The following is a 115,343-nucleotide window of genomic DNA, read 5'->3' as shown; positions in this document are numbered from 1 at the left end:
TTCGCCAAGTTCTTCAGCTGTCATTCCTCCGTCCGCAGTACGCAGCGCCTCTTTAATTTTTTTCAGCGTGATCGGATTGATGCCTGTCGGCAAATCCTCCGCAGTGACAGCTCCCTTAGAGCTGCCCCCAAAAATATGGTCAATCATGGATTGGCTGACCTCCGGCTGAGACAGCAGCACCTGCCTTTTTTCTTTATACTGGAGCAGCACCTGTTTGAACTTGTCAGCCGTTACGGGCTTTATCAAATAGTTTGCGATGCCCGTCCGCAGCGCTTCCTGTAAGTGGCGGGTTTCCGTTGCGGCTGTGATGATCATAATATCCACTTCCGGAAACCGTCTCCGTATCTCTGGAATCAATGCTGTTCCGAGCTCGTCCGGCATATAAATATCCAATAGCAGCAAATCAGTTTTGTGTGTCTCCAAAAGCAACATTGTCTCTTTGGCATTGCCCGCTTTGCCGATAATGCTGAATCCATCAAGCTGCTGAATCAATCTCTCATGGATTTGCGCAACCCGAAAATCATCCTCCGCAATCACGATGTGAATCAAATGGATTCCCCCTTTGTCTGTTTCTCCTTCGGTATAAAAACAGTAAATACCGCTCCCCCGCTTTTTTGATTTGCCAGCTCGATCCAGCCTCCCAGCTCACGCACTGACTCTTTTACGTTGGCGAGTCCGTAGCCTCTCTTCATCCCCTTTGAAGAGTAGCCTCTTTCAAACACTGCCTCCATTTTATCAGGCGGCACTCCCAGTCCCGTATCGGATACTTCGATAACAATATCCCGTCCGATATCTGTAATAAAACATGAAACCTCCTGTACGCTTTGATCCGCTACAGCTTCGAAAGCGTTATCAATCAAATTGCCGATAATCGTAATGAGATGGGACAAGCCGACATGAGGAGGAAGAGGCCCAAGCGTGCTGTTGTCATCGATCGACAGCTTCACCTTTTTTTCCGATGCTTTGCTCATCTTTCCTAACAAAATCGCCTGCACCTGCTGCGAATGAATATTTTGGAATAAAATATCATGCTGTTCATTTTGGATGGCGTATTCCTCTTTAATCAATTCAATCGCTTCCTCATATTCGCCAAGCTCAAGCAGCCCTAAAATAGCGTATAGCTTATTAGAAAATTCATGAGTCTGGGCGCGCAGGTCCTCTGAGTATTTTCGCACCTCTGTCAGCGTGTCAATCAGCTTTTTCAGTTCTGTTTTTTCTCTGAAGCTGATAACAATTCCATACGCCTGTCCGCCTTGTGTCATGACTTTTGTATTGATAATAAAGACTTGATCGTTAACGCATACCTCCTGATTCGGCGGCATTTCTTCCTGCTCAAGCACAGACATCAGTTCTGCTCCCGGCATCACGTCATCAACAGGCACGTTCATTACAGGCTCGGGTAGCTTAAGCATCTCAGCCGCCGATACGTTCATCATCGTTACAATGCCATCACGATTGGTGGCGATAATTCCTTCCTTAATCGCCCGCAGCATCGCATTCCGCTCCCGATAGAGAGAGGCAATTTCGTGCGGTTCAAGGCCAAGCGTATCCTTTCTGATGCTTTTGGCAAGCGCGGCGGCACCGGCAAATCCAAGCAGCAGCACGAGTACAGCCATGAAGCTTAAGTCTCTCAGATGTTTCTTGATGCCTTGCTCTGCCTTGGTTTGCAGAAAATCAACGGACACGCTGCCGATCACGTGGCTGCGCCCCTTTTGTTCCTCGATAATCGGTGCGCTCCCACGGATCACCCTTTGTCCATCCGCTTTCGTCTCTGAGACGTGAGAGCCTCCAAACAGGATTTCTCTGCTTCTCGTCAGATGCTTATTTCCGCTATTTTCCGAGGCGGTTCGGACCATTCCTTTTTCATCAAGCACATAAATCGCATAAGCGCCGGTCTGTTCTTTCATTTGTTCAATGACCTCCTGCGCCTCGGCAGCTTGCCCGCCTTTCGACACGATAAGCTCCTTTGCCGGCGGCATATAGGAAATCGTTCTCGCCGTCTGCACCGCCAGCTGCTCTGCCTGTTTTCGCCCTTCTTTTGTTTGCTGAACGGCAAACGTGACCGTCAGCACGCCAATCACAAAGATCAGCAGCGCCGCAATCAACCCCATTATTTTTGTTTGCAGAGAAAAATGGAATCGCTTTTTCACCACAGCACCAGCCGTCCTTTCTACCTAGATCATACCATTTTTCGCCCGGGAATTTTCTTATTTTTCAAAATCTATTTCTTTGGTGATCAGGATCTATTATTCAGATCAAGATGTTTCCTTTTCACATTGTCCAGTTTTGCTGAACAATCCTTTTTTCATGAAGGAATCATTCCGTTTGAACATTTCGATATACATATAGTATCTGAGTGATATGGTGAAGGGCGGGAGGTTATGGTGAAAACGAGTCTTATTGTGCTGACTTATAATCAATTGGCGTTAACAAAACAATGCTTGGAGAGCATATGGACGCATACCGATGATGACTGTATAGAAGTGATTGTTGTAGATAACGGCTCTCATGACGGGACACAGGACTATCTCAAACAGATTCCTTCAATCAAAACGATTTTTAATGAAACAAAGAAGGGTTTGCGAAAGCCTGCAATCAGGGCCTTGAGGGATAAGGTTTCTTGGTGTCATTTACGCGGATATTAGAACAAATTAATTAAGTGACTGATCATCCTCTATGATTTGTCTAGTAAATGACCGAGTCTCATTTGTCATGTGATCGAATATAAAAAAGGCAGACCGCGTCTGCCTTTTTTCTTTCTACCATATCCCTAATAATTTCCACCATAATCCGCCGATCACAAGCCATGTGACAATATGAACGATCGACAGGATAAACCCGATAGACCACCATTTGCCTTGCGAAATGTAGCCTGCCCCGAAGAAGACCGGAGCCGCTCCAGAACCGTAGTGAGTCGTTGACCCGAACAGGTTACTGATGAACGCGAGGCTCAGCGCTGCTAAAAGCGGCGGTGCGCCCGCTGCCACGACAACAGCCAAAAATGCTGAATACATCGCACTGATGTGGGCTGTCGCACTTGCAAAGAAATAGTAAGAGTAATAATACACAACAATTAGAATGATGAATGCCACAATCCAAGAGAACCCTGATACGGATGATTTCATGGCATTACTGAACCAAGAAACCATGCCTAATTCATTCAGGAAGTTGGCCAGCATAACAAGCGCCGCAAACCAAGTGAGCGTATCCCAAGCGCCCTGTTCTTTCTTGATATCATCCCAAGTCAGAACCTGTGATAATAAAAGAACTGACAATCCGATCAGTGCGGTTGTGGTTGCGTCGATGTTGAAGCTGCCGCCAAAAATCCAAAGAGCAAGCACTAAAAGAAACACAATAACCATGGAAAGCTCTGATTTTTTAAATGGTCCCATTTCTTTCAGTTTTTCGGTTGCGATTTTCGCTGCGTCCGGTGTTTCTTTAATTTCCGGCGGATACAGCTTGTAAATCACAAGCGGTGTGATGATTAAGCTTACAAGTCCCGGCACAATCGCGGCTATTGCCCAGCTTGTCCATGTTAAGTCCACCCCTGCGACATCATGGGCCAGCTTGGCAATCAGCGGGTTCGCCGCCATCGCCGTCAGGAACATAGCAGATGTAATCAAGTTTCCCTGAAAACCGGTTTTTAATAAGAAAGCACCGATTTTTCTTTCTGTTCCATCTGCCGGGCTTGATCCGAATGTTTCGGATAATGATCTGATAATAGGAAATATAATGCCTCCTGCACGCGCCGTATTACTTGGAATAGCAGGTGATAATATTAAATCACTGAACAGCAGTGAATAAGAAAGTCCAAGGGTTTTCTTCCCGAATTTCTGAACGAATACATACGAAATTCTCGCACCTAGCCCGGTTTTGATAAATCCCCGGGAAATAAAGAATGCGATGACGATAAGCCAGATGGTCTTATTCCCGAATCCGCTTAATGTATCCTCAATTGATAATGTTCCAGTTAATGCAGTAACCGCCAATGCAAAAATTGCAATTGCACCCATTGGCAAGGGCTTGGAGATAAAGCCGATAATTGTCGCGACGAAAATCGCAAACAAATGCCATGCTTTAGGTTCAAGTCCGGACGGAGCGGGAATAAACCAGATGATTAGTCCCACAGCGACAGTAATAAGCAATGGAACAAGCTTTACTGCTGACTGTTTTCCTGCGTCTTTTTCTGAAGCCATAAATAGGTCTCCTCCTATATACTTGTTTTCCGATCCCCTTTTTCATTCTACTCCTTAACTAAGTTAATAAACATTTTAATTAATTAAAAAACACAAAGGTGAGCAGCCCTTTGTGTTTTTTTCATTTCTTAATTTAGTTTACCCGCGCCCGCTTGAGATGTAACATTTGACTTCACATTCGCGGAAGCATCAATTGATCCGTGCAAAGATGGCGTCCATCCGACAGAAGAGCTCAGCCCGTTTGCAGCCGATGCGTTGATCTGCGTACCGTTCAGCAATGTGCCGGAATCGTATAAAGCCGTTCCCCCGCTGAATACGCTGATCGTTTTAGCAGCAGTCAATCCCGGAACGTCAATGGCATTGTTTTGCGCATAAATTTTAGATGATTTTCCGATTCCCCACGCATAGCTAAAGGCATACTCTGATGAGTTTTTATTGCCTTCATAATAGTTGTTGTAAACGTGTACTTGTCCAAAACGGACTCTCGGTGCGCGCTGAACGATATTTTTGTAGCGGTTATGATGCAGTGTGATTTTTAATTTGCCGTCATCGGAAGTTTTGCTGTCGCTTGATCCGAAAATGGAGCTTTTATCATGATCGTGATAGAAGTTATAAGACATTGTAATGTAATTAGCGCCGTTAGAGGCATCAGTTTGGCCGTCATGGTGCTGATATTCTCTTCCAAAATACTTTGGAGAGGTGCTGTCTGGACGCGAACCGTCATTAAATGTACAGTGATCGATCCATACATGTGTACCGCCGTTTATTGTGATGTTGTCATATTGTGAGTTCCAGTTTCCTGAACTTCCGTCAGTCGGGTCCCATTGCGGGAAATAGTCATATGCGTCTTGGAATTCGATATTGCGGATAATGACGTTATCGCTCTTGATCTGGAAGTTTCCGCCCAGAACTTTAGCATTTGACCCTGATCCGACGATCGTCGTATTTGCAGGGATATCCACCATCACGCGTGCCTTTTGGTTTTTCTGTGAGCGTGCTCTGGCTTCTTCCTGTGTTCCGGATGGCTCTTTTTTGCCCCATGTGCTTGGGTCATAGGCTTTCAAATATTTGTTCAGATCGTACTCTGGATCTTTATAATCATTCAGACCAAGCGGTTTCAGATTGTCATCGACATTCATGTCAATCGTTCCCTTGATATAAATGATTTTTGGCGTAGTGTTGGTGTCCTTGCCCAAAGCCGAAACGAGCTGGCTTCTGTTGCTGACTGTATACACGTGGGATGACGAGGCTTTTGATCCGCCTGTCGTGCCTGTCGAGTACGCTCCCCAGCCATCATTTGACCCTAACGTCTGATGGCCCAAATCCGCTGCGTTCGCCCCAACCGGAGTCAAGCCTAATAACAAAGCCGTGGCTAACATCACTTTTTTCATGCAGTCTGAACCCCCATTTTCTATTTTGTGAGAATTTGTTCCATATTCTCACAAAAAACATAATAGCAAATTCATGGGCATCCATAACCGAAAATGTACCGCTTTTTATTGCGGCATCCTGCAAAAAAACACCGCAAAGACCGCAAATATAAAAAACCCCAAAAGGACGATAATCGCCTTTTGGGGTTACATTCCTGCATCATGCCCAAGATTTTACTTTTTCGTTGTCTGTCACAAAGAGAAGCACTTTCCCTTCATCGAGCCGTTTTTCAAACTGAGCCGCTTCGTCTTCTGAAAAACCGATTTCGTGGATTTTATTGCGCAGCTCGTCACCTTTTTTATTAAATATGTTTCCTACCGCATGTTTGAAACCTGTTTCTTTGGCTCCGATCGTGTTGGCATTCGTGTTGTCTGCCAGTCGTTCCGTTCTGTCATCGTCGTGAGCTAAGACGTATACATCCTCTTTTGCGACACCCATTTGCTGTAATTCTTCTACATCCTTCATGAGCTGTTCGTCGTTTGTATACTCTCTTACAACTGGTTTCATATCCAATTCCTCCTTCATCATGTCTATGTTATATTCATACCCGATCCTTTTTCTATGAAACAGCATCCAGAGCATTGGGCACAAAAACAGGAAGAATGGTAGTAGATATTTCATTTCTAACCATGGTAAAGTGATAGAACGAGAGTATTTTCAGAATAGTCAAAATCAAAACCGCTGCACGGAGCGTCCGAACATGAATCGCCATTTTTATCCGTACAAGCAGGAGGTATGTCCAATGCAATACTTTTCACCAGAACAGCAATACAATGCGTGGGTTGTGAGTGATTTAGTAAAACAGGTCTTCCATCAGCGTGTCGGCTATTCAGCCGGCATTCACCAGCTTGCCATCTTTGCCGAAGAAACATTTCACATCGATATTGACTTTGTTTTCTCTATTGTCATGAATATCGGAGACATTGAATTTGCGCTCTCTGAAGAAATCGAAAAAAAATTGTCCGGCTATCTCAGCGTTCTTCTTCCCCATGTCAGCAGAGATATGCTTGAAGCCTCTAAAGCCAACGCCAGTTCGTTTTTATCCCACAGACACGGCGATGCTGTGTACGATTTATTTGTGCCATATGACCCATACATCAAAAAAACATAAAGCAGCGGGCTTCTGTTTCTTTATTTAAAAAATATTGACATAGGAAGCCATGATATTATAGTGTTTATTTGTGATAATGATTCTCATTATTAAATTCAGAAAAAAGGAAGAAAACAATGCGCACCTATCCTAACAAGTTTATTGCCATCATCAGTGTTTTATTAATCGCTTGTTTCATTATATCCGGCTGTTCATCAAGTCAGGATAACAGCGGCAGCAAAGCCGGAAGCAAATCTAAGGATTCAAGAGTCATTCAGCACGAAGACGGGAAAACAACAGTGACCGGCACACCTAAAAAAGTTGTTGTGCTTGAGCTTTCATTCCTGGATGCTGTTTACAATCTCGGCATCACGCCGGTAGGCATCGCCGATGACAACAAAAAAGACATGATTCAAAAGCTGGTCGGCAGCCCGATTGATTATACATCCGTAGGCACGCGAAGCGAACCGAATCTTGAGGTCATCAGCTCCTTGAAGCCTGATTTAATCATCGCTGACGCTGAACGCCATAAAAACATTTACAAACAGCTGAAACAAATCGCACCGACCATTGAATTGAAAAGCCGGGAAGCGACTTATGATGAAACAATCGACAGCTTCAATACCATTTCTAAAGCATTAAATAAAGAAAAAGAAGGAAAAGAAAAACTCGCCGACCATACAAAGGTCATTGACGATCTGAAAGCGGAGCTTCCAAAAGATGAAGACCGCAGCATCGTTCTCGGCGTGGCAAGAGCCGATTCCTTCCAGCTTCATACGTCATCTTCTTATGACGGAGAAATCTTCAGCATGCTCGGCTTTACGCACGCCGTGAAGTCAGATAACGCGTATCAAGAGGTCAGCCTCGAGCAGTTAAGCAAAATCGATCCAGATATTTTGTTTATTTCAGCCAACGAGGGTAAAACAATCGTAGATGAGTGGAAAAAGAATCCGCTCTGGAAAAACCTAAAAGCGGTGAAAAACGGACAAATCTACGATGCAGACCGTGACATTTGGACAAGATTCAGAGGAATCAAGTCCAGTGAAACAAGCGCCAAAGACGTGCTCAAAAAAGTGTATAATAAGTAGGACAAAAGAGAAGCGAGGAGAATCCTTGCTTCTTCGTTTTTGCAAACAGACGCAGCAAGGAAGTGAGACTGTTGTATTACTCAGCCAAACGGCGCTCATCATCAAGATTGATGGTTTTTATCATTGCACTGATCATCCTTATTTTCGGGCTTGGGGTGAATCTCTCAGTAGGCGCCTCAGACATCGGCATCATTGATGCTTTGACATATCTTTTTGTATGGGACGGATCAAAAGAACAGCTTATCATCTCTACTCTTCGCCTCCCCCGCACATTAATCGGCGTTTTCGTCGGCGCCAGCCTGGCTGTAGCAGGAGCGCTGATGCAGGCCATGACAAGAAACCCTCTGGCTTCACCTCAAATTTTCGGTGTGAATGCGGGTGCATCGCTGTTTGTCGTTGCTTCTCTCGTCATTCTGCCGGCATCGTCTTACTCTTCGGTTGTGTTCGCTTTTGCAGGTGCGGCGGCAGGCGGCGCAATTGTGTATATGATTGCCTCTTCCGGCGGAATGACACCTGTCAAACTGGCGCTGTCAGGAATGGCGGTGCATTTGTTCCTGTCCTCCATGACACAGGCGATTATTATTTTAAATGAGTCGGGAGAGGATGTTCTGTATTGGATGACGGGTGCGATTGACGGAAGCAATTGGCAGGACGTTATGACCATTGCCCCGTTTTCTGTCATCGGCATTGGACTTGCCCTTGTGTTTTCAGGCCCCGTTTCTGTTCTCGGTCTCGGTGATGAAACCGCAAAAGGACTCGGGCAAAACATGAACGGCATGCGGATTCTGATCAGCTTTATCATTTTAATTCTTTCCGGCGCTTCTGTGGCGGTTGCCGGCCCAATCGGCTTTGTCGGGCTGCTCGTCCCGCATATCGTCCGCAAGCTGATCGGAGAAAATTACAAGTATGTGCTGCCGTTTTCGGCGCTGTTCGGCGCCATCTTATTGGTGTACGCAGATGTCCTGGCCAGATGGATTGCATTCCCTTATGAATCTCCGGTCGGCATTGTCACCGCCATTATCGGAACACCATTTTTCTTATATTTAGCAAGGAAAGGGCGAAATCTGAAATGAAGAAATCAACCAGAAAACAAAAACGCCCCTTGCTGGCCATCCTCATATTGGCTGTCATCCTGCTAGTGCTGTCCGTGATCAGCATCGGCTTCGGGGCATTGTATATTTCACCTGATGCGGTGGTTACGAACCTGTTAGGAGCGGATCATTCCTTCGAGTTTATTATTCAGCAGTACCGGCTCCCCCGCATTATACTGGCGATTCTGGCAGGCGCCGGGCTTGCCTCTGCCGGAGCCATTTTGCAGGGTGTCATCCGAAATCCCCTTGCGTCTCCGGACGTGGTCGGAATTTCAAAAGGGTCCGGACTGGCCGCCATGGCCGTTATTCTCATTTTTCCTGAGTCTCCGGTCTACGTGCTTCCGTTCTCCGCATTTGCCGGAGCAGCCATTATTGCTGTAGTATTATTAATGATAGCCCGCAAAAAAAGCATTCAGCCCTCTTCATTGGCTTTATCAGGCATTGCCTTAGGCGCGGTCTGCCACGCCGGCATGCAATATATGATGGTCAAATTTCCGGGGGACGTCAATGCAGCGCTCATTTGGCTGACAGGCAGCCTCTGGGGGAGAAACTGGGAAGAAGTCAAGCTCCTTGCGCCATGGCTTTTGGTTCTGTTGCCGATTGTCTGCATCCTCATTCCGAAGCTGGATCTGATGTCACTCGGAGATGAGTTAGCGCAGGGTCTCGGCGAAAATGCAAACAGGCTGAGATTCATCCTGATTTTCACCGCAGTTGCACTGGCGGGGAGCTGTGTAGCTGTCGTCGGATCAATCGGTTTTATCGGGCTGCTTGCGCCGCATATCGCCAGAAGGCTTGCCGGAGAAAAAGCTAAATATTTACTGCCTGCATCGGCATTAATCGGTGCTATTATATTACTAATCGCAGATACATTAGGACGCGGCATCATGCCTCCGGTTGAGATACCCGCCGGAATATTGACAGCTGTGATCGGCGCGCCTTATTTTTTATATTTATTGAAATTCGAAGCGAGGAAACAGTAGGGAGAGGATACCATGGGAAAACTGGCTGCAGACCAGCTCACTCTTTCATATGACAGCACAGTGATTATTGACGGAGTCGATTTAAAGATTGAAGAAGGAAAAATCACTGTGCTCATCGGCGCCAACGGCTGCGGAAAATCAACAATCCTCAAATCGCTTGCCAGGCTGATGGCACCAAAAAGCGGCACGGTCCTATTAGAAGGAAAAGATATTCATCGCCAGCCGTCCAAAGAAGTGGCTAAAAAGCTGGCGATTCTTCCTCAGTCTCCTCAGGCGCCTGAAGGATTGACGGTACAGGAACTATGCTATTTCGGCAGACATCCTCATAAAAAACTGTTATCCAAGCATACACAAGAGGATCACGATATGGTAGAGTGGGCGCTTGACGCAACCGGAATGAATGAGCTGAAGGATCGGACACTCGATGCCCTTTCAGGCGGTCAAAGACAAAGAGCCTGGATTTCCATGGCGCTTGCACAAGGCACTGATTTGCTTTTGCTCGATGAACCGACCACTTACTTGGACATTTCTCACCAAATTGAGGTGCTGGAGCTGCTGAAAAAGCTGAACCGGGATCATGGACGCACAGTTGTCATGGTGCTTCACGACTTAAACCAAGCCGCTCAATATGCTGACTATCTGATCAGCGTATTGGACGGAAAAATCTACAATGCCGGAACGCCGGAAGACGTCTTTACCCAGCCGTTTTTCCGGGAAGTCTTCGGCTTAGAATGCTGCATCATGAGAAGCCCGATCGACCAGAAGCCGATGTGCCTGCCGATGGGACTATGCCCAAAATTACGGACGTGATGAAAAAGGAGAGGAATCTGCCTCTCCTTTTTTTATGCGGCTTACTTTTTGTATTTCATCACTTGTCCGTGTTACATTGGTGTCAATCAAATGATAGGAGGATGAATATGACAACAGCTCAACAGCAGATTCAATTAGCAAGACGTCCGCAAGGGGTGCCCGTTCACGAAGATTTCCGCTTTGAAACGATCCCCGTTCCTGAGCCGAAGCAAGGTGAGGTGCTTGTCAAAACACTCTATGTCTCAGTCGATCCTTACATGCGCGGACGAATGCAAGACACGAAGTCATACGTAGAGCCATTTGCCTTAGACGAAGCGCTGTCAGGCGGTGTCATTGCTGAAGTCGTGTCAGACGGAGATAAGCTGAAACAAGGAGAAATCGTAATCGGAAACCTGAACTGGCAGGAATATTCCGCTGTCAGCGAGTCCGCCGTGCGAAAAATTGATACAAGTCTCGCCCCTGCTTCAGCGTATCTCGGCATTTTAGGAATGACCGGTTTGACGGCATATTTCGGCCTGCTGGACATCGGCCGCCCGAAAGAAGGCGAAACCGTGGTTGTCTCCGGAGCTGCAGGGGCTGTCGGTTCCGCTGTCGGACAGATCGCCAAAATTAAGGGAGCACACGTCGTCGGTATCGCAGGCTCTGATGACAAAATTGACTACTTAAAGAATGAACTGCAATTTGACGAAGCGATTAATTACAAAACTGCAGATGATATTCAACAAGCGCTTGCTGACGCTTGTCCGAACGGTGTCGATGTGTATTTTGACAATGTCGGCGGGCCGATTTCAGATGCGGTCATGAACCTTCTCAATGAGTTTGCCCGTATCCCTGTGTGCGGCGCCATTTCTTCCTATAACGCGGAAAACGAAGCGGACGACATGGGCCCTCGCGTCCAATCCAAGCTGATCAAAACGAAGGCGCTGATGCAAGGATTTATCGTAAGCGACTACGCCGACCGTTTTCCTGAAGGCGCAAAACAGCTGGCGGAATGGCTGAGCGACGGAAAGCTTCATTATGAGGAAACGATTACTGAAGGCTTCGAAAACATTCCCGATGCATTTCTTGGCTTATTTAAAGGAGAAAATAAAGGTAAACAGCTGATCAAAGTCAGTGATCCAAGCTGAAAATATACCAATAAAAGGAGGGCTTTCCGCCCTCCTTTTATTTTTGAGAATACGTCAATGACGAAGAGTCAAAGTAAAAAATCCATCTTCATCAGGTTCTGTTTCTGCCGACGTAAACCCGGCTGCTTTAAAACAGGATAAACTGACTTGATTGTCTTCTTCAATGCAGGCAGCCCATTCACTTACCCTCGCAAAATTGGGATCATCAATTAATTTACGTAATATCGTTTTCCCATAACCTTGAAGATGCTGCTGAGGATTTACGATCAATCCAATATACGCCTTATCCTCTACGAACTCAATGACGGCCATTCCTGCCGGCAGCTGTTGGTCATATGCCATCATGACAGCATTGCTTTCATCATTAATCACTCGGGCGTACCACTGATGTAATGGCAGCATTCCATCCATTCTCTCCCTGACATTCTCATTCTCAAACCACTTTTCAATAATGTTCAGCTCAGACTCCTTCAAAAAACGAAAACGGTCTATCGAAGCCATCTCCTCACCCCACTCCTATTTTCTATTATTTTACAGCAAAAAGGAAGGGCGATTCCGCCCTTCCTTTTATTTCGTATTCAGGTTACCGCCTGAATAAACAGCTTCACTCAGCTCCACGCCAAGTTTCTTCGCCATTTTCTTCAGCTTTGATTCTTCCATACGCGTGACAAGACTCAGCACGTTCCCTTCTTTTCCAGCCCGTCCTGTTCGCCCTGATCTGTGAACATAGCTGTCTTCATCAGGAATATCGGCGTGGATCACATACGGCAGGTTTTCAATATCCAAACCGCGCGCGGCAATGTCAGTTGCCAAAAGCAGCGGAAACTCGCCCTGCTCAAACGCTTTAATAATCTTCGCCCGCTCCATCTTTTTCGCCTCACTGTGAAGGATGCCAAGGTCGACATGATGGTACGCCAGCTTTTCCGCGTACACACTAAGGTTACCGATATCTCTCACAAACACAAGCGCCTGCATGCCATGAAGTCTTGAAAGCTTTTGCAGCAGCTTCACTTTGTCGCGCTGGTCACAGATGATGTATTGATGCTTCACTTTTCCCGCTTCCGCTTTGCTGCGTTCTACCTTCAAAACCTCGGGCTCTTTCGTCATGTCGCGGAGCACGTCTTCTGTTTCTTTCTTCAGTGTGGCTGAAAAACAAAGAAGCTGGCGGTCTCTTAATGTCGTTTTAATGATTTGCTTGATTGTTTCACGATGCTCCGGCAGGACAAGCTGATCGGTTTCATCAAGTACGATCGTTTTCACTTCATGCATCTTGAGTTTTTTCGCTTGAATCAGCTCAAACACCCTGCCCGGCGTCCCGACGATAATATGCGGATGATTCTTTTTCAGCTTTTCGACCTGCTTTTTCACATTCGCTCCGCCGATTAAGGAAACTGCCCGTAATTCTGATCCCGTTTTCCAGTCCTGAATCACCTGAAAAATCTGCATCACCAGCTCACGTGAAGGTGCTAAAATCACCGCCTGCGGATGCTTCTGATCAGGTTTGATGCGCTCCAATACCGGCAGTGCGTAGGCAAGCGTCTTACCTGTTCCTGTCGGCGATTCTGCGATGACATCCTTACCTTCCATGATGAGTTGGGCCGCCTGCTCCTGCACAGGAGTCGGCTTTTCAAAGCCTGAAGCATTCCAATTTTCTTTGATAAATGATTGTGCATTATGTAAAAATGGCCAAGTTTGCGTCATTTTGTTCTCCTCGATTCCTAAAATCTATTCCATAGTATCTCAAAACAGCGCGCAGAACGCAATTTTTCTTTTTCTTTCCTATGCCTTTCAACAATCGTCTTCCTCCTTTATAATCAAAAGGTGAGAAATACACGCCATACAGCGTGTTCGATAAACGATAGAGGTGTAAACATGAGTATTTTATCTGTAAAGGACTTAAGCCACGGCTTTGGTGACCGGGCCATTTTTAATAATGTATCTTTCCGTCTATTAAAAGGCGAGCACGTCGGTCTGATCGGCGCGAACGGTGAAGGAAAATCGACCTTCATGAATATTATTACCGGAAAGCTTGAGCCTGATGAGGGAAAAGTCGAATGGTCAAAAAACGTCCGTGTCGGCTATCTGGATCAGCATACCGTGCTTGAAAAAGGAAAATCCATCCGTGATGTGCTGAAAGACGCTTTCCATTATTTATTTGCAATGGAAGAAGAAATGAATGAGATTTATAACAAAATGGGCGAAGCAGATCCTGACGAGCTTGAAAAGCTTCTTGAAGACGTCGGTGTGATTCAAGACGCGCTGACGAACAATGATTTTTATGTGATTGATTCTAAAGTGGAAGAAATTGCACGCGGACTCGGCTTGAGTGATATCGGACTTGACCGTGACGTTACTGATTTGAGCGGGGGTCAGCGCACAAAAGTGCTTCTCGCCAAGCTGCTTCTGGAAAAACCGGAAATCCTGCTTCTCGATGAGCCGACCAACTACCTTGATGAGCAGCATATCGAATGGCTGAAACGCTACCTGCAGGAGTATGAGAATGCGTTCATCTTGATTTCCCATGACATTCCGTTCTTAAACAGTGTCATCAATCTGATTTATCATGTAGAAAATCAGGAGCTGACACGCTATGTCGGCGACTACCATCAGTTTATGGAAGTCTACGAGGTGAAGAAACAGCAGCTTGAAGCGGCCTACAAAAAACAGCAGCAGGAAGTCGCGGAGCTGAAGGATTTCGTTGCCCGCAACAAAGCCCGCGTCAGCACGCGAAACATGGCGATGTCCCGCCAAAAGAAACTCGACAAGATGGATATGATCGAGCTGGCGGCGGAAAAACCGAAGCCTGAATTCCACTTCAAGCCGGCCCGAACATCAGGAAAGCTGGTTTTCGAAACGAAGGATCTCGTGATCGGTTACGATTCCCCGCTCTCACGTCCGCTGAACCTCCGCATGGAGCGCGGGCAAAAAATCGCCCTTTACGGCGCAAACGGGATTGGGAAAACGACATTGCTGAAAAGCCTGCTTGGCGAAATCCAGCCGCTCGAAGGCTCTGTTGAACGAGGCGAGCACCTCTTTACCGGCTATTTCGAGCAAGAGGTCAAGGAAACAAACAACAATACGTGTATTGAGGAAGTTTGGAGCGAATTCCCTTCATATACACAGTATGAAATCCGCGCCGCTCTGGCAAAATGCGGACTGACGACAAAACATATCGAAAGCCGCGTCTCCGTATTAAGCGGAGGCGAAAAAGCGAAGGTCAGATTATGCAAGCTGATCAATTCGGAAACCAACCTGCTGGTGCTCGATGAGCCGACAAACCACTTGGATGTCGACGCCAAGGAAGAGCTCAAGCGCGCCCTCAAAGAATACAAAGGCTCCATTCTTCTTATTTCTCACGAGCCTGATTTCTATATGGACATCGCGACAGAAACATGGAACTGCGAGTCTTGGACGACGAAAGTGCTTTAATGTTACGAAAAAACCCGCCTGGTGAAGGGCGGGTTTTTTCGTAACATTTTTTCTGAACGATTCTCAAAAGCTCTCTGTCTTTTAAAATGAGCTGCAATGGCGAGGTGAATTCATCAAGTGTCAGCTCTCTTTTGGCAGACAGTTCAAGGTCTTCCTCATCAGCCCATGCGGTGAACCATTCAACCGAAAAGCTGTTTTTCATAACGCTGTGTATGTATTGATAAAGCATGTGTAAACACTTCAGGTCATATGCGTCAGGCTTTGCCTTATGCATGGCAAATGATCCCTCTTCAGCATGAACTATTATTTGATAAGGCAACCGTAAATGCATAGACACATTCTCAGCTTCCTCAAGATCAATGCCCGCCGCGTCAATACCTGACCGGAGCGGATGCCCTTTCCGGGAGTAGCCGGAGGGCTGACTGAAAAAACCGGTTTCTAAAGGCGTTTTAGCAGCTAAATAGTAAAATTGTGTCATCAGGATGTCCTTTCTCGCGTCGATTCCATTATGATTAGAGTATAACCGATTGCAAAACATATCCTTGCATGCCATTTCACTTCATAATAGAAGGGGTTAAAAATATGATAAATGGCTATCTGACGGGAAATACGATCATACTATTATGAGGGGAAGATTAAGCAAATAAAAAAAGACACTGCACCTTAGCAGTGTCTTTCGTTATTAATGTCCCGCCTTAATTCCGGCAAGATGTTTACGTCCCATGAGTAGGACAAGCATGCCGACAAAAACGACGATTCCGCCTACTGTATATGGTGTGCTTGCGGTGAATTGTTCTGACAGCATTCCCGCAATCCACGGAGCGAGCGCGCCGCCGATGAAGCGGACTGAGCTGTAGGCTGAAGAAGCGATTGAACGTTCAACAGGCGCAGAGCCCATGACAGCTGTTGTCATGATCGTGTTGACCATACCAAGGACAGCACCGGCCACAACGATACATGTAATAATCAACGCCTGATGCTCTGTCCAGATGCCCATAATGATCAGAATGACCGCAAAGGCGATAAAGAGAACAACCAAGGAACGCACTGTGCCCAGCGCTTTGTGCACGATCGGCGCCGTAAAGACTGACGTAATCGCCAGCAGTAGTCCCCAGCCAAAGAAAACATATCCAAGGCCGTGTTCATCTAAATCCAGAACGAACGGAGAATAAGCGAGCAAAATAAAAAATCCAAAGTTGTATAAGAAAGCCGATACCGCCATTGTCAAAAGGCCTTTATATTTGAGTGCCTTCATAGCGTCAAATACCCCAACGCGCTTCGCCGGTTTAGGCAATTTCGGCAGCATCAAGGAAATGGCGATTAACGCAATAAACATCAGGACAGATACCCCGAAGAACGGCGCACGCCATGAGATGCTTCCAAGCTCTCCTCCTGCAAGCGGTCCGACGGAAATCCCGAGTCCGAGCGCCGCCTCATACAAAATAATCGCTTGAGCGCTGCCGCCGACAGACACGCCGACGATTACCGCAAGCGCTGTTGAAATAAACAAGGCGTTACCTAATCCCCAGCCGCCGCGATAGCCGACAAGCTGAGCAATTGAGCTTGAACTTCCGCCAAGCGCTGCAAAGACAATAATAAAAATAAGTCCGAGAATTAACGTCCATTTTGCGCCGATCCTGCTGGAAATGGCTCCTGAGAAAAACATCATAAATCCGGTAACGAGCAAATAACTTGTAAATAAGAGTGATACTTCACTAGGTGAAGCATGTAATTGTGCGGCAATCGCCGGAAGAATAGGATCGACCAGCCCGATTCCCATAAAGGAAATCACACAGGCAAACGCGACAGCCCATACAGCTTTCGGCTGATTCAGCAAACCTGTCTTCTGATTCACTTGTTTTGAATTATCCATTTGATCTGACCTCCATCTTTATCCCATTAAAAGAAACGCTACAAAAATAGCGTTTAGCAAACGTTTTATTCGATTGATTGAATGGCATGCTCCGCTTTGTCTTTCATCCCGTGCAGACGTTCCTTAAAGCTTTGGAATGTGCGGATTTTTTCATCAATCAAATCCAGCTGGTGATTCAGCGTTTCCTGAATTTCCTCCAGCTTCTCTTTCCGTTCCTTTGGATCCAGTGACAACAAATACCCCTCTTTGTTTAACTCAAGCTGGCGGCTGGTTTCCATGAAATGCTGAAGCTCCTGAAGGGAAAAGCCAAGCACTTCCTTTGTGCTGATCACTTTCTCAAGCTCTTCCATATCATCCTCTGAATAAAGTCTAACGCCGCCTTCCGTCCGTTTCGGCGCTGGAATCAAGCCGATTTCTTCATAAAACCGAATGGTCCGCTTTGTCAGCCCGCTTCTTTTGGCAACTTGATCAATCTTCATCCATTCCATGGTAAATCCCCCTTCGCCTTTTCTGTTATTATTATACACCTTTAGCACCTTAACGTAAACGTTAAGTTTTGAAATGTAATAAAAAAGACGAGTACATAAAGCACCCGTCTTTCATTATCCTATTTTAAGCTAAGCTCCCTGTCACTGACAAAGACTGCTTTTGCATACTTTCAGAAAGCAGTCGATACGCGATAACCTTCTTCTTGTACTGTTTCACGACATCGATATGGTCATCGTAGCTGTACACAAACAGCTTTACATCTTTTTTGCCTTTTTTCGTATCTATCACGAGCGGTGTTCCGCCGTTTTCGGGGTATAAATAACGCTCTTCGTCGCCTGGGTAAATATAATATTTCTCCAGAAAGACAGCTTCGTTAAATTGATCGATCATGTGCCTTTTCTCTTCACCCTCGAGCCGTTTTCCATCTAGAGAGAGAACAGCATCTTCGTCGTTCAGCTTGGCGTGCACCTCAAATTTGCTGAGCAGCCATTCTATGACGCCTGTTGGCAGGCAGGTTAATACGATTTTCACCAGACTCATGAGGATTAACATCACGATAGCCCATGTCATACTTCATCATCTCCGTTAGTTTTCCGTGTGCCGCTGACACACAATTCCATCCTATCATAAGCTGGCCGTTTCGTTTTTGTACATTATGTGAAAAGTGCGGCCTGCTGCGGCCGCACTTTTCTAGCTTTCCAGCTCTTCTATCATGAGGGACAATTCCGTCCAGCGATCCATCGCTGTCTCAAGCTCTTCCGCTGTTTTTGCCTGCTCGGCCATCAGCTCTTGAATTTTCCCGAAATCACTGCCCGCCGCGGCGATATCCGCTTCAAGCTGTTCATGCTTTTCTTCAAGCTCGGCAATTTTATCTTCAATGCCGTCCCATTCAAGCTGATCTTTGTAAGAAAGCTTTTTCCGTTTTTTCTTCGGTTCCGCTTCAGCCGGTTTGATTTCAGCTGCGGGTTTTTCAGCCGTTTTTTTCGCTTCGGCCTGCTCCATATAGTCGCTGTAGGAGCCCTGGAACCGTGAAATCACGCCATTCCCTTCAAATACAATCAAACGGTCTACGACGCGGTCAAGGAAGTAGCGGTCATGGGATACGGTGATGACAACGCCGGGGAACTGTTCAATATAATCCTCAAGCACGCTTAACGTTTCTGTATCCAAGTCGTTCGTCGGCTCATCGAGAAACAGCACATTCGGCTCCTGCATCAAAACCTGAAGCAAGTATAAGCGCCGCTTTTCTCCGCCGGACAGCTTGCGGATATAGGTTTGCTGCATGGAGCGCGGGAAGAGGAAGCGCTCAAGCATTTGTTCAGCGGTGACGATATCGCCGTCCTCTGTTTTCACGACTTCCGCTGTTTCCTTAATGTATTCAATCACCTTCAGCTCACCGTTCATTTCACTGTGATCCTGGGTATAGTAGCCGATTCTTACTGTTTGGCCGATCGTAATATGCCCGCCGTCAGGAGTGATTCGTCCGGCAAGGCTGTTTAACAGTGTTGTTTTTCCAATGCCGTTCGGCCCGATGATCCCGATTCGTTCACCAGGTATAACCAGTTCATTGAATCGATCGACAAGCACGTTTCCTCCATAAGCGATCATCACGTTCTCCGCTTCGATTACTTGCTTTCCAAGACGGTGGGAGCCGATCGCAAAGTCGAGCGAGCCGGCTGACTGAGGGCCTTTCTGCTCCTTAAGCGATTCTACCCTGCCGATTCTCGCCTTTTGTTTTGTGGAGCGTGCTTTCGCTCCGCGTCTGAGCCAGGCCAGTTCACGGCGCAGCAGATTTTGCCGCTTCGTTTCTTTTTGCTCGGCCTGCGCTTCCCGTTCCGCGCGCTTTTCCAAAAAGACTTCATAGTTGCCTTTGTAGGTATAGAGACTGCCCCGTTCAAGCTCATAAATGCGGTTTGTCACGCGGTTTAAGAAGTACCTGTCGTGCGTCACCAGCATGACGGCGCCTGGATATTGCGCCAAATACCCTTCAAGCCATTCAATCGTTTCATTATCCAAATGGTTCGTCGGCTCGTCTAAGATCAGGAGGTCGGCGGGCTGGATTAAGTTTTTCGCAATCGCCACCCGTTTTTTCTGTCCGCCTGAGAGCTCGTTGACAGGCTTTGTCACGTCAGTTACTCCCAGCTTCGATAACACCGTTTTCGCCAAGGTATTCGCATCCCACGCATTGTTTGCATCCATTTTCGCCTGCGCAGCCAGCAGGTGTTTCTGGCGTTTTTCATCTTCCGGGTCTTCTCCCAGTTCATAGAGCGCCTTTTCATATTCACGGAGCGTTCTCATGACAGCCGATTCACCGGAATAAATATGCTCCAGTACAGTTTGTCCGGCAGGCAGCTGCGGGTCCTGATGAAGAAATTCAACATGCACACTGCCGGATTTGGCGATGTCTCCTTCTTCAACAGATTCCAAGCCGGCAATCACTTTCAGCAGCGTTGATTTTCCGGTGCCGTTCGGCCCGATTAATCCGATTCTCTCATTCTCTTCAATATGAAAGGAGATATGGTCAAATAACGTCTTATCTCCGTATGTTTTGTAAAGGCTCTCCGCTTTTAGTATGCTCATGGTTCCTATCAATCCTCACGTAAGTTCATGTGTACATTTTAAATCAGCCGCTGGAATAAAACTAGTAAAAGAGCAGACAAATTTCATGGAAATACCGGACAGAAAAAAAGACCGGGGACTCTGTCCCCAGTCTCTTACTCTTCTTCAAGCGCTTTCTCTGCCATTTTAGCGAGATGCTGCGCACTGCCTGAGATCTCCTGCATCGTGGCGGAAATCTGTTCAACAGCAGCAGCTTGTCCGTCAGTATGCTGATTAATCGATTCAATCGATTCTTCTAGCCCTTTTAACAGGCTGTGGATTTTTTTCGTGATCTGATCGATCTGGCCGACATTTTCTTTCGAATGCGTCGCAAGCTTTCTGATTTCATCCGCTACGACAGAAAATCCTTTTCCGGACTCCCCTGCCCGTGCGGCTTCAATCGCAGCATTTAAACCGAGCAGATTGCTCTGATCAGAAATGCCTTTCACGGTTACTGAAATATCAGCGATTTCTCCCGCGCTTTCGCTTACCTTTTTCGCTTGTGAGGAAATGCCCGACATTTGCGATGAGAAACCGTTAATTGATTCAGAAATATCGGAAATGGCCGCAGCCGTTTGTTCAACAACTGCCGATAAGCTTTCCGCTACATCATGAAGCTTAGAGGACTCCTCAAGACTCGTGCCGAGGCCCACTCCCCCAATCACTCTTCCGTTCTGGTCATGAAGCGGGATGGCGCGTGCGATTAATGGAAAGCCGAACAACTCCTTCGGCACCATGCTCGTTTTTTTCTGATTGCTGCGAATCGCGTCTGTGATGATATCTCCTTCTTGCAGCGGATCTCCGGCTTTTACGTTAAGGGAAAAGGTTTTTGCCGGAATATTTACCAGCAATTTCTCCGTATCATAAATGCCGATTGTAATATCATCCTGAACCAGGCTGTTTAAATAAGGGGCTACTTTCACAAATGCGTCTAGAAGATCTGCTGTTTCATTTTCCGTTCTTATGCTCAATTCCAATCACTCCTTTTATTAGTAAGGGAAGCTTCGTTTTTCGTGCTGAACCGAAATCCATTTCAGCGTCGTAAATTCTTCAAGGCTCCATTCGCCATTTAATCGGCCGAGGCCAGATTGCTTTTCACCGCCGAAGGCCACATTCGGTTCATCATTAATCGTCGTGTCATTAACATGGATCATGCCCGTTTCAATCCGTTTCGCAAAAGCCACGCCGCGTTCAAGATTTGAGGTATGTACGGCTCCGCTTAAGCCAAATGGGGTATCATTCGCGATATCCACCGCTTCGTCTTCTGAATCAAACTTCATGAAGGAGACGACTGGCCCGAACAGCTCTTCCTTGGCAATGCTCATAAACGGTTTTACGTCTTTTAAGATGGTCGGCTCCACGATCGTCCCGTTAAATCCGCCAAGCTTCACTGGAACAGCCCCTTCTTCAATCGCTTTCTCAACAGATTTCATTAACCCGTCAGTCTGCCTGCTGTTGATTAAAGGCCCGATAATCGTATCAGGGTCCATCGGGTCGCCAACTTTCAGCGATTCCACTTTTGCCTGATACAGCTCAAGGAATTGATCATAAATTGATGAGTGAACCAGTACGCGATTGGCTGACATACAAATCTGGCCTTGATGGGTAAATCTGCTGAACACTGCCGCATTGACTGCATATTCGATATCAGCATCTTCAAGCACGATAAAGGCGCTGTTTCCGCCAAGCTCAAGAAGCGGCTTTTTAAAGTGCTTCATCGCGAGCTGGCCGATGTAGCTCCCCACTTTCGTAGATCCTGTAAATGAGATGATCCGCGGCACCGGATGTTCGACAAAGCTGTCACCGATTTCTGCAATGTCAGTGACAACAACATTCAGCAGTCCTTTCGGAACGCCCGCGCTTTCAAAAATCTTCGCAATCAGCGTACCGCCGCAAATCGGTGTTTCTTCGTGCGGCTTCAACACGACGCCATTGCCTGCTCCGAGTGCCGGCGCTACTGATTTCATAGATAAAAAGAATGGGAAGTTAAAAGGACTGATGACACCGACAACACCTGCCGACACGCGATATAATCTGTTTTCCTTGCCGTCTATTGTAGAAGGAAGAATTTTCCCTTCCATGCGGACAGGGAACGTCGCCGCTTCTTTCATGATATTTTTCACGAGTCCGATTTCAAAAGCGGCTTTCAGCCTTGTGCCGCCCAGCTCTTCCATAATCAAATAAATGATGGCTTCTTCATTCTCTTCAATATACGTAACGGCTTTTTCTAAGATTGCTCTTTTTTCGAATGGGTTGACCGCATCCCATTTTTTCTTTGCCAAAGCCGCTGCCCGGTACGCTTCATCTACATCATCAGCAGTCGCTTTTTGAAAGGATGTGATTGTTTTATGAGTATAAGGATTTTTGTTTTCCAATACATTTGGGCTGCTGCCCTCCTGCCATTTTCCGCCAATAAATTGTTTGTTTAATTCTTCATATTGAAACATGGTCAGCATCTCCTTTTTAACAGCAAATCAAAATATGGCCAATCTATCATTTCTATCGGTTCACCATCAGCAAAATTCAATATCCCGTTTGTAAAAATTACTATATTATGATACGACAACGCTTTTTAGCTTCTATCGTTTAAAGCAGAAAAATATATGATTGACGGCGTCAAATTTCGACAATATAATACAACGAGAAATGTATATAATGATTAGAATATTTTGAATTTTCCAGGAGGAACTTTTTATGAGTTCATTATTTAGAAAAAACCGCTTGAAACATTAAATGCGCAGAGCCAGTCAAAAAGCCTCGCCCGTACTTTAAGCGCATTTGATTTAACACTTCTCGGTATCGGGTGTGTCATCGGCACTGGGATTTTCGTTATTACAGGAACTGTGGCCGCGACCGGTGCCGGTCCTGCCCTGATCTTATCGTTCATTTTAGCGGGTCTCGCCTGTGCGCTTGCCGCCTTCTGTTATGCTGAGTTTTCGTCTTCGATTCCGATTTCAGGAAGCGTGTACTCATACTCCTATATCACACTTGGAGAGCTGCTCGCCTTTTTAATCGGATGGGATCTCATGCTTGAATATGTCATTGCGCTGTCGGCGGTTGCCACGGGCTGGTCTTCATACTTTCAATCGCTGCTCGCCGGCTTTAACTTTCATATTCCGGCTGCGCTGACAGGAGCTCCGGGAAGCTCGCCGGGCGCCGTGTTTAACCTTCCGGCTGCGGTTATTATTCTCCTCATCACTGCAATTGTCAGCAGAGGTGTCAAAGAAAGTACACGCTTCAACAACGTGATCGTGCTGATGAAAATCGGAATTATTTTATTGTTCATTATTGTCGGCTTCGGTTATGTCAAACCGGATAACTGGACTCCTTTTATGCCGTTTGGAATGAAAGGCGTCATTGTCAGCGCGGCAACGGTTTTCTTCGCGTATCTCGGATTTGACGCAGTTTCCAACGCTTCAGAAGAAGTGAAGCATCCGCAAAAAAATATGCCGATCGGCATCATTTCAGCTCTGGCCGTCTGCACCATTTTGTACATCACGGTATCGCTTGTTTTGACAGGTATGATGCCTTATGCCAAATTAAATGTCGGTGATCCGGTGTCCTTTGCGCTTAAATTCGTCGGCCAGGATGCGGTTGCGGGAATTATTTCTGTCGGCGCTATCATCGGAATCACAACAGTGATGCTCGCATTGCTGTATGCCCAGGTCCGTTTAACCTTTGCCATGAGCAGAGACGGTCTTTTGCCGGGATTGTTCGCAAAGATTCATCCGTCATTCAAAACGCCGTTCCGCAACACATGGCTGACAGGAATCGTCGCGGCGGGAATCGCAGGATTTATTAATCTCGGCACACTTGCGCACCTTGTGAACATGGGAACGCTTGCGGCATTTACTGTCATTTCGATCGCTGTGATTGTGTTAAGAAAGAAACACCCGGAAATCAAAGCCTCCTTCAGGGTGCCGTTCGTTCCGGTTGTGCCAATCATCAGCGCTGGAATATGCCTTTGGTTTATGTACAGCCTTCCAGGCATCACATGGCTTTCATTTGTCATCTGGATCGCCGTCGGAACAATCGTTTATTTCCTTTATGCAAAAAAACACAGCTTATTAAACAAATAATTGTAAGCCGTCGGTGCGGACATTTCAAACGTCCAATTCGCCGGCTTTTTTCTTTTTTGCGTGTGCTATACTTTGAGTATACATACAGAAAGGAAGACCAGCCTTGAAACCATACCGCACTTTATTATTTGATGTAGATAATACCATTTTGGATTTTACAGCGGCAGAAAAATCAGCGCTGCGCCTGCTGTTTGAAGACCAGAACATTCCGCTTACCGATGAAATGGAATCCCGATATCAAACAATTAATCAAGGCCTCTGGAGAGCCTTTGAAGGCGGAAACATGACTCGCGATGAAGTGATGACCACCCGCTTTTCCGCTTTGTTCAAGGAATATGGCTATGAAGCAGACGAAGTGCTGCTGGACCAGAAATATCGCCGTTTTCTTGAAGAAGGGCACCAGCTTATGGACGGGGCTTTTGATCTCATCACAAAACTGGAACAGCATTTTGATTTGTATATCGTGACAAACGGCGTTTCCAGAACTCAGTATAAGCGTCTCAGAGATTCAGGATTATTTCCGTTCTTCAAGGACATTTTCGTTTCTGAAGACACAGGTTTTCAAAAGCCGATGAAAGAGTACTTCGACTATGTGTTTGAACGGATTCCCCATTTTTCAGCGGAGCACACCTTAATCATCGGCGATTCGCTGACAGCGGATATCAAAGGCGGACAGCTCGCCGGAATTGATACGTGCTGGCTTAATTCTGGCATGAATCTCACTGAAACAGAGGTTGTGCCGACGTATCATATCCGTAAGCTTGAAGAGCTATATCAAATTCTAAAAATCGAAAAACCAATCATCAACTGTTAATGTTTTTTGGCTGCGGGTGCTGCTTCTTTCCAAAAGGCGTCTTTTTTCCTCTTGATAAATCCTTCACCTTATGAATAATATGGTGGTATGCATTGGTGATATATGTTAGGAGGAGAATCATTTGGCTATTGCCGCCCCGCTGAAGGAAAAACCTGTTCAAAAACCCGGCACTACCGTGTATCCGATTTTGTTTATCATCGGAATCTGCCACATGCTCAACGATTCGCTTCAGGCTGTGATTCCGGCCATGTTCCCGATTTTGGAACGCTCCATGAGTTTGACGTTCACACAGCTTGGCATCATCGCTTTTACGTTAAACATGGTGTCATCCGTCATGCAGCCTGTCGTCGGCTGGTATACGGATAAACGGCCGCGGCCGTACGCCCTGCCGATCGGGCTGACTGCCAGCATGCTCGGCATATTGGGCCTTGCATTTGCCCCGTCATTTGTGACGATCTTGTGCTGTGTGTTTTTCATCGGATTAGGCTCCGCTATTTTTCATCCGGAAGGCTCCCGTGTGGCTTATATGGCCGCCGGCACAAAACGCGGGCTTGCCCAGTCCATTTATCAGGTCGGAGGAAACTCAGGCCAAGCGATGGCGCCCCTGATTACCGCGCTGATCCTTGTCCCGCTCGGACAATTCGGTGCTGTCTGGTTTACACTTGTAGCCGCGCTCGCCGTTATGTTTCTGCTTTATATTGCAAAATGGTACGCCGCTCGGCTCGGCAGTCTTGCACAGAAGCAGGGCACCCAAAAGAAAGCCGCTGAACAAAACTCGTCTGTCACCAAGTCCGTTATAACCGCTCTTATTATTATTATCTTTTTGATTTTCGCGCGTTCTTGGTATACGAGTGCGATCGGCAACTTTTACACGTTTTACGCGATGGATACATATCACGTAAGCATTCAGCAGGCTCAGAGCTATATTTTCGTCTTTTTGCTGTTTGGCGCTGTCGGAACCTTTCTCGGCGGCCCGCTCGCAGACCGTTTCGGAAAACGAGTTGTCATTCTCGGCTCGCTGCTGTGCTCAGCGCCGCTGGCGATTCTGCTTCCATTTGCCGGCCCGGTTCTGGCCTATGGGGTACTCGCTTTGATCGGCTTGGTTCTCATGTCGAGCTTTTCCGTAACAGTTGTGTATGCACAGGAGCTTGTCCCCGGAAAGATCGGCACGATGTCCGGTTTAACCGTCGGCCTCGCCTTCGGTATGGGAGCAATCGGCGCTGTGGCGCTTGGCGCTCTCATTGATGCTGCGGGACTGACCCCGACCATGATTGCCATTTCGTTTCTCCCGATTCTTGGCATCCTCGCGTTTCTTTTGCCGAGTGATCAGAAACTGAGAGAATGGCATAGCTGAAAAAAACCCCTGCCGCCTGGCAGGGGTTTTTTAATCAAGCTGAATAAAATGAGTGTCCGGCACCGCGTGCTTCGGGATAAAACCGTCCGCAAAGTCCGGAAATGCCGCCTGTATTTCGTCAATCCATCTTTTCAGGTTTAACACATACGGCATATAAATCATTTCAATTGTCGCTTCGTCTTCAATGCGGTAATACCAGCAAAGATTAAATTCATTCTCCGTCACCAATGTAAACCCGGAGAAATGATAGAAAATCAGCGGCGTTTCATCTAGATAAACGCGGCCGTCCTTTTGAGTCACCTTATAGTTTTCTATATTCCAAAGCGCCGTATTGGCTCCGGTTGATTTGACAACATGCACACCCTGATACTGCGCCGGCCACTTTTCCACATACCTTTGATCGCCGTACGTCTTTCTTTTCGTATTCATTTCCACCGTGCAATATTCAATGCAATCCTGTCTCCACTGCCACACCGCTTGATAGGCTTCTTCCGTATTCCGGGCGCCGACAAAGCCTGTGTTAAAACGCCCGGTCCGCTCATAATAAGACATGAACCGCGGCGAGTTGCGGTGATCGGTCAAATACAGTGAAGCCGCCGGGTTTTCAGCAAAAATACGCGCTGGATCAGAAAAGAAAAACAGATCGGTATCCATATGGGCATAATATTCGGCGTCATCCCACTGGCTCATGACATGGAACAAAAATGCGGGCTTCAGTGTCCAGCAATACTCATGGAACGTTCTGTTGCTTTTCGCTTCCAGTAGCTCCGGATCTTCCATTTCATGAAGCTGCACAAAGGTGACATGCTCCCATGGCACGTGCTGTAGCAATTCATATGCCTTCTGATCGACACACAGCACATATAAATGAAAATCATCGCAATGCTCATGGAGGGAATGAATCATAGGCATCAGTTTAAAGATGTGCGTCCTTGACACTATTGTTGAAAAATGAAATTGACTCACCATACCACATCCATTTATCTAAGATCCACGTGCAGTATATCATTGACAAGCGCATACAGCGCATTGGCAAAATCGTTCACGCCAAGCTTCTTCTTCGCTTTTGGCAGAAGCTTTTGAACGGCTTGCAAATCAAAGCTTTTCGCAGTCACCCGCGGTGTTTTTTTCTGCCAATCCGGGTCCAGATTGCGATCCTTCACGACATGGAGCAGCTCAAGAAACAGATGCAGCAACATGTCGTATTTCTTCGAGTCCAGCAGCTTATGAATATCATCCATGATCCTGTTGGTCATGTCCGGAGGGAATGGGCCGTTAAAGGCAAGATGAACGTCTAATGACTGAATGTTGTTATATTTGTCGCACATATAGGCAATGTTTGCTCTGATATCGTCTACTGACTGACAATTGCTCGGGTGCTCCTGATGAACGCTGACAATATCGCGGTGCAGCCTGAACGTGAGTCCGGCCTGATGGAGCCTGATCCCAAGATCATAATCCTCAAACCCGTACCGCACAATGCCTTCGTCAAACAAACCGAGATCAGCCACATGCTTTCGTTTTACTGATGAATTGTTTGTGATAAAAAAACGCCACGGCATATGGTAGCCCTTTAAGTCATCGCCGTATTCATCCAGTATCCGCTTCAGCACGTCAATAAAATCGGTATCAAGGTCAAAGCTTTGGTTCAGAAAGCTTTCGTTTTTGATATCCGCTTCCGCCAGAAGCTTTTGTTTGTCTTTTTTCGGCATTTCATCATACAACTTTGCGAGCTGCTTCTTATGTTCATCTTCAAAGCGCTCATAATAATAGCTGTAGATCCTTTTCCAAAATAAACCGCACACAACTAGATTTTCTTTGTTTTCATGCGCTTTGATATGCTTTGCCACAAGATCTTTGGCAGCAAGCATATCGCTGTCATGAAATATCAGAATATCTCCTCTGGCATTGCGGACCGCCTGATTTCTTCCGTATGCAATGCCCCTGTTTTCTTTAATCCGTACAAAAATCAGCGGAAAGTCCGCTTGAAACGATTTGAGCATCGAGAGCGTCCCGTCCTCAGAGCCATTATCCGCTACGATGACCTCAAACTCTTCATCGCACTCCTGCTGGTTTAAAGACAGAAGGCTGTTATAGAGGCGCTCCTTTGAATTATATGCAGGAATAATAACGCTTGCTTTCACTTCATTTTCACTTCCTGTATTTAATCATTTATTTGTTATCATCTTTTGAAGCAAAACCGTTAAATTCAGGGTCAAGCGCTTTGATATGCTGAATGATATGCGGCAGGGTCTGCTGGTACAGCTCATGCACGAACGGCAGGTCTGTGCGTGTTGTTTCGTGAATCTGTTTGATTTCATTGATGCTGACGATTCGATATCCGCTGAAATGATAGAAGATCAGCGGATTTCCATCTTCCGGCACAATTCGGCCATCCTTCCAGGAAAACGTATGCTGTCCGTAATTCCAATGGCCAATGTTCACACCTGGTGTCGTAATGTCACACACATTCGGAAACAGCTCAGACATATAATCCAAATAGCCCTGATCCCCGAATTTCCCTTCACCCGGCGCATTTTTACACTCCTCAAGACAGCGCTCCTTCCACCACTCCAGACAGTCCGTTCCTGCTTTATCATGTTTAAAGCTGATAAAGCCCGAGTTATATCTGCCTAACAGACGCTGCAGCATATCAATTTGCTCTCTCTCAAAGGAAGGGATGATAATATCGCCCCGGGAAAGAAGCACCGAGCAGTCCGGCTGGTTCGCAAATATCGGTGACGGGTCGGCGTAGAAAAATAGATCTCCGTCAATATACGTCACCCGTTCCAGTTCGGGATTGCTGTTCAGCACAGCTTGCAGAAAGATCGGCTTCATCGTCCAGCAGTATTCGCTTTGATCCCGTGTATCCTTCAGCTTCAGGAGCGTTTCATTTTCAAGCGCTGACACCGGTACAAGTGTCAGCTGCTTCAGATTCAATTTCTGCAATACGCGGTGCGTGTCATCATCCATACAAAGCGTAAAAATGGGGCTGTCTTGATCGACTTGCGCTAAAGACTTAAATAAGGCGACTGCCTGATATAATCTTCCTTTTGATAAAACGGTGCAATAGGCGCTCGTCACGGTATGTTCACCTCATTTCGCGTTACTTTTTGAAGAATTCTGTGTACCACGCAATGGTTTTTTCAAGTCCTTCATCAATGGTGTAAGCAGGTGTCCAATTCAGCAGCTTTCTCGCTTTTTCCGCAGATAAATATTGGTGCTTGATTTCATTGCTTCCCTGATTCAGCACCTTCGGCTTTAGATTGCTGTTCATTTTCTTTAATATTTTCTCGACTAACTCAAGCACAGTCAGCTGAATCTCATTGCTGAAGTTAAAGGCTTCCCCGGCGAGGTTGTGTTCCTCCATTTTCTCCGCCAGAAGCAGATAAGCCTGAACGGCATCTTCAATATAGAAATAGTCGCGGACAAAGGTGCCGTCGCTGCGGATTTCGGGAGCTTCCCCGTTTAGCACAAGCTGAATCGTCTGCGGAATGATGCGGTTGAAGTTCAAATCCCCGCCGCCGTACAGATTTCCGCAGCGCGTAATACAGACCGGCAGGCCATAGGTGTGAAAATACGTATGGCTGATCAGATCCGCGCAGCTTTTCGATACGTCGTACGGATGCTTGCCTTGCAGCGGCATATCTTCATCGTACGGAAGGTTTTCTTGATCACCGTATGCTTTATCGCTTGACGCGACAATGACACGCTTGATTAACGGATGCTTCCGGCAGGCCTCAAGAACATTCCACGTGCCGAGAATATTCGCTTCAAAAGTGGAAACCGGGTTGCGGTTCGCTACGCCGACAATCGCTTGTGCAGCGAGGTGAAACACCGTGTCGATTTCATACTCGCCAAGTGCGCGTTCAATCACGGGCAAGTCTTCAAGAGCGCCCTGCACGATGTTCATTTTCTTCACGTGTTCTCCCTGATATAGGTTGGACTGAGGCACATGATCTCTGACAAGCCCCGTCACGTTTGCGCCCTGTTCGATCAGCTCTTTCACCAAATAGCTTCCTAAAAGACCTGTACAACCCGTGACAAATACGTTTTTATTTTTCCAGAAACTCAAATCAGTTCACCATACCTTCCATACATGTTGTCCTTGATCCCACAGCTTGTTGACTTCCAAAAGATTTTTATACGTATCGATTGCCGTCCAAAATCCGTAATGGCGATACACGGCAAGTTCACCGTCTTTCGCAAGGTTCTTCAGCGGTTCATCTTCGAACATGGCGTTTCCGTCCTTCGGCAAATAATCGAAAACCTTTGGATTGAGAACGAAAAATCCGCCATTGATGATGCCGTCACTCGATGTCTTTTCAGAAAATGTTTTCGCTATGCCATCCTCAACCGTTAAGGTGCCGAACTGCGAGACTTTATCAATGCCGGTGACAGTCGCGGCAGCACCCTTTGTCTGATGATAGCTGATGAGATGAAAAAGATTGATATTGGCCAGCCCGTCCCCATAGGTGAGCATAAACGTTTCATCGCCGATGTAGTCCTTCGCCTGCAAGATTCTTCCGGCTGTCAGCGTGTCTTCCCCTGTCTCCAAAAATGTGATTTTCCACGTTTCAGGCTGTCCCAGCATCTGCACCTCTCCTGTAGAACTGTCGAGCGTGAGGCTGTTGTGCTTCCATTCGTAGTTCAGAAAATATTCTTTGATTTTTTCTCCTTTGTAGCCTAAAAGCAGAATAAACTCGTTCACTCCGTAGTACTGATAGATTTTCATAATATGCCATAGAATCGGTTTTCCGCCTATCATGGCGAGCGGTTTAGGAAGTTCATTCGTGACCTCACTCATTCTCGTTCCTTTTCCGCCGCAGAGAATGACCGCTTTCATCTCTACCCCTCATCTCTATGAATATTGAGTTCGAAACCTTGGTACCTCCTTACAATCTATCAAGGCATTTCCCCGATAATTTGTCCGATTCCAATACCGGTTTCAAAATCTACTGTAATGATATGAGAGAGAGGCGGCCTTGGTGACCAAATAGAATCTATTTTTTCAACTTGGTTATGTAACCACACAAAAAAAGAGCCCTGAGCGCGGCAATGCGCCCGCTCAAGGCTCTTCTTTGTCTTATTCGATATCTTGTTCCTTGCCGTAATGATAATCAGAAGGATCAACAGTTTTAAAGTCACTGAGTTTATGGAATCTCAGCAAGTCTTTGTAAAGGACACTGTCTGAAAGCTTCAGCTACTGTGTCACTCTCGTTTTCAGGTTCTTCGTATCTTCATTCGCTTTTACTTCTTTACCTGTCTTCGTATCATAGATGATATTGTCGACAGATGTGTACTTCGGCGTTACGAAGTCGCCGTTTCTAAACGCCACTGTGTCGTCGTGGTCTTTAGAGAATAAATCGGTACCGAAGTTGATATATTTCTCAGAATCAATACCTTGCAAGTGAAGAAGTGTCGGCATGACGTCAATTTCGCCGCCATACGTATGGTTCACTCCGCCTTTTTTGCCAGGAATGCGGATCATCAGAGGCACACGCTGGTTTTGCGCGTTTTGATAATCTGTGATCTCTTTTCCGAGAATTTCTTTCATCGCGCGGTTATGGTTTTCAGAAATCCCATTGTGGTCACCGTAAATCATGATGACTGAGTTGTCATACAGACCTGCTTCCTTCAGTTCCTTGAAGAATTGCTCAAGGGACTCGTCAAGGTAACGGGCAGTCTGGAAGTAGCTGTCGACTGTATTATCGCCAGTCGTCGCTTTCTTAATCGTCGCGTCTTTTTCATCCAAGTTAAACGGATAATGGTTTGTCAAGGTAATCATATGCGCGTAAAACGGCTTTTTCAGAGATTCAAGTTTTGGAATCGATTCTGTAAAGAACGGCTTATCCTTGAGCCCCATATTAATGATGTTTTCTTCTGACATGTCATACGTGCTTGCGTCGAAAAATTTATCATAGCCGATATGTTTGTAAATCTGATCGCGGTTCCAGAACGATTTGTAGTCACCGTGCAGGACGGCGCTTGTATAGCCTTCCTTCTGATCCAAAATCGCAGGAAGCGACTGGTATGTGTTTTCGCCTTTTGTTACAAATGCGGAGCCTTCCGGAAGACCGAAGATCGAGTTATCCATTGTCAGCTCGGCATCAGATGTTTTACCCTGACCTGTCTGATGGAAGAAGTTATCGAAGTACGTGACGTCTTCGCCGCCGTGGGCCAGTTTATTTAAGAATGGCGTAACTTCTTCACCGTTCAGCTTGTAATCAATCAGGAACGACTGGAAGCTTTCCAGGTGAATCTTAATGATGTTTTTGCCTTTGGCAGAACCAAAGTACTCAGCGTTCGGCTTCGCGTAATGTGACGTCGTGTAATTCTCGACACTTGTCAGATCATCGCTGCTTGCATACGCTCTTTGCGTTTCTGTTTGAGCCGTCTGCACACCGTCATAAATGGTGTAATTGTAAAGACCTAAGTATTTTACGATATAATTGCGGTCAAACGTTCTTGTCAGCAGCTGCGGGCGGTCTTTTTCCGCAAAATGCAGGTTGATGAAAAACAGTGCGACCCCGGAAAGAATCACCAAAGACGCAAAACGTTTTTTCATTTTGAATTCTTTGAATTCAGGTCTCCAGATCAGTACCGCAATCAAGATGATAATATCTAAGAAATAGAAAATATCATGACCGGCCATGATGCTGAAAATACCGTCTCCCATGTTTCCGACGTTGCCGGACTGTTTAATGTTCGGGAACGTTAAGAAATCATCAAAGAAACGATAGAATAAAATATTTGCATATAAAATGAACGTCATCACAAAATCAATAATCAGCATGATAATAGCCGATTTTCGCCCTTTCGCAAGCAAAGCCAGTCCTAAAAAGAAGACGGCGCTTGAGAACGGGTTAAACACCAAAAGGATTTCTTGGGTTGTGCCTTTTACCCCAAGGTTAAACTCTGTTTTGTAGGATAAATACGTTTTTGCCCAAAACAGTATAACAGCCAACACAAAAAAGCTAAGTTTGTAAGAAAAAAGTTTCTTCATGGCAACCTCTACTTTCTTAAACACTTTAAGTCTTTATTTACTTTTACCTTCTCTTTTTATCCTGTCTTCCAATTCCTTCTTTCCAAACAAAATCAAGGCATCACACAACAAATAAATATACCGCGCTAACCGGGATATTTACGTTTTGCACCATACCAGTTCTATTACACCTATTTCAAACCAAACACTGGACGAAAGAAGCCCTCAATTCGTTTCACTTTTTTCTCGTAAATAAAAAAGGTTTCTTTTGTCATGCCCGCTTTTGGAAAAAAAGAAATAGATACCGAGTATAAGAATAACATAAACTAGCAAAAACGAAAAATAGGTCTTAAGGACAGCCCGCCCATCAGGCGGACTGTGGTTATTGTATGCACAGACGTTTAGCGAGATCACATTTTTTTAAAAAGGACATAACAAAAGGACTGGATCTTTCCAGTCCTTTGTAAAAACAATCAAATCCCCGACCAGACATCCTTTGCATACATGCCTGTTTCCTGCAGATGTTTGAGCCAGTTTTGCGCTTCTTCTTCACTGGTGCCATGAACAGACTGATACGCGTTTTGCAGCGCGGCCTCCACATCAGGCGCCATCCTGCTGCCGTCACCGCATACATAAAGCCGGCCGCCGCGGTCGAGAATCGAAATTAAGGTTTCCGCATGTTCCGCCATGAGGTGCTGAACGTACGTTTTCGGTATGCCTTCTTTACGGGAATAAGCCGTGTGCACAGTAACAATTCCGTCTTGTTCAAACTGCTTAAGCTCATTCCGGTAAATAAAATCGCGGTCATTTCTGCAGCCAAAATAAAGATGGGCTTCACCGAGCGTTTTTCCCTCGCGTTTTAAAGCTGACCGGGCTTGCAGGAATCCGCGGAATGGCGCAACCCCTGTTCCCGGCCCCACCATGATGATTGGTGTTTCAGGGTCTTCCGGAAGCTGAAATCGGGATTCCGGTGTGCGGACAAACATCACGACATCATCTCCCGCCTTCCGCTCCGCCAAGTCATTCGATGCCACTCCGCGGTATTCGCCGCGTCCGCTCCAAGCCGGCCCACGCACAACGCCTACAGTTATCGAGGCTTGTTCCGGATTCACCCGCGGAGAGCTTGAAATCGAATAATACCGCGGTTTTAACGGGCGTAAAAGCTCTAAAAACCGTTCAAACGGCATTTCACATGCTTCATATTGCTCGAGCAGATCCAGCATGGAAATCCGTTTTTTCAAAATTTGTTCCTGATAAACGCCCTCTTCTGTCATATCTTCCAATTCACGTTTATGAGGCGGGCAGACGGTAAATGCGGCCAGCTCCCGTATTTGCGCCCTTGTTGCCGCTTCCTGCACCTCGACGCTGTAGCTGAGCAGATCATGCAGGCTGACAGGCCGATTCAAAGGCAGATGCCCCGAGCTGCGCCCGCTTGCCGTCAGTGTAACTTGGTCAGTTCCTTTTAAGCCGAATCTGTGAAGAACCCGGCTGACATTTGTCCGGCTGTTCCTTGGCAGAACGCCAAGGTGATCGCCCTCCCGGTATTCGACGCCAGAAGGCAGCGCAATTTCAATATGGCGGGTGCTGCGCCCACTGTCTGCGGACTGGAGTTCACGATTTTCCGCAATGGATGCGTGAACCGCTTCATACGACCGGGCTAATGGGGATTCTCCCAGCCCCCTGACAAACTGAAGGCTCAGCGTGCTTCTCTCCTTATCAGCGTTTTCATTAAGCTCGAGTCCGAAGGCTTTGATGGCGTCCGACCACATGCTTTTTTTCCACTGGTCAAGCTGTCCTTCAAAATCACCGCTCACATCGCCCTCTCCGCGTGCAGAAAAACGGGTCGCCCCTTTTTCCGCTAGCTGCTCGTCAATGGTTCGGGGTACATACTGATACGTGCTTGCCCAGTTATGATCTCCGCAGCCAAACACCGCATAATGGACACCCTCAAGCTCACCCGGCTGTATTTCTTCAAGCCACTGCACAAACTGTCCCGCATTGCTTGGCGGTTTTCCATTGTAGGAAGAGGTGACGATCACAACAGCTCCCTCTTTCGGCAGCTTTCCAATCTGATCGTTCAAGGGCGCAACCTCAGTCCTTACGCCGTGAAGACTGGCTGTATCTGCAAGCTCCCGGGCGACGCCTTCCGCGGTGCCTGTATCAGAGCCGTACAATACGAGTAGCGGCCGGTTGTTGAGACCGATAACCGAAGCACTTTTCGTTTCCTGTTTGCCCTTTTGTTCATCGTCGTGCGCCGCTTTTTCCTCAGACGGAACGCCGGCATGAATCGCTTCCTGATTTCGTGTTTGAACCCGGATGTGAAAATCACCGGGCTTAAGTGTCAGCGTTTGTTTGATATCAAGCTCATAATTCTCATGATCAATCAAAGTGAAATATTTTAAAATCATGCCAAGCACAAGTGTAGCCTCATGCAGGGCGAACTGCATGCCAATACAGGCTCTCTGTCCATTCCCGAACGGCTTGTAAGCATGATGAGGCACTTGGTCCTGATGTTCGAACCGTTCTGGACGGAATTCCTCAGCATCCTCTCCCCATGCGTCTTGATCGCGGTGAAGCTGCGGAATCAAGACAGAAATTCTGTCCTTGGTTGTGATCGGATATTTTCCGCCAATGACCGTATCTTCCTTTGGATAAAGGCTGAAAGCCGGAGCCGTCGGCCATAGACGCAATGATTCATTTAAAATCATCCGGATGTATTTCAGGTCAAGCACTTGTTTATAGGTCGGCGCTGCATCCGTCAGCACCCGGTCGACCTCTTCATACGCCTTTTTCAATTTGTCGGGATGCTTCAATAAAAAGTAGATTGCAAACGAAAGCAGGCCGCTCGTTGTTTCATGGCCGGCAATTAAAAATGTAATGATCTGAAAACGGATGTTTTCATCATCAAGCTTTTCCCCGGTCTCCGGATCTTCCACCTTCAGCATCCGGGCGAGCAAGTCTTTTTCATCCTGATCCCCATCCGCCTTGCGCTCTGCAATAATGCTGTCGACTAACGAAAACATCGTTTGTATATCGTGGTGGAATTGGCGCTTTGTTCTGACCATGAGTTTATCCTGAACATCAAGCCGCTGCATCTGGTGCATCGCTTCATCCAGCGCGCGCACCATGCTGTTGATAAACGGATGTGGCGTTTCTCTGTAGTAGCTGTTAAAACGATAGTTAAATCCGCATAACCCGATCGTGTCCAGCGTCAGCCGAGTCATATCCGCGGGGACGTCGACTGCTTCATTCGGATTAAGTCTGGCCCACTTTTGAATCAGCTGAACAGCGATATCGACCATTTTTTCATGATAATCCTTCATGGCCCGCTGGCTGAACGTCGGCATCAGAATGTTGTGCGCTTTTCTCCAGTTGGGCTCATGCGTCCAGCTTGTAAACAATCCGTCACCGGAAAACGCGCGAACTTTTTCCAAAGCGCCTTCAATGCTTTTATCGAAACGTTCTTCATCACAAACTTCTTTCACGAGTTCATGGCCGGACACCACAATTGTCGTGCCCGCCGGTGTGTGAATTTGAAAAATGGGGCCTTGCTCGTCCGCCAATTTGATCAGTGACAGGGTCGGTTTATCTTTATCAATTAAAGGAAGATTGCCGAGCGGTCCAAACGTCTTCGGCTGAGGAATCGGGCTTGTTTCCTTCATCGAACCATTCCTTTCGTATGTAATGCTTTCTATCTGACTACATTTCCCTTTCATGGTGACGATTATTCCATTTCTCTGATTGACGCCTGATCATTGTTTTTTCTATACTTGAGAAGCTGTACAATACGCAAATAAGGTGAGTTCATATATGGATTTTGAAATTCGATTTTTATCCTTTTATGTCATACAGGTGGAGGGCAAGGATGAGCAGGCAAACAAGCAATTCAAGCACTTCCAGACCCTTGATACAGAGGAATTTGAAGAAAGCGAACTGAAGGACTTTCTTGACGGAGAGCTGAAAAAAATCGTCAAACGGAAAGCCGACCGCCATCCGCAATCCGAGCAGGTGCCGACGAAAATCGGCCATTTTATCGTCGAACCCGGCCACGAGCTGGATTCCAACCCGAACTACAACATGTTCAACCGCGGGCGCCTGGCGGAAACAAAAGAGGACTTTAACGAGCTGAGCGAACAGTTCGTCCGCACGTACCTAGATACAAGCGCGGTCCGCGGCGGTGTGTTCTTAGTCGCTTCGGCTGTGCCGAGAAAATACTTCGACGAGTCATTTGTCTTCATTATGAAATGTGATTTTGAGCCGAAGGTCGCCCGCATCTCAGACGCGTCTTCCCTCATTAAAAAAGTCGAAATGGCCATCACGACAAAAAACATGAAGAGTATCCAATACCCGTTCATGCCGGAGGAAGGAATGGTCGAGGAAGGCGAGCTGAAAATCCACCAAGCCTCGCATGCCCGCTATTTCGAGGATTTCCTGAAATTCGTTGAGTACGGCGAATCAATGCCGGAAATCATGAAAACCCAGGTCATGAACATGGTGCAGGAGCACGTCTATGAGACATTTGAGGATAACAGTGAAGAGCTTAAACAGTTTGAACAAGACATCGAAATCTGGGAAGCGAGCGAAAAACGGGAAATCCAAGAACGCCTCGACACGCATCAAGTGATCGAAGCCTCCGCCCAGATCATCGAGCACACGCCGGAAGCCGAGCTGAAAATGAAAGTCGGAGAAACCGAGATTAAGGGATTGCTAGCTGATTTTGGCGAATCGATTCATCTAGCGAAGGTGAACGGGCGCTATGTCGCGCTGATTGAAGCGGAGACGATTTCGTTTGAGAAGGGCAGTTCGCCGGTGGAGTTTTATAAGCCTGAAGGGCTGCATGAGGTGATTGAGCGGATACAGAATAAAACAGAGCAAGAATAAAAAGTCCAGAATTCAATTCTGGACTTTTCCTATTTAATATCCTTCTCTCAACACCGCATAACACTCCCCGATCAGCTCTTCCGCTCCCGGCTGGCCTTTCAGCCCGCGGCGGACGATTTCTGAGGATAAATCCTGCACGTTGAGCGCTCTTGGCGCTCTTCTTTCGTAGTATGCATGAAATGCGGTTTTGATGCCGTCGTGGTTTTTGAGTTCTTCGGCGAGGACCATGGCATCCTCGATGGCCATTGCCGCTCCTTGTGCGAGGGTCGGCGCTCCGGCATGGGCGGCGTCTCCCCCGATGACGACGCGGCCTTTGTACCATGGCTCCTGCACTGCAACCTGCTCCAGCTTGTTAAAAATGACGGGATGTTCTTTTGACATATGCTTTGTGACAAAATCGAGTCCCGGAAAGCCAGAGAGAATCTCTTTGACTCTATCAAACCGGGTGTCTTCCTCATCCCAATAATCGCTCGCGCAAGGCTGGAGGACGAAAACATAGCCGGCATGTTCCCCCAAAGGCACAACGCCGATTTGTGTCTCTCCGCTTCTGTACATCAATGTCGCGTCCTCAAATGTGTAATCAGGAAACTCGATATAAAAGCGCCACGCCCCCATGCCGAGAAACTCTTTTTCTATTTCTTTTTGCAGCATGGCATCGCGCACAATGGAATGAATGCCGTCAAAGCCCGCCAGAATGTCGGCCTGCATCTTTTCTCCATCACCAAATATGGCAGTAACCGCTTCAGGCGTTTCTTCATAAGCCACAATCTTTTTCCCCCACAAGATCCTTGCACCCGAAGCTTCGGCATGCTTGATGAGAATGTCATTTAACGTTTTTCTCAGAATATTATTGCGGCCCGGAAGCTTATCATCTAAGAAAGACTCACTGACTTTGAATAATAGATTCCCCTGCTTATCGAATGTTTTAAACCATGCTGTTTGAAATCCATGCTCGCAGCACTCTTCAAATACGCCCAGCTCCTTTAACACCGCCAGTGCGTTTTGCGGCTGGAGAATCCCTGCGCCGGTCTTGCGGTTTTCTGCAGCCGTTTCACATAAGGTGACGGAAAAACCTGCTTTACTGAGAGAAATGGCTGCCGACAGCCCGCCGATTCCGCCCCCCGCAATCAGTATATGTTTCATGTTGATAACCACCTTTTCAGTTCTCTGTATATAGTTAGGCACCTAACTATATTACCTTACTATGTGCGGCAAACAGCTGTCAATCAACTCCAACACAGGTTGCGTTCTGATTTTCCCTCCATTATAATCGTGTCACGACAAACGTACGGGAGCTTATTGTGATGGAATTAAAACATTTACCGAAATACAAGCATATAACAGAACACGCCGAGACATATTCCAATGTGGACGCCGTTTCTCTTGAATTATTTTTATCTCTGTTTGATATCTCGAAAAAAATGAATCATGTGATGGAGCATTATTTCGCCAGATGCGGACTGTCTGAAGGAAAATTTAAAATCCTGATGCTTTTGTTCGATGCAAAGGACCACACGTTAAGCCCGACGGAGCTCGCCAAGCAATCAAACGTCACAAAAGCAACGATTACCGGCCTGCTTGACGGACTCGCGAGGGACGAATTTGTCCGCCGCAGGCATCACACCGAGGATAAACGAAAAATCAGCATCGAGCTGACAAAGGAAGGCAAAGAACGGCTGGAGCAATTTCTGCCCGGCCATTTCAGCAAGATTTCCGCTGTCATGGAAAACTACAGCGATGAGGAAAAAGACATGTTCGTAAATATGCTGGGTGATCTGTTTGAAAAGCTGAGCGTGTTTAAAGACTAAAAAACCCGTCCGGTCTGGACAGGCTACAGCGTATTTTCCTTAAACACGGTGGCAAATATCGCTGATAACAAACACAATGCCGATCAGAACGGATATAAAAATGCCGGACACCATTGTCACGCTATTGTACATAAATAACAATTTCAAAAAGCGCCTATCTCAATGACAGGCGCTTTCTGATTAATCATCACTGCTTAAAATGCCAAAGAAGCGAAGCAGGTTGATGAACAAGTTGATAAAGTCAAGATACAGTGACAATGCCATAACCGGAATTAAGTCTTCCGTAATATGGCGGTGCTTGATTTGGTTCAAATCATACAAGATGTAAAGGGAAAAGACGATGGTTCCGATCACGGAATACGCCATCATCGCCGCTGAGTTTAACGGGCTGAAAATGTTGAAAATGCCCACCACTGCGAGTGCGAGCACCGCTACCAGCAGAAATGACCACAGGAAGGATAAATCCTTCTTCATTTTTGCGCCGATTGTGCCGAGAACGGCAAAAATGACAAATGTAGAGCCAAAGGCTTCAAGCACGACATAGGCGCCGGCGATAGAAGCGTAGTGGCTGACGATCGGAAATAACGTAATGCCGGAAACGAAAGCGAATGTATATACAAACGCATACCCGACCGCTTTTCTTCTGCGCATCCAGAAGGCCAGAATAATCATCCCCACTTCAAGAATGGAAAGCGGCAGCATCAAAGCGCCAGGAACAAATTGGCCGATATAAAGGCCGACAGTCGCGATCAGCAGCGTGAAGACAAAGACTGTCAAAATGCGCTGCATGATCGATTGCTTACTCTCGTGAACCGTAGCTTGCATGTCAAAAATCCTCCTAAGAAATGATCTTAAAGGTCTATTATATAAAAAATGGATGAAATATGTATATGTTTTAAGGAGAATTTAATGTCGAACAAAGGCCTTTAAAAAACCTCTTTTACTTCGATTCTTTGCTTTTCAGTGAGAAACGGTGCTTTTCGACCTTCTCAATCTGTGTGATCTGGGAATCGTGTACGGTGATTTGAACGGTGCCGAAATCCAGTGTTTCCAACGAACTGATGATTTTTTCAATCACTTTCGGATCAACGGTTGTTTTTGAAACCAATGACCTTCCCCCCTGTTCGGTTTTAATTCATAGTATTCTTATAAGAATTATAATATTATGTTTTTTCCAATAAATCAATGGTGATTTCTATTCAAATCAAAAAGGCATATGATCACCTCATCAAGGGGCGGTCATATGCCTAATCAGATTTCATCTTAGTTTTCTTCCAATTCCTCAACAATACAGCGGACGCCCATGTTTTCAAGCGCCTGCTTCAGCGTGCCGTATGTTTCATATTCACTGAAATCGAGCCCTAATTGAATGGATGTTTGGGCTACATCCGGTCGAATGCCTGAAAATACGGCTTTGACGCCAAGTAAGAAAAGTGTTTTCGACAGGTTGTACAATTGCTGTGCAACCATTGTATCCACAATCGGGACGCCGGAAAGATCGACAACAAGACTTGTGATTTTTCTCTCAATGCATTGGACAGGCACTGTCTCTAAAATCACCTGCGCACGTTTTGTGTCGACAGAGCCAATCAGCGGCAATATGCCGATTCCATCCGCAATGGAAATCACCGGACAGCCTAATTCACTGATTAATTCCTGCTGAGAAGTGAGCCTCATCAGCATAAATTTTTGATACTGCTCGGAAAACTCAATAATCAGCTTATCGAAAGACTGATTCACAGTACGGTTCCAGCGGTCAGCATCCTCATTTGTGACGATATCCCGATGCTCTTTTATAAACATAACGACAGCATCCCAGAATGCGATTCTTGAATTTGATATGGCTTCGACGACCTCATGCACCGGAACATCTTGCTCTACTCTGTTTTTCGCAACATTCAGCGCCCATTTTGCCATATTGTCTTGAAATTCGGTTTGTTCCTCCAGGAATGCACTTGCGATTGTTATATTCGTAAACGTATGCTGCTCTGTCAAAAGCTTTTTCGTTTCTTCACTTAAATGGTCGGCGGAGTATAATTCGCCTTGCAGCTGACTTCGTAAACTGAACCATTTCTCAGTAATGTCAGCCGTATGGTCTATGATATATTGATATAGTTTTTGATCGATATTCACGGTCTGTCTCCTTTTTCATAATAGAAGCTCTTATATTATAAAATTATAAATCGGAATTGTGAATGGGACTAGGGAAAAATGGATTGATTCTGCACACTGAGCGCATGCCAATTTCATCCATAGGCAGATTCACTAATATAAGCCCACTCTCATATCCTGTCAAATGTACAGTTTACTATGAGAAAGGGCGTTATGATATGTATTATCATCCATATATGTATGACGGGTCGATTTATGATCCATGGCTCGCAGTTGAATATGATTACCGCTACCCAGTTGGATACCCAGGGCCTGGAATCGGCGGAGGCGCCGTGCCCGGAATTGGCGGGGGTGCCGTGCCTGGTATAGGCGGAGGCGCCATGCCCGGAATTGGCGGGGGTGCCGTGCCTGGTATAGGCGGAGGCGCCGTGCCCGGTGTTGGAGGCGGGGCGCCGCAAGGTCCTCCCCCGCATAAAAAGCCGGCAAAACCGACAAAGCCTCAGGGCTTGCATGGGGCGGCTTATTTAGTTGAACCCGTTCTCATTCAGCCTTGCCTTTTCCGTTTTACCTATGTTTGGTTAACCAACGGCAGCTCATTTTGGTTCTATCCAGTCATTCTTGGAAGAGAATCCGTCGGCGGCTTTTATTGGGATGCCTCACACCACCGCTGGTTTTATTACGCCTTGGACACAAAACATATAGATGTCGTAAGCTGCTCATTTTAATGGTAAATCAGCCGGTTCTCCCGGCTGATTTTTCTGTGTTACTTCAGCTTTATAAAGGTTATGATATATATACATATCTATTGAATTGGAGGTTTCCCTATGATCAAACAAATCGGCACTGTGGCTGTATATGTTGAGGATCAGCAGAAAGCGAAGCAATTTTGGTCGGAGAAGGTGGGTTTTGACATTGTGGCGGACCATCCGATGGGACCAAACGCAAGCTGGCTGGAGGTCGCACCCACGGGGGCACAGACTCGTTTAGTCATTTATCCGAAAGCGATGATGAAAGGCGCCGAACACATGAAGGCTTCTATTGTCTTTGAGTGTGAAGACATCTTTGGTACATATGAAAGAATGAAGACAAACGGCGTAGAATTTCTCAGTGAGCCGAACCAGATGGACTGGGGCACCTTTGTTCAATTTCAGGACGAGGACGGCAATGAGTTTTTATTGAAAGCATAAGTGTGACGGCGGAGAAAATGCTCCGCCGTGCTCTTTTTTTGACATTGAGAATGAATTTCATTTACAATAACGGATATATGAGCGTGATTGGGGAGAGATAAATGTTTGTTCAGTTAAGAAAAATGACGGTAAAAGAAGGCCATGCAGATAAAGTGATCGAACGTTTCAGCGCTGAAGGAATCATTGAAAAACAGGAAGGCTTAATTGATGTGACCGTGCTTGAGAAAAACGTCCGCCGCGGCGATGAGGAAGTCGTTGTCATGATCCGTTGGCAATCCGAGGATCACTGGAAACAGTGGGAAAAAAGCGATGCGCATATCGCCGGGCATAAAGCGAACAAAGGCAAGCCAAAGCCTGACTATATGATCAGCACTGAAGTGAGCATGTATCACGTGAGAGCTGTTAAACAAGGGACTCATCAATAACGAAAAAGAGCTTGGGCTATGCCGCAAGCTCTTTTTTCATGAGGATCTGCTTTCTTCAAATGTGATGGCGTACAACGGTTTATTAGGATGCCATTCAGCAAATAATACATCCTTAGTCTTTTCAATCCCCTGCTTTTTCAGCGTTTGCTTCAGCCACTGTTCGTCTACCCCTGCTTCTCGCAGGTTGTCATACACAATCTCCCCATCAAGAATTAACGTGGTGGGCAAAGACACATTTTGCTGCGGAAGATTCATATCTTTTCTCGTCGGATTGCCAAAATCGGATTTCTGAAGAACACTGACCATCCCGTTTGTTTCTAATATGGCATATTCCACTTCCTGTATGGAAAAGCAGCCTGCCTGCCTTAAAAGGCTCTGCAGCTGATTAATGTCGAGCTTGTTTTTCTTCAGCATTTCATATTTGAGCTTTCCATTATGGATGACGATATTCGGTTCACCTTCCAGGAACTTTCTGGACCCTTTTACTTTTTGGGTAATGAATTCAATTAGATAAATCAGCAGTCCCCACAGCAGCGAAGCGAAAATAATCTCTCTGATCTTAATTTCATGATCATACACTGCATTTCCGACCAGTTCCCCTAAAATCAATGCAGAAATAAAGTCAAACGGCGTGATTTGAGAGAATTGGGTTTTTCCGAGAAACTTCAAAATGACAAATAAAATACCCAAACCGCAAACTAATTCTACCGCTACATTGAGATAATCTCCCATGTTGATAGCACCTACTTCTTAAGAGCTACTATCATTATGGTCAACTGCACGTTTTCTAAACGGTCACTGATCGCTATTAAAAATTCGGCTGGTGCTTTGAAAGCATGTCGTCAAAAAGCTGCTCCGCATCACGGCGGTCGAGCGTGACAAGCGGGTCATTGAGAAACGCTTGAAAAGCGAGACCGCGGTCCTTTGTTAGCCCCGCTTCCGCCACTGCCTCCTGATTGGATACGTGTCGTGCCGCCAGCATTTCCACACCCTTCGGCAGCGCTCCGGAAACAATCGGCTGGACACGGTTGCGCGTAATGAATGCGTTTGTTTCCACGATCGCATCTAATGGCAGATGAGCGACCTGGCCTTGATTCGGCAGATTCACATTTGTTACAAGTTCGCCCAGTCCGAGGAGCGCCGCCATGATGCTCACGCCCTCTTCTCCTGATGCTTTCCTCTCAACACCCTGTTTTTGCTGTGCCATGTGATCCGTTTCTTTTTGTTTCCGGTCTCTGTCCTGTTTTCTGAAGGATATGGGTGTCAGGTGAAACTTCCATGTCTCAGGCTGTTTGAGATAACAACCGGGGAGAAACTCAGCCAGGTGCCTGTCACCGGCAGCAGGGATGGCACCGTACGTTTCAAATAAATCGAATGCAATACGGTGCGCAGAGCGAAATACGCTGTCCTTCCAGCTTTCCCCCTCCAGCTCATAGCCGGATTCGGCATAATGCGCGCAGAAATCACGGAAAACAGGCAGCAGATCAATATGCCGGTAAGAAGCTGCTGTGACCCATGTAAAATGGTTAATGCCCAGCACATGAACATGGACGTCTTCACGCCGCTTTACCTCTAGTCCAAGCCTATCTGTAACCATCTCCGCCAGCAGTTTTTGCGTGCCGAATACTTCGTGGCAGCAGCCGAACGCTTTTATGCCGGGAAACACTTTATACAGCGTTCTTGTGCACACAGACATTGGGTTTGTATAATTGATGACCCATGATTCGGGGGCGTAGTCTCTTATTGCCCGGGCAATTTCTGCAAACATCGGAACGGCCCGCAAACCTCTCATAATTCCCCCCGGTCCGACAGTATCACCAACTGATTGATAGATGCCGTATCGCTCAGGCAGATGAACGTCCGTTTCCATGTCATCCAGAGTGCCCGGCAAAATCGAAATAATCACGATATCCGCACCGGATAATACTTTTTTCAAAGTAGACACCGCCTCGTACCGCCATCTGCCGTCTCCGCTGTTATTGCCGATGATTTCATTTTTCTGCGCCGCTTCAACATTCAGATCATAGAGCGCCACCATGCCTGACATTCGGTCATCAAGGGACAAATCGCTCATTAAGCTTCGGGCCCAGCCTTGGGAACCCCCGCCGATATAGGCGATTTTGATCTGATCTAACGTACTGATATGAAACACTCCCTTTCTCAGCCTTTCACAGAACCGATCAGCATTCCTTTGGCAAAATGTTTTTGTAAAAATGGATAAACCGCCAAAATCGGTATGGTTGCGATGACGATGACAGCAAGCTTAATCCCCTGCTCCGGCGGAATGGTATTTTGCATCGTTTCGCCATTGGTCGCCGTTAAGTCCGATAAAATCGTGACCTGGCGGAGCACCATTTGCAGCGGCCATTTTGCACTGTCATTGATATATAAGAGAGCATGGAAGAAATCATTCCAAATCCCGACCGCATAAAACAGCGCAAAGGTGGCAATGACCGGCTTTGACAGCGGCAAAGCGATCCGCCAAAAGACGCCGATTTCTGAACAGCCGTCAATTTTTGCTGATTCCTCAAGCTCCCGCGGCAGCTGCTGAAAGAAGTTTTTGATAATAATGAGGTTAAACGGATTGATCGCCATCGGCAGGATCAACGCCCAATAGGAATCCAGCAATCCAAGTGACTTGACAACAAGATACGTCGGAATCATCCCCCCGGAAAACAGCATCGAGAAAATCACAAGGTTTAAAAGCAGATTCCGTCCCTTCACATGCCGCTTCGCCAGCGGATACGCCATCGTAAAGGTGAAAAACAATTGCACGGCTGTCCCGGCTACGGTAATGAAGATGGATACGCCCATACTTCTGATAAACGTCGGTGTCGAAAACACGTACCGATAAGCGTCAAGGGTAAAGGTTTTCGGGAAAATAAAGAAGCTGCGCTGAGCCAGCTCAGCTTCTGTCGCAAAGGAACCGGCGATAATATACAAAAACGGCAAAATGGTAATCGCGCCGACGCCGCCAAGAAACAAAATGTTGCAGACGTCAAATACCCTTCCGGCTTTTGTGTTGTGCATCGTATGAATGTCAGCCATACCTCTCCCCCCTTTAAAACAATCCTTCCTGATCGAACTTTTTCGCGATGTAATTGGCACCGAAAATTAAGATAATCCCGACAACTGATTTAAACAAACCGACAGCTGTGCTGTAGCTGTACGCGCCTTGGGTAATCCCCATCATGTAAACGTACGTGTCGAAGATGTCAGCCACGCTGCGGTTAAGCGAGTTTGTCATCAAATACACCTGTTCAAAACCGATATTTAAAAAGCTTCCGATCCTTAAAATCAAAAGAACAATGATGGTGCTTCTGATTGCCGGAAGCGTAATATGCCACATCCGCCTAAACCGGCCGGCCCCATCCATAATCGCCGCCTCATATTGCTCCTGATCCACCGTTGCCAAAGCGGCGAGAAATAAAATCGTTCCCCAGCCTGTCTCCTTCCAGATGCTTTGCATGACAATCATCGGCCGGAACCAGTCAGCGTCTGATAAGAAAGAAATCTGATTCCCTGTCAGGCTCATGACCATTTTGTTGATGACGCCTGTATCGACTGTAAAGAAAACAAAGGTGATGCTGACCACGATTGTCCATGAGACAAAATGGGGCACATAAATAAGGGTCTGAATGCACCTTTTATACACAGCCTTCCTCAGCTCATTCAACAGCAAAGCCAAAATGAGCGGCGCGGGAAAGGCAAACAGCAGATCAAGGCTTGCCAGCATGAGCGTGTTGCGCAGCAGCCGGAAAAAATCCGGATTCATAAAAAAATCTTTAAAATAATCAAGACCGACCCATTCGCTTTTCCAGAAGCCGAGATATGGCGAATAATCCTTAAACGCGATAAGCACGCCCCACATCGGCAGGTATTTGAAAATCAGAAAATAAAGCAGACCGGGAATAAGAAGAACATAAAGCCACTTGTCTCTTTTGAGTGCAGCCATCCAGCTGATGCCTTTTCCAGCAGCGAGAACTGGTGCGTTTCCCTTCTTCGGCACCGTTTCCATATCTGTTCTCCTTTCGTGATACTGGTGCGCCCGCTGAACGGCAGGCGCATCGGTTTATTTTGACGATTGATACAATTTGTTTAAGTCCTTCATCAGTTCATTGCCGCCGCTGTTTTCCCAAAGCTTCACCGCATCCTTGAAGCCTTTTTCATCGATTTCTCCGATAATAAATTGTGTTCTTGCATCGAGAATGATGTTGTCCAGCTGGGCTCCTTTTTGGGTATATACATCGGATACAAGCGACTCAGCCGGGTTAAAGACGGCTATTTTTTCTCCTTCAGTGATGATGTCCTTGCGATGCTGGAAGAGCTTTGTTTTCTGATCTTCGATGTAGTACTCGCTTTTCGGGATGGACATGCTGAACTGAGCCAAGCCTTCATGCTCATACAGAAGGGATTTGTTGTTTTTTTCAAGAGAGGTGAATACGCCGTCCTTCAGCTCATAATTACGGCCCTCGACTCCGTTGTTGGTCAGAATCTGCGCCTCCTTATCGTTCAGCTTATCGAGGAAGGACAGCACCTCTTTCAGCTCTTTTTCCGTTTTCACGCTTGATTTTGGTATCGCGATCATGCCTGAATATCCTGATGTCGGGAAAGTGCGCTTGCCTTTTGGTCCTTCTACTGTGCCGACGATATCAATGATATCCTTGTTCGACTCATCTGCTTCTTCCATGGCGCTTTGAATTTGCGACGCTCTGGAGCCTGTATCAACGATGACACCCGCTTTTCCTTTTACAACCGGGTCATTCCACTTCGCCGAATCCATAACAGCGAAATCCTTGTTGATCAAGCCTTCATCATACAGCTTCTTAAAGAAGGTGAGCGCCTCCATATATTCCTTCGTTGTAAAATCAGGCACCAGCTTTCCGTTTTCAACGCCGTAGCGATTCGGGGCGCCGAACCAGATTTGCAGAACATCCCACGGGCTTCCGTTTCCAAGCCCCATCCATTTCGGCACGACCATGCCGTACGTATCGTCCTTGCCATTTCCGTCAGGATCTTTTTCCTTAAAGGCTTTCAGCACTTCATAAAAATCATCAAGCGTTTCCGGCATATCGAGCCCGACGTTTTTGAGCCAGTCGGTTCTGATGATCATACAGGCTCTGATCAAGTCTCTCGATCTGTAGACCCCGTACACCTCGCCATTTACCGAGCTGTTCTTGAGTATCTTTTCATCAGCCTGGCTTATATTCTTGTAGTCTTTTAAATAAGGAGACAGCTCCCAAAAAGCGCCCGCTTTGACAGACTTAATAAAGCCGGCTGACTTATCTTTAATCACAATCGCATGCGGCATCTCTCCAGAGGCCATGACGATGTTAAATTTATCGTTGTAGGATGAATCAGGCACCCATGTGACCTTAATATCTTTGCCTGTGTATTTCTCTAACGCTTTTAATGATGGGCTTTTATCACTCGGGCTTTCCGGTGACAGCAGCGGCGCCATGATGTTAATCGTGTTTTTTGAATCGCTCGCTGAATTGGATGTTTCTGAATTGCTGCACCCGGCTATCATCATGGCAGCGAGCGGTAAAGCAATCCATCTTTTTCGTATTCTTTTTTTCATGATGCGTAAGTCCCCCTTTTTCTCCTTTTTCATTTCTCCTTTGCCACCCCTAATATAAAGCGCTTACATAAATTCTTGCAATCTTCATTTTTTGCATCATTTCTCCTATGAATTGACGGCAGTTATCCTTTTTTGCCGGATGTATCCTTTTTTGCGGGGAGGTATTCACCAATTAATTCAAGTGCCGCAATGACATTTAAACACCATTGAGAGACAGTGTTTGTCGTTACCCACGGAAGCTCTTCAAGCTGAGTCCACGTCTCAATTTGCGCGGGTTTGATCGGAAGCGGCGTATGGCTCAGTTTATGGTCGAGCAAAAGATTCCACGCTTTTTCGGCGAGGTTATGGTCTTGTTTTTTTCTCGCAGCATAGGCTGTCATACCAGCCGCAAACATCGGCCAGTGAAAATGCCCGTCATGGAGCGCACCTCCGCTTTTTTTGCGTTTTTCTTCATCACTGAATGTGTAAAACTCGCCGAATTCACTCAGCATTTCCTCCCATTCACGGTCATCGAGAAGCTCAGCCAGCTCCATCCACACTTGCGGCGCGCCAAACGCAATGATCATATGATAGCCGCCCGCGATGCCGTCTCCCATGTGATGAAGCATAGATGTCGCCGGATCATATTCAAACGTCGGACCTGATAATAAGCGAAGGGGCAGGGGTTTCAGGCAGCTGATGCCAGTTTGGATTTTCCTGAGATATTCAGGATTCTCAGTCCGCTCCCATTCCGCCAGCCAGTTCGAGCAAAACGCCGCCCAGTCCGGCCCCGTTCTGACGTGAGTCGGGTGCTCTCCTTTCTCGTAGAAAGCACGCATCGGATCGGTGTTCACTAGGGCGGCATCGGCGTCCTTCACTTCCGTCAAAAGATCTCCCGTGCGCTCATCGCCCGTCAGATAATAATAGAATTTATAAAGGCCGGCCATGCTGATTCTCGCTTCCTTGCAGCCGCATCCCCAGTGCACCACGTTATGCCGGGAGCCAAGCCCCGCATATTCTCCGAGATGAAAACAGTCGGTTTCACTTGTATGGCGGGTCATTGCTTCTGCCATTCGGAACAGATCTTCTCTGCCGGAGCGGAAAAACGCCTGCCACAGCCACAAGGTCGGAACGAGCTCATTATTTTGCCACGCGTACCCGCCGAGATCATACCGCCACATATGCCGGACCGGGTCATACGTATGCATGACGTCTCCATAGTTCCAGAACCCGTACCATCTGCGCTGCTCCACTTCTTTTTGATAAAACGAGAAGGCGGCGTCCAGCTGTTCTTCCAGCTCTTTTTTGACCGGATCGGCCGTATCGATTACACTCCAAACGCCAAGCGCTTTTGACTCGTAATAAACGTCCGGCTCACAAATAAGCAATGGCGGCGCCTGCCATTTGTCCGCTAACGCATTCAGCACGTCATCAGACGGCATCTGAGAAAAGCATGACAGGCTGATGTCGTTTGTGTTGGCAATGCCTGTCGGATCAGAGCGCATCTCATCAAACCCTTCGTACGCGCTGACGACATGGGTGTCCCCTGTATAATGCCTGAAATCCATTGCTTCCGCGTCTGGCGGCCAGAGCCAGACGGTCAAGTTCGGCTGATCACCGGCAAGACCTGTTATCTCAAGTGACGACGGATATTTTTCAAAAAAATACCGCAGGCCGAGCGCTAAGCCTCCATTTTCGCCGCCCGCATAGCAAAGCCCCTTCGCCCGCGTACCATGCAGCATATCAACCCACGAATATTCCTTGCCGGTCCGTTTTGCCAGTCGGTAATGATCGCTGGAGTCCTGAACGATTTTCACATCATTCCAAACTGCGTTCTGTACGCCGTGTGCGAACCAATCCTTGTGCTCTTCACTTGGAGAAATCGGTTCGCCGTTGATGTGCCGCTGATAAAGTGGATGCCGTTCATTCCATTTGCGGGTGCCAAACAGCTGGGCGGGTTCCTTATAAACGCCTTTGTCCCCCGCAAAACGGAAATGGCGGTTGTACGGCTCTCCCTGTAAAAAGAGGTCAAACTGCATGCCAAGCCCTTTGATGAACTCTCGTTTGAAATTTCTGTCGATGAGCTGAGTGTGCATGATATTCATCTCTGAAAGCCCGGCATAAAACGTCAATCTGATAATGAAGGGCAGCCATTCTTCATTTGTCTTTTGGAGTACATGAACCCCCTCAATCTTGATGACTGCTTTTACAGGACCTCTCTGTTCAATGACCGCACGTTTTGTGAGACTGACCGATGTTTCATGTGAGAAAACCTTTTCCGCCGCCATCTCCTTTCTCGTTTCCTTTATTGCGATCAGCCGCCCGCCTGCGGCGATCGGCTTTCCGTTAATCACCAGCGATTGGATGATGTCGGAACCTGTTTTATTCACAGTGCAAACAAGCGCCCCGGTATCCACTTGAATTGCACCCTTTGACTCGTGGATCATGAGCTTTTTCGCTGGTAGCTGGTTTTCATCTCTTTGAAGGGTAAAGCTTGTATCGGTTTGCTCACTGAACACAGCCGCGTGCTTCGTCCATTTGATGCTCCCGTCCGGCCAATAGGCCGACGGATCGCTTTGCACATAGCGGCTTTCACCCTTTGCATTTACAAGCGCCAGACAGTCTCCCTTTTTCAATTCACCTCTTTTCCAAGGCACACCCCACGTTACGCCGCTTGTCAGCTTAGGCTGTTCTGATAGCCATTTGATCTTTTTCATCGGTTCTCTCCTTCCATATAAAAAAGCTGATTCAATGCAAAGAATCAGCTGCGATTATCAAACTGAATCACACGGTATTCGTGTTGGCCGACTGACAGTCTCCCCGCTCCGACTGAACGGTTTGCCAAAAGGTCGGTCCCCTCTTCCGGAAGCGTCACACTTCCGCCTTTTCCATCCATATTAACGATAACCCATACAAGGCCGTTTCCTCCTTTTCTCGGGGCAACAATCGTACCGGGGGTGACATCGGACTTTACAGAAACGGCTGCTTCTCCCGCATAATGCCTGACGAGCGCTTCCAGCATTGCATCCCCTTTTTCGCCTGATGGAAGCGAGCCGAGCATGACCATTTTCCCTTTGCCGTGCTCTCGTTCTGACAGAAATGCATGACCGGCGCCAGGACCGGATTCAATTGTGCCGAGAGTGTTTCCGCTCTCTGTATCAAACACCGCGCTCCACAGCCCGAGCGGCGCCGTCATGCCAAACGCTTTTCCTGTATTTGCATCCTCGTTCATCGGGAACGTGAACAGTGTTTTGATTCCGGCTGTTTTCTCCAGTTCTCCAAGGGCATAATCGGTATGAACCGTATGCTCGCCCGTACGCCCTCCCGTCAGCGGCCCGGCAATCCATATGCCGCCCGCTTCAGCAAATGCGGAAGCTTTTTTGATAAAAGCAGAAGACAGATAAGGCACAAATGGCGTAAACAGCACACGATAGCCCTCCAGCGGAAAGCCTTCCGGAACGAGATCACGATGAATACCCGTGTTGAGGATGCGCTCGTAAAAGTGTGTGATAAGCGTTCGGTGTTGGAGCCCCCGGTGAGGTTCTGTTTTCAGAAACGCTTTCGCCCTGTCGGAATAGGTCATTGCAACTTCAGCCTGAACGGGCACCGTAGAAAGAATGATCGGTTCGATTTCCTTTCTTGCCCGCTCAACCGCCAAAACGTTTTGATAACCGACCGTCGGCTCTCCCCAGGCACTAAGGACGGAACCGTGTGAAATCTCGCTGCCTGAACGCTGCTGGCGCCACAGCCAGTAGCAAAATCCCTCGCTCCCCAAGGCGTAAGAAGACACGGCTTCAGCTTGTAAATACCCATCGGCGTGCGGCATGGCACAGCTTTCGAGCGAGGCTGCATAGGACGGGCTTGTTTCCAGAATCCAAAACGGGCGGTCTTTTTTGAAATGCCTCCAAATATCACAATTTAATAAAAATGCAGATGCATTTTCTTGGGAAGCGTACGTATCATAGGAAGCAAAATCGAGATTCTGAAACATCCGCTCATTGTCTGTGCTGAACATGACCGAGCCGTTATGAGTGATTGGCGCATCTGAATAACAGCGGATGATTTTCGCCTGTTCATCCGCAAATTGAGCGATCATCTCCATCGAAAACAGCTGATACATCGTGCGCAATGAAGCGTGATGCAAAAACGGGGCCGGACCCGGCTGCGGCACCTGCTCAAAGGTTTGATAGGTTTCGCTCCACACATCGGTTCCCCACGCTTCATTTAACCGTTCAATCACACCGTAACGGTTTCTAAGCCAGACATGCCATAAGCTTAAGCACGTCTCACACATGCATTCAGCCACATGGCATTTAAATTCATTATCGAGCTGCCAGCCGATCAGCCCCGGCAGGTGTCCCAGCTCTTTGGCGATGCTTGTGGTGATGATGGCGGCTCTTTTTCGGAAATATTGGTTATTTGTACAAGCATGCTGACGGGAGCCGTGCCCCATCACCTCTCTTTTTTCGTTGATATGCATTCGCTCAGGCCGGCCGTGCGACAGCCAAATAGGCGGTGTCGGCGTCGGTGTGCACATGATCGTTTCGATGCCGTTGTCATACATCCGGCTGATCATTTCCTTAAAAAAGCTCAAGTCAATTTTTCCTTCTTCCGGCTCGATCACAGACCAGGCGAATTCACCCATTCGCACGACATTGATGCCGACCTCCCGCATCCTGTCAATATCCTGCTGAATCGTCTTTTCATCCCATAGCTCCGGATAATAGCAAGCGCCGTGATATAATTTTCTCCCCAAGTCCTTCACCCTTCTTTGACGATGGATTCTGTTAATGGCAGGCCGAGCTCCTTCATGCCTTTCGCTACGAGTTTTGCCATTTCATTTGCGCCTTTTTTTGTAAAATGCGTGTAATCGTCAATCCCCTCAGAAACCATAAAATAGGTGTATACTTTTTCTTCGCCCTTCTCAGTAAAGAAAGCGAGGCTTTTTTCCATTAGATCAATGAGCTGGACATTCTCCTCAGCGGCCGTCTGCTTCATGGCAATACAATAATCAGGAAAGTCGTTCAAAAACACGCCGTTTTCATAATGAAAGCGGGCTACTGGGGTAATGAGAAGCGGATGCGCGCCTTTTTCTCTAGCGCCTGCGATATACTGCTTTAAATATTGTTTATAGGTGGTATAGGGCTCGGTGTAGCGCTCCGGCTTATTTTTCGACGCGTCATTATGGCCCATCTGCACAAACAGCCAATCATCCGGCTCAATCACATCAAGGATCGCCTGAAGCCTGCCTTCCTCCACAAAGGTTTTTGAGCTTCTGCCGCCGATCGCTTTATTGATCACCTGAATATGCTCCGGCAGATGCGAACCGAGAAACTGCCCCCAGCCCCCTTGATTTGTACTTTCTCCATACGTTTGGACAGTCGAATCACCAGCAAGATAAAGATGATGTGCCATGTCTCATTCCCCCTCGTTTTTTTCACTTAATATAAACTCAATGGCAGAAAGCTCCTCGTTTGAAAAATCCGCTGATTGCAAAGCTTGAACGTTTTCCTCTATTTGTTGCGCCCGGCTTGCTCCAATTAAAACGGAGGTCATCCGGGCATCCTTCAAAAGCCATGAGAGCGCCATTTGCGGGAGCGATTGTCCCCGTTCTTTCGCAACCAGATTCAGCCTTTGCGCCTTACTGACCGTCCTTTCGGTAATGTGCTCCGCCTGGAGGAAAGGACTGTTCGCATCCTTTGCTCTTGAGGTTTCCGAGATGGCGGAAACGTACTTTGTCGTGAGAAGCCCTTGAGCGAGCGGCGCAAACGCGATGCAGCCGGCTCCCTTTTTGTCCAGCACATCAAGCAGCCCTTTTTCCGGATCTCGGTGAAACATCGAATATCGCGTCTGATGGATGGCGAGCCGGACTCCGAGCTGTTGTAAAAGATCGGCGGCGCGCTCTGTCTCTTCAGGGCTGTAGTTTGACAGTCCGACATACAAAGCTTTTCCTTGACGCACAAAGCCCGCCAGCGTCTCCATCGTTTCCTCAAGCGGCGTTTCAGGATCAGGACGGTGCGAATAGAAGAGATCCACATAATCAAGTCCCAGCCGCTTTAAACTTTGATTCAAGCTGGCAGTTAAATGTTTTTTCGAACCGCCATTGCCATACGGCCCCTTCCACATGTCATAGCCGGCTTTAGTGCTGATGACGAGTTCATCACGGTAAGGCGCAAAATCCGTTTTCAGTATGCGCCCGAACATCTCCTCAGCGGAGCCGGGCGGCGGGCCGTAATTGTTGGCCAGATCAAAATGGACAATGCCTGCATCAAATGCGGCTCTCAGCATGGACCGCGCGTTCTCCGGAGAATAGGCAGCACCGAACTGATGCCAGAGGCCGAGAGAAACGGCGGGAAGCCTTAATCCGGTTCGCCCGGCTTTGTGATAGGTCATTTTGTCATAGCGTTCAGTCTTTGCTTCGTATCCCATACGTTCCTCCTAAAGCGGCGTCTCCGCTTTGTTTCCCGCTATGTACAGAGCGGGCTTCGGCGGTTTTTTCATCCCTGTTCCGAGATAAAAGCTTGTGTGCGGCGGCTGGTTGTACGCGGTGTTCTGCCAAGCGATCCCGAGCCTGTAAACCGGATCGTGCATCAGTGTGTAAAAACGATGGCGGGTAAGGTGTGTCGTTGTATAGATACGGAGCGCACTGCTGTCTTCGGTTCTCCAAATGACCTCTTCCCGCCAGTCTCCGAACAGGTTGGCCTGAAGAACCGGGTTTCCTTTTGTCCCGTTGTTGGACAGCACACCTTCCGGCTGAAAAATCGTTTTTAAACAGCGGTTTTCAGCATCCCACTTTTCAATCTTTGGTTTGCCGATTGTTCCATTCCATTCATGATCCAACAGCTCCCTGACCAAGTCCCCGTCCCACCAAATGGCGAAATTGGCTGAAGCAGGCGCTTTGTCGCTGATTTTTTCTCCTTTGCTCGTATAGAGCCCATATGACATTCCATCATTGCCCGGCGGATCAATTCCCCAAACGAGCGATCCCTTGTACCGAGGGTCAATGTGAGCCGCCATTCCTCTGCCGACATCTGTTCCGGCATGGACGCCCCATAACACCTCGCCTGTTCCGGCATCACGCAGCGACAACCCATACGGCTTGCTTGCGTCCTCATGAACCTGAAACACTTCAAGCCCTTTGCGTGACGGATCTAGATCGCCGACGTGCATGGCGTCTCCGTGTCCGAGTTCCGTCGTGTACAGACCGGTTCCGTCATGATCAACCGCCATGGCGCCGTAAATAATTTCATCCTTTCCATCTCCATCAACATCGGCAACGCTCAAGCTGTGGTTGCCCTGTCCCGCGTATGCTTCATGCCCCGGCTGATTAGAGTCAAACGTCCAGCGTTTTTTCAGCCTGCCGTTCCTGAAATCATAAGCGACCAATACCGTTCTCGTATAATAACCCCGTGCCATCACCAGGCTCGGCCGCTCTCCATCTAAATAAGCGATTCCGGCTAGAAAACGGTCCATCCGGTTGCCGTAGCCGTCTCCCCAATCCTTCAGGTTACCGCGAGGCGGTTCATAATCGACAGTCGTGAGCGCTTCACCGGTTTCCCCTTTAAACACTGTCAAATATTCCGGACCTGACAGGATTCTGCCCTGCTCATTCCTGAAATCAGCATGCGCTTCACCGATGATGTTTCCTTTGCCGTCTATTGTGCCGTCGGCTGTTTTCATAGCGATTTCTGCTTTTCCGTCACCGTCTAAGTCATAGACCATAAACTGCGTATAATGGGCGCCTGCTCTGATATTTCTGCCGAGGTTGATCCGCCACAGAAAAGTGCCATTCAGTTTATAGGCGTCAATGAGGACGTCTCCGGTATATCCGTCGTGGGCGTTATCTTTTGAGTTGGACGGGTTCCATTTCAGGATGATTTCATATTCTCCGTCCCCATCCACATCTCCGACGCTCGCATCATTGGCGCTGTAGGTATACGGTTTTCCGTCCGGTGTCACGCCGCCTTCGGGTTTGTTAAGCGGGAGCTCGAGAACGTTTTCCCGCCAAACGGAAGCTTCTTTCGAAAGCCTTTCTTCCCGGCCTTTATAGACAGCCGCCACTTGATAGAGAGAGCCCTCCGTTCCCTTTTCATCCAGAAAATTGGTGCTATCCGCAATCGGTTTGCCAGTGATCCGATCTCCGTTCCGATAAATGTGAAAAGCAACAGTCTCATGATCGGTTGCGAGAAAACGCCAGCTCACAAATACGCCTTGCTCCGTTTTGACCGCGATCAGGCCTCTGGTCAGGTATTCCATTTGCCTCTTTTTTGGTTTCATTTTAAATGGGAACGGGCCAAGCGTACGGCCCGTTCCTTCCCCCCTTCTGTTAAGGCGTATACATATTCGGTTTAGACTGTGCCGCCATGCCGTCTCCTAAAAAGAAGCTTGTATGCGGCGGCTGGTTATACGCGACATTTTGCCAGGCAATGCCGAGCCGGTACACAGGATCATGCATCAGCGTATACAGCCTGTGCTCGGTCGGGATTGTGGTGGTGTAGATGCGGAGCGCACTGCTGTCCTCAGTTCTCCACACAGCTTCCTCCCGCCAGTCACCGAGCAGATCAGCCTGAAGAGCCGGTGTTGCTTTTGTAGAGTTATTGGAGACAGCACCTGATGCCGTCAGCAGGTTTTTAGAGACGCCGTTTTGATAATCCCATTTATCAATCCTGTTGCTGTCCAGCTGTTCCCGCAGCAGGTCATCGTCCCACCAGATGCCGAAATTGGTTGACGACGGCACACTGTTGCCGATTTTGGCGCCTTTCGATGTGTAAAGAGAACCGTTCGCCCAAACCTCTTGTCCCGGATAGCGCGGATCAATATCAGCAGCCATGCCCCGGCCTACATCCTTGCCGGCGTGGACACCCCAAATGATTTTTCCCGTTGCGGCGTCACGGAAGGATAAGCCGTATTGCGCGTTTTTGTCCTCATGAACCTGAAATACTTCAAGCCCCGGCCGGCTCGGATCAAGATCTCCGGCATGCAGCGCGTCTCCGTGGCCTAAGCCTGTCGAGTACATGCCTTTGCCGTCATGGTCAACCGCCATTGAGCCGAAGATGATTTCATCCTTGCCGTCTCCGTCCACATCTGCAATGCTTAAGTTGTGATTGCCCTGTCCGGCGAAAGCTTGATTACCCGACTTAGAGGAATCCAGCGTCCAAAGCTTTGACAGTTTTCCGTCTCTGAAGTTATACGCAACAAGCATGGTTTTGGCGTAATAGCCTCTAGTCATAATCAGGCTCGGACGCTGTCCGTCGAGATACGCAATGCCCGCAAGAAAACGATCGACCCGGTTGCCGTAGCTGTCACCCCAATCTGATACATTGCCCCGTGCCGGTTCAAAGTTTGAAGTGACAAGCTCTTTTCCCGTTTCACCTTGAAAGACAGTCAGGTACTCAGGACCAGAAAGCACACGCCCCTGCTCATTTCTGTAATCGGCATTCGCATTTCCGATCACTTTTCCCGTGCCGTCTTTTGTTCCGTCAGCGGTTTTCATCGCCACTTCCGCTTTTCCGTCACCATCCAGGTCATACACCATAAACTGAGTGTAGTGTGCGCCCGCTCTGATGTTTTTGCCGAGACCGATTCGCCATAATTTTGTTCCGTCCAGCTTATACGCATCAATAAACACTTCACCCGTATAGCCGTCCTGTGAATTGTCCTTTGAATTGGACGGATCCCATTTTAGGATCAGCTCATACTGCCCATCGCCATCCACATCGCCCGTACTGGCATCATTGGCACTGTAGGTATAGGCTTCACCCTTTGGTGTCTTGCCTCCAGCCGGTTTATCAAGCGGAACGGAATGATACGGCTGTGCCCATACAGAGGCTTTTTCAGAAGCGGCCTGCTCGGTTCCGTTTACAACAGCCCGAATGGAATACGATGAGCCAGCTGTTCCGTTTTTATCGATATAATTCGTGGATTTGACAGGCGAAGCATTCAGCTTTTGTCCGTCTCTGTACACATTAAACGTCACAGATGCGTTTTCTGTCCCAAGAAACCGCCAGCTGACAAAAATGCCGCCATCCGTTTTGACTGCCACAAGGCCCCGGTTCAGCGCTTCCATCTGCCGCGCCGCTCCTTCTGCTTTGACAGGAAACACAGAAGCCCCCATCATCAACAACACCAACAATGTGAGAGTGGTAAACATGCTTTTTCTTCGTCTAATCATCAGACAGCTCCTTATCATTTATCTGTAAGCGCTTACTTAAATTGGATTTTATGCGCTTGAGGAGCTGTCTTCAATGTCACATTTTTGCATAAACGTTTTTGATTGGCTGCACTTTTTTGCCCGTTTGTCATTTTTTTGTTTATCAGGCCTGATGACGGTGCTGCGCCTCTGTTTTTTGAAACCCTCTGAAAGCAAAAAACATCGACACGAGCCCAAATAAACTTGGGCCGTAAAATGGGATCAGGCCCGGAAGCGTATACAGCAAATAAAGCACAAATCCGCAGCCGATCAGCATGCAGCCGGTGGTCAGCGGCCGCATGGCGCCTAACAGCAGCGCTTGCGGAATATATTGGCGAAGCGGAAGCTTGTAATGCACATAAAGAGGAAACACATACATGAGCGCGACAGTATACAAAAGCCCCGCCAAGAGGGTGCAACTCGTCACGGTAAAGGACAGCCAATCCGCACTTGCCGAAAAATAATAATAATTAGCCGACAAAATAAGCAAAAGAGCAAAAAACGCAAGTCCAATCGCATTGACCTTCAGAAACTCTTTTTTGTAGGTATCCAGAAATAACGCAAATACTGGGACATCTTTTTGCCCCATCAGCCATTTCCGTATGACGGCACACATCGCGGCTGTGCTCGGCGCCCATCCGAAAAGAACGCCGCCCAAAAGTGTAAACAACAGCCACAGCCCGTTCAGCCACGCGATTTTTACGACCGCTTCACAGCCTGCATAAAGCGCATCCGTCACAGTCGTCTTCATTTTCTCACCGCTTGGTGCACAGACAAATCACGATAAGCGGCTTTCATCGGCGCCATTTGCCTCAGCCCGATTTTTCCTTTTGTTAACACAGGTCCGAATGTGCTTCCGTCATCCTGCCACTCCAGAATGGGCAGATCATTGATCGAAAAATGCACATACCCTTTATCCTTAATAAGCTTCATATGATACGGGGAATCAGCGTCGTCCGGAGAAGGCAGCGGATCAGCTCCCATTGCAGCGAGGTGGAAACCGCGGCTTTTTCTTACATTGCAGGTGCGGAACGCTCTTTCCTCCGGGTATTTTCTGCGGAAATACGACAGATGGAGCGCATTGATGTCTCCGGAATGGTATTCGGGGTACTTTCCTGTTCTTTTCTTGAGTCGCGGGTCAAATAAGTCCTCGCCTCCGATGCCTGTAGCTGCGAAAAACAGCATACACAGCCCCGGCTGTTCAATCGGGTAAAAATCCCACTTCACAATGATGCCGTCGGGAAATGTTTCCGGGCACCAATAAACAAAGTGCGCTTCGTCCTGTACATGTGACAGGTGCATACGGTAATCTTCGAATGAAACCTGCCCGCCTCCCTCCATCCGCCAGTCCTTCACATCGCTTGCTGAACGGAACGGATTGCGGTACAGGCACGCGCCTTCTTTATACATGTTCTTTCCCCTCCCGGCTTACGAGATGGTCCTTCAGCGGAAAGCCGATTTCTTCGATGCCTTCAGCAACGAGCTTTGCAACCTCCATGGCCCCTTCTTCTGAAAAATGCGTATTATCCTCAATGCCATCTGGATAATTCGGATGTTCATTCGGCTGAAGCCACACGAACAAACGCTTTGACTCCTCCGGTCCGTATGCTTCATAAAGCGCCTTCGTTTTCGTTAACAAATCAATGACCGGCACATCAAACTCCTTCGCTAACGCTTTCATCGCATCCGGATACTCACCGAGCGTGTGCTCAATCTTTCCGTTCTCATCAAAGCGGCGGCGCTGCACTGATGTAACGAACACAGGCTGCGCTCCTTTTTCTCGTGCTGTGTCCGCAAACAAAGTGAGAAATTGCTGATACGTCGAGTACGGCTTCGTCCCCCGCGGTTTCTGGTCATTGTGGCCGAATTGAATAAACAAATAATCGCCTTGTGCTATGCACTCAGCAATCGCCCGAAGCCTTCCTTCCTCCACAAAAGAGTTGGTGCTTGCTCCCCCTTTGGCGTGATTGCGCACCTTCACCTGTTCAGTGAACAATTGACCGAAAACCTGCCCCCAGCCTGCCATCGGCGCTTCATGCGGCGGGCAGTCGCTTACGGTGGAATCCCCTGCTAAAAACACCTGAATCGGTTTTTCCATCACATGTCCTCTCCTTTCACGGCGTTTCCTGATACATTTGCCTAAAAACTCCCGGCGGCATGCCGACCTGCTTTTTAAAAATCCGGTTGAAATAATTGTGGCGATAGCCGACTTCTTCTGACACATCATGAATTTTTTTATTCGTATTTACCAGCAGTTCTTTTGCTTTTTCAATTCTTATGCGGGTCACATAATCAATAAAATTAACGCCCGTCACTTGTTTAAAGGCCTTGCTCAAGGTATAAGAATTCATGCCCAGCGCATCCGCGCAGCTTTCAAGAGAAAGATCCGCCATATACTGCTCATGAATCATCGCAATCACACGTTCTGCCACCTGTTTTTGCTGTCTGTTTTTTCCGCCTTCAAGTTTGGCGAGATACGGGGTGACAACCGCATCCATCAGCCAGGCAGCCGCTTGGACAGGCTCATGCAGCTCAGATATTTCCCGAAGCATATCCCTGTTGCCAAACAGCTCGCTCGGATGAAGGCCGGAATGCAGAATATCCTCCTGGATGCGGGAAAACAGCTGAATCAGCGCAGAATGCACTTGTCTGTCGCTGACCGCCTTTTCGGCCAGTTCATCCATACATAAGCGAATCAGCTCTTCTGCTTCCGCTTTTCTTTCCAGCCGAATGGCCTGAACGATTTGCTTTTCAAGTTCAAAAGGATAGCAGGGTGCGGATGGCTCAGCCTGAAAAACATCATCCTGCAAATCTATGATCTGATGGCGATTGGCAAAACACCTGCGGGACTTGCCGCTTTTCACATCCTTAAACAGAGATGGGATATCCATAATACGGGCCGATTGCCTGCTCATTGTTCCGGTCAGGCTTAGTCCCGTGACAGCACCAAATATGCGGGCCAGCTCTGAAACATACCCCTTCAGATCCGATCCGCTCGTTTTCATCACAAGCACGGTGACGGAAAGGCGGCCAATATGAAGAATTGAAGGTTGAAAACGGCGGTTTGCCGCAAGCTCCTCATGTAAATTGGTCAGTGTAAACACAGCAAGCTGTTCATCATCGGCATAGAACATGCTCTTATCACCACGAAGCCCTGTCACCTGAAGATCAAGCACGTGAAATACGTGTTCCCCGATGTCCCAGCCCGCATCCTCCATCCGCGATCTGAGACTGTCCTCTGTGTCATAGTAAAAATCACCCTGGAGAAGGTGCTGCAAAAAACTCTTTTTCATATGGGGCGTCTGCCGGAGCAGCTGCTCTTGAAGCTTTCGGCTCTCAAGGGAAAGGTCATTCCATCTCTTTTCTATCCACTTAAATTCGTCCTGGCCTGACGCCTGCCATGTTTTTTTCTCTCCTCCCGTAAACAGTCCGAGCAGATGCTGAATCGGGCGATAGATTTTCTTTGAAGCGTACCACGTCATGCACACAGCCAAGCCGATACAAATGACAAGCATCACAATAATCACCTTTGATAAAAACACCATCGGCGCTGTAATAGCTGAAAGAGGCGCCGCAGAAACAAAGGTCCACTTCTGATGCATTCGCTTCATTTCTCCATAGGAGACGGAATACACCGTGCCGTCCCAATCCATCTGAAAATGACCTTTCTGGTGAGGCTGTTTATTCACCTCATTCAGTAAAGCATTTTCAAAATCCTTTTCTCCCCCATGGAAAAGCACCTCCCGCTTTTGATCAAGAAGTAGCGCGCTGCCTTCAGGGTAAGGAGACAAACTTTGCAGGAGCTCCTCCATTTCTTTCGGGTCTACCGTCAGCATGATCGCGCCAAACGGTTTCTCGGCCGCACCCGGAATGAGCTGAATCAGTGCGGCGTCTTTTCCCGGCCGGCTCCAATAAATACTCCGATCTGAGGTGAGAAGCGAGCGGTATTTGCGAAGCATATCCTGTTCTGTCAGCACGCTGTATTCAGGGCTCAGCACAAGAGGCCGGGGGCTGTTCAGAAAGATAGAAGCCTGCTGAATCAGCGGCTGCTGGTCCCGCAATAGAAACAGCTTTTTCGTTAATTGATAGGAGAATGTAAAGTCTTTCTCCAAATCCTTTTCGGCCAATCCGTTCATCAGCGAGGAATCGTATGCCATTTGGGCAAGCGTCAGCTCAAGGTCTTCCAGCTTCTCATCCATCCGGCTGACTTCACGCGCCACCTGTGTTTCATGCGACTTTTGCAGCTCTTTCTCCACCTTATCGATAGACAAAAAGTAGATGGCCCCGCCTGTCAGCAGTCCGGGAATACAGGCAATCAGCAAAATGAAAACAAAGTTTCTTTTGAAATACGTTCCCTTCCAGTGTGAAACCCGTTCTTTCTGTTGAGGCTGTTTTTTCATCCCTTTCCCCCCGCCGCCGTCTTTACTGATACACGCGTTTTTTCGTTCTCAGCACATCAGCGAGAAATGTGAGTGCAAGCCCCTGTCCCCAGCCTTGTATTCGTTTGTAAGGCACTTGTTTGTATCCTTCCGCATTTTTCATGACGGCTGTGCCCGCGGATACTTTACTGACCCGACCGTCCTCTTCCACCGCATCCAAAATGGCGGCAAGTGATTTCTGCACGTATTTTGAATAGAGCTTCCCGCTCGACAGCAAAGCAGAGGCAATGCCCGCCGATGCGGAAACCTCCAAATACGAATCCGGATCATCCAAAATGGTATGCCACAGCCCTGAATCGTCCTGCAGCCGGACAAGCGCGCTCAGCTGGTCTCTGAGCGATCCATCAATAATCATAAAAGAAGGATGCGTCACCTCAATGAGCGGGAGCGCTTTTGCCATCGTGAGCGCAGCCCAGCCATTCGCCCGGCCCCAATAAATCCCCGACAGGTGATTTTGCGCTTTGTTGTCCCAGGCATGGTAATACAAATTGGTTACGGGGTCCTGCAGCACGTCCTCATGTCCATGAAACTGGCGCAGGCCGTCCTCGAAGTAATCCTCCCGCTCCATCACACGGCCGATTCTCAACATAAACAGCCCCGCCATCATCAGCGTATCCGCCCACGCCTGCTCAGGAAACACATAATCCGCCGAGTTCACCGTATGCTGAAGAATACCTTCCCCAAAACGGGGCGCGTGATGAAGCACATATTCCGCCATCTCGCCAGCCGTTTCCAAATAGACATGATCTCCCGTCACCTGATGCAGAAATAAAAGCGTATGCCCGATGGAAACCCCGTTGATCGACAGCGGCGGCAGCCCATCCTCCAGCTGTTCATCCACCCACGTTTTTAACAGTTTGATATACTCCTCGTTTTCCGTCGCTTCATACGCCTCCGCCACGCCGTAAAACGCGACGCCGCCCGGCCAATCCCACGCAAAATCCATTTGAAATGTTCGTTTCACGATTCGGTCCATAACGGATGTGACCTTTTCTTCATCAAAGATAAGCTGTGCCATCTGCAACACTCCTTTTTATTTTAATCCAGTCGTACTGATGCCCTGAACGATATATTTTTGAAACAGAAAGAATACGAGAATCACAGGCAGCAAAGAGACGGCCGACATGGCAAACATCGCGCCCCAGTTCGAAGCGGATTCCGTATCGAGGAAAAGCTTCAGCGCAAGTGAAACAGGATAAAGCTCCGGCTTATTCAAATATAAGAGCGGCTGAATCAGCTCCTCCCACTTCCAATAGAAGGAAAAAATCGCAGACGTCGCAAGCGCCGGTGCAATGAGGGGCAGAATGATCCGCCAAAAACAGGCAAAGCGCCCGCACCCGTCGATTCTCGCTGCTTCATCCAGCTCCTCAGGGATCGTCCGGATAAACTGGATCATCAGAAAGATAAAAAACGCATGCCCGAAAAATTGCGGAACGACAATCGGTTTAAAAGAATTCAGCCAGTCTAATTTCGCAAACATAATGTACTGCGGAATCATCAGCACTTCATGCGGCAGCATTAACGTCCCCATCATGCAGGCGAACCAAAATGCTTTTCCTTTAAACGGGATGCGCGCAAAGCCGTAGGCAATGACAGCCGATGACAGAACGGCGCCGATTGTAGACAGACCGACAATGATCGCCGAGTTTTTAATAAAGGTCAAAAACGGCTGACCCGCAATGCCCTTCCACCCTTCAGCATAGTTGCTGAGAATAAAAGGATCTGGAATGAGAGAATGAGAGGTTGTGAAAATACTGGAGCTTTCTTTAAAAGAACTGACAAACAGCCAAATGACGGGATACAGCAATAACACCGCCAGTGACGCCGTAAAAACATGGAACAGAATGCGTTTTGGCTTGATGCGCCCGGCTTTTTTCCCTTCAAACACCGGGGCTTGCCTGACAGGCTGGTTGACCGGCTCCATCCGTTATTCCTCCTTTGATTCGTAGTGAACCCAATATGATGATGTTTTAAATAAAATCAGCGTAATCATTCCGACAATGATCAGCATGATCCACGCCATCGCCGAGGCGTAGCCCATTTGAAAATAGTTAAACGCCCGCTGGAACAAATAAAGTGAATACAATAGCGTCCCGTCAAGCGGACCGCCCTCGCCTTTTGAGATGATATAGGCCGGGGTAAAGGTCATAAAAGCAGAAATCGTCTGCATGACCAGGTTAAAGAAAATAATCGGCGTCAGCATCGGAAGCGTGATCCTAAAGAAGCGCTGCACCCGATTTGCGCCGTCCACGCTGGCCGCCTCCAAGTATGATGCCGGAATGTTTTTCAGCCCGGCCAAAAAAATCAGCATGGATGACCCAAACTGCCAGACGGACAGCAGAATCAGCGTCCATAACGCGCTTGCCGGGTCTTGGTACCAGAGAATTTTTTGATCGATCCCGACAAAAAACAGCAGCGCATTGATGACCCCGTCATTGCCGAAAATATTGCGCCACATAATGGCAACAGCCACACTTCCGCCGATGATAGAAGGCAGATAAAACAGCGTCCTGTAGATAGCCGTCCCCTTTGCCGCATTGTTTAAAATGACGGCAATAAAAAGCGCGAAGCCGAGGCGGAGCGGAACCCCGGCAAGCACGTACGTGAAAGTGACCTTCAGCGACTGCCAATACTTTTCATCACCCGTAAACATTTCCTTATAGTTATCGAGCCCGATCCACTTCGGTGCCGTAAAGAGGTCGTAGCTTGTAAAGGACAGAAACAGGGACGCGCCCATCGGAATCACCGTAAAACAGAAGAAGCCGATAATAAACGGAGAAATAAAAGCATATCCCGCCAGATTGTCTTTTCTCATACTCCGGCTTATTTTCATTCTGTCAGCCCCATTTCCCGTCAATTATTCCTCTCTAAAATGTCATTGGCCTGCTTCCGGAACGTTTTGGCGGCTTTTTCCGGCGATACCTTCTGATACAGAATCTGATCAGACGTATCCTTCAGCAGCTTGATGACCTCCGCGCTTCCTACAGGCTCCGGCGGATCGGCTTTGCTGATATTTTTCGACGCGGCTTCCACATATTCCACAATGTTGGCCTCTTCCTCATTCAGCTCCGGTTTAATCGCGTCCGCCACCTTGTCGGAAACCGGAACACCCCGTTCGCCTTTGATCAGCATGTTGGCTTCTTTATTGTTGACGAAGAAATCGATAAACTTTGCGGCCTCTTTTTTATGCTCAGAGCTTTTCGGAATCGAAAACAGCATACTCGGCTTCAGCGTCAGCGCTTTTTCCTTCATTTGCTGCGGCGGCAGATAGAGAGAAAGCGGCGAGTCTGTCAACCGGGCAAAGCCTAAATATTGATTCGAGTAGTTCCATGTAATGGCTGATTTGCCTTTGACAATAAAGTCATCTTCCATCCCTTTAATTTGGGCGCTTTCGTCCGGTGTTGGCGACGTTTTTGCTTTGACCAGTCTCAGCTGCCTCTCAAAATAGTCAACAAACAGCTTGTCATCCTGATACGCAAGGCCCGTGCCGTCCTCTTTATAAAAACGCTCACCCTTCGTGCGCAAATAATACGGGAAGAAAATATCAGGCGGGTGCATTCCGTTAGATCCGTATACGCCGGCTTTTTCCTGCAGCTCATACGCCAGCTTCTCATAATCCTTCCACGTCCAGTTTTCCTGATGAATTGAAACACCGGCTTTCTTCAGCAGATCATCATTGGCAATCACAGAAAGCACGTTGACCCCAAGTGTAAATCCGTAAAGCTTTCCTTCAATCTTTCCGCCGGACAGCATATTCTCATCGATTGAACTGACATCAATTGTTCCGTCCTTCATATATGGCGATAAATCCTCAAGCTGATTTTTCTTTCCGTATTGCGCCAAATATGCCGTATCCATTTGAATGACATCAGGCAGCTGGCCCGCGGCAGACATTGGCGCAAGCCTCTTCCAATAGTCATCCCAGTTCGCAAATTCCGCTTCAATATGGACGTGCGGATTCTTTTTCTCATATAATTCAATGACCTTTGTTGTATAGTCATGCCGCGGCTGTCCGCCCCACCATGCGATTCTGAGCGTAATGTCTTCTTTTTTCCCTGATGCTTCTTCACCCGCAGAACATCCGCTGAAAAACAAGACGCACACAAGTGACAGCAGCACGTAGTAAACCTTCTTCACATCAATCCCCCCTTTAATGTAAGTGCTTACATTTTATTTTAAAGGGTTGTGACGGGGCGAAACACTCAAAAAACAGTGGCGAAAGTTAAAAAAACAGAGATGGCTATCCTGCGGAAGCGCCCCCCTGTTTTCTTCTGAATTCTGACGGTGTCAGACCGGTATATTTTTTAAAGACGAGACTGAAATACTTCGGATTATCACCGAATCCGATTTCTTCCGCGATTTCTGATACACTCACATCCCGCCTCAGCTTCATCTGCTTCATCGCATGCTCAAGACGCACCCGCGTAACATATTGGGAAAACTTTTCGCCTGTCTCCTGCTTAAAGATTTTCCCCACATAATCAGGGTTCATAAACAGCATATCTTTTGCTGCCCATTTCAGAGAGAGATTCGGATTGCCAAGCTCGTCGGCGACAAGCCTGGTGATTTTAGAAATCAATTCACTCCGCTTTTGGCCACCGGCCGTTTCAGTTGCTTCCCGGAACAGCTGTCCTGCGTCCTGCAGCTCCCCCGTCCGGCTGATGATCACCCGGCAGCCTGCAAAGCCGTCCGCCGCCTTTTTCTCCAGATCGGGCGTGCCCTCCTCCACGGCAAACACCGCACGTCCTCCGCTGCAGCAAAAAGCTGTCAGCGCGGAACCAAACGCCTCTCTGGCGGCAGAATCTTCAGGCTGAGTGTTCTCCGCGATGATAAGGCGAATCTTCTTTCCTGCAAGCGAAGGCGGCGGAGACAGATGGGTGACACCGGCGATCAAGCCTTCCAGGTATTGATCAGCCGCAAAGGAACGGATATGATTCAGCTCATGTTTCAGGTGGGCGGCTTTCTTCTTCCGCACATCATGCCGCTTCAGCTCGGCGATGATTTCCTCTAATGAACGGATAATCTGCTGCTCATTACAGGGCTTCAGCAAATAATGCCTTACCCCGTATTTCATCGCTTCTCTCGCGTACTCAAACTCCCCAAAACCAGACAGGACGATAAATTGCACGGACGGGCAGACGGCTGACACCTTTTTGATCAGCTCAAGCCCGTCCATACCGGGCATTTTTACATCAGTGACGACGATATGCGGCTGCTTGTTTACGATCTTCTCATACGCTTCAATTCCGTTCTGCGCTTTGCCGACTAAAGAAGCGCCAAGCGTCTCCCACTTAATGATCCCTGCCATTCCGTCAAGAATGATTCTCTCATCATCAGCAAGGAGTATTTTGTACATCACACCACCTCATTTCGGCACGGTATTGTCAGCAAAATCGCCGTTCCCTTCCCTTTCTCACTTTGAATGCGTAAGCCATACGGCTCCCCGAACATCAGTCGGATGCGTTCATGAATATTCCAGAGCCCGATCCCTCTTCCGCCCGTTTTTTCAAGAATACGTTCGTCCATGCCGGGCCCATTATCTTCGACAGTAATACAGACGCACTCCTCCGTTTTTTTCGCTTGAAGGCGGATGGCGCATGGCCGAGTAAAAGGCTCAAGCGCGTATTGAATCGCATTCTCCGCTAGCGGCTGGAGTGTCAGCTTCGGAATTCGGCAATGCTTCACCTCATCGGCGATGTCCAGTGTGAAGTTCAAGCGCTCCTCAAACCGGAACCGCTGAATCGTCATATAGTGAAGCACAATATCCGCCTCCTCCTGAAGGGTCACTGTATCTTCTTTGATATGAATGCTGTTTCGCAGGAGAAAACCGAGCGATTCCACCATTTGAGAAATTTGCTTCTGCTGATTCGCTTTCGCCAGCCAATTGATGGACTCAAGCGTGTTATACAAAAAATGCGGGTTAATCTGGGCTTGCAGCGCCTTCAACTCTGTTTCTTTAATAATAAGCTGCTTTTCCACATTTTCTTCCATCAGCTCATTGATCCGCTTCATCATCACGGTAAAATGGCGGTTCAGCGTTCCGGCCTCATCCTGTGTGTGTTCCGGCAGTGACAGCGACACGCCCGCCTCAATCCCGCCGTGCTGCACCGATTTCATTGCGGACACAAGCTGCTCGATCGGCTCTGTGATGCTGTTGGCAATCTTCCGCCCGAAAAGCAAAACCACACTGAAAAACAAAAGAAAACACGTACCGATCACCGTTTTCATAAAGGAAATTTTCGCGAACATTTGATCAAAGGGGATGACATTGTAGTAACTCCAGTTTTGATAGGATGATTGAAGGAAAGAAATAAAATAACGTTTGCCATTCTTTTTTACCAAGTCATAACCAGGATGCCGCAGCGTCTGCTTTGTCATCTCAGGCGTAAGCACCGATGCATGTGCCGAATACACCAGATTGCCGTCCTTGTCTGCGATCATTATGTCTCCGACCGAATCGCCCCAATCCTTCGGCAAATCACGAATCATCTGTTTCACATTCACTTGAATCAGCACCATGCCCAAGCCATTTAAACTCAGCTGATGAAACGATCTGATTTGCCGCGCTGAAATCAGGACAGGATCTGAATTGCCAAAGGTCATCCAAAGATTCCTGCCTTTTTGCACTTTCGCCCGTTCAAATACCTCTTCCTGCTGCTGCTTCATAAGGTCCGATGAACTGCTTCCGGCGGAATACTCTGAGCCGCGGGCATCAATCAAATGAATCGAATCAATGTACTTTTCATCGCCGGCATATTGCGCAAGCTGATCCCACAGCTCCTGCTTCATTTGATACTGGTCATACGTATCATCACGGTTTTGCATGCTGAGAATGCGCTGAATTTGTTCATCGGTAATGATTTCATACGATACATCTTCAATTTTCTTCAGCTCGTCTTCAATCCGTTCAGAAGACATCCGCAGCACCTCCGAGGATTTGCGGTAAATCTGCTCATCATAGACATGAAAAGCGTACTGCACCCCGCTGTATACAAACAGAAAGGACACGGCCATGATCGATGACAGAAACACAAACAGCTTATCCTTAATCTTCATCCGCCTGTACCAGCCCGCGACTCTTCCTTTCATGCCGCCTTTTCTTTCTCCTGACGCTGATCTATTGACCTAAATGCTGTAAAGGACAGCTTCGTTAACAACAAGCTCAGCGCGCTGCCGCTGAAAAACAGCAAAAACGTCACATGAAACAGCACTAGAAACAACATTCCGACCGCACCCGCTGCCATCATCAGCGTCACCAATGGCCGGCTGAAGGCAATCAAAAAGCTGATGCTCAGCACCTGTCTGAGCTTTACATCAAAATGAGAAAAGACCGGAAACACATATAACAGCACAAACAAGAAAATCAATCCGATGCTCATAAACACATTCACCAGCACAGGCTGATTCATCTGAGCGGCAATCCGTATATCCGCAAACAAAAACAAGCCGGCCGTCACAAGAATGAGCCCCAACAGCTGAGCTGCACCCCACTCCTTCTTAAACGTCCGGATAAACACAGAAAACACCGGGACATCCGTGTTCCCCTTCGCCCACTCTCTCGCCACTGAAAACATCGCGGCCGTAGCAGGCATCAACCCAAACACGACGAGCCCGGCAAGAGAAAACAAGATCCACAGCACATTTACATAAGCCAGTCTCATCACCCATGTACAAAAACGATTCAGCCCATTTGTCAGGCTATGTATCACCGACATCACCTTCCCACTACAGAAAACGCTTTCATTGTAAAGTAATATGTATTTCTCCACTCGAAAGAAAATTCCTGCCGCCCCGTAAAAAATTCGACATCATTTGAGACGGCACATGTCTTACCTTCTCCTGATTTGCCTTTTCAACAGCCGGAACACCGTCTCGATCAAGTACCCGGCAAACGCTCCGACTATCACATGAATCCCAAGCATGCCCAGCGCCATGCCATCCCAGCCGCCGACAAAAAAGATGCTGCACCAAATTGTGATCACACCGAGAACAAGCAGCCCACCCAGTATCCATTCCGGCCATTTATTTTGCGGCATCCTCAACCGCAGAAAAATGGAGACACAAGCGGAAATACAAGCCGTCGCAATGGCCATCACATAAAAAAAGATCATCCGCCCTGTCCTCCCTTTTCAAAAAGGCAAAAAAGCCCCCTAAAAAGGACGCTTATTCTGACTTGTTCAGTTCTTTCTCAAACAAATGAAACCCCGAGGCATCTGATCCCTTAAATTCATATCCCATTCTCCGGTAGAAGGAATGCAAGGCGTCGTTATCAGCAACACAATCAAGACGGATCCGCTGTTTCCCCGGATACTCAACACCTGTCTCCGTCCATGTGAGAATCTCGGCCCCAAGCCCATTCCCCGCAAACCGGCGGCTGACCGCCAGTCGATGCAAATAAATGGACTCTTCGTGCCCTTCGTCTCCCCAAAGCGTTCTGTCCCACTCGCTCGGCTCAGGCAGAAGCATCACTACACCGGCCAGCTCTTGATCTTTCTGGAACACAAACACATGTCCGCTTTCAATTGAGCCAACAATATCATGTGAGTCATGCCCCTCCAGCAGGCCGCTCCATTGGTCAGAGCCCCGGTCCCGCAGCCATTCAGCCGTACGGACGAGCAGTCCCGTTATTTGCTCTGCATCCTCACGATCTGCCAGGCCGGCGTGAAAATCATTTGCGACAGTTTCTTTCGTAATCCTAAAAGATGTCATAAAGGCCCCCCGATCAAAACTAAACTTACATGCATACCTTCATTATAATGCAAGCAAACGACAAAAAAACAGAATATTTTGTCTGTATGTAAAAGGACGCATGAAGGGAGCCCCCGCTGCCTGTTAAAAGAGTTTCTTCTTATCCCGTTCTTCTTTTAAAATCTCAACCGCTTCCCTGAAGCGCATAGAATGCACAATTTCACGTTCACGCAAAAACCGCAGAGAATCGTTCAAATCAGGATCATCCGAAATATCAATCAGCCACTGATACGTCGCACGCGCTTTTTCTTCTGCCGCGATATCTTCATACAAATCCGCAATCGGATCGCCCTTCGCCTGAATATAGCTTGCCGTAAAAGGCACTCCCGCCGCATTGTGATAAAATAGCGCGCCGTCATGATTCGCGTAATGATCGCCAAGCCCGGCTTCACGCAGCTGCTCCGGCGTCGCATCTTTCGTCAGCTTATACACCATCGTCGCAATCATTTCCAGATGGGCAAACTCCTCCGTGCCGATATCTGTTAAAAGGCCGATGACCTTATCAGGAATGGTATAACGCTGGTTCAAATACCGGAGAGCCGCGGCCAGCTCGCCGTCCGCTCCGCCATATTGCTCAATCAAATACTTCGCCAGCGTCGGATTGCACGTGCTGACCTTGACAGGATATTGCAGCTTCTTTTCATACACCCACATTCAGGCATTCCTCCTTATACTTGCCACGGCCAAGGCCCTTTTCCCCAATCCCAATCCTCGCCCGCGGGGCTGTTTCCGAACTGCAGAAGCGGTCCGTAAGATGATTCGAACTGTCTTTTTAAGTGCCTCGAATAACCGGAATATTGATTAAATTGCTTCAGTGCGTCTTCATCATCAGGATGTGTATCTAAATACAGACTCAGCTCAACAAGCACAAAATCCGCTGCTTGAATCTGCTCAAGCTGGCGGTAATATTCCGCATCAACCTTTTTTGTCATGTGTGTCTCCCCCTCGATAAGGATTTTCATAAAAATCATAGAGATCCTTCCAAAGGGTGCCTTTCCTTAAAGCCTCCATCGGCGAAAACTGCTCCATATGCTCAGGCTGAAAGGTCATATAGAGGTTAGGCGGCGTTCTGTAATATTTCTTCCCTATGGGCGGACAGGGATCAAAACGGCTGTGAAAGGGCGTGTATGATTTAACAGGTGTAAACGGCTGCATATCCTTCATTCTGGCTCCTCCTTTCTCAAAAACAATGACCTTAATAGGTATGAGGCAAGAGGCGTTATGATGACAAAAATCTTAATAAGGAAGCTTGATTTGTTTTTCTATATCTGCAATCCGGAGCGGGCCCAAAAGCGTTAAACGCGTTAATTGATTCGCCATAAATAAAGGACTGTACTTCATGCCGCTTTCCAGCCAGGAACAAATCACCCCGATATGGGCGGAGGTGATATAGCTGACCAGTATCTCTTTCAATCTGAAGCTGTTTCTCAGATTCTTCAATGGATGAAAGCAATTCCGTAAATTCGTTTCTGAACGAATTCCGCCATCAGACTTCTGAATTGAGGAAGCCCTCTGTCGCTCAGCATTACTTGAAAGTACTCGGCGTGTTCATGGATGTACTCAAAGAGTTTCACAAATGAAACAGGCGGATGATCCTCATCCATACTGACCGGTTCTACCGGCGTATCAGGCTTAACCTGCCGGATTAAATCATCGAGAACCTCCGTCAGATTCAAAATCGGCACCGAAAACGCGGTAAGCCTTTTTAAACTCAATAGATAAAAAGAAGACCTTCGGCAGAGCAGAAAGTCTTTCTAGACTGTTCAGTCCAAAAAGAGGTCAGCGCGTCCAGTACGAAGCGTGATCAGCCGCAAACTCATCCAGCGAGCGGGGCTCTTTTCCCGTGACACGCTTCACTGTATCCGTCACCCGATGTTCGGCACCATGGCGGATCGCTTCATCTAATTCCGCCATAAAGCGGGCGTAATCCGCAGGCAAACCTGCTGTTTCCATCCTGTTTTGCAGTTCGGAAGAAGACATGCTGACATGCGTCACCGGTCGTCCCGCCGCGGCTCCTATAATCTCCGCCGCTTCAGCGTAGCTCAGCGCCTCAGGTCCCGTCAGAATATGATGAGTATTATGAGGCACACTGTCAATCAAAGCACGCACTCCTGTTTCTGCAATATCATCAGCATCAATAAACCCAAGTTTCCCTTCACCCGCCGCCGTGATGATCTGCCCTTCAGTTTGAATGGACATGCGATGCTGGACATTGATGAAGTTTTGCATGAAGTATGACGGCCGCAGCACCGCCCATTCCGGAAACCCGCGTATTGCACGATGCAATGCCCCAAATACAGGACCATCCTTAGGAACAGCGGACGCGCTGAGCATCACCACACGTTCAGCACCGAGCCGCTTTGCTTCCTTTAATAAGGGAAGCACATAAGGAGACGGATCAAACACACCAACCGGCGCAACGAGGTAAATCCGTTTCACCCGCTCCAATGCAGGCGTAAAGCTGGACTCATCCTTCCAATCAAAATATACATACTCCGCATTGCTAATCTCGCCCTTTTTCCTGCTCGCGATGCGAACGCTGTAACCCTGCTCAATTAACCGTTTAGCAATCCGGCTCCCTGTTGTACCGGTTCCTCCCGTAATCAGAATCTGATCGTGATTCATCATTTTTCATCCTCCTCTGTTTGTACAAATGTTTCTCCAAACGTCTCATTGACGACAAGCGGATTCCAATAATCCTTATAATGCAAAATGCTGCCGTCCTTCGTTTCAATCACACTGATATAGGTTTGCCGGTAAGGCAGCCCAGTCGCGATCGCATAGCCTTCACATTGAAACTCCGCAATGATCGTGTTTGTATCAGCCGAGCGATACACTGTCGGAGCAGTAAAAGCAAAAATATCAGGAAAATCCTTAATATAATCGTAAATGGCCGCCTTCCCTTCAATTCTTTCCGGAAATCCCTCTGGCGCATAGGGAAACTCCAACACAGCATGTTCATCCCACAGCTCTGCCCAGCGCTCCATATCCTTTTCAAGCATATATTGCATAAATTGATTCAGTGTGTCACATGCTTTTTCGTATTCCGTCATCATCATGGATCATCACCTCGTTTTATTTTAGACCATTCAATCCGAAAACTGCATCAAAGGGCAAAGCACCCTTTATCAAAAAAAGTCAATCAAGTACAGATAAACTCACTTCAACATAATCCTGAAGCTGGTCAAAATCAGCAGAAACCTTAGCGATAAACGTCAGAGACAGCCGGCTCTGGTTTAAATAACGGGCAAGGGCCGATATATCAAGATGTTCCTTCAATTCTCCTTCAGCCTGTGCTCTTCTCAGCGCCTGATAAAAGGCCGTCTCAAGCTGTTTCGTCTGTCCTTCAAAGTACCGGGCAAGTTCCGAATCATGCGGGATTTGTTCAATAGCGCTGTTGATGATAAAACACGCCTTTGAACGTTCAGGATCTTTCAGGACATTCACACCCTCCTGAAAAATATCACGAATGGCTTCCTTGACAGAGCCCGGTGCCTCAAGCCTTTCCACAACAGCCGCGTTTTTTCCCTCAAGATACGTTTTCACAGCTGACAGAAACAAATCCCGCTTCGTTCCATACGTATCGTACAAACTCTGGCGCGCAATGCCTAAATGAGAAAGCAGCTCTTGCAGTGACGTGCCTTCGTAGCCATACTCTCCAAAAACCTCTATCGCTCTGCGCAAAACAAGCGCGGTATCGAATTCTTTATTCCTACCCAAACGAATATCACCTCCTGCAAGAAGATATTACCTTTTCCAGACTGAACAGTCAAGAAAAAGAAAAAGAAAAAAACACCCTTGATCAGCAAGAGTGTCCGTTCTCCACGCTTTTTATTTATGACCGTCTTTTCCCCAGTGCCCCATTTGGTGGTGATGGTGCCCGTAGTTACCATCATGATGATGCCCATAATTTCCGTCCTCATGATGCCCATAATTTCCATCCTGATGATGCCCATAATTTCCATCATGATGATGTCCGTAATTTCCATCCTGATGATGTCCGTGATGTCCATCATTATCATAGTGCACTCCGTAGCTCGGATAACTCATTGAGCTCGGATAGCCTACGCTTGGGTAGCCGCCGAATCCTCCAGACATGCCATAACCCGGGTAGCCTGCGCCTCCATAACCTGGTTGGCCCATCCCTGTATACATGCCATGGCCCGGATAGCCCGCGCCTCCGTACATGCCGAATCCCGGACCGCCTGTACCATAGCCTGGGTAAGCGCCAAAACCGGGTCCGCAGCAGAAGTGTCTTGTATCAGTCATATCCAATCTCTCCTTCACATAGGTTACAGTCCAGCGTATGAGAAGGTCTTACAGATCGTATAGTCACCTGCCTATAAACTGCTAAAACAATTTCCCGGACAATAAAAAAAGCAGACCATGACAGTCTGCTCCTTTTTTATTCACCAAGATCTACGTTATGATACACCTGCTGAACGTCTTCCAAGTCCTCTAACGCGTCAATCAGCTTTTCGAACTGTTCTTTCGCGTCCTCAGGAAGTGTCACTTCACTTTGCGCAAGCATGGTCAGCTCCGCTACCGTAAATTCCTCAACGCCCGCATTTTTAAACGCCTCCTGCACCGCATGGAATTGATCCGGCTCCGCATAGACGATCACGCTGTCATCCTCTTCTAAAATATCGCGGACATCTACATCCGCTTCCATGAGAATTTCAAGCGCTTCATCAGCCGTTTTGCCTTCCACACCAATAACAGCCGTCGCGTCAAACATGTAAGCGACAGATCCGCTCACACCCATGTTTCCGCCATTTTTTCCGAACGCCGCACGCACTTCCGGCGCCGTACGGTTCACATTATTCGTCAGCGCATCAACGATAATCATTGATCCGTTCGGCCCGAAGCCCTCATAACGAAGCTCATCATAATTTTCTTCCGCTCCGCCCTTCGCCTTCTCGATCGCACGTTCAATGATATTTTTCGGCACGCTGTAAGTCTTCGCGCGCTCAAGCACAACCTTCAGCGCCTGGTTGGATTCCGGATCAGGCTCGCCCTGCTTAGCCGCCACATAAATCTCACGGCCAAACTTTGCGTAAACCCGACTCGTATTTGCGTCCTTAGACGCCTTCTTCTCTTTAATATTGTTCCACTTACGGCCCATGATGTTCCACTCTCTTTCATATATATCAATCTAAATACTGTTATTCACTTTAACCATTATACCTCAAATGCTTTGGTTGTTTCGAGTGTCTTGCGTTAGAAATAGAAGGAATGCGGTAGTTTAAAAGTACGAGACGACACGAACTTCCAATAAAGCAAGAAAAAAAGCCCTAGCTAAGGGCTTTCTTATCCTGATCAGTCATGTCATTGTGAGGAGAATGATCGATATACGTCGTGTTTCGATCCGTTGATTCCTTAACACCGCCGGAGTTTGTCAAGAACGGAAAAGACAGGCTTCCGCCAAATATAAGAGTAACACCAAGACATACCATCACTTTTTTCTTAATATTCATATAGACACTCCCCTTTTTGAATATCTTCTTGTGCTTGCAGCACTTTTCGGTAAAGCACAGCAGCATCTTCAAAATGACAGCGGCTTTCAAATACAGATGCCGCACTTTGGGCACATGCTTCCACATAGGCGTGCAGATTCTTTTCTTTAAAGCCGCTCAATACATCATGAATCCTGTCTTCATCCATAACATCTTTGTACACCGCCTGTAAGAACGTATACAATTCTTTATAGTATTTATGGTGAAGCATATTTGGATATTTTTTGATATGTTCTAAGCCTTCATCTATAAACTGAAACGCCTGTTGTTTTTGTCCAGCTTTACATAATGTCCAGCTTAACCCAAACAGTACTTTCGGAAGTAAGTCAGGGACCGTTTTTCTGCTTACTTTCGCCGCTTTTTGGAAGTGCTCAATTGCCAAATCATATCTTCTTGACCTGTCATAACTGTTGGCGATGTTCAATAAAGAGATGCCAATGAACCTGTCGTTTTGAATGTCCATTGCCAGCTCCAGCGCCTTTCTTAAATGCGGGAGCGCTTTATCATAACATCTGAAGTCATCATAATTTCCAGCTACGATAAACAAGCTTTGTATTCTTCTCATGCAATATAACGGATGATCTTGATAAATGTTTAAGGCTTGAAGGATATGATGCATCGACACATGAGTTTGTTTCATATTGTAGTATGCTTCTGCCACTTTAAAATGAAATTCCGCTTTCTCGATTTCATCTGATACAAACGGAAGCTCCTTCTCCGCCTCACGGTAATATCCAATCGCTTCAACATATTCTTTCTGATCAAATTCATACATGCCGCGGAAAAACAAAGAGTAGTATTTCAAAAGACCTGTGAGTTTTTTCTGAGGCGCTTCAATCGTTTCCAAAAGCTCTGTCACTGTAGGGCGATTCCCGTATGTTTGTCCCGGCTCCAAATAATCCAGCATCAGCTGGTGCCGAAAACACATCAGAGAATAATAGATCAGCAAATCCTGATCCTCTTCCATCTGCTGAATGTCCTGCTCCACTTCCGCTTTCAGCACCTCAGCATCCGGAACACTGAACTGGCGAATCATCTTGTACCATTCATTAATCTTAACACCAACACGCGAAGATGGTATCGCTTGCTTCACTCGCTTCCCTCCCTCTCTGTAAGATATGTCATATTCTATCAATCCCAAATTTTGAAAACAAGACAACAGGAAGAAATTGTTTTTTCATCCTGTCAATTTGTTTTTCTCCGCAAAAAAAGACCCCATGCAAGGGTCCCGTGTCATTCTTTTTTCATATACGTTTTCACTGATCATAACAGAGCTCTTTCGTCTGTTTTGCAAGCTATTCCGTTTGGACGACTCGGGATAAAGAACCAGAACCGCCGCCCTCATCATATCTTTTCTAAACTGTAGCATTTCTATCCTTCATCTATTGGCGCTGTCCACTTTTTAGGACCACCATGACTGAAGCAGAAAGCTGCTTTTGCAAACCGCCGAATATCTCATTCATCGATCCGTCCCAAATTTGATAGTTATAGCGTAATCCTCAATCATTTGATAATCATAGTGTTTTTCTATCTGCTGACAGTTTGGCAAGATAATCTGATTTTGTGCTTTCCGATGCCTGCTAAGGGCTCTGTGTACCAGTTGTATCAGATGATTCGGTTTCGCATTCTGCTCTTGCTCTGTCGGCTTCGTATAACTCACTTTATTCACGGTTTGCTCTTCCTGATCCCTATCAGAAGCTCAGCTGTCAGAACACGCTGATATATATTCGTAAAATAGATAAAAACAGCGCACCCAATTTATATGTAATTGTCTCTGCTCATCCTTCTGTTCCCCAGTAATCGCTAAATTAATTTATTGGTTTTTTCATATCTTTATTTATCTAAAATCAGATAACTAGACTATTAGAACAATATGTTTCTTTTAAATAAACTTTAAAATAGAATTCAAACGCCAAAATGGTAAACTAGGTGATCGTATTAATGTAATTAAAAAAGCTCTCCTTCTTAAAAGGAGAGCTTTATTTTTATCTAGTCCATTTGCTGGAATATACTGTTTGCATATAGTCTGAGTGATTCCAATTATTATAAAGTTTTAGTTTCACTCTAGTCGATGCAGATTTTTTTGCGATGTTTGTGAATGTAACATTTAATTTTCTACCATATGATGCATTTCCAGAAGCTGTATCGATTGTTTTCCAAGAACCGTTTGTATAACGCTGCAGATATAATTTGCAATAAGCAGCACTTTCCCAAGTTCCTGTTCTCCCCATTTCAACTGTAGTATAAACATTCTTATAGTTTTCTGATGTGTGAATATAAGATTTTGATTCTACAGTTGCATGAAAAGTAAAACTCGTAGTTTTACTAACAGCCTTAGCCGATTGACCTGATCCAATGAATACTAGTCCAAATGCCATTACACCTGCAAGAACTAGTGTCATCAAGTGGTTTACTCTTTTCATTATCAAATACCTCCATTGATTAAAATTGTAAAATACAGGACTTACATACACTATAAACCATAAAACCAAGAATTAAAATATATTTTATAAAATATTTTCTAGTAATCAAAACTAAGCTGAAGTTTATAATAAATTCTATTATTCAGCAGAAGTGGCATTTGGTTAATTTACTCACCCGAAACATAAGAACTTGACTCTAAGTTATAGCCTTGGAGTCTAATCAACCACAATAAAATCCTGCACCTTCACCTGTTCCTCAGGCAAATCAAACTGATAAAGCATCTTCTTAGAATTGATATCAAACACACCCACGTACCCGCCAATGCCCTTTTTATGCTCTTCCTGGGCAACAATATACAGTTGACTCCCCTTAAAAATTGCTTCCATATAAGGGAAATTCAAACTATATGTATGAAAAGAAAATTCCTTCCCATACTCCAGCAAGTTCGCCTCACCCTCTTTGTCCTCGTACGTAACGTAAAAACTGCCGCTTTCTTTGTCATAGTATACGGTATCAGCGTATTCAAGATCATCAGGATACGGAATATATGTCGTTTTCCATGTCCCTTTTTCAATCACAGTCAATTTATGATCCGAGCTCGCGACAATAAATTCCTCCGATTCTGCGAATTGATCAGCGTATGAGGCTAAGCTCAGGGTCTCTATGATTTCCTCTGTGTTTCTGTCGATCACGTAAATAGCCATGCTTTGAATGACATAAATATAATTCCCGTCACTCGACCCCATCGTGACAAGCGAAGGCAAGGTGAGCTGATATTCCTTTTTCGTTTTTTTGTCGTTTATATGCACGTCATTCCCCGTCGTATCAACGTTATAGGCCTTAACAGAAACATCCTTCCCCTCATACCAAAACGAAAATGGATTTGATAGCGGATGCTTTTTTATGGCATCCTTCTCCAGCGTGTAATAAAAGGACTCATGTTCAGCTAGTAATACAATGTCTGTTGATGCGTAAGACTTCGTTTGGATGTACGGCACATCCGCCACCTTAAACGTGCGCCTATTAAATCTTTCGCCTGTTGAGGTTGAGAGCAGCGTGCTTTCTTTTATGAGAGGATTGGAATAGATAAAAAAGATGCGGTCTTCTTCGGGCTGGATAGAGGAAGTTGTGACCGGATATATGTTCTTATTTTGAGAGTAAATATATGCAGCCAACATTAAAACACTTGCGAACAAGCTCAATAGTATAAAACGCTTTTTCATATAAACAGCTCCCAGTATATGGTTCAAAACTCTATATCGTTTTCAACATGCTCTGCACATTTCCCTTGTAACCCAATAAAAAAAGAACTTCTCAATGGAAGTTCTCACTTATTTTTCTCATAGGATTGCTTGATCAATCCCATGATATATTCAATGTGTTCGTCGTCCTTTATGAAAATTTCGTAGTCGCCATTTCCCCAGTGACCGGTCTCAGAGACATCCCGCATTCTCTCTTCAGGATCCTGCAATTCTCCCTTTTTCATATTCACCCACACCTTAAGTCCGCTTTTTAAAAGAAGAATATCAGTGAAATTTCGCTTATTTAATGTAAACGCGATATAAAGCTTCGTCGGTTTGATTGAAATATGATCGTCCAAGTTTAAAATGAATTCCTTTAGCTGCTGATAAAGCTCTATGATGTCAAACGGCTTATCTGCAAGGTGATCCTCTTCAGAAAACACTTTAATTTCTTTACTGACTTCTTGAATGGTCTCACTTTGCCGTGAAATGGTCTTAATCGACTCAGAAACGCCATCAGCCTTCATTTGATTCAACTGAATCAGATCATTTTCGTATCTTTTCATCTCCCATAATTCAATGGGCAGATCTTTAAAATGGATCGATTGCTTTTGATACACCGTAAAAACAGGAGATATAAAAATAACCTTCGACTGTGACCAGTCCACGTCATCCCACTTTAACGGACGATCATGATTTTCATTGTACTCAAGAATGAAATCAGCTTTATGATTGAGCATTGTCGCTAAATAGGCGTAGCCCTGATCAACAACACTGAAGTTCCTCGTATTTTTATACTCGATAATCACGAAAGCACTTGTCTCATCATCAAACGCTAACGTATCAATGCGGAAATTATTAATCCTGAATTCGGATTTTACAAACCTGAGACCTAACATTTCCTGAAGATTATTCTCACATAAATCCTGCATCTCTTTTTCTTTTTTAAACGGTTTCTCGCGAATATCTTCTAGCTGATTTTGGTTGTTTACTTTATAGAGATACATGCTGGGCTCCTTTTATTTTACTAGTTCCATTAAAGTTTCTAAGGATAGACTCGAAACCGGATTTTGCGTTTTTGTTTTCAGTGTACTGCCAATTAAATAAGAATAATCACGGCACTCTGCCAATTGAAACCGGACTCTATTATTCGTTTTAGTGATCTTGGCGGGTTCATCAGATTCCCAAGCGTCAACGATCTTGTAAACATTTAAAATTACACCGCTCCGAACAACAATTGCCCGTTTACATTCCTTTGCCCTGGATAATTTCATATCCCAGTTCCCGCAGGCGCGGTTTGTTAGCGTGTCGCCTTTTTGAATATCCTTGATCTTTATGATTAAGAAATCTTTATCCAAATGAGCTCTTCCCCTTTTTATTGATGTATCATCATCATATCAAAACTGTGCACTTAGACACATGCCAAATGACTCATTTTTCCATCAAAACATGTTCTCACCCCCACCCTCATCCCGCCCCGTGGTAAAATTTTGATATTGAGCTAACAAAAGAAGGGAAATGGTCATGAAAGTATTTGAAGCGAAAACACTGCTTTCGGAAGCGACAGACCGTGCAAAAGAGTACAAAGAACTAAGAACGCAAATGGTCAATTTGAGAAAAGCCTTAAAAAGCGTAGCTGATCTAAGTGACAGCGAATTCTCAGGAAAAGGCGCCAGCAACATCAAAGCCTTCTATCACGATCACGTCGGTGTCACCGACCAATGGATCGACTACATCGACATGAAAATCGCATTTTTCAACAGCATCGCCGGAGCCGCAGAAGACAAAGGCCTCTCAGACGCATACATCGAAGAATCCTTTCTGGAACACGAACTGGCAAACGCCCACCAAAAATCGAAATCCATTATGTCCGAACAGAAAAAAGCGATGAAAGACATCCTGAACGATATCAACGACATCCTCCCACTCGACCTGTTTTCAACAGAAACCTTCAAAGACGAGCTGGTGATGCCAATGACAAACGCAAAAAAACGCTAGAAAAGCTAGATGCTTTGGACGAAGACCTGCAGACAGAATACGCCCTGTCAGAACCAAACGAACAATTCATCAAATCCGACTTCCAAAAGCTCCAAGAAGCAACGGGCAAAGGCAAAAACGCCACACCTATCCACTACAACGCCAAGGCGTATCGTGAGAGTGACATACATAAGAAAAAAGGCGATATTGAAAAGCGGACGAATGCTTACTTGAAGATTAAGAAAGAGGAAGCGAAGGAACGCGAGATTGAAAAACTGAAAGAGAGACTGAAAAACTACGATTATGCAGATGCCGATGAATTCTACTCAATGGCAAAAACGATCGGCTATGAAAATCTGACAGCAGAACAGCAAAGATACTTCACCCAAATTGAAAACACGCGTGAGCTTGAAGCAGGCTTCAAAGGGGTTGCCGTCGGCCTTTACGATTCAGGAAAAGACGCGGTCACAGGCCTGTGGGATATGGTCACAGATCCGGGCGGCACCGTCGAAGCGATTACCGGAGCGGCGGCTCACCCGATCAAAACGTATGAAGCCATTTCAGCAGCAATCGAAGAATCATACCAAAAAGTATAGCACGCACAAAAAAGTAACTATAAAAATTATCATTAATTCAAATAGGCTGTCAAATATTCCTTGACAGCCTAAGAGCCCTTTTCGAAAATATGAGAGACTTCAATTCTTACTCTGAAATTTTTCTTTACTAATCTCAGCTTTTAAATCATTTAACCTCTGTAAAATATTTTTATCATCAGTTAAGATCTCGTATTCTTTTATATTATGATAAGTTTTAGTTTCAATTGTATTAATATCAATTAGTTTAGTATGTTCTTTATTTTCATTCACAGTATACTTTCCATAAAAACTTGAGACAGGCATATATGTCAATGCCTCATTATTTTTATATTTATAACCGCTTGGAATTTTAAGGTGTTTTAGGAATAATAAATATTTTTTATTCGGTTCCATAACATTATATCCAGATTCAACGTTGTAAGTTCCAGAGGAAAAGTTGCTCGGTTCATATATCACGACATTCTTTAAATTATCTTTACTCTTTGATTTTATTGTTTTTTCAACTGTAAAATTTGATTTGAGCGCTTGATTATAATTTTGTCTATTTTCGCCGACTGTACCTACTACTACTAAATCAGATTTTGATATTAGTTCTTTTAAATTATTGATATTATTATCAAAATATATATTTGTATATTCAGGTGTATAATTTAGGGACACAGTATATCCATCAAACTCACGTAAATCTTTTTTTATATTAACATTATCAATTAAAGAACTTTTCATAATTAAACCGAATATAATACTGGAAACAAACAAAAGAGTAGTAAATAAATATAAAATCTTAATACCTGTTTTCATTAACTTATGTTTCCTTCCATTTCAGTTAATCGTCCATCTTTCACTCTGAACTTTTTGTCTGAAAGTAAATTAATATCATCTTTATTATGACTTGCAATTAAAACTGTTGCTCCCCTTTCTTTCTCTTGAAGTATAATATTTCTTATTAGTTCCACACCGTCTTCATCTAAAGCATTGGTAGGCTCGTCTAACACTAATAATTTAGGTTTTTCCATAATAGCCTGCGCAACAGCTAATCTTTGTTTCATCCCTAAGGAATATTTTTTATATGTTCTTATATCTTCACTATTAAGCCCAACTCTAGTAATTGCACTTTTTATTTCAGAATCATTTATCTTATTCTTAATTTTTGATAACAACTTCAAATTTTCAAAACCAGTTAAGTTATCCCAAAAACCAACAGTTTCAATTATAACTCCTAAACTTTCAGGAATCCCCATGTCTTTATGCAGAATTTTATTATTGATTTTAATTTCACCTGTAGTAGGACGTATAAGGCCACATATAGCTCTGAATAGCATAGTCTTTCCCGATCCATTACTTCCTAAGAATCCGTAAATTTTATTATTTTCAATTTTTAAATTAATATTATCTAAAACTTTATTTTTTTTTATGATTTTACTGACATTATTTAATTCAATCAATTTTAGTACTCCTTTAAATTAAAGTATATCTTTCCGTCTAAAAAATAAAGCACTTATTAAAATTATAATTACACTTAAAATTGCAATAATTGATAATAAAATATATGAATTTGAACTTCTTAAAATAAAGAAAGAATTTTTTATTTGTATGTCATATATAATACTATTGTTTTGCCAACCAACCATCGAGTTAATAAAAGGTGAAATATTCGAGATAACGAATTTATCTTGCATTTTTTTGATAACTGTTCCAATTATTAAAATGTGAATAAAATATCCTCCTAAAAAAACCACATAACTCAAATTGGTCGGAAGATATACTGTTATTGTATTTACAATTACAAGAATAAAATAAATAGTTATTATTTGCATAATGAATACAAACAAAATAACAACAAAATCATTCAGGTGTATATTCAAATGCATAGATAAGCTAAATAAAATAGTAAATAAATAAAATAGAAAGTAATAAAAAGTAGTATATATAAAAATTTCTACATACCTTTTTATAAGCCAACCAACTTTATTGTTAGTTCTTGTGAATATGTATACAGCATTTCTATTTATTTCAAGGTCAATATAATTGCCAAGTTTAAGGATTAAAAATAATTGAGGAAGAAACCAAGCTAATAGAGGGATAATCTCTAGCAAGTTATCCGGCTCTAAATACCCGAATGTTAATAACACCCAAAAACCAACGTCTTTAGTTGGAGAACTATAAAATTGATAGCTATTCAATTGATATAGATTAACTAGTATACTTAGAATAAGTATCATAAATATATTTTTATAAGGAACATTAATATTAGGTCACCTTCTATCTCATTAAATCTCTCTTTTTATCAAAAAAATAAATTATAAATCTAATACTCACTATTAACATTATTATTATTATTAAATTGAAAATTAAGCACATAACTATATTTTTATAATCACTAATATTGAGGTAGAAAATGAAATCAAAATAATTATATACAGGTAAATAAAAAATTCCTTTTATAAATTCTGGAACTAAAAAACCTATGTAAAGACTGGATATTAATATTATTTTGTTTTTTAATATAATTTCAAGAAAAAGTATAATCTCTCCTATTAAATAAAAACCTATAGTACATAAAACAAAACCAAGAATAATTAAACTAGTTTCTTCTAATTTAAACAAAGAATTAACATTGTTTAAGATTAAATATAGAAACATTCCAGAGTGTAGTAGGAGGGCAAACCAAAAAGAGAGACCTAGTAAAACTATACTTTTTTGAACTCTCCATGGCTTACCATTTTTAAATCTAACAAAAACCAACAAGTAATTGAATTCCCCGAATAATTCCATAACAAAATACATATATATCGGTAAGATTAAAATAAGTAATAGAGAACTATTAAATAAAGAATGGTGTATTAAAAGGTAATCATAAGAGTAATATTCTTGATTTACTTTCATAGTATTGTATAGCTGCAAAAATAAAATACCTAAAAAGACCATTAAATTCTTTTTATTATTTAGAAAATTAATAATGATTTGTTTAGTGAATCCATTCATTCATTTTTACCTCCAATTATAACTCCCATTCTTTTCTTACGCCCTTGGAGATAATTAAGAATGATGATAATACTAATAAAAAAATGAACCAAAGTATTAATCCAACCGAATCACCTATGTGTCCAGGTTTAATTTGGTCATAAAGAGAGAAACCATCCAACCTTATAATACTGAATAAAATAGTAGATACAATATAAGCTCCGAATACTAGAACAATTCCTGTTATTCGATTTTTTTCTAGAGTAAAAAAGTAGACAGAATATGTTAAAACAGCCATAGCACTAGCAAAAAGACTAATTAAAAAAGCAAAAAACAAATTATAAATAATTGGGTGTTGAACTCTTAAGAAATCAAATAAATACTCGTAATGAAAATTTTGAAACCCTATATCATATGGGGGGAGTGAATAAATATTGTCATATCCCTCAATCGGAAAGAATAGGGTACAAAGTAACTGATTTACTATAAAAGGAATAAAGAATACAAAAAATGTAGTAATGGAAATTACAACTGCCTTAGTAAACACATAAGTTTTCTTAGGGACTCTAGTTAAGATACTCTTATAAACACCAGATTTAAATTCAGTATGTATTGAATCCGAAAAAATAATACCACTTAAAATTGGTAACATAATCAAAACTGTTCCCATTATTGATACTGAATAAGTTCCCTGTATTAAACTTGATTCTGCCGAAGATCTCAAAAAAGACATTTTCTTATCATATACTGCAATGCATTCCATTAAAAACCCTATAATAGAAAGAATCATTAACAAATTAAAAATAAAATGTATTTCTCTTCTAGCTAAACAATTTTTAATCTCATATTTAAATTTCATCCCTATCTTCCTTCTTTTTCAAGTTAAATTTTCTAATAATAAAATAACATAAAGCACTTTATGAATAAAGTGCTTTAAAGAAAATTTAATAAATTACTTATCTAAAATCAGCTCGTCCAGCTACAAATGCTCTAGAACCCCACCAGTTTGCGTTTTCCATTGCCAATCTAACTTGTTTTCCTTTATTAACTGTATCATCGAATTTAATTTTAGTTGTATTGCCTTTTTTCTGGTTGTATTTAGAAGAAACAGTATCTGCACCACTTCTTTGCGCCCAAAAATTGGCTGAAGAAGCATTTTGGAAATTTTCTACAGTGTTCATAATATGTTGGTTAGAAGTTCCTTTTGTATGATATGATGTATAGTTGTTTGTACTATGGCTTCCTAAAACATATCCTGTATAACTTTTGTAAGCAGCTCCAGCCCCAAGAGGCATTAATAATGTTAATCCTAAAACACCAGCTACAATTTTCTTTTTCATCTAAATTCCTCCTTTTATTTTACAATGGTTATTATTTCATATAATTCTTTTAATTTCAAGATTTCTTTTTTGTATTTTCTTCAAAAAATACGAAACTATTCTCTCTTTTTCTATTCCTATGGTCAAATAGACTTCAATAAGGAGGATAATATACCTTATAGTCTTTACCTGAAAAAATACTACAACTTAAAATCATTATATCGTTGTTCAATAAATACATCCTGTGAGCATATGTCAACTTTTACTTTTATGCCAGTTTACATTTATACTCTACATTACTTCAGTAGGTACAGCTTTTGAGGATTACATAATAAAACAAACAAACCTTAGTTTATATAAACTAAGGTTTGTTTGTTTTATTATTATGTCTGTGTGCTTAACAGAGCCACTTCATTGTCTGATTTTCAGCACAGCCACACACTCCACATGATTCGTATGCGGAAACATATCCACAGGCTGCACTTCGAGCGTCTGATACCCACCATCCTCAAGCACCCGCAGGTCTCTTGCAAGCGTACCCGGATTACAGGACACGTACACCACCCGCTTCGGTTTCATCTCTACAATCGTCCGCAGGAGGGCTTCGTCGCAGCCTTTTCTTGGCGGGTCGACGACTAGGGTATCAGCTGTAATGCCTTCTTCATACCACTTTGGAATCACGGTTTCCGCTTCCCCAACCGCGAACTCAGCGTTTGTGATGCCGTTTAATTCAGCGTTTCGTTTGGCATCTTCAATCGCCTCCGGCACAATCTCTACACCGTACACTTTTTTCGCCTGTTTTGCCAAGAATAGAGAAATCGTTCCGATGCCGCAGTAGGCGTCGATGACGGTTTCTTCGCCTTGCAGTTCCGCGTACTCAAGCGCTTTGTCGTATAGCACTTTTGTCTGCTCCGGGTTAACCTGATAGAACGATCTGGCGGAGATGGCGAATTTGACGTCTCCGATGAGGTCGTAGATGTATTCTTCGCCCCAGATGACGTTTGTTTGGTTTCCGAAGATGACGTTTGTTTTGTTTGGGTTGATGTTTTGCACGATGGATTTGACGTGCGGGAATTGCGCTGTGATGTCTTCGATAATCTTCGCTTTGTGCGGGAAATCGTTTGTTTTTGTGATGAAGACGATCATCATTTCGCCTGTGACGACGCCGTATCTGACCATGATGTGGCGGAGCCAGCCTTTGTGGCGTTCTTCGTTGTAGGCTTTGACACCGTATTTAGCGCAAATGTCTTTGACAGCTTGGACGGCTTCGTCGTTTTTGGATTGCTGGATCAGGCAGGCGCTCATGTCGATGATGTCATGGCTGCGCTGCTGATAGAATCCGGCGACGAGTCCGCCTTCTCGTTCTCCTACCGGCACCTGTGCTTTGTTTCTGTAGTTCCAAGGGTCTTGCATGCCGAGTGTCGGGTGCACGGTGACGTTGGACAGGTCCAGCTTGCCGATCCGTTCTAAGACGTCTTTGACTTGTTTTTGTTTAAACAAGAGCTGGCCTTCGTAGGTCATGTGCTGAAGCTGGCAGCCGCCGCATTGCTTGTAAATCGGGCATGGAGCGTCGGTTCTGTGCGGGCTTTCTTCCTTCAGTTCGATCAGGCGGCCAAAGGCAAAGCCTTTTTTGACACGTGTCACTTTGATTTGGGCTTTTTCCTCTGGCAGGGCGTTCGGCACGAAGATCGGGAAACCCTGTACCTTCGCAACACCCGCTCCTTCGTGCGTCAAATCTTCAAATGTCACGTCGTAGTATTCGTTTTTTTCTACTGGGGGTTTCATTTTCATGTATGTTCACCTCTTGTTTTAAGCGAAAGAAAAACTTGGCCTATTAAAGCCAAGTTTTTAGTCATCCAGCTGTTCCGCTTTCTCCTTCGGCATGACGACGTGAATGTGTCGATACAGATTCACGAATTCGCCCGGCAGCATGCCGCCGTACTCGCCGTCCAGGTTCAGCTGCATCTTTTCTGATACATTGACTTTCACGCGGTTCGCTTTTGTATAAATAATGTGCTGATCGTTGATGTGTTCGCCGCGGAGCGCCATCGATGCGACTCTGATAAATTCAGCAAGGTTTGCTTTCTTTAATATCATCAAATCAAACATGCCGTCATTCAGGCTGGAATCCGGCGCGAGTTTTTCGAACCCGCCGACGGAATTTGTCAGCGTGACCAAAAACAGCATGATTTCACCTTGAAACAGCTTGCCGTCATATTCAATCTCGACTTCAGTCGGACGAAGTGAAGGCAGCATTTCCATTCCCTTCAAATAATAAGCAAGCTGGCCGAGCATCGTTTTGAGTTTGCTTGGGACGTCGTACGTCAGCTCCGTCAGGCGGCCTCCGCCGGCGATATTGATAAAATACTGGCCGTTGACCTGTCCGATGTCAATCGGGCGAACAACACCGTTAATCACTGTATCCGCCGCTTTTAAAATATCCTCTCGCGGAATGCCAAGCGCTCTGGCGAAGTCATTTGTTGTGCCGACTGGAATGACGCCGAGTGTCGGACGATTGTCTAGTGGAGCAAGCCCGTTGACGACCTCGTTGATCGTTCCGTCTCCGCCTGCCGCAATGATCAGGTCAAACTCACGCAATGCCGCTTCCTTGGCAGCGTGCGTTGCGTCTCCCGCACATGTTGTGGCATGGGTGGAGGTTTCATAGCCGGCTTGTTCAAATTTTTGCAGGACCTGGGCAAGATGCTTTTTAAAGACCTCCCGTCCCGAAGTCGGATTGTATATTATGCGTGCACGTTTCATTATCTCATCATCCTACTTAAGAGTATCCGATCCATTTTTACACTAACAACCTTTAATTATACTATGAGTTAAAAAAATCGCAACAAAATGCACATAATCTTACAGAAGGAAACACAGAAAAGCCCCAGCAGAGCTGAGGCTTTTTGTTTTTTTACTCTTCTTCCGTTCCCGGTTTTTTCTTGCGGAACTTCGCCAATACTTCGTATACGATTGGCACGATCAAGAGCGTCAGAAGCGTCGAACTGATTAAACCGCCGATAACCGTTACGCCGAGTCCTTTTGAAATGACCTGGCTTCCGCCTTCGAAGCCGAGAGCTAATGGAATCAAGGCGCCGATTGTCGCGATGGCTGTCATCAGGATCGGACGGAGTCGTGTGGAGCCGGCTTCTAAGAGCGCTTCTCTCGTAGACAGTCCTTCCGCTTCCTTATGAATCACGCGGTCAATTAAGACAATAGCGTTTGTAACAACGATACCGATCAGCATCAGCATACCGATCATCGCGTTCAGACTGATTGTCTCACCTGATACGTAAAGTCCGACCAGGGCACCGATGATTGTAAACGGCAGTGAGAACAGAATCGCAAATGGCGCTAATGCTCCGCCGAATGTAATCACAAGCACAAGGTAGACGATCGCAATCGCTGCAAGCATCGCTAATCCAAGCTTCGTAAAGGAATCCGCGATATCTGCGGAAACACCGCCTGTATCGATTGTTACGTTGTCAGGCATGTCAAGCTTATCAATTTTCTTCTGTACATCAACTGATACAGCTGTCACGTTATCTGATGCAACCTCACCAGTGACATCAGCATACACTTTTCCGTCACGTTTAGACACCGTATCAGATGTTGTGCCTTCTTTTACTTTTGCCACATCACCAATTTTGACTTCTTTGCCAGTTGCTGATGTGATCTTTTTGTTCTCTAAATCTTTGACACTCTTATACTCGTCTTTTTCGGTTTTAATGTTCACATCAAGCTCTTTGCCGTCTTTTTTCACGGTTGTGAGCGGGTCCTGTGCTGTCTCTGACATTAAGGCCTTAGAAATTTGAGAAGCTGTTAAACCGAGTTTGCTCAGCTTTTCTTGGTCAGCGACAAATGTATACTCATCATATGTGCTGGAAAGGCCTGAGTTTACGTTCTTCAGATCCTTTTCATCCTTCATGACCTTCTCAATGTCTTTGACAGTGTCTTTAATGTCATTTTCTGAATCGCCATACACATAGTATGTCAATTCATTGTTATTGCCTGAAGAGCTGAAGTCCTGTGACTTCCATTCTCCGCGGTCAGACTGCTTTTTGATTTCTTTTAGCACGTTGTCTTTTTCTTTATCAAAATCCGGCGTGTCGCTGTCATATTTGATGTAGAACAATGCGCCGTTTGAATCTCCTCCGGCAAGCGGGCTGCCAGAGCCTAATGAATACTGAACCGTATCGACATGCTTGCGGTCAAGCAGGATTTTTTCTGCTTTTTCAGCTTCATTTTCGGCTTCTTTTTTCGTTTCACCCGGTTCAGGGCTGTATGTGATCTGCATCGTTTTTTCTTCCTCTGACGGAAGGTAGCTGGCACCAATTAACGGTACGAGGAACAAGCTTCCAAGCAGCATCAAAACGGCGATGATAGACGTGATCCACTTGTGGCTCAGCGCCCAGTTCAGAACTTTTTTATAGAAGCCTGCCAGTCTGCTAGGTTTATGTTCTTTCGCTTTGATCGGCGCTCCCGTTAATGATTTTTTGAACAGGCTGTGCGCGAGCATTGGCACGAGCGTGATCGAAATCAACAGGGATGCGGCAAGCGCAAATACAATCGTTAAGGCGAAAGGAATAAACAATTCACCAATTTGTCCGCCTACCAATGCGAGCGGCAGGAATACCGCGATTGTCACGATAGTGGATGACATGATCGGTTTAAACATTTCCTTCGTTGCTTCACGGACCAAGGCTTTTCCGCGCAGCGGCTCATCTTTGAGTCTCATGCGGCGGTAAATGTTTTCGATAACAACGATGGAGTCATCGACAACCCGTCCGATGGCAACGGTCATCGCACCGAGCGTCATGATATTCAGTGTGATATCAAGCTGCTGCAGCACAAGCAGTGCGATCAGCAATGATAACGGAATGGAAACGATTGAAATTAATGTTGATTTGATATCTCTTAAGAATAAGAGAATAATCACAATCGCAAAGATAGCGCCGAAAATGGCTTTGCTTAACATCGTGTCAACTGATTCTGTAATCGGTTCTGCCATGTCAAGGGTTGCACTGTATTCGAAGCCTTTATGATCTTCTTTGTATTGCTTCAGCTCATCTTTGACACTGTCGGCAACCTCTACCGTGTTGGCATCGTTTGCTTTGATGATGTTGATGCCGATGCTGTCTTTTCCATTTGTGCGGGAAATTGATTCAGCTTTTTTGACATCTTTAATCGTTGCAATGTCAGATAGCTTGACCGTCGGCACGTCTGTGCTAACACTTTGCTGTGCCTGTGCTGCCGCCTGCGCGCTTTGAGCCGCTTGAGCACTCTGCGCACCCGCTTGAGATACTGCGCTGCTGCCTGCACTTGAAGCAGATGCCGTCGGGATTCTCATATTCTTCAAATCTTTAATGGTTTCAATATCGCCGCTGACGACGACTGATTTCTCTTCTTTGCCGAATGTGTACAATCCAAGCGGTGTTGTCACATCTGAACCTTGAATCACTTGTTTGACTGTATCTTCATCGAGGTTGTATTCCTTCAATTTGTCTTCTTTGAAAGAGAATTCAACCTCTTCAACCTGCTGGCCTGATACTTGGACAGAAGCTACTCCTTCTGTTCCTTCAAGCTTCGGTACGAGGCTATCTTCCACTTTTTTCGTCAGCTCTTGAAGATTATCTTTATCGCTGGATACGCTGAGCGTCAGAATCGGGAAGGAATTCATGCTGTAGCGGGAAATTTCAGGATCTTTCGCGTCATCAGGCAGGCTGACGTTTTCTAATGCTTCAGCCGCTTCTGTTTTCGCTTTGTCCATATCTTTCTCATAATCATATTCAATCATGACCGACGATGCGTTTTCATAGGACGTGGACGTAACTACGCTCACGCCGTCCAGGTTCTGCACCGCTTGTTCAACCGGTTTCGTTACTTCATCAGCGACTTGGCTAGGCGTCGCTCCCGGATATGTCGTGCTGATTGTCAGGTAAGGCATGTTTACATCAGGAATGGATTCTTGCTTCATATTCATACCCGCGTACAAGCCGGCTGCCGTTACAATAATCGTCATCAGCCATACGGCGAATTTGTTTTTCAGAACGAAATTAATAACGTGATTCATCATATCCTCCATTGTGTTTTTATTGACTGACTGGTCATTCTATATAATACTAAACGGTATAACGCAACATCGTCAACTCATATACCAGAAAATTTTTCTAAATTTTTCAAGGATTAAGGGGAAGCACGTCATGAATGAGAAAAAAGAGAGAATCATAAAAACAAGCATTCGTTTATTTGCGAAAAAAGGATACGCTTCGACGACCATCCAGGAAATCGCCAGTGAATGCGGCATCTCAAAAGGCGCTTTTTATCTGCATTTCAAATCAAAAGAAGCGCTGCTATTGTCTGCCTGTGAATATTACATCGGCATGTCTATGAAAAAAATGAAACAAATAGAAGAGGATCTCGCCGGACAGCCGCCTAAAGATGTGCTGAAAAAACAAATCAGCGCCCAGTTTGAGGATTTTCGCGATCATAAGGATTTTATTGTTCTGTTGCTTACTGAAAATATCATTCCGGAAAACCAAGAAGTAAAGCAATACTTTTACAAAGTCACAGCCGAGACAGATAAACTGTATCGGAACGCTTTGCTTGCGACTTATGGCAAGGAAACTGAGAACTACCTCTCAGACCTCTCCATCATGGCAAGAGGCATTGTGCACTCCTATATGAATGTGATGGTATTTAATGAAGAAATCAAAATTGATGCAGACAACATATCTGAATTTATCATGGAGAGACTGGATGATCTTGTACAGGGGCTAAGCCGTTCCAGCCTGAATCCACTCATGCCAAAAGACATTTACAGCCTGGTGCCGGCGGATAAAGGCCAGATCCTTCAGGACATTCAAAAAGTGAAAGAAAACAGCGCATTGCCTGAGGACATCATCGTTTCGCTCGATGTGATCGAGGAAGAGCTGTCACAGGAAAAGCCGCGCAAGCCGATTATTAAAGGCCTGCTGTCAAATTTGACCGGAAGTGATTTCGAAGAAGTTGAAAAGCTTCGCGCTTTGATCTCTATCTTTATTACTATTTGATCATAAAAAAGCAGCTCCCTCAATGAGGAGAGCTGCTTTTTCATTAGCGTTTTTTGATTTCTTCAAGCAGGATTTTGTTAACCATCGGCGGGTTGGCTTGTCCTTTGGACGCTTTCATAATTTGTCCGACAAGGAAGCCGATCGCGCGGTCTTTCCCGTTTTTAAAGTCTTCAATCGACTGAGGATTGTTGTCAAGCGCCTCTGTGACAAGCTTCAGAAGCACGCCTTCATCAGAAATCTGCACAAGGCCTTTTTCTTTCACAATCTTCTCAGCGTCGCCGCCTTTTTCAATTAATTCCTTGAACACTTTCTTCGCGATTTTAGAAGAAATTGTTCCTTTTTCAATCAATTGAATCATGCCGGCAAGGCCTTCCGGTGTCAGCGCAACATCAGAAAGCTCTTTTTGCTCAGCGTTCAGATAAGCTGACACTTCACCCATGAGCCAGTTTGATGCTTGTTTTGCTTCAGCGCCTTTTTGAACTGTTTCTTCGAAAAAGTCTGCCATTTCTTTTGTCAGGGTCAGAACCATCGCATCATATGCAGGCAAGCCAAGCTCATCGATATAACGCTTGCGGCGTTCATCCGGAAGCTCAGGAATGCTTGCTTTTACGCGCTGCTTCCATTCATCGTCAATGTAAAGCTCGACAAGGTCAGGCTCAGGGAAATAACGATAATCGTCAGAACCCTCTTTGACACGCATAAGAATGGTTTTCTTCGTAGCTTCATCGTAACGGCGAGTTTCCTGCTGGATCACACCGCCGGACAGAAGAACCTGCTCCTGGCGTTTTTCTTCATGCTCAAGGCCTTTTTGAACAAACGCAAAGGAGTTCAAGTTTTTCAATTCCGTTTTTGTGCCGAATTCCTCTTGGCCGATCGGACGAAGAGAGATATTGGCGTCACAGCGAAGTGAACCTTCTTCCATTTTACAGTCAGACACGCCTGTATATTGGATGATAGACTTCAGCTTTTCAAGATACGCATATGCTTCTTCCGGCGTGCGGATATCCGGCTCAGATACGATCTCGACAAGCGGCGTTCCCTGGCGGTTGAAGTCAACAAGAGAATAGCCGTCGCCTGTATGCGTCAGTTTTCCGGCATCTTCTTCAAGGTGAAGGCGTGTGATGCCGATACGTTTCGTTTTTCCGCCGACTTCAATTTCGATCCAGCCGTTTTCGCCGATCGGCTTATCAAATTGAGAAATCTGATACGCTTTCGGGTTGTCCGGATAGAAATAGTTTTTGCGGTCAAACTTTGTATCCGTTGCGATTTCACAGTTCAGCGCCATTGCCGCTTTCATTGCGAATTCCACTGCTTCTTTGTTTAGTACAGGCAGGACACCCGGATACCCGAGGTCGATGACACTTGTCTGTGTATTCGCCTCCGCGCCGAATGGCGTCGGAGAGCTTGAGAAAATTTTTGAATTTGTTTTTAATTCAACGTGGACTTCAAGTCCGATTACCGTTTCAAAGTTCAATTCATTTCACCCCTTACAGTTCAGGTTTTGCTTTATGATGGTCTGTCGCTTGTTCGAATGCATGAGCGACGCGGTATACAGTGCTCTCGTCAAAGTGTTTTCCGATGATTTGCAGGCCGAGCGGAAGTCCGTCAGCAAATCCGCATGGCACGCTGATTCCCGGAACACCGGCAAGGTTGACCGGAATCGTTAAGATATCGTTTGCGTACATTGTGAGCGGGTCTTTCGTGTTTTCACCGATTTTAAACGCAGGTGTCGGTGTAGTTGGTCCAACAATGACATCATATTTCTCAAATACGTCTTCGAAGTCTTTCTTAATCAAAGTACGCACTTTTTGCGCCTTTTTGTAGTACGCATCATAGTAACCTGAGCTTAAAGCGAATGTTCCAAGCATGATACGGCGTTTCACTTCATTTCCGAAGCCTTCAGCACGCGTTTGCTTGTAAAGGTCGATCAGGTTTTCCGCATTGTCCGTGCGGTATCCGTAGCGGATGCCGTCAAAACGTGCAAGGTTGGCAGACGCTTCAGAAGAAGACAGCAGGTAATACGTCGCAAGCGCGTATTTACTGTGCGGAAGAGATACTTCTTCCCATGTAGCGCCAAGGCCTTCTAGAACTTTGAGCGCTGCAAGAACAGATTCTCTCGCTTCTTTGCCGACGCCTTCGCCAAGATATTCTTTCGGAACCGCGATTTTCAATCCTTTGATATCGCCAGTTAATGAAGAAAGAAAATCCGGAACGTCTACATTTGCGCTTGTAGAGTCCATTTTATCAACGCCTGAAATGGCTTGCAGCAAGAATGCGTTGTCCTCAACCGTACGTGTAATCGGCCCGATTTGGTCTAATGAAGACGCAAATGCGACCAATCCGTAACGGGACACGCGTCCGTAAGTGGGCTTTAATCCGACAACGCCGCAGAAAGAGGCAGGCTGGCGGATGGAGCCGCCTGTATCAGAGCCAAGAGAAAACGGAACTTCTCCCGCGGCAACTGCAGCCGCAGATCCGCCGCTTGAACCGCCAGGAACCGTATCTAAGTTCCAAGGGTTTTTCGTCAGCTTGTAAGCTGAGTTTTCTGTTGATGACCCCATGGCGAATTCGTCCATGTTCAGTTTTCCGATTGTAACCGCTTCAGCATCTTGAAGGCGCTGAACGACAGTTGCGTCGTAGATCGGGTCAAAGTTTTCGAGAATTTTGCTGGAGCAAGTCGTGCGCAGCCCTTTTGTTACGATATTATCTTTTACGCCGATCGGCATACCAAAGAGAAGACCATGCTCAGAACGGCTGTCAACCGCCTCATCGAGCTCCTTCGCATACGCGCGCGCTTTTTCTTCATCTAATGCCAAAAAGGCTTGTACCTTATCATCTACCGCTTGAATGCGTTTATAAGATTCATCGACCAGGTCAGAAATCTTAATCTCTTTTTTATGTATGAGCTGTTTTAATTCTGTGATTTTGTGATCAAATAATGACATTCTTGTGTCCCTCCTTTAGTCCAGAATTGATGGCACACGAATATAGCCGTCTTTGTGGTCAGGCGCATTTTTCATGACATCCTCAACCGGAAGACCTTCACCCGCTTCATCTTCTCTCATGACATTTTTCATTTTCAGCACGTGAGTTGTAGGCTCAACATGGTCTGTGTTGACTTCATTCAGCTCCTCGGCAAATGAAATGATGCTGTCAAGCTGTTCAGTGAACATTTTTGCTTCTTCTTCAGTAATCGCAAGTCTCGCAAGATGCGCAACGTGCTTTACTTCTTCTATTGAAATTCGTGACATATGATCCACCTCCACATATTTCTCCGTTAAGTCATATAATACTGATCATATCAAAAACAAGCCCTCTAAAGCAACAAAACGCCTTGGGGCGGGCCTGTGTTTTCGAGACAATACCCTATATATTTTATACTAAAAAGAGGCGAAGGAGAAACGAAATATTTTTCTGAAAATTTTTACTTTAATTATTTTTGAAAGCGTTTTAATCTTTATTCCCTTCTAGGTTTGCCCCGGTATTTCCCGCTGACCGTCTATGTTTCATCGCTTGAATGGGTGGGAATACTTTGTTAGGTTAAGTTACCAAGTGCACCTGCAAAAGAATGTCTTTTGTGTCGCACTTGCGCCAGACTGCTTAACTGGCACCATCAATTTGAGAGGTGATGCAAAATTATTAGAATTGAAGAGAGGGTAAAACGTGAGTATTGAAATTATTATTTCTTTAGGAATTTACTTTATTGCCATGCTGTTAATCGGCTGGTATGCATTTAAGAAAACAACTGATATCAACGATTACATGCTTGGGGGAAGAGGTCTCGGGCCGTTTGTTACTGCTTTGTCTGCCGGAGCGGCGGATATGAGCGGATGGATGCTGATGGGTGTTCCCGGCGCGATGTTTGCGACAGGGCTGTCAACCTTATGGCTTGCTTTAGGTCTTACAATCGGGGCGTACTCAAACTACTTGCTGCTGGCTCCAAGGCTGCGTGCTTATACGGAAGCGGCGGATGACGCGATTACGATTCCTGATTTTTTTGACAAACGATTCCAGCATTCTTCATCACTGCTGAAAATCGTATCTGCTTTGGTTATCATGATCTTTTTCACATTGTATACCTCTTCCGGTATGGTATCTGGCGGACGGCTGTTTGAATCTGCTTTTGGCGCGGATTACAAATTAGGCTTGCTTCTGACTACCGGTGTTGTCGTATTGTACACACTGTTTGGCGGTTTCCTTGCTGTCAGTCTGACTGACTTCGTGCAGGGTGCGATCATGTTTGCAGCACTAGTGCTTGTGCCGATCGTTGCTTTTACCCACGTGGGCGGCGTTGCTCCGACTTTCCATGAAATCGGCGCTGTTAACCCACATTTATTGGATATCTTTAAAGGCGCGAGCGTCATTAGCATTATTTCCTATTTAGCCTGGGGCTTAGGCTACTACGGCCAGCCTCATATTATCGTCCGATTTATGGCCATTAAAAACATTAAAGATTTAAAGCCTGCGCGTCGAATCGGCATGAGCTGGATGATCATTTCAGTTCTCGGTTCCGTGCTGACCGGTTTGGTCGGTGTTGCTTATGCCCATAAATTTGGTGTTGCTGTAAAAGATCCGGAGATGATATTCATCATCTTCTCTAAAATCTTGTTCCACCCTTTAATTACAGGATTCTTATTGTCAGCTATTTTGGCTGCGATCATGAGTTCCATCTCCTCACAGCTCTTAGTAACAGCAAGTGCTGTGACAGAGGATTTATACCGGACGTTTTTCAGACGAAAAGCTTCCGATAAAGAATTAGTAATGGTCGGGCGTCTGTCCGTCTTAGTGATTGCCGTTATTGCGGTATTCTTATCATTGAATCCGAGCAGCTCCATTCTTGATTTGGTCGGATACGCGTGGGCCGGCTTCGGTTCAGCTTTCGGACCTGCGATTCTGCTCAGCCTGTATTGGAAGCGGATGAACGAATGGGGCGCGCTTGCTGCGATGATTGTCGGGGCTGCGACCGTGTTGATCTGGATTACAACCGGCCTGGCAAAATCCACCGGCGTGTACGAAATCATCCCTGGGTTTATCCTCAGTATGATTGCCGGCATTATCGTCAGCATGATCACAAAGCGGCCTGCAAAAGCCTCTTACCGATTATTCGGTGTCATGGAAAAACTGTTAAAACGCAAAAAATAATCAAAAAGCCATCAAGCGCTGCTTGGTGGCTTTTGTGCCCTTGTTTTGCGATAAATACTGTGAGAAAATCATATTTATTTAAAAACACCATAGATAAGGGGGAAGTTGCTGTTGAGCTGGTATATTGATCCTGACATTTTATTAAAATTAGGCATTGCCACTTTGATTGGCATGGTCATCGGGCTGGAGCGCGAGCTGAAGAATAAGCCGCTCGGGTTAAAAACCTGTATCGTTATCGCCGTCAGCTCATGCATGCTGACGATCGTCAGTATTAACGCGGCATATCATTTCCCTAAATACTACCGCATCATGATGGACCCGCTGCGTCTGCCTGCGCAAATCATCTCCGGCGTCGGGTTTATCGGCGCAGGTGTCATTTTGCGAAAAAGCAACGACGTCATTTCCGGCTTAACCACATCGGCTATGATTTGGGGTGCGGCAGGGCTCGGGCTTGCTACCGGAGCGGGATTTTATAAAGAAGCCTTTGCCAGCCTTCTGTTCATCCTGATCAGCGTTGAATTTCTGCCGTGGGCGGTCAGAAAAATCGGTCCAGACCGTCTGCAGGAAAAAGACATCCGCATCAGAATGTCACTTTCTGATAAAGACAAAATGACAGAGATCTTAAAAGAAATGAAAAGAAGAAACATTAAGACACACTCCGTCCGAATCGATGACCTTCATGAAAAAGAATTTCCGATCATGGAAGTCAAAGTCCGTGTCCATAAAAACAGATACACGACCGATGTCTACTATGATATAAAAGACATTGAAGGTGTCGTCGGCGTAAAGTGCGATACATTATAAAAGCCAATGGGGCATTATATCCCATTGGCTTTTTTCGTTCTAGACGAGCTTAGAAAAATCAAATTCTGTGATCGGCGTGCGGTTTTCTATATCCCTTCTGAAACCGGCCAGCATTTCTTTTTCTTCTGCGCCTATTGAGTTAAGATCAAACATTTGATGCAGCAGCCCGTATATCAGCATGTGACGCAGGCGGAGAAAATCAGGTATTCTTTTCAGCCACGAAGCATCAAGATCATTTTCTTCTCTGTATCCGTTCATAAAGTGCGTCATAAATTCCTCTGTAAACACGGCTTTATTTTCATATGGAACGACCGGGTACCACAGCACATTATAGAGGAGAATGCTGATATCATTGACAAACCAATTGTAGCCGATGTCATCAAAATCAAATGTTGTGATTTTCCCTTGGTCCCAGTTAAAATTGCCATGGTGGAGGTCGGCATGAACCAAGCCGTAGCTGTCCCTGCTTTTTGGTAATTGACGCAGTTCATTCATTAGCTCATCCGCCTGCTGAAACACCTGAGTCTGGTCTTCCGGCACGTATTTTCTAAGCATCAGCTGCTCTTCTTCATCCCACTCCTGTCTTTTAAAAGCAGGATTGTTGAGCTTGTAACTTTTTGTCAAGCTGTGCATTTTCCCTGTGTATCTGCCAAGCTCAAAAAATAGGGTTTCATTCCAGTCGGATTCGTCCACTTTGCGCCCCGGCGCTTTTTCATAGGCTCGCAATAAAAATGCTCCGCCGCTTCCGTCAGGGACTTCTTCAATCTCTGTGCCGTTTAGCGACAAAATCGGTTTTGCGACTGAAAGCCCGCCTTCATCCAGATGACGGAGCCATTCCATTTCACCCATCATATAATCAGCCGATCTGCGAATTGTATGGGTAATCTTTAAAATATAAAGTTCATTGTCTTTTATAAACTCATATACATAGTTTTCGGCATCAGCCAGAAAACGCACCTGATTTCTTGAAAAACCGTATCTCTCCGCAGCCTCTGCCAAAACCTTCTCCTCACGAAATACTTTCTTGATTTCTTTATGCACGTTTATCTCCCTTTCTATGCTTTTGATTTCTTCTATTGTTTTTACACGATTTCCAGCATCAACATACCCCCATTTGGTTTTTGTTTCGGCAGAAGCGGAAACGATTGCGGTTTCCTTATACTGTTAATTGTAACACAAAAAAACCCTCGAGCCTTAATTGGCACAAGGGTTTTTTGCATGTTTATCAGTCATAAATATGAACAGTCGGCTCTTTATCGCCAGCATCGCGGAGAATGACCGCTTCCTGTCCGTCTGAGGATGTAATATCCACTTCGAGATCTAGTGAGCTCTTTGAGTAGTAGTCCATGACTTCCCCCGTTAAGAATTGGGTAAACGCGACGACTTCACTCTTTCCGTAGAATTGCATCGGAATTTCAATTTTCATTTTCTTCATTTCATCGTTTTCATACAGGGCCGTTCCGACAACACCTGTGTAGTTCGGGAAGTAGTTGTCAATTGAGTTTTTGAACCGTTTAAAGACTTCAGTATCATCAGGATATTTCTCTGCAGTGCTCGTATCGGCCGGATAGAAGACGTATTTTTCATTTACATCGTCCCAGTTTGAGATATCAGAGGAGCCTGCTTTGACTTCTGTTTTGGCGATAAAATTGCCGGGAACGATTGATGTTTTGGACGCCTGTTTGTAAAGCGCAATCGTAATCGGCACATTTTTCAGGTTGTCTTTTTTGCGAAGGCGGTTAATGACCTCCTGCGCGATTTTTTCTCCCTGTTTACGGAGTGTGCTGTTGTCAATCTCCACTTCTTTTTGAGGGTCGCCTGTTTTTTCACGGTAGTAATACACTGAATTTAACGCCAAGCCGATCATAACGCCGCCAAGCTGGATGGAATTCTTGTCTTTTCTGACTAAGTAATCATGTTCCAGCATAGAAGCTAAATAAACCGGACTGCTTTCGTTTTTCTCTTCAGTTGAACCGGAGCTAGGGAGTGCTGGGTTCAGACCCTCGTTTTTAAAGTTTTTATCTTCTTTTTGGGCTTTTTTCAGATCAGATCCTGTTTTTTTCCGAGCCAGCCAGCTTAATACTGTATCTTCATCTAAGTATTGTCCTTCTTGGAACAGATAATCGTCTGTCGAGAAAGAGTCCTGGGCAAGGCGCATCAGCCCCGTTTCAAACTCATCAATATCAAGTCTTGTATTCAGCTGTTCCGTTGTCAGGCCGCGTGCTTTCCCCGCCTTAAACGGAAGCACCATTTTGTAATAGGAGTCAGAGATATTGTATTTCGGGATAATCGCTTTTTCTGATGATTTCGCCGTTTTTTGCGTAATCTCTTCCTCCTTCTTCCCCCCAAAACCTGACGAACAGGCAGACAGCATTAACACTGCCGCCGTTGCCGCCATTACCAACGTCTTTTTCAATAGAAAACACTCCTCTTATTTCTTTAGCTCTCCCATTAACTGTTCTTCATTCCACACTTCAATATTCAGCTCTTGCGCTTTTGTCAGCTTGCTTCCCGCCGCTTCTCCGGCGATGACCAAGTCTGTGTTTTTGCTGACGCTGCCAGTCAGCTTGCCGCCGAGCGCTTCGATTTGCGCTTTGGCATCGTTTCGTGACAGTTGTTCCAGCTTTCCTGTCAGAACGATGGTTTTGCCTGCAAAATAGGAATCGCTGTCCTCTGCTTTAACTTTTTTCGGGCCTTTGTAGAGTGTGTTTACGCCCAGCTCCTGAAGTTCATCAAGGAGTTCAAGCATTTCTTCTTTATGGAAATAGGTGATGACTGCGTCAGCCATTTTTTCACCGATTTCATCTATTGCGAGAAGCTCCTCTATGGTGGCTTTTTTCAGATTATCCAGACTTTCAAAGTGCATGGCGAGCGTCTTTGCAGCCTTCGAGCCGATAAAGCGGATGCCGAGGCCGAATAACAGGCGTTCTAATGAATTTTCCTTCGATTTCTGTATAGAGCTGATCAGGTTTTCAGTTGATTTTTCGCCCATGCGTTCGAGCTGAATCACCTGTTCCTTCGTCAGCTTATACAGATCTGCCACATTTCGGACGAGATTCTCCTGAAACAGCTGTGTGATGACTCGTTCGCCAAGCCCGTCAATGTTCATGGCATTGCGGGAGACAAAATGAATCAGCCCTTCTCTGATTTGTGCAGGGCATTCAGGATTGATGCAGCGAAGCGCCACTTCTCCTTCAATGCGGACGAGTTCACTGCCGCATTCAGGGCATTCTGTCGGCATGCTGAATTCCTTTTCTTCCCCTGTCCGCTGTTCAACGAGAACGTTCACGACTTCAGGAATGATATCGCCCGCTTTTTTGACGACTACCTTATCCAAAATCCGGATATCCTTCTCTCTAATTAAATCTTCGTTATGAAGGGATGCTCTTGAGACCGTTGTACCGGCTACTTTTACAGGCTCAAGAATCGCGGTCGGCGTAATCACACCCGTTCTTCCGACATTTAATTCGATATCGAGAAGCTTTGTCACGACTTCTTCTGCTGGAAACTTGTACGCGATGGCCCAGCGCGGGCTTTTCGCCGTAAAACCAAGCTCCTCCTGTTGATCAAGGGAATCCACTTTGATGACGATACCGTCAATTTCATACGGGAGATCGGCGCGTTTCGCCTGAAGCTCATCGATCAGCGCAATGACTTCTTCTATGCTGCCGCATTTTTTCCGTTCCTGGTTCGTTTTAAAGCCGATGTCGTCGAGAAAATCAAGTCCTTGGCTTTGTGTCTCCACACCCATTTCGTCAAGCTCCGCTATACTGTAGACGAAGATATCGAGATTTCGTTTCGCCGCAATTTTAGGGTCGAGCTGTCTGAGTGACCCCGCAGCGGCATTGCGCGGATTTGCGAACGGTTCTTCCCCGTTTTTGATCCGTTCTTCATTGAGCACTTCAAACGAACGCTTCGGCATATACGCCTCGCCGCGCACTTCAATCGAAAGGCTGCGTTTCATTTTGAGCGGAATAGTGCGGATCGTCTTCAGATTTTCCGTAATATCCTCTCCCGTTGTCCCGTCGCCTCTTGTCGCGCCTCTGACAAAATAGCCGTCTTCATAACGGAGAGAAACAGCAAGACCGTCTATCTTCAGCTCCACATTATACGCCACATCATCACCCACGGCCTGGCGCACACGGCGGTCAAAGTCGCGGAGATCGTCAGCATTAAACGCGTTGCCCAGACTGAGCATCGGCGTGCCGTGAGTGACTTTTTGAAACGCTTCAAGCACAGCACCGCCGACACGCTGCGTAGGAGAATCAGGCGTTCTGAGGTCTGGATGCTCCTCCTCAATCGCAATCAGCTCCTGCATCAATCTGTCGTATTCGGCATCCGGGACGCTCGGTTCATCTAAGGTGTAATATTCATAGCTATACTTGTTGATGGTGCGGCGCAGTTCTTCTGCCCGCTGCTTCGCTGTTTCTTTGTCCATCTGCTTCTTCCTTTCCTCTTCAATTACTGCTTTTCTATTGGCGCGAATGCCGCTAATAAGCGTTTCACACCGATCGGGCTCGGGAAGGCAATATCGAGTTCGGTCCCTTCTCCTTCGCCTTTCACGCTGACAACGGTTCCTATGCCCCATTTTTTATGCCCGGCTTTATCTCCGACAGCCCAGTTTAGGGTATCGCCGCCTGTTTTGCTTGCGTAGGACACCGGACGGGAAACAGGGCCGCGTCTCGGCTGCATTTTTCTCGCAGACGGCGCTCTCGTTTCTTTTTTCTCATTTAGGTTTTCCAATAAATCATCAGGAATTTCACCGATAAAGCGTGATTCCGGGTTCATATTTGTTCTGCCAAACAACGTGCGCATTTTTGCGTTGGTCAGATAAAGCTCCTGCTCCGCTCTTGTAATGCCCACGTAAGCGAGACGGCGTTCTTCTTCCATCTCTGCTTCTTCCATCAGTGAACGACTGTGCGGGAAGACGCCTTCCTCAAGTCCCATAAGGAAAACAACCGGGAATTCCAGTCCTTTTGCGGCGTGCAGCGTCATCAGCGTGATCGCATCCGTGCCGCCGGATTCTTCCTCTTTCTGGTCGAGCTGGTCGATATCAGCGATCAGTGCCAAATCAGTCAGGAACGCAACGAGTGTTTTGTCTTCGCTTTTCTGTTCAAAGTTTTTCGTTACAGACAGGAACTCGTCGATGTTCTCTAAACGGCTTTGAGCTTCAATTGATTTTTCAGCCTTCAGCATTTCTCTGTATTCGGTTTTATCGAGAATTTCTTCGGTCAGCTCGGTAATTGATAAATAGTCCTGCATGTTTGTCAGGTTCTCAATCATCTGTCTGAAGCTGTCGAGCGCGTTTGCTGCCTTGGCGCTGACGCCAATGAAATCAACCTGCTGAATCGCTTGGAATAGTGACAAGCCGTTCATCGCTGCATATGAAGCGATTTTTTCAAGCGATGTGGCGCCGACTCCGCGCTTCGGCACATTGACAATACGCGTGAAGCTGATGTCATCATCCGGATTGGATACGAGCCGCAGGTACGCGAGGATGTCTTTGATTTCTTTTCTGTCATAGAACTTTGTGCCGCCGACAATGTTATAGTTCAGGCCCGCTTTGAGAAGCGTTTCCTCAATCACACGGGACTGGGCGTTTGTCCGGTACAAGATGGCGATATCCGACAGCTTCCGTTTGCCGGAGTTATGAAGCTCATAAATTTTCCCGGCAACAAATTGTCCTTCACCGAATTCATTGTCTCCGCGGTAATAGGAAATTTTAATGCCTTCATCGTTTTCCGTCCATAGATTTTTCGGCTTTCGGTTTGTGTTGTTTTGGATCACTTCGTTGGCCGCGCGCAAAATCCGTTTTGTTGAACGGTAGTTTTGTTCAAGCAAAATGACGCTGGCATTCGGATAATCCTTTTCAAAGGAAAGAATGTTGGCAATGTCCGCCCCGCGCCATCTGTAGATGGACTGGTCGGAGTCACCGACAACGCAAAGGTTCTGGAAGCGCTCCGCCAGCTGCTTCACGAGCATGTATTGCGCTCTGTTCGTATCCTGATACTCATCGACGTGGATGTATTGAAATTTGCGCTGATAAAACTCAAGCACTTCCGGAATACGGTCAAATAGTTTAATGGTCGTCATAATTAAGTCGTCGAAATCAAGCGACTGGTTTTTCAGCAGTTTTTTCTGATAATCAGTGTATACATCGCTGACGACCTGATCATAGTAACCGCCGGCAACCTTAGAAAATTCCTCAGGTTCGGTTAATTCATTTTTCGCACTGCTGATCGTGCCAAGGATGCTCCTCGGATCAAATTTTTTCGGATCGAGGTTGCGTTCCTTCAAAATTCCCTTGATGACTGAAAGCTGGTCAGCCGTATCAAGGATTGAGAAATTGCGGTTGATCCCGATGCGGTCGATATCTCGGCGCAAAATCCGCACACACATGCTGTGGAACGTGGAAATCCAGATATCATCCGCTCCGGGCCCGAGAATGCTCTCCACACGTTCTTTCATTTCTCTGGCCGCTTTATTTGTAAATGTGATCGCCAGAATGTTCCACGGCGCCACATGCTTTTCCGCCATTAAGTAAGCGATTCTGTGCGTCAGGACACGCGTCTTTCCGCTTCCCGCTCCCGCCATCAGCAGCAAAGGCCCGTCCGTTGTTTTGACAGCTTCCTGCTGAACGGGGTTTAATCCGCTTAATAGTTGATTGCTAATGTAATTCAAAATTCGTCACCCGCCTATACAAACATATGTTCTATCATAAACCAAATCCGTACATTTCGCTACTCGCCTTTGACAGCTGCTACTGTCTTCAGCGCTTCATCAAAATTCTCATACACAGCGTTGCCCACCACAATGACATCCGCGTGCTCGGCATACTGTAATGCCGTCTCCGCGTCTTTGATGCCGCCTCCGTAAAACAGGGTGGACGTTTCCAATACAGCCTTCGTTTTCTTCACGGCTTCTATGTCCCCAAGAGCGCCGCTGTATTCCAGATAAAAAACCGGAAGCCGCAGCAGCTCAGACACGCGCGCATAGGCGATGATATCGTCATGATTCAGATTGGTGTCCGCCTCCGTTAAAGCCGCGGCTTTGCAATCAGGATTTACGATACAGTAGCCTTCCGCCACGATTTCTTCCATCGACATCAGTTCTCCATATTCCTTCATGGCTTTCTGATGCATGCCGACTATCCAATCCGGATTTTTGCTGTTTAATACACTCGGAATAAAATATAAGTCAAAGCCAGGGACAATCGCTTCAATCGCTGACACCTCAAGGACACACGGCACCAAAAACCGTCTCACCTGAGACAGCATCCGCAGGACATTATCCTCCGTCACACCGTCGCTTCCCCCGATAATGACCGCATCAGTCCCTGACTCACAAAGAATCTCCAGCTGTTCATCAGGCAAATCTTTATTTGGATCGAGTTTAAAGATATGCTTCCACTCCGTTACATCGTACACGTCATCCGTTCCTCCATTCGTTTCTTACCATTTAAACATTATAACAAATTCACATAGCGCGGAAAAACGGAAAAAACCGTCATTCTCGTTATTCACTGAAAAAGGTGTTTTGATTCTATTTCCCCTCTCTTTTTATAGAAACAGACAGTAATATTTTCTATTGTTTGGAAACGCTCCAACAGTGGAAATGGTTACATAAAAAGGGAGGCTAACAGATGGAATACATCATTATTGCACTTATTGCATTTATCATCGGGATCATCGTTATCCCCATCGCATTGTTTGTCTGGATCTACATAAAGGACGAAAAGCAGAAGGAGCATTCAATCCTCCGCAATTATCCTGTCATCGGAAGGTTTCGCTATATTTTTGAAAAAATCGGACCGGAGCTGCGGCAGTATTTATTCAGCAATGACAATGAGGAACAGCCTTTTTCACGAAAAGAATATGAGCAAACAGTCATATCAGGAAAATACAAAAGCAGAATGATGGGATTCGGATCGGTAAGAGATTTTGATCAACCGGGCTATTATATCCGAAACGCCCTTTTCCCAAAGCAAAAAGAAGAATTGCGTGTGGGCCAGTCTCCGAAAATCGAAACCCACATCTATAAAATCGATTCGGACAATCTGTTCAGACGCAGCGAGCATGCCGAACGTACCAAGGCTGATCCGTATTTTCTCCATCCGGATGATGTTCAAGTCATCGGCGGGAGTACATGCGAAAAGCCTTTTTATGTGAAGGGATTAGTCGGTCAATCCGCCATGAGCTACGGTTCACTTGGAGAGCGCGCCATTACGGCGCTGTCAAAAGGGCTGCACCAGGCGGGCGGCACTTGGATGAATACCGGTGAAGGCGGATTGTCTGAGTATCACTTAAAGGGAGGTGTTGATATCATCTGCCAAATCGGCCCCGGTCTATTTGGCGTACGCAATAGAAAAGGGGAATTTTCGTGGGAGGAATTTAAAAAGAAAAGCCGGCTAGATCAAATTAAAGCGTTTGAGCTGAAGCTCGCACAAGGAGCCAAAACCCGCGGCGGACATGTGGATGGCGCTAAAGTGTCAGAAGAGGTGGCAGACATTCGGAATGTCGAACCCGGAAAGTCAATCGACAGCCCAAACCGCTTTCATGAATTTTCAAGCGCGCCTGAAATGCTGGATTTTATTGAAAAGCTGCGAGACGTCGGTCAAAAGCCGGTCGGCATTAAAATTGTTGCAGGCCAGCCTGATGACTTGCATGAGCTTTTTTCTTATATGCAGAAAAGCGGAAAACATCCTGATTTTATTACGATAGACGGGAGTGAAGGCGGTACCGGCGCTTCCTTCTATGAGCTTGCCGACACAGTCGGCCTCCCGATTATGACGGCGCTCCCTATCGTTGATACGCTGCTCAGACAATACGGCTTGCGTGACCGTATGAAACTTTTTGCTTCCGGAAAGCTGCTGACCCCTGACAAAATCGCGGTCGCTTTAGCTCTGGGCGCTGACTTTGTCAACATTGCACGCGGCATGATGTTTTCAGTCGGATGCATCCGCGCCCTCGTCTGCCACACCAACACATGCCCGGCAGGCGTTGCGACAACAGATCCGAAGCTGCAAAAAGCGCTGAGCGTTGAGGAAAAGCAGCACCGCGTCTGCAACTACGTCATTTCGCTGCGTGAGGGGCTGTTTAATCTGGCCGCAGCAGCCGGGATCGATTCGCCGGTTCACTTTTCCAAGGAGCATGTTGTCTACCGAAAAGAGGATGGCAGCACAGTTGACATTGACAATCTGATTGAGAAAATTGTTTCATAAAAAAACCGCCCCTTGCCAGACGGCAGGGCGGTTTTTTATTTGGAAGAAGACTCTGTTTCATTCTCCTTCACACGGTCAAGCGCCATTTCATATGCGTCATTTCCATAATTTAAGCATCGTTTCACTCGGGAAATGGTCGCTGTAGAAGCGCCTGTTTCAGTTTCAATTTTATGATACGTGTTTCCTTCGCGAAGCATACGCGCCACTTCAAGGCGCTGAGCCAGCGATTGAATTTCGTTAATTGTGCAAAGATCATCGAAGAACCGATAACATTCCTCCAGGTCTTTCAGCGATAAGATCGAGTTAAATAACTGGTCCAGTTCTTTGCCGCGTAATTTATCGATTTGCATCGTTACACACCTTCTCCTTTACTAATGGAAGCCGCATCGAGATCAGGCACGATATTTATCCATGTCTTTCCTGGCACAAACGGCAGCCATTTGCCGTCTTTCACCGGCACAATTCTTCCGTTTACATTTTTCCAGTCTGCTTCAATGACGTTTCCGTGCTGAAACAGCAGACCTTTACCCCCTGATTCTATGTCGATGTCACGCCTTCCATCTTGGTCAATAATATGATGGCTGGCTTCAACAATGAAAATATTTTGCATTGCAACCGGCTTTCCGGTTTCCCGGTCTGTCGTCATGACACCATCAGAGCTTCTCGTATAAGCTTCAGTTTTTTTATCATAGTTGTATTCGACAAGATTTGTAACGTTTTTTGTTCCATAATCTACCCGAACATTATAAGATTCATTTACAGGTTTTGCATCTGATGTTTGAAACAGCATTGGATCTGTTTCCTGCTTCAGCTCATATCCCTTTTGTTCCGCCGCCTTTTTTATGTACTGATAAGACGTGAAAGAATTGTGGGGCGGTTCGCTGAAATCAGCTCTCCAAAATAAGCTTCCGTCAAAATCCAATCCGTTCATATAATCGGCAGCTCCGGATTCCAGCTGCTCCTTGGCGCCGGGACTCCAGCCGTGATGGACAAATATGCTGTCAAAACCGTTGCTGAGAGTGACGAAATATTCCCGCGCACTCCGCACAGGTCCGACAGTTTCAGGCATCTGGCTTTGAAAAAGGGCCAGAAACCTTGTAATTTGGCCTTCGGCAAGCGCTTCTATGACAATGTCGGCTTTAGACAGTCCTGATTGCGGCCTCGCCTTCGGGTGATTGTTCACCACGACAGCAACAGGCCTGCGTTCAGTCACCTTCTGCTCAGTCTCCAGTCCCGTCAAAGGAGCTTTCAGCTTCTTTGTGTGATCAGGGACAGCGTCCTTCTGCTGGCAGGATACTAGCAGGAAAAACGCGAAACACAGTACGCAAACTGTCATCCATTTTTTCATATGTCGGCTCCCCGCTCTTTTATATTTTAACGCATTATCGATGGAAAGAGTACAGTTTTTTTCATCACGTCGAAGATTCCCCTTGGCGTAATGCGTATATACGGGAGGTGCGTGCTTTGCAAAAAGAGCAGCGTATAAACCGGATCACAATACTCATAGCCTCTTTCAGTCAAAAGATCTCTCAGCTTCTGTTCCTTTTCCAGCACGATGTCATACGATTCCGAAGAAGCGCATCCGCACAGTGAAAGCGGAATTTCGTGAAGGATTTTTCCGTTTTCCGCAAGCACAATTCCCCCGCCAATTTCTTTCATGCGGGAAAAAGCAAGCAGCATATCCGCTTTGCTTTTTCCAATCGCGACAATATCCCCCGTCGTCGTAAAGGAGCTCACAAATCCCTGCACACTTGACGCAAATCCTTTTATCATCGTATTAACGCGCCATTTCCCATGTCTGTCAAGCATCGTTAAATAACTTTCATCATGGTCAAATGAAAGCTGTTCGACCGAGTTGTCGATTTCAATCATATACGGCTCCATAATCACCGCATTCCGCATTTTTACGCCCATCGGCATGGAAAACTGCAAATCATCCATTGTCATATCATATGAAAGCTCAAGCGGGACAAGACCGCCTTTGTTCCAGTTCGTATGTGGAAACGCATTCATATCACGGCCGTCTTCACGCAGAATTTTGCCTTTTGACAGAACGGTTACCGGATTCGGCTGCAACGGGTCCTCAAGGATATTCAGTGATGCAAGTCTTCCCGGCCCGACAACGCCTAAATAATCATCCATTTGGTAATACTTTGCGATGTTAAAGGATGCCATATTGTACGCATCGATTGCCGGAACCCCTTCTTCCAGCGCAATCCGGATGAGCTCGTTTGTCATGCCGCCTTTATAGAAATTAGGCGTAGCGCCGTCTGTTGTGTAAAAAAAGTGGTCGTAGTAGCGGAAGCCCTTTTCATGAAGCTCCTGCAATATGTTTCTTAAATCAGGGCGAATGGACGAATTTCGAAGTGATACATAATAGCCCAGTTCCAGCCTTCTCATCACTTCATCACCTGTCATGGCTTCATGATCACAATCCGCTCCGAACAGCTTCATTTTTGTAAGCGTTTTATCTGAAGCGCCGGGAAAATGCCCTTCTATGCGTTTCCGCTGTTTTTTTGTGGCCTGCATGCAGTGAAGCATTAAATCATCGCCATCTACAAGACGCGGCCAGCCGGTCATTTCTCCGCCTTGAATGACATCAGGATGTTCAATCCACTGCTTTCTGACGTCAAATGGAAGAACGTGATCCTCGTTCAGCACCTCGGTCTGCAGGTCATACCGTGACCACCAAAAATACTGAACCGGAAGCTTTTTGAGTTCGTTCAAAATAGTAAGCGCTTTCTTTTTTCCGCTTTGCAAAAGCAAAAATAAGTTATCATTTACGAATGTCGTTGTACCGTACTGAGACACATATTCCGCCAGCGTTTGGGGATTATATATTTGAAAAGGATGTGCGTGCGGTTCAATATAGCCAGGCACAATGTATTTTCCTTCACAATCAATCGTATGAATTTCTTCGGTTCTATCCGGAAGTTCATGACCAACATAAACAATACGGTCCTGATAAATCCAAATGTTTTTTTCAGCCATTGTTTTACATATGGATTTAAGACGAGAGCATTCCGTAAAAGGAGCGTTGGAAGCAGCTTAGCGTCTACAACATCAACCTGTGCCCTGATGTCTTTGTTTTTCCAGTTAAAGGTGCGTTCGGACATTCACATACTCTCCTTTACATGTATTAGACTCATGTTATCACATCCTTCTCCATCACGCACGATAAAAACGTTACAAATTTTTGAAGGTTCAATTAAAAAACTTTTTTAAGTAAAAGGAGCAGATTTCATGAAACCAAACATCAGTCTCATCAATGCCGTCTTCCGTATCGCCTGCGGACTGACAATTATGTCAGCCGCCAGCGCCAAGTATACGAAAAAACCTTGGTGCAGAATGCATCTGTTCTGCATTTTTATCGGCGCCATGAAGGCAGGTTCAGGCATACTGCGTTTCTGCCCTGTGACCTATATGTTTCAAAACAGCACTGGTGAAAACCATGGACAGGATCATCAAGAATCGTAAGCAAAAAAGCTTGATCATGAAACGTGATCAAGCTTTTTCTCAGTATATCTCTTTGTCTTCATATAGAAAAAACCAACAGCCGCAAACGCAGCCGGATACAAGAGAGCCCAGCCGCTAAATAAGTAGATCACTGTACAAAGAAGAAGCGCCCCCAAAGCCATCCACCAGCCTGAATCCTTCCAGTTCAGCAGCTTCAGCGCTGCCGCCATTGTGCATATGTAAGATGCGATGAATGCTGAGCTTGGTCCTTTAAGGAGCGTTGTCAGATCAATTTGAAATATGCCGTTTGCCATAAGAACGAAACCAAACACGAAAGCCAGCGCTGTTAATACACGGACAGGTGTATGTTTTGTATGACTGAGCTTCCCGAAATACCCGGGAATATGACCTTCTCTTGCCAACGCATAAACCATTCTTGAAAACCCTGCAATGTTGGCATGAATGGTGGCGAATGTAATAAAAAGAGCTAAACAAGTCGTTACATATACCCCAATATCCCCTGTACCTTTTGATATGAGCATCGTCAGAGATGCGATTTCTCCTTTTTCTCCGTATGCATGAGTGCCCACAGTGACAAACGATAGCATGATATAAAGCACCGCCACACAAGCAGCCGCTAAGAATAAACTGATTGGAACATCCTTTTCCGGATGTGTAAACTCTTCAGCTAATGGGGTAATCATTTCCCAGCCTACAAAAGAAAAAAAGATGATGACAGAAACAGAACCCGCGGCAAACCAGCCATGAGGCAGAAAAGGCTTAAATTCAGCTGCTTTAACGTGGGGCAGTGAAACAGCAACAGATATGACAAGCAGCAGCAGAATGACACAG

Annotated in this window: 101 protein-coding genes and 7 pseudogenes (2 of these 108 cut by a window edge); 22 read left to right on the top strand and 86 right to left on the bottom strand. The window is 46.0% G+C overall.

Features of this window, described 5'->3' with window-relative positions:
- On the bottom strand, positions 1-549 hold the 5' portion of the coding sequence (locus AU387_RS14590; protein WP_059336013.1) for a response regulator. Its footprint begins 132 nt before the window's first position; 549 of the gene's 681 nt are visible here — the first part of the coding sequence; it begins with the start codon at positions 547-549; the stop codon falls past the left edge of the window.
- Positions 521-2,153, bottom strand: a pseudogene (locus tag AU387_RS14585) (sensor histidine kinase). The gene AU387_RS14590 and the pseudogene AU387_RS14585 overlap by 29 nt, the downstream one beginning before the upstream one ends.
- Before the next feature lie 228 nt (positions 2,154-2,381).
- On the opposite strand from AU387_RS14585, the pseudogene AU387_RS14580 reads away from it, so the two are divergent.
- Positions 2,382-2,608 (top strand): annotated as a pseudogene (locus AU387_RS14580) (glycosyltransferase family 2 protein); the annotation flags it as partial.
- Positions 2,609-2,759: 151 nt separating this feature from the next.
- On the opposite strand, the gene AU387_RS14575 reads toward AU387_RS14580, so the two are convergent.
- The 3 genes from AU387_RS14575 to AU387_RS14565 all read right to left on the bottom strand — a co-directional run bounded on the left by AU387_RS14575 (position 2,760) and on the right by AU387_RS14565 (position 6,134).
- Complete coding sequence (locus AU387_RS14575) at positions 2,760-4,196, bottom strand: anion permease (RefSeq protein ID WP_059336010.1); 1,437 nt, start codon at positions 4,194-4,196, stop codon at positions 2,760-2,762.
- 128 nt (positions 4,197-4,324) lie between these two features.
- Entirely contained in the window at positions 4,325-5,587 is a 1,263-nt protein-coding gene (locus tag AU387_RS14570; protein ID WP_044163590.1) for a pectate lyase, read from the bottom strand.
- Between the two features lie 199 nt (positions 5,588-5,786).
- Positions 5,787-6,134: a YflT domain-containing protein gene (locus AU387_RS14565; protein ID WP_024120550.1), complete on the bottom strand. Its 348-nt coding sequence runs from the start codon at positions 6,132-6,134 to the stop codon at positions 5,787-5,789.
- A 235-nt stretch (positions 6,135-6,369) separates the two neighbouring features.
- On the opposite strand from AU387_RS14565, the gene AU387_RS14560 reads away from it, so the two are divergent.
- The 6 genes from AU387_RS14560 to AU387_RS14535 all read left to right on the top strand — a co-directional run bounded on the left by AU387_RS14560 (position 6,370) and on the right by AU387_RS14535 (position 11,813).
- Positions 6,370-6,738 carry a DUF3212 family protein gene (locus AU387_RS14560; protein WP_044163589.1) on the top strand — a complete coding sequence of 123 codons (369 nt, stop codon included), beginning with the start codon at positions 6,370-6,372 and terminating at the stop codon, positions 6,736-6,738.
- A 116-nt stretch (positions 6,739-6,854) separates the two neighbouring features.
- A complete protein-coding gene (gene yfmC, locus AU387_RS14555) occupies positions 6,855-7,805 on the top strand; it encodes a Fe(3+)-citrate ABC transporter substrate-binding protein YfmC (protein WP_059336009.1) in 951 nt (316 codons plus the stop codon).
- Positions 7,806-7,876: 71 nt separating this feature from the next.
- On the top strand, positions 7,877-8,878 hold the full coding sequence (gene fecD / locus AU387_RS14550; protein WP_044163586.1) for a Fe(3+) dicitrate ABC transporter permease FecD: 1,002 nt from the start codon (positions 7,877-7,879) through the stop codon (positions 8,876-8,878).
- Positions 8,875-9,876, top strand: coding sequence for a Fe(3+)-citrate ABC transporter permease YfmE (gene yfmE, locus AU387_RS14545; protein ID WP_059336008.1), 1,002 nt, complete (start codon positions 8,875-8,877; stop codon positions 9,874-9,876). Before fecD ends, yfmE begins: the two co-directional genes overlap by 4 nt.
- 12 nt (positions 9,877-9,888) lie before the next feature.
- Entirely contained in the window at positions 9,889-10,686 is a 798-nt protein-coding gene (gene yfmF, locus AU387_RS14540; protein ID WP_010333352.1) for a Fe(3+)-citrate ABC transporter ATP-binding protein YfmF, read from the top strand.
- A 107-nt stretch (positions 10,687-10,793) separates the two neighbouring features.
- Complete coding sequence (locus AU387_RS14535; RefSeq protein WP_059293856.1) at positions 10,794-11,813, top strand: NADP-dependent oxidoreductase; 1,020 nt, start codon at positions 10,794-10,796, stop codon at positions 11,811-11,813.
- A gap of 54 nt (positions 11,814-11,867) precedes the next feature.
- Here the strand turns inward: AU387_RS14535 and AU387_RS14530 are convergent, their stop codons facing one another.
- A complete protein-coding gene (locus tag AU387_RS14530) occupies positions 11,868-12,314 on the bottom strand; it encodes a GNAT family N-acetyltransferase (RefSeq protein WP_044163580.1) in 447 nt (148 codons plus the stop codon).
- Positions 12,315-12,380: 66 nt separating this feature from the next.
- The gene (locus AU387_RS14525) at positions 12,381-13,514 is read right to left on the bottom strand and encodes a DEAD/DEAH box helicase (protein ID WP_059336007.1); all 1,134 of its coding nucleotides are present in this window, start codon (positions 13,512-13,514) and stop codon (positions 12,381-12,383) included.
- Between the two features lie 171 nt (positions 13,515-13,685).
- On the opposite strand from AU387_RS14525, the gene AU387_RS14520 reads away from it, so the two are divergent.
- Positions 13,686-15,242, top strand: a complete 1,557-nt coding sequence (locus tag AU387_RS14520; protein ID WP_044163577.1) for an ABC-F family ATP-binding cassette domain-containing protein — start codon at positions 13,686-13,688, stop codon at positions 15,240-15,242.
- Here the strand turns inward: AU387_RS14520 and AU387_RS22100 are convergent.
- The 7 genes from AU387_RS22100 to yfmT form a co-directional block, all read right to left on the bottom strand.
- Complete coding sequence (locus AU387_RS22100) at positions 15,160-15,720, bottom strand: hypothetical protein (protein ID WP_059336006.1); 561 nt, start codon at positions 15,718-15,720, stop codon at positions 15,160-15,162. The two genes, AU387_RS14520 and AU387_RS22100, sit on opposite strands and share 83 nt — an antisense overlap.
- A 204-nt stretch (positions 15,721-15,924) precedes the next feature.
- Positions 15,925-17,115, bottom strand: a complete 1,191-nt coding sequence (locus tag AU387_RS14510; protein WP_059336005.1) for an MFS transporter — start codon at positions 17,113-17,115, stop codon at positions 15,925-15,927.
- Positions 17,116-17,180: 65 nt separating this feature from the next.
- Positions 17,181-17,603, bottom strand: coding sequence for a MerR family transcriptional regulator (locus AU387_RS14505; RefSeq protein WP_024120538.1), 423 nt, complete (start codon positions 17,601-17,603; stop codon positions 17,181-17,183).
- 124 nt (positions 17,604-17,727) lie between these two features.
- A complete protein-coding gene (locus AU387_RS14500; RefSeq protein ID WP_044163571.1) occupies positions 17,728-18,174 on the bottom strand; it encodes a YfmQ family protein in 447 nt (148 codons plus the stop codon).
- A gap of 120 nt (positions 18,175-18,294) precedes the next feature.
- Entirely contained in the window at positions 18,295-20,184 is a 1,890-nt protein-coding gene (locus tag AU387_RS14495; RefSeq protein ID WP_059336004.1) for an ABC-F family ATP-binding cassette domain-containing protein, read from the bottom strand.
- A gap of 134 nt (positions 20,185-20,318) precedes the next feature.
- Positions 20,319-20,723, bottom strand: a complete 405-nt coding sequence (locus AU387_RS22385; RefSeq protein WP_369888597.1) for a methyl-accepting chemotaxis protein — start codon at positions 20,721-20,723, stop codon at positions 20,319-20,321.
- Between the two features lie 468 nt (positions 20,724-21,191).
- Positions 21,192-22,649 (bottom strand): benzaldehyde dehydrogenase, encoded by a 1,458-nt coding sequence (gene yfmT, locus AU387_RS14485; protein WP_059336003.1) that lies wholly within the window; start codon positions 22,647-22,649, stop codon positions 21,192-21,194.
- Between the two features lie 247 nt (positions 22,650-22,896).
- Between yfmT and bcaP the strand changes: the two are divergent.
- The 3 genes and pseudogenes from bcaP (at position 22,897) to AU387_RS14470 (ending at position 26,449) form a co-directional block, all read left to right on the top strand.
- Positions 22,897-24,281, top strand: a pseudogene (gene bcaP / locus AU387_RS14480) (branched-chain amino acid transporter BcaP).
- Positions 24,282-24,384: 103 nt separating this feature from the next.
- Positions 24,385-25,095 carry a YjjG family noncanonical pyrimidine nucleotidase gene (locus tag AU387_RS14475; RefSeq protein ID WP_059336002.1) on the top strand — a complete coding sequence of 237 codons (711 nt, stop codon included), beginning with the start codon at positions 24,385-24,387 and terminating at the stop codon, positions 25,093-25,095.
- Positions 25,096-25,216: 121 nt separating this feature from the next.
- Entirely contained in the window at positions 25,217-26,449 is a 1,233-nt protein-coding gene (locus tag AU387_RS14470; protein WP_059336001.1) for an MFS transporter, read from the top strand.
- 30 nt (positions 26,450-26,479) lie between these two features.
- Here AU387_RS14470 and AU387_RS14465 read toward each other — a convergent pair whose 3' ends face one another.
- The 7 genes and pseudogenes from AU387_RS14465 to AU387_RS14435 form a co-directional block, all read right to left on the bottom strand.
- Positions 26,480-27,415, bottom strand: coding sequence for a putative nucleotide-diphospho-sugar transferase (locus AU387_RS14465; protein ID WP_044163555.1), 936 nt, complete (start codon positions 27,413-27,415; stop codon positions 26,480-26,482).
- 14 nt (positions 27,416-27,429) lie between these two features.
- Entirely contained in the window at positions 27,430-28,593 is a 1,164-nt protein-coding gene (locus AU387_RS14460; RefSeq protein ID WP_059336000.1) for a glycosyltransferase family 2 protein, read from the bottom strand.
- A gap of 28 nt (positions 28,594-28,621) precedes the next feature.
- Positions 28,622-29,533 (bottom strand): putative nucleotide-diphospho-sugar transferase, encoded by a 912-nt coding sequence (locus tag AU387_RS14455; RefSeq protein ID WP_059335999.1) that lies wholly within the window; start codon positions 29,531-29,533, stop codon positions 28,622-28,624.
- A 22-nt stretch (positions 29,534-29,555) separates the two neighbouring features.
- Positions 29,556-30,524, bottom strand: coding sequence for a GDP-mannose 4,6-dehydratase (locus AU387_RS14450; RefSeq protein ID WP_024120527.1), 969 nt, complete (start codon positions 30,522-30,524; stop codon positions 29,556-29,558).
- 6 nt (positions 30,525-30,530) lie between these two features.
- A complete protein-coding gene (locus tag AU387_RS14445; protein WP_059293866.1) occupies positions 30,531-31,295 on the bottom strand; it encodes a glucose-1-phosphate cytidylyltransferase in 765 nt (254 codons plus the stop codon).
- 240 nt (positions 31,296-31,535) lie between these two features.
- Positions 31,536-33,455 (bottom strand): annotated as a pseudogene (gene ltaS1, locus AU387_RS14440) (lipoteichoic acid synthase LtaS1).
- A gap of 452 nt (positions 33,456-33,907) precedes the next feature.
- On the bottom strand, positions 33,908-37,096 hold the full coding sequence (locus AU387_RS14435; RefSeq protein WP_059335998.1) for a bifunctional cytochrome P450/NADPH--P450 reductase: 3,189 nt from the start codon (positions 37,094-37,096) through the stop codon (positions 33,908-33,910).
- A 148-nt stretch (positions 37,097-37,244) separates the two neighbouring features.
- Here AU387_RS14435 and AU387_RS14430 point away from each other — a divergent pair, with 148 nt between their 5' ends.
- The gene (locus AU387_RS14430) at positions 37,245-38,315 is read left to right on the top strand and encodes a DUF3900 domain-containing protein (protein WP_059335997.1); all 1,071 of its coding nucleotides are present in this window, start codon (positions 37,245-37,247) and stop codon (positions 38,313-38,315) included.
- Positions 38,316-38,348: 33 nt separating this feature from the next.
- Here the strand turns inward: AU387_RS14430 and AU387_RS14425 are convergent, their stop codons facing one another.
- Complete coding sequence (locus AU387_RS14425; protein ID WP_059335996.1) at positions 38,349-39,458, bottom strand: FAD-dependent oxidoreductase; 1,110 nt, start codon at positions 39,456-39,458, stop codon at positions 38,349-38,351.
- Positions 39,459-39,619: 161 nt separating this feature from the next.
- Between AU387_RS14425 and yetL the strand changes: the two genes are divergently transcribed.
- Positions 39,620-40,123 (top strand): transcriptional regulator YetL, encoded by a 504-nt coding sequence (yetL, locus tag AU387_RS14420; protein ID WP_059335995.1) that lies wholly within the window; start codon positions 39,620-39,622, stop codon positions 40,121-40,123.
- A 180-nt stretch (positions 40,124-40,303) separates the two neighbouring features.
- Here yetL and AU387_RS14415 read toward each other — a convergent pair whose 3' ends face one another.
- From AU387_RS14415 to AU387_RS14410, 3 genes are all read right to left on the bottom strand, one after another.
- A complete protein-coding gene (locus AU387_RS14415) occupies positions 40,304-40,948 on the bottom strand; it encodes a Bax inhibitor-1/YccA family protein (RefSeq protein ID WP_059335994.1) in 645 nt (214 codons plus the stop codon).
- 115 nt (positions 40,949-41,063) lie between these two features.
- The gene (locus AU387_RS20695) at positions 41,064-41,231 is read right to left on the bottom strand and encodes a YezD family protein (RefSeq protein WP_044163542.1); all 168 of its coding nucleotides are present in this window, start codon (positions 41,229-41,231) and stop codon (positions 41,064-41,066) included.
- Between the two features lie 155 nt (positions 41,232-41,386).
- Positions 41,387-42,256 (bottom strand): STAS domain-containing protein, encoded by an 870-nt coding sequence (locus AU387_RS14410; protein ID WP_059335993.1) that lies wholly within the window; start codon positions 42,254-42,256, stop codon positions 41,387-41,389.
- Between the two features lie 197 nt (positions 42,257-42,453).
- Here AU387_RS14410 and AU387_RS21830 point away from each other — a divergent pair, with 197 nt between their 5' ends.
- The 3 genes from AU387_RS21830 (at position 42,454) to hmoA (ending at position 43,847) form a co-directional block, all read left to right on the top strand.
- On the top strand, positions 42,454-42,960 hold the full coding sequence (locus AU387_RS21830) for a hypothetical protein (protein ID WP_059335992.1): 507 nt from the start codon (positions 42,454-42,456) through the stop codon (positions 42,958-42,960).
- A gap of 99 nt (positions 42,961-43,059) precedes the next feature.
- Positions 43,060-43,422, top strand: a complete 363-nt coding sequence (locus tag AU387_RS14400) for a VOC family protein (protein ID WP_059335991.1) — start codon at positions 43,060-43,062, stop codon at positions 43,420-43,422.
- A gap of 101 nt (positions 43,423-43,523) precedes the next feature.
- Positions 43,524-43,847: a heme-degrading oxygenase HmoA gene (gene hmoA, locus AU387_RS14395; RefSeq protein ID WP_024120514.1), complete on the top strand. Its 324-nt coding sequence runs from the start codon at positions 43,524-43,526 to the stop codon at positions 43,845-43,847.
- 36 nt (positions 43,848-43,883) lie between these two features.
- Here hmoA and AU387_RS14390 read toward each other — a convergent pair whose 3' ends face one another.
- From AU387_RS14390 to AU387_RS14195, 40 genes are all read right to left on the bottom strand, one after another.
- On the bottom strand, positions 43,884-44,579 hold the full coding sequence (locus AU387_RS14390; RefSeq protein ID WP_044163534.1) for a DUF421 domain-containing protein: 696 nt from the start codon (positions 44,577-44,579) through the stop codon (positions 43,884-43,886).
- Positions 44,580-44,655: 76 nt separating this feature from the next.
- On the bottom strand, positions 44,656-45,999 hold the full coding sequence (gene lplD, locus AU387_RS14385; RefSeq protein ID WP_059335990.1) for an alpha-galacturonidase LplD: 1,344 nt from the start codon (positions 45,997-45,999) through the stop codon (positions 44,656-44,658).
- 8 nt (positions 46,000-46,007) lie between these two features.
- On the bottom strand, positions 46,008-46,895 hold the full coding sequence (locus tag AU387_RS14380; protein WP_059335989.1) for a carbohydrate ABC transporter permease: 888 nt from the start codon (positions 46,893-46,895) through the stop codon (positions 46,008-46,010).
- A 13-nt stretch (positions 46,896-46,908) separates the two neighbouring features.
- Positions 46,909-47,865, bottom strand: coding sequence for an ABC transporter permease (locus AU387_RS14375; protein WP_059335988.1), 957 nt, complete (start codon positions 47,863-47,865; stop codon positions 46,909-46,911).
- Positions 47,866-47,919: 54 nt separating this feature from the next.
- Entirely contained in the window at positions 47,920-49,428 is a 1,509-nt protein-coding gene (locus AU387_RS14370) for an extracellular solute-binding protein (protein WP_059336070.1), read from the bottom strand.
- A 122-nt stretch (positions 49,429-49,550) separates the two neighbouring features.
- Positions 49,551-52,124: an exo-rhamnogalacturonan lyase family protein gene (locus AU387_RS14365; protein ID WP_059335987.1), complete on the bottom strand. Its 2,574-nt coding sequence runs from the start codon at positions 52,122-52,124 to the stop codon at positions 49,551-49,553.
- A gap of 44 nt (positions 52,125-52,168) precedes the next feature.
- On the bottom strand, positions 52,169-54,163 hold the full coding sequence (locus AU387_RS14360) for a beta-galactosidase (RefSeq protein ID WP_059335986.1): 1,995 nt from the start codon (positions 54,161-54,163) through the stop codon (positions 52,169-52,171).
- Between the two features lie 5 nt (positions 54,164-54,168).
- A complete protein-coding gene (locus tag AU387_RS14355) occupies positions 54,169-54,822 on the bottom strand; it encodes a rhamnogalacturonan acetylesterase (RefSeq protein ID WP_059293879.1) in 654 nt (217 codons plus the stop codon).
- Positions 54,823-54,825: 3 nt separating this feature from the next.
- Positions 54,826-55,836, bottom strand: a complete 1,011-nt coding sequence (mgrA, locus tag AU387_RS14350) for an L-glyceraldehyde 3-phosphate reductase (protein ID WP_059335985.1) — start codon at positions 55,834-55,836, stop codon at positions 54,826-54,828.
- Between the two features lie 9 nt (positions 55,837-55,845).
- Complete coding sequence (locus AU387_RS14345; protein WP_059335984.1) at positions 55,846-57,684, bottom strand: rhamnogalacturonan lyase; 1,839 nt, start codon at positions 57,682-57,684, stop codon at positions 55,846-55,848.
- Between the two features lie 49 nt (positions 57,685-57,733).
- The gene (locus AU387_RS14340; protein WP_059335983.1) at positions 57,734-59,578 is read right to left on the bottom strand and encodes a rhamnogalacturonan lyase; all 1,845 of its coding nucleotides are present in this window, start codon (positions 59,576-59,578) and stop codon (positions 57,734-57,736) included.
- A gap of 142 nt (positions 59,579-59,720) precedes the next feature.
- Positions 59,721-60,347, bottom strand: coding sequence for a YesL family protein (locus AU387_RS14335; protein WP_059293883.1), 627 nt, complete (start codon positions 60,345-60,347; stop codon positions 59,721-59,723).
- Positions 60,344-61,006, bottom strand: a complete 663-nt coding sequence (locus AU387_RS14330) for a YesU family protein (protein ID WP_059335982.1) — start codon at positions 61,004-61,006, stop codon at positions 60,344-60,346. Before AU387_RS14330 ends, AU387_RS14335 begins: the two co-directional genes overlap by 4 nt.
- Complete coding sequence (locus AU387_RS14325) at positions 60,999-61,697, bottom strand: rhamnogalacturonan acetylesterase (protein ID WP_082687915.1); 699 nt, start codon at positions 61,695-61,697, stop codon at positions 60,999-61,001. Before AU387_RS14325 ends, AU387_RS14330 begins: the two co-directional genes overlap by 8 nt.
- Before the next feature lie 13 nt (positions 61,698-61,710).
- Complete coding sequence (gene yesS / locus AU387_RS14320; protein ID WP_059335981.1) at positions 61,711-63,996, bottom strand: transcriptional regulator YesS; 2,286 nt, start codon at positions 63,994-63,996, stop codon at positions 61,711-61,713.
- A 22-nt stretch (positions 63,997-64,018) separates the two neighbouring features.
- On the bottom strand, positions 64,019-65,053 hold the full coding sequence (gene yesR, locus AU387_RS14315; RefSeq protein ID WP_059335980.1) for a rhamnogalacturonyl hydrolase YesR: 1,035 nt from the start codon (positions 65,051-65,053) through the stop codon (positions 64,019-64,021).
- Positions 65,054-65,068: 15 nt separating this feature from the next.
- Complete coding sequence (locus tag AU387_RS14310; RefSeq protein ID WP_059293888.1) at positions 65,069-65,959, bottom strand: carbohydrate ABC transporter permease; 891 nt, start codon at positions 65,957-65,959, stop codon at positions 65,069-65,071.
- Between the two features lie 3 nt (positions 65,960-65,962).
- Entirely contained in the window at positions 65,963-66,892 is a 930-nt protein-coding gene (locus tag AU387_RS14305) for a carbohydrate ABC transporter permease (protein WP_082687914.1), read from the bottom strand.
- Positions 66,889-68,172 (bottom strand): ABC transporter substrate-binding protein, encoded by a 1,284-nt coding sequence (locus tag AU387_RS14300; RefSeq protein ID WP_059335979.1) that lies wholly within the window; start codon positions 68,170-68,172, stop codon positions 66,889-66,891. The genes AU387_RS14305 and AU387_RS14300 overlap by 4 nt, the downstream gene beginning before the upstream one ends.
- 103 nt (positions 68,173-68,275) lie before the next feature.
- Positions 68,276-69,391 carry a response regulator transcription factor gene (locus AU387_RS14295; RefSeq protein ID WP_059335978.1) on the bottom strand — a complete coding sequence of 372 codons (1,116 nt, stop codon included), beginning with the start codon at positions 69,389-69,391 and terminating at the stop codon, positions 68,276-68,278.
- On the bottom strand, positions 69,391-71,124 hold the full coding sequence (locus AU387_RS14290) for a cache domain-containing sensor histidine kinase (RefSeq protein ID WP_059335977.1): 1,734 nt from the start codon (positions 71,122-71,124) through the stop codon (positions 69,391-69,393). Before AU387_RS14290 ends, AU387_RS14295 begins: the two co-directional genes overlap by 1 nt.
- Positions 71,121-71,750, bottom strand: coding sequence for a YesL family protein (locus AU387_RS14285; RefSeq protein WP_082687913.1), 630 nt, complete (start codon positions 71,748-71,750; stop codon positions 71,121-71,123). Before AU387_RS14285 ends, AU387_RS14290 begins: the two co-directional genes overlap by 4 nt.
- A gap of 114 nt (positions 71,751-71,864) precedes the next feature.
- Complete coding sequence (locus AU387_RS14280) at positions 71,865-72,146, bottom strand: YesK-like family protein (RefSeq protein ID WP_044163495.1); 282 nt, start codon at positions 72,144-72,146, stop codon at positions 71,865-71,867.
- A gap of 52 nt (positions 72,147-72,198) precedes the next feature.
- Complete coding sequence (locus AU387_RS14275; RefSeq protein WP_044163492.1) at positions 72,199-72,744, bottom strand: GNAT family N-acetyltransferase; 546 nt, start codon at positions 72,742-72,744, stop codon at positions 72,199-72,201.
- Positions 72,745-72,867: 123 nt separating this feature from the next.
- Entirely contained in the window at positions 72,868-73,437 is a 570-nt protein-coding gene (cotJC, locus tag AU387_RS14270) for a spore coat protein CotJC (RefSeq protein WP_024120490.1), read from the bottom strand.
- 14 nt (positions 73,438-73,451) lie between these two features.
- The gene (gene cotJB, locus AU387_RS14265; RefSeq protein WP_044163490.1) at positions 73,452-73,715 is read right to left on the bottom strand and encodes a spore coat protein CotJB; all 264 of its coding nucleotides are present in this window, start codon (positions 73,713-73,715) and stop codon (positions 73,452-73,454) included.
- Positions 73,699-73,947, bottom strand: coding sequence for a spore coat-associated protein CotJA (gene cotJA, locus AU387_RS14260; protein ID WP_024120488.1), 249 nt, complete (start codon positions 73,945-73,947; stop codon positions 73,699-73,701). Before cotJA ends, cotJB begins: the two co-directional genes overlap by 17 nt.
- A gap of 72 nt (positions 73,948-74,019) precedes the next feature.
- Positions 74,020-74,196, bottom strand: a complete 177-nt coding sequence (locus AU387_RS22240) for a TetR-like C-terminal domain-containing protein (RefSeq protein ID WP_277619474.1) — start codon at positions 74,194-74,196, stop codon at positions 74,020-74,022.
- Between the two features lie 23 nt (positions 74,197-74,219).
- On the bottom strand, positions 74,220-74,459 hold the full coding sequence (locus AU387_RS22235) for a TetR-like C-terminal domain-containing protein (RefSeq protein ID WP_269767602.1): 240 nt from the start codon (positions 74,457-74,459) through the stop codon (positions 74,220-74,222).
- A 103-nt stretch (positions 74,460-74,562) separates the two neighbouring features.
- Positions 74,563-75,411: an NmrA family NAD(P)-binding protein gene (locus tag AU387_RS14250; protein WP_059335975.1), complete on the bottom strand. Its 849-nt coding sequence runs from the start codon at positions 75,409-75,411 to the stop codon at positions 74,563-74,565.
- Positions 75,408-75,842, bottom strand: a complete 435-nt coding sequence (locus tag AU387_RS14245) for a nuclear transport factor 2 family protein (RefSeq protein WP_059335974.1) — start codon at positions 75,840-75,842, stop codon at positions 75,408-75,410. Before AU387_RS14245 ends, AU387_RS14250 begins: the two co-directional genes overlap by 4 nt.
- Before the next feature lie 79 nt (positions 75,843-75,921).
- Complete coding sequence (locus tag AU387_RS14240) at positions 75,922-76,503, bottom strand: TetR/AcrR family transcriptional regulator (protein WP_059335973.1); 582 nt, start codon at positions 76,501-76,503, stop codon at positions 75,922-75,924.
- Between the two features lie 111 nt (positions 76,504-76,614).
- A complete protein-coding gene (locus AU387_RS14235; RefSeq protein ID WP_059335972.1) occupies positions 76,615-77,052 on the bottom strand; it encodes a hypothetical protein in 438 nt (145 codons plus the stop codon).
- 136 nt (positions 77,053-77,188) lie between these two features.
- Entirely contained in the window at positions 77,189-77,908 is a 720-nt protein-coding gene (locus tag AU387_RS14230; protein ID WP_010333282.1) for a YebC/PmpR family DNA-binding transcriptional regulator, read from the bottom strand.
- A 169-nt stretch (positions 77,909-78,077) separates the two neighbouring features.
- Positions 78,078-78,260: a phosphatase RapH inhibitor PhrH gene (phrH, locus tag AU387_RS14225; protein ID WP_044163478.1), complete on the bottom strand. Its 183-nt coding sequence runs from the start codon at positions 78,258-78,260 to the stop codon at positions 78,078-78,080.
- Positions 78,250-79,392, bottom strand: a complete 1,143-nt coding sequence (gene rapH, locus AU387_RS14220) for a response regulator aspartate phosphatase RapH (RefSeq protein WP_059335971.1) — start codon at positions 79,390-79,392, stop codon at positions 78,250-78,252. Before rapH ends, phrH begins: the two co-directional genes overlap by 11 nt.
- Before the next feature lie 892 nt (positions 79,393-80,284).
- Complete coding sequence (locus AU387_RS14210; RefSeq protein WP_059335969.1) at positions 80,285-80,722, bottom strand: hypothetical protein; 438 nt, start codon at positions 80,720-80,722, stop codon at positions 80,285-80,287.
- A 216-nt stretch (positions 80,723-80,938) separates the two neighbouring features.
- Positions 80,939-81,946, bottom strand: a complete 1,008-nt coding sequence (locus AU387_RS14205; RefSeq protein WP_059335968.1) for a YncE family protein — start codon at positions 81,944-81,946, stop codon at positions 80,939-80,941.
- Between the two features lie 104 nt (positions 81,947-82,050).
- A complete protein-coding gene (locus AU387_RS14200; RefSeq protein WP_059335967.1) occupies positions 82,051-82,971 on the bottom strand; it encodes a DUF5655 domain-containing protein in 921 nt (306 codons plus the stop codon).
- Between the two features lie 12 nt (positions 82,972-82,983).
- On the bottom strand, positions 82,984-83,322 hold the full coding sequence (locus AU387_RS14195; RefSeq protein WP_059335966.1) for a hypothetical protein: 339 nt from the start codon (positions 83,320-83,322) through the stop codon (positions 82,984-82,986).
- Positions 83,323-83,488: 166 nt separating this feature from the next.
- On the opposite strand from AU387_RS14195, the pseudogene AU387_RS14190 reads away from it, so the two are divergent.
- Positions 83,489-84,531, top strand: a pseudogene (locus AU387_RS14190) (ribonuclease YeeF family protein); the annotation flags it as partial.
- Positions 84,532-84,636: 105 nt separating this feature from the next.
- Here the strand turns inward: AU387_RS14190 and AU387_RS14185 are convergent.
- From AU387_RS14185 to srfP, 9 genes are all read right to left on the bottom strand, one after another.
- Positions 84,637-85,338, bottom strand: a complete 702-nt coding sequence (locus tag AU387_RS14185) for a hypothetical protein (protein ID WP_059335965.1) — start codon at positions 85,336-85,338, stop codon at positions 84,637-84,639.
- Complete coding sequence (locus AU387_RS14180) at positions 85,338-85,982, bottom strand: ATP-binding cassette domain-containing protein (RefSeq protein ID WP_059335964.1); 645 nt, start codon at positions 85,980-85,982, stop codon at positions 85,338-85,340. Before AU387_RS14180 ends, AU387_RS14185 begins: the two co-directional genes overlap by 1 nt.
- Before the next feature lie 18 nt (positions 85,983-86,000).
- Entirely contained in the window at positions 86,001-86,633 is a 633-nt protein-coding gene (locus AU387_RS14175; protein WP_157722692.1) for a hypothetical protein, read from the bottom strand.
- A gap of 166 nt (positions 86,634-86,799) precedes the next feature.
- Entirely contained in the window at positions 86,800-87,522 is a 723-nt protein-coding gene (locus AU387_RS14170; protein ID WP_059335962.1) for a hypothetical protein, read from the bottom strand.
- 16 nt (positions 87,523-87,538) lie between these two features.
- Entirely contained in the window at positions 87,539-88,360 is an 822-nt protein-coding gene (locus AU387_RS14165; RefSeq protein WP_059335961.1) for an ABC transporter permease, read from the bottom strand.
- 97 nt (positions 88,361-88,457) lie between these two features.
- On the bottom strand, positions 88,458-88,841 hold the full coding sequence (locus AU387_RS14160; RefSeq protein WP_059335960.1) for a hypothetical protein: 384 nt from the start codon (positions 88,839-88,841) through the stop codon (positions 88,458-88,460).
- 390 nt (positions 88,842-89,231) lie between these two features.
- Positions 89,232-90,611, bottom strand: a complete 1,380-nt coding sequence (gene rlmD, locus AU387_RS14155) for a 23S rRNA (uracil(1939)-C(5))-methyltransferase RlmD (protein ID WP_059335959.1) — start codon at positions 90,609-90,611, stop codon at positions 89,232-89,234.
- 57 nt (positions 90,612-90,668) lie between these two features.
- Positions 90,669-91,580 carry a diacylglycerol kinase gene (locus tag AU387_RS14150; RefSeq protein ID WP_059335958.1) on the bottom strand — a complete coding sequence of 304 codons (912 nt, stop codon included), beginning with the start codon at positions 91,578-91,580 and terminating at the stop codon, positions 90,669-90,671.
- Between the two features lie 151 nt (positions 91,581-91,731).
- A complete protein-coding gene (gene srfP / locus AU387_RS14145) occupies positions 91,732-94,890 on the bottom strand; it encodes a surfactin resistance protein SrfP (protein WP_059335957.1) in 3,159 nt (1,052 codons plus the stop codon).
- Positions 94,891-95,020: 130 nt separating this feature from the next.
- On the opposite strand from srfP, the pseudogene AU387_RS14140 reads away from it, so the two are divergent.
- Positions 95,021-95,885: pseudogene (locus tag AU387_RS14140) on the top strand (TetR/AcrR family transcriptional regulator); the annotation flags it as partial.
- A 27-nt stretch (positions 95,886-95,912) separates the two neighbouring features.
- Here AU387_RS14140 and gatB read toward each other — a convergent pair.
- Genes gatB through gatC form a run of 3 tightly spaced genes read right to left on the bottom strand, consistent with a single transcriptional unit; the run spans position 95,913 to position 99,120 of the window.
- A complete protein-coding gene (gatB, locus tag AU387_RS14135; protein ID WP_010333268.1) occupies positions 95,913-97,343 on the bottom strand; it encodes an Asp-tRNA(Asn)/Glu-tRNA(Gln) amidotransferase subunit GatB in 1,431 nt (476 codons plus the stop codon).
- A gap of 13 nt (positions 97,344-97,356) precedes the next feature.
- Positions 97,357-98,814, bottom strand: a complete 1,458-nt coding sequence (gene gatA / locus AU387_RS14130) for an Asp-tRNA(Asn)/Glu-tRNA(Gln) amidotransferase subunit GatA (protein ID WP_024120464.1) — start codon at positions 98,812-98,814, stop codon at positions 97,357-97,359.
- Between the two features lie 15 nt (positions 98,815-98,829).
- Positions 98,830-99,120: an Asp-tRNA(Asn)/Glu-tRNA(Gln) amidotransferase subunit GatC gene (gatC, locus tag AU387_RS14125; RefSeq protein WP_059335956.1), complete on the bottom strand. Its 291-nt coding sequence runs from the start codon at positions 99,118-99,120 to the stop codon at positions 98,830-98,832.
- A gap of 412 nt (positions 99,121-99,532) precedes the next feature.
- Here gatC and opuE point away from each other — a divergent pair, with 412 nt between their 5' ends.
- On the top strand, positions 99,533-101,011 hold the full coding sequence (gene opuE, locus AU387_RS14120) for a proline transporter OpuE (protein WP_059293360.1): 1,479 nt from the start codon (positions 99,533-99,535) through the stop codon (positions 101,009-101,011).
- A gap of 105 nt (positions 101,012-101,116) precedes the next feature.
- A complete protein-coding gene (locus tag AU387_RS14115) occupies positions 101,117-101,815 on the top strand; it encodes an MgtC/SapB family protein (protein WP_081638247.1) in 699 nt (232 codons plus the stop codon).
- 39 nt (positions 101,816-101,854) lie between these two features.
- On the opposite strand, the gene AU387_RS14110 is transcribed toward AU387_RS14115, so the two are convergent.
- The 5 genes from AU387_RS14110 to pcrB form a co-directional block, all read right to left on the bottom strand.
- A complete protein-coding gene (locus tag AU387_RS14110) occupies positions 101,855-102,862 on the bottom strand; it encodes a phosphotransferase enzyme family protein (RefSeq protein WP_193789273.1) in 1,008 nt (335 codons plus the stop codon).
- A 178-nt stretch (positions 102,863-103,040) separates the two neighbouring features.
- A complete protein-coding gene (locus AU387_RS14105) occupies positions 103,041-104,231 on the bottom strand; it encodes a CamS family sex pheromone protein (RefSeq protein ID WP_024120459.1) in 1,191 nt (396 codons plus the stop codon).
- Between the two features lie 15 nt (positions 104,232-104,246).
- The gene (gene ligA, locus AU387_RS14100; protein ID WP_059335954.1) at positions 104,247-106,253 is read right to left on the bottom strand and encodes an NAD-dependent DNA ligase LigA; all 2,007 of its coding nucleotides are present in this window, start codon (positions 106,251-106,253) and stop codon (positions 104,247-104,249) included.
- 23 nt (positions 106,254-106,276) lie between these two features.
- Positions 106,277-108,496 (bottom strand): DNA helicase PcrA, encoded by a 2,220-nt coding sequence (gene pcrA, locus AU387_RS14095; RefSeq protein ID WP_059335953.1) that lies wholly within the window; start codon positions 108,494-108,496, stop codon positions 106,277-106,279.
- A 59-nt stretch (positions 108,497-108,555) separates the two neighbouring features.
- A complete protein-coding gene (pcrB, locus tag AU387_RS14090; RefSeq protein ID WP_059335952.1) occupies positions 108,556-109,242 on the bottom strand; it encodes a heptaprenylglyceryl phosphate synthase in 687 nt (228 codons plus the stop codon).
- A gap of 215 nt (positions 109,243-109,457) precedes the next feature.
- On the opposite strand from pcrB, the gene AU387_RS14085 reads away from it, so the two are divergent.
- Complete coding sequence (locus AU387_RS14085; RefSeq protein WP_059335951.1) at positions 109,458-111,035, top strand: FMN-binding glutamate synthase family protein; 1,578 nt, start codon at positions 109,458-109,460, stop codon at positions 111,033-111,035.
- A gap of 35 nt (positions 111,036-111,070) precedes the next feature.
- Here the strand turns inward: AU387_RS14085 and AU387_RS14080 are convergent, their stop codons facing one another.
- The 3 genes and pseudogenes from AU387_RS14080 to AU387_RS14070 form a co-directional block, all read right to left on the bottom strand.
- Positions 111,071-111,385, bottom strand: coding sequence for a YerC/YecD family TrpR-related protein (locus AU387_RS14080; RefSeq protein ID WP_014479070.1), 315 nt, complete (start codon positions 111,383-111,385; stop codon positions 111,071-111,073).
- 2 nt (positions 111,386-111,387) lie between these two features.
- Positions 111,388-112,383, bottom strand: coding sequence for a DUF3048 domain-containing protein (locus tag AU387_RS14075; RefSeq protein ID WP_059335950.1), 996 nt, complete (start codon positions 112,381-112,383; stop codon positions 111,388-111,390).
- A gap of 26 nt (positions 112,384-112,409) precedes the next feature.
- Positions 112,410-114,151 (bottom strand): annotated as a pseudogene (locus tag AU387_RS14070) (adenine deaminase).
- A gap of 127 nt (positions 114,152-114,278) precedes the next feature.
- On the opposite strand from AU387_RS14070, the gene AU387_RS14065 reads away from it, so the two are divergent.
- Entirely contained in the window at positions 114,279-114,512 is a 234-nt protein-coding gene (locus AU387_RS14065; protein ID WP_024120452.1) for a YgaP family membrane protein, read from the top strand.
- A 14-nt stretch (positions 114,513-114,526) separates the two neighbouring features.
- Here the strand turns inward: AU387_RS14065 and AU387_RS14060 are convergent, their stop codons facing one another.
- Positions 114,527-115,343 carry the 3' portion of an APC family permease gene (locus AU387_RS14060; protein WP_059335949.1) on the bottom strand. 458 nt of this gene lie beyond the right edge of the window, so 817 of the gene's 1,275 nt are visible here — the last part of the coding sequence; its start codon lies off the right edge, out of view — the gene reads right to left on this strand; the stop codon is at positions 114,527-114,529.

The sequence above is a fragment of the Bacillus halotolerans genome (genome assembly GCF_001517105.1).
Classification (GTDB): Bacteria; Bacillota; Bacilli; order Bacillales; family Bacillaceae; genus Bacillus; species Bacillus halotolerans.
This window is presented reverse-complemented; position numbering and strand designations above follow the sequence as displayed.

Bases quoted from the DNA above. Each gene is read 5' to 3' on its own strand.
- AU387_RS14445 (WP_059293866.1), bottom strand. From the start codon at position 31,295: ATGAAAGCGGTCATTCTCTGCGGCGGAAAAGGAACGAGAATGAGTGAG.
- AU387_RS14210 (WP_059335969.1), bottom strand. From the start codon at position 80,722: ATGAAAAGAGTAAACCACTTGATGACACTAGTTCTTGCAGGTGTAATG.
- yfmT (WP_059336003.1), bottom strand. From the start codon at position 22,649: ATGTTTCAATATGAAGAATTAAACAAACAATTTATTGGCGGAAAATGG.
- AU387_RS14165 (WP_059335961.1), bottom strand. From the start codon at position 88,360: ATGAAATTTAAATATGAGATTAAAAATTGTTTAGCTAGAAGAGAAATA.
- AU387_RS14080 (WP_014479070.1), bottom strand. From the start codon at position 111,385: ATGCAAATCGATAAATTACGCGGCAAAGAACTGGACCAGTTATTTAAC.
- yfmF (WP_010333352.1), top strand. From the start codon at position 9,889: ATGGGAAAACTGGCTGCAGACCAGCTCACTCTTTCATATGACAGCACA.
- AU387_RS14290 (WP_059335977.1), bottom strand. From the start codon at position 71,124: ATGAAAGGAAGAGTCGCGGGCTGGTACAGGCGGATGAAGATTAAGGAT.
- AU387_RS14185 (WP_059335965.1), bottom strand. From the start codon at position 85,338: ATGAAAACAGGTATTAAGATTTTATATTTATTTACTACTCTTTTGTTT.
- AU387_RS14085 (WP_059335951.1), top strand. From the start codon at position 109,458: ATGGAATACATCATTATTGCACTTATTGCATTTATCATCGGGATCATC.
- AU387_RS14375 (WP_059335988.1), bottom strand. From the start codon at position 47,865: ATGGAAACGGTGCCGAAGAAGGGAAACGCACCAGTTCTCGCTGCTGGA.
- phrH (WP_044163478.1), bottom strand. From the start codon at position 78,260: ATGAATATTAAGAAAAAAGTGATGGTATGTCTTGGTGTTACTCTTATA.
- AU387_RS14245 (WP_059335974.1), bottom strand. From the start codon at position 75,842: ATGATGATGACGGAATACGAAAAAGCATGTGACACACTGAATCAATTT.
- AU387_RS14330 (WP_059335982.1), bottom strand. From the start codon at position 61,006: ATGTATAAAGAAGGCGCGTGCCTGTACCGCAATCCGTTCCGTTCAGCA.
- AU387_RS14425 (WP_059335996.1), bottom strand. From the start codon at position 39,458: ATGAAACATATACTGATTGCGGGGGGCGGAATCGGCGGGCTGTCGGCA.
- AU387_RS14500 (WP_044163571.1), bottom strand. From the start codon at position 18,174: ATGACATGGGCTATCGTGATGTTAATCCTCATGAGTCTGGTGAAAATC.
- AU387_RS14415 (WP_059335994.1), bottom strand. From the start codon at position 40,948: ATGCAAGCTACGGTTCACGAGAGTAAGCAATCGATCATGCAGCGCATT.
- AU387_RS14295 (WP_059335978.1), bottom strand. From the start codon at position 69,391: ATGTACAAAATACTCCTTGCTGATGATGAGAGAATCATTCTTGACGGA.
- AU387_RS22100 (WP_059336006.1), bottom strand. From the start codon at position 15,720: ATGACACAATTTTACTATTTAGCTGCTAAAACGCCTTTAGAAACCGGT.
- AU387_RS14170 (WP_059335962.1), bottom strand. From the start codon at position 87,522: ATGAATGGATTCACTAAACAAATCATTATTAATTTTCTAAATAATAAA.
- rlmD (WP_059335959.1), bottom strand. From the start codon at position 90,611: ATGAAAATGAAACCCCCAGTAGAAAAAAACGAATACTACGACGTGACA.
- cotJA (WP_024120488.1), bottom strand. From the start codon at position 73,947: ATGAAGGATATGCAGCCGTTTACACCTGTTAAATCATACACGCCCTTT.
- gatA (WP_024120464.1), bottom strand. From the start codon at position 98,814: ATGTCATTATTTGATCACAAAATCACAGAATTAAAACAGCTCATACAT.
- cotJC (WP_024120490.1), bottom strand. From the start codon at position 73,437: ATGTGGGTGTATGAAAAGAAGCTGCAATATCCTGTCAAGGTCAGCACG.
- AU387_RS21830 (WP_059335992.1), top strand. From the start codon at position 42,454: ATGTATTATCATCCATATATGTATGACGGGTCGATTTATGATCCATGG.
- cotJB (WP_044163490.1), bottom strand. From the start codon at position 73,715: ATGACAAAAAAGGTTGATGCGGAATATTACCGCCAGCTTGAGCAGATT.
- AU387_RS14565 (WP_024120550.1), bottom strand. From the start codon at position 6,134: ATGAAACCAGTTGTAAGAGAGTATACAAACGACGAACAGCTCATGAAG.
- AU387_RS14370 (WP_059336070.1), bottom strand. From the start codon at position 49,428: ATGAAAAAAAGAATACGAAAAAGATGGATTGCTTTACCGCTCGCTGCC.
- AU387_RS14380 (WP_059335989.1), bottom strand. From the start codon at position 46,895: ATGGCTGACATTCATACGATGCACAACACAAAAGCCGGAAGGGTATTT.
- AU387_RS14065 (WP_024120452.1), top strand. From the start codon at position 114,279: ATGAAACCAAACATCAGTCTCATCAATGCCGTCTTCCGTATCGCCTGC.
- AU387_RS14520 (WP_044163577.1), top strand. From the start codon at position 13,686: ATGAGTATTTTATCTGTAAAGGACTTAAGCCACGGCTTTGGTGACCGG.
- AU387_RS14235 (WP_059335972.1), bottom strand. From the start codon at position 77,052: ATGACTGATACAAGACACTTCTGCTGCGGACCCGGTTTTGGCGCTTAC.
- AU387_RS14495 (WP_059336004.1), bottom strand. From the start codon at position 20,184: ATGAGCATACTAAAAGCGGAGAGCCTTTACAAAACATACGGAGATAAG.
- AU387_RS14150 (WP_059335958.1), bottom strand. From the start codon at position 91,580: ATGAAACGTGCACGCATAATATACAATCCGACTTCGGGACGGGAGGTC.
- AU387_RS14435 (WP_059335998.1), bottom strand. From the start codon at position 37,096: ATGAAGGAAACAAGCCCGATTCCTCAGCCGAAGACGTTTGGACCGCTC.
- AU387_RS14275 (WP_044163492.1), bottom strand. From the start codon at position 72,744: ATGACATCTTTTAGGATTACGAAAGAAACTGTCGCAAATGATTTTCAC.
- yfmE (WP_059336008.1), top strand. From the start codon at position 8,875: ATGAAGAAATCAACCAGAAAACAAAAACGCCCCTTGCTGGCCATCCTC.
- AU387_RS14510 (WP_059336005.1), bottom strand. From the start codon at position 17,115: ATGGATAATTCAAAACAAGTGAATCAGAAGACAGGTTTGCTGAATCAG.
- AU387_RS22385 (WP_369888597.1), bottom strand. From the start codon at position 20,723: ATGTCGGGCATTTCCTCACAAGCGAAAAAGGTAAGCGAAAGCGCGGGA.
- AU387_RS14160 (WP_059335960.1), bottom strand. From the start codon at position 88,841: ATGAAAAAGAAAATTGTAGCTGGTGTTTTAGGATTAACATTATTAATG.
- yesS (WP_059335981.1), bottom strand. From the start codon at position 63,996: ATGAAAAAACAGCCTCAACAGAAAGAACGGGTTTCACACTGGAAGGGA.
- AU387_RS14390 (WP_044163534.1), bottom strand. From the start codon at position 44,579: ATGGGAGATTATCTCAATGTAGCGGTAGAATTAGTTTGCGGTTTGGGT.
- hmoA (WP_024120514.1), top strand. From the start codon at position 43,524: ATGTTTGTTCAGTTAAGAAAAATGACGGTAAAAGAAGGCCATGCAGAT.
- mgrA (WP_059335985.1), bottom strand. From the start codon at position 55,836: ATGGGATACGAAGCAAAGACTGAACGCTATGACAAAATGACCTATCAC.
- AU387_RS14570 (WP_044163590.1), bottom strand. From the start codon at position 5,587: ATGAAAAAAGTGATGTTAGCCACGGCTTTGTTATTAGGCTTGACTCCG.
- AU387_RS14430 (WP_059335997.1), top strand. From the start codon at position 37,245: ATGGATTTTGAAATTCGATTTTTATCCTTTTATGTCATACAGGTGGAG.
- yfmC (WP_059336009.1), top strand. From the start codon at position 6,855: ATGCGCACCTATCCTAACAAGTTTATTGCCATCATCAGTGTTTTATTA.
- AU387_RS14365 (WP_059335987.1), bottom strand. From the start codon at position 52,124: ATGAAAAAGATCAAATGGCTATCAGAACAGCCTAAGCTGACAAGCGGC.
- AU387_RS14250 (WP_059335975.1), bottom strand. From the start codon at position 75,411: ATGATGAATCACGATCAGATTCTGATTACGGGAGGAACCGGTACAACA.
- AU387_RS14525 (WP_059336007.1), bottom strand. From the start codon at position 13,514: ATGACGCAAACTTGGCCATTTTTACATAATGCACAATCATTTATCAAA.
- yesR (WP_059335980.1), bottom strand. From the start codon at position 65,053: ATGGCACAGCTTATCTTTGATGAAGAAAAGGTCACATCCGTTATGGAC.
- AU387_RS14505 (WP_024120538.1), bottom strand. From the start codon at position 17,603: ATGGAATGGATGAAGATTGATCAAGTTGCCAAAAGAAGCGGGCTGACA.
- AU387_RS14285 (WP_082687913.1), bottom strand. From the start codon at position 71,750: ATGTCGGTGATACATAGCCTGACAAATGGGCTGAATCGTTTTTGTACA.
- AU387_RS14205 (WP_059335968.1), bottom strand. From the start codon at position 81,946: ATGAAAAAGCGTTTTATACTATTGAGCTTGTTCGCAAGTGTTTTAATG.
- AU387_RS14280 (WP_044163495.1), bottom strand. From the start codon at position 72,146: ATGATCTTTTTTTATGTGATGGCCATTGCGACGGCTTGTATTTCCGCT.
- srfP (WP_059335957.1), bottom strand. From the start codon at position 94,890: ATGAATCACGTTATTAATTTCGTTCTGAAAAACAAATTCGCCGTATGG.
- AU387_RS14075 (WP_059335950.1), bottom strand. From the start codon at position 112,383: ATGAAAAAATGGATGACAGTTTGCGTACTGTGTTTCGCGTTTTTCCTG.
- AU387_RS14355 (WP_059293879.1), bottom strand. From the start codon at position 54,822: ATGGCACATCATCTTTATCTTGCTGGTGATTCGACTGTCCAAACGTAT.
- AU387_RS14230 (WP_010333282.1), bottom strand. From the start codon at position 77,908: ATGGGCCGTAAGTGGAACAATATTAAAGAGAAGAAGGCGTCTAAGGAC.
- AU387_RS14340 (WP_059335983.1), bottom strand. From the start codon at position 59,578: ATGATTAGACGAAGAAAAAGCATGTTTACCACTCTCACATTGTTGGTG.
- AU387_RS14530 (WP_044163580.1), bottom strand. From the start codon at position 12,314: ATGGCTTCGATAGACCGTTTTCGTTTTTTGAAGGAGTCTGAGCTGAAC.
- AU387_RS14560 (WP_044163589.1), top strand. From the start codon at position 6,370: ATGCAATACTTTTCACCAGAACAGCAATACAATGCGTGGGTTGTGAGT.
- AU387_RS14345 (WP_059335984.1), bottom strand. From the start codon at position 57,684: ATGAAACCAAAAAAGAGGCAAATGGAATACCTGACCAGAGGCCTGATC.
- gatC (WP_059335956.1), bottom strand. From the start codon at position 99,120: ATGTCACGAATTTCAATAGAAGAAGTAAAGCACGTTGCGCATCTTGCG.
- AU387_RS14400 (WP_059335991.1), top strand. From the start codon at position 43,060: ATGATCAAACAAATCGGCACTGTGGCTGTATATGTTGAGGATCAGCAG.
- AU387_RS14575 (WP_059336010.1), bottom strand. From the start codon at position 4,196: ATGGCTTCAGAAAAAGACGCAGGAAAACAGTCAGCAGTAAAGCTTGTT.
- AU387_RS14200 (WP_059335967.1), bottom strand. From the start codon at position 82,971: ATGTATCTCTATAAAGTAAACAACCAAAATCAGCTAGAAGATATTCGC.
- AU387_RS14310 (WP_059293888.1), bottom strand. From the start codon at position 65,959: ATGGAGCCGGTCAACCAGCCTGTCAGGCAAGCCCCGGTGTTTGAAGGG.
- yetL (WP_059335995.1), top strand. From the start codon at position 39,620: ATGGAATTAAAACATTTACCGAAATACAAGCATATAACAGAACACGCC.
- AU387_RS14535 (WP_059293856.1), top strand. From the start codon at position 10,794: ATGACAACAGCTCAACAGCAGATTCAATTAGCAAGACGTCCGCAAGGG.
- ligA (WP_059335954.1), bottom strand. From the start codon at position 106,253: ATGGACAAAGAAACAGCGAAGCAGCGGGCAGAAGAACTGCGCCGCACC.
- AU387_RS14335 (WP_059293883.1), bottom strand. From the start codon at position 60,347: ATGAAGACGACTGTGACGGATGCGCTTTATGCAGGCTGTGAAGCGGTC.